The following is a 115,343-nucleotide window of genomic DNA, read 5'->3' on the forward strand; positions in this document are numbered from 1 at the left end:
CAACTGTGTAGTCAGAAATGTATTGAAAGCAGCCGCATCATCTTGCTCCGCCAGAACCAGTGCCTGATCGAACAGCTTCTCATAGCTTGCATACTCCTGGTCAAACGAGGCCAGCAGCTCCTTTTCACGGGCAGTGGTCGCCAGTGGACGGTAGTTATCCACCTTCTGGACAATTTCCTGACGGCCTGAGGCAATCTTTTGCTTATAATCGGTAATTTTATCTGTATCTGTTGTATTGCTCATATCCCGTGTATAGACCCGGTTAAGCTGATAGCTGATCTCGGCGGCAGACAAATCTCTGACCGAGATCAGGTTATTGCTGTACATTTCCTTCATATTCTGATTGCTGGTGCGCAGGGATAAGACCGAATAGACTCCAAGTCCTGCCAGGATTAAAGAGACGATCAAAAAAGCGGAGACGATCTTTGTAGCTGTTTTCAAATTCCCGAACCATTTCATAGTGCTTCCCCCTGTAGTTACAACATCGTGTCCATCTTGTCGGCGGTATCCTAACACTCCCCCATCAGCCGGCGGGACATCATTAGCTATATTTCGACATTTTATATCAAAAAAATTATATTCTAATTTGTGTTTTTCATATTTTTTTCATCAAACTCAGTGCAATCCTCCTCTTCACAAATTGAAATGTTCACTATTCCGTAGCTTGATGCAGAATCCGCTTGACAGAACATAGAAATAAGTTATAAATAGACATAATTAGCAATCGATTCATTCCCATTTTATCCCCCGCGAAAAGAGGCTTGTCATGTCAGCAAAAGTACCTGTGGCCGAAAAACTGGTGTACTCAGGCGGTCTGCTGGGCCAGAATATGCTCTACAGCTTCATGTCGATGTACATCCTGTTCTTCTATACGGATCTGCTGGGAATTCCGGCAACCACCGCCAGTGTCATTCTGGTCGCAGCAAGTATTATCGATGCTTGTCTTGATCCGCTCATGGGCATGATTACCGACAAAACACGCTCCAGATGGGGGAAATTCAGGCCTTATCTGCTGTTCGCCCCTTGTCTGATCGCGCTGGCGACCGTCCTCTGCTTCTGGGACTTCGGCGGTTCCCGGACTGTGACTCTTGTAATCGCTACCGTCTCTTACCTGCTATGGGGAATGCTGTACACGGTCTGTGACACACCGCTCTGGGCCTTGTCGTCCGTAGTCTCCACCGATCCGGGGGAACGCACCTTATTCGTCACACTGGGCAAAATCGGCGGGACGCTCGGCGCGGTCGTTATCACCATCGGCGGTATCCAGCTTCTGCTCGCCTTCGGCGGTGAACGGAATACGCAGGCTTATCTCTACTCGGCAATCATTATCGGGGTCATCGCGGCACTGTCGATTGTCCTGACCGGGATGCTCACCAAGGAACGGGTCGTCCCTTCCGCTGAGAAGATCTCATTCCGCCAGAACCTGCAAACGGTGTACAAAAACAAGCCGCTGCTCACCCTGCTCGCCTCTCTCCTGATTATCAACCTGGTGAACGGCATCCGGCAGAGTATTCAGCTCTATTATGTGGTCTATGTCTGGGGGGACGCGGGGTATGCCACGCAGGTCGGGATCAGTCTGGTGGCCGGTATGCTGCTGGGGATGATCGCTACGCCGCCGCTGCTGCGCCGCTTCGCCAAGAAGAAGGTATTCATTGTCTCCTGCATTCTGGGGAGCGTAGCCTGCATTCTGCCTTATCTGCTGGGTGACCATAACGTATTGAACACCCTGGTGTTCTTTGGGATCAGCTTCTTTTTCTCCGGCATGACGACGATTGTCAGTACCTCAATGCTGCTCGATACGATAGATTATTCGGAATGGAAGCTGGGCTTCCGGGGCGAGGGCATTGTGTTCTCAACAAACACATTCATTACCAAGTTCAGCGGAGCGGTATCGCGGATGATTATCGGAGCCAGTCTCGGCCTGCTCAGCTATGTGGAGAATCAGCCGGCAACTCCGCAGCTCCAGCATGGTCTCAGCTTCGTGATGTTTCTGCTGCCTGCTCTCTGCTTCCTGGCCGCTATTCTGCCGATTCTCTTCTATAATATAACGGAGAAGCAGCGGGTGCAGATCCTGAGCGATCTGAATCACAGCCGGTCATTGTAGTGGGGCTGTTGGGAGGATGCTTTTCCCTGATGGAATCGTTCCTGGTCAGGGGTGCGGCTGGGTGTAACGGACTCAGTTGCGCTTATTTCTGCCAAAAGCTACGATTGGAGCAAGTTACGGACTCTATGGCCTTTATTGCCGGATTTTCTGCGCCGTAACATTGATTATGGAGCGAATAAGGGCGCCTCAGTACCCTTACCACAGATTAATAAGGAGGTATTTGGATTATGGATATATCCACACTAGCGGCGTTGATGTCCCCTCCAGATCTTAGCGGGTGCCGGACGGTATTATGTATACAGCCGCACCCGGACGATAATGAGGTGGGCATGGGCGGCACGATCGCCGCATTCGCCGAGAGGGGCTGCGAGATTCACTATCTGACGATCACGAACGGGGATTTGGGCGCGGTGAACGAGCAGGTGTCTTCCGCCGAGATCGCTGCCATCCGCGCGCTCGAACTGAAAGCCGCCGGACAGAAGCTGGGAGCTGCCGTATTCCACCAGCTCGCCCACGGTGACGGCACGCTGGAGCATATTCCGGCGCTGGCGGGAGAGATTGCTGAGGTCATCCGTACCGTGCGGCCGGATGTGATCTTCTGCCCTGATCCGTGGCTGAGCTATGAGGCTCATTATGATCATATCGTCACAGGCAGAGCCGCTGCCCAAGCGCTTCTGTCTTCCGGTCTCCCCCTCTATCCGAGGGGGACAAGCACCCGCCCCTGGCAGCCGCAGGCGATTGGATTCTACTTCACCTCAGAGCCGAACACGGTAATAGACATTACCGCCCACTTCGAGCAGAAGTTCGAGGCCATGGCTCTGCACCGCAGCCAATTCAGCGAGGAGATTCTGGCCATGTACCGGATCTATTTCCGCGAGCAAGGCCGTCAGCTTGCCGAAGGCAGGGGCTTCGAGCTGGGTGAAGGCCTGAAGGTGTTGTCACCGCTGCACCTGCACTGCTTTGTGGATGCCCGGCGGATATGAGGGGAATTAAGCGGGGAATTAAGCGGAGATCTCCGGGCGAGGGAACGGGGGCGGGGATCGCTGAGGCACGCGCGCCCTTCCATTCATAAAACAAGTGGAAAAACGTATCTTAGTTTTGCGATTTTCAGCATTTGCAGGCAAACAAGTGGAAAAACAGCATCTAATTTCATTGTTTTTTCTATTTTATATAATTTGCGTTTAATTAAGTGCTGTTTTTCCAATTGTTGTCGTGACAAGCCTTTTCCGTTCATCAGCAAGTGTACAAAATCCACCTATTTTTTCTTTCCTGTATTTTGCAGCCAACGGGCTTATCGCTATGCCCCCACATACCGGCCTAAAGCATACTCGCCCAATCCGATTCAGTACTTATCCGCAACGGTTCAAACTAATACTGCCCCTTCTTTACAAAAATAGCAGCAAGCCCTCATCTACGGGGATTTGCTGCTCTTTCTTAAACGGGAAGCTCGGACAAACGGTAGTAGGGGATGTTCAATAGCGGCTTGAAGCCCAGCTTCTGCGCCAGTCTGTAAGAGCCCACATTCTCTTGGCGGCAGCCCCATACCGGCTCCAATCCCTGCTCCAGACAGTAATCGATTAACTTACAGCACACTGAGAAGGCAAAATGCTTCCCCCGGTAACCCGGTGCCGATTCGATTCCAATCTCTAGCATATCCGCTGTCCGGTAAGCCGAGAATGCGCTGGAGGCCTGCTCTCCCTCCCACAATATAGTGTATCCTTTGCCTGAAGCCAGGAAATGCTCCGCGTCACGCCAGAAATACCGGGGAATGACCGCACCCTCCTGCTCACCGAATCCTTCACCGTTCATCTGGACCATCTCAGCATCCTGCCGGAACCATTGCGCCTTCGCACGGTTATAGACCTCCGGGTCGAACGTGAAATTCACCCGGGTCTGTATGTACATTCTGCGTGAATCCGCCGCATCAAGCCGTGCATTATGCTCAGTAAGCATAGCTTCAATCAGCGGGTCCCAGCCCCCTGCCGGATCAGCCTGCAGCCATTCTGCTGAATGCCGGTGCCCCGTCTTGTTCGTAATATAGTCAGATAAGCTCCGGTTAAACTCCTCATTGCCCGAATCCCCATAGACCAGCGACATCCCGTATTCATGAGCCACATAGAAGCTACGGGGGTCATTTACAGAATCCACATACACACTGCCGGTCGTCTGCCCGCTCAGAACTCCTTCAGCGAACAGCGTGTTGATCTTGACTTCCTTTAACAGCGGCCAGGCAAGGGCGTAATCCCGACTGTCTAGCTTCAGCATGCTTATCTCCTCTTTTCTTAGGATTGCATATAGGTATTGAACAGCCAGCGGAAATTCCACTCAAAGATATGAGAGCCCTCCCATGTATCAAAAGGCTCCGGGATTCCCTTGGCTATCCAATGCTCTGCACTTTCTCCACTTCGGGCTGCTGCTGCTGCATACTCCTGAATCTCTGCGAGATAGCGCAGCATGTCAGGGATACTCTCCCGTCCGGCAACCTCCCCATGACCGGGAATCAGCCATGTGAAATCAATCTCCCCGCCAATCCGCTCCACAATAGTTGTCCAAGCTTCTGGGAACCCATGAAGCATCGCCGGGTGGAATCTGTTCAGAACCAGATCTCCTGCAATCAGCACCTGAACATCTGCAACGTACACCATAGCATCGCTGAGGGTATGACCGCCGCCATATGTGAACAGATGCAGGGAACGCTCTGAACCGTGAATATCCAGACTATCCTTGAAGGTCATTGCTGCTGTCACTCTGCGGATTGTAGGTGTGGCCTCCAGCAACGCCTGTTTGTCCGAGATCTCATAAGCGAGCGCTTGCTGTAGGCGGGAATCCGTAGCAGCATTGCTTATCTCCTGCAATCCTATGATCTGCTTCTGCAGACCTTCCTGCCATTCCTCCAGTGCAGGTGCCGCGTGGGTTGTCAGTACCTCCCGGGTGAGCTCTGACGATAGAATGATACTGCCCGGGAATTCCTGATTGCCGTAATGATGATCCCCGTGATAGTGAGTATTAATTATGTATTTGACCGGCCTCCCTGTCAGATTCTCTGCCGTTTCCCGCAGAAGCCTGGCTGCTGCCGGCAGGTTGAAGGTATCCACTACGACTGTACAATCTCCCAGATCGATGATCGACGCATTGCCTACCGCGCCCCGGCCCGGAATAACAATTGCGGCCCACACTCCCTGCGTTACTTCCTCTACCCTGAACATTCAGTTCCTCCCATTTATATTTCCCACTTATTATACCTTACTATGTCGCCCATAGAGGAATGAATGTTATAATACATTCAATGTCATGCGAATGACTTGAATCCTGGCTCAACCTGAAAGGAAACGACCTATGATGAATACCATTCCCGAAGTGAATTTCGCGGCTTCCCCTTACTATAATCCCGTCCTCAAAAATGTAGTCATCCTCGCCACCGGCGGTACAATTGCCGGCAGCGGCGAAGCCCATAAAACCTTGAATTACGAGCCTGGCGCTCTGCCCGTGCAGGATCTGCTGGATAGTGTACCGCACCTGGAACGGCTGGCGAACTGCGCCGGGGTTCAGGTCAGCAATCTGTGCAGCGCCGATATTACCAGCGAACACTGGCTTACCCTGGCAACGTACATTAACACGCTCGCGCTCCGGGAGGATGTGCACGGATTCGTCATTACACACGGCACCGACACCCTGGATGAGACGTCCTACTTCCTGAACCTGGTGATCAAGACTGACAAGCCGGTAATTATTACCGGATCTATGCGCCCAGCTACTGCAATCAGCGCCGATGGTCCCCTCAATCTGTATCAGTCCGTAGCACTGGCGGCGAATCCCGAGGCCTCCGGCCAGGGCGTGATGGTTGTCTTCGCTGAGGGCATCTATAGCGGGCGGGATGTGCAAAAGGTGAACACCTTCAAGGCCAACGCCTTCGATGAGCGCGATTTCGGCTGCCTGGGATATATGCGTGACAGCCACGCCTTCTTCTATACGCGCACCCTGAAGCGGCATACCACCGCAACCCAGTTCGATGTATCTGTGATTCAGGAGCTGCCGGAAGTGTCCGTAGCTTATTTCCATGTGGATGCCAATCCCGGGATTCTGGATTATCTGGCTACGGTCTCCAAGGGGATTGTCATTGCCGGAGCAGGCGGAGGGATCTACAGCAAGCCTTGGATTGACAAGGTGGGTGAGCTGAAGAACAATAACATCCCTGTAGTCCGCTGCTCGCGGATTTCCAGCGGAATTACACTTAAGGATTCCTACATTGATCTGTCTGCCAATTCTATTCCCTGCAACAGTCTGGTCCCGCAAAAAGCCAGAATCCTGCTCTCCCTCGCGCTGACGCAAACCACCGGCTACGATGAAATTGCCGCAATGTTCAACGAGTATTAAACGCTGCCCGCAGCTGACGGGAACTCAAAGGTGAAGACTGCACCGCCCTCCGTGCGGTTCCGGGCACTAAGCTCTCCGCCGCAGCGTTCCACAATAGCACGTGCGATGGCGAGTCCCAGCCCGGATTCGCCATTTTTCCCTTTGACGAACCTGTGAAACAGGCTGGGCAGCAGCTCCTGCGCAATGCCCGCACCATCGTCAGCGACCGTCAATGTAATCCTTCCCCTGCTTGAATGCACCTGTACATCAATTCGCTTCTCTGCATAACGGACCGCATTGGATAATACGTTCAGCAGAGCTTGCAGCAGCTTATCCCGGTCTGCTCTTACCATCCCCCCATGGTCCCCGGAGACTGCCGGATACAGCGACAGCTTCCTTGCTGCCAGCAGCGGATTGACCCGCTCCACCGCCTCGCTCAGCAGCTCCTCCAGATCCGTATCCGCCGCCTGGTAAATATCCTCTTCACTGTCCAGCTTCGCCAGGAGGGTCATTTCGCTGACCAGATCACGTAAGCGCCCGCTTTCACTCAGAATAATATCCAGTCCTTTACGGACGCCCTCTCCTTCAAATACTCCGTCCTTAATGCCCTCCGCATAACCGGCTATCGACATCAGCGGAGATTTCAGCTCGTGTGAGGCATTCTGGAAAAACTGCTTCTGCACCCGATTGAACTGGTGCAGCTCACCGGCCATCTCGTATACCGCCCTGGCGACAGAACCGATTTCACCGCCCGCCCGGATCAGATTCACCTCGGCAAACCGGCGGTTTTTCACTTTCCCCAGCTCCTGACGCAGGCTGATGAGCGGATCAATCAGCTTCCGCGTAATAAACAGGCTGAACAGGAGCATCGCTGCCGCACCCGCAGCAAAGACAAGGATCAGCCGTTTCAGCAGCGACTGCTCAATGGCCTTGATTCTGCTGACAGGAGTCAGCAGGGTGAGCTTGCCTTGGGGAAGCGTGTTGACCTGCACCAGATAACGCGGATCATTGCCATCCCATAAGCTCTGCAGGCTCCCCTGCTCCATAGCTGTGATATCTACCGTTACCCCGGACTGCATTGGCAGGGCCGGGAGAATTCCCGAGACCACATTCCCCTGCTGGTCGGTTACGATGGCCTGTACTCCGCTGGAGAGCGTAGGATATGGAGCCGTAAGCGGCTCGCTTTTTCCCAATGAGAATGCCCCCCCTTCCGCGAATGGAGGCTGCTGCAGAGTCGCGGTCAGGGAAGCGCCAAGCGTCCTTAATCCCTCTTGCTCCGTGCCGATGAAATGATCCATCAGCACATAGTGGATCATCACTCCCGTGATGGACAGGACCAGCAGCAGAGACAGCCCAAAAGCAACGTTGATCTGATGCACCAGCTTCAGCTTTTTCATCCGCAGGTTTAGCCTTTCCGCCATCCTCTTCATTCCTGCACCCCTCTCATACGGTAGCCGTGGCCCCAGACCGATTCCAGCGGCAGGCCGTCCATTTTTTTGCGGATGCGCTTGATCAGATGGTCGACAGCACGGTCGCTGCCGAAATAATCCTCTCCCCAGACATGGCCCAGCAGCTCTTCGCGTGTAAAGGCCCGGTTCGGACTTCCCGCAAACACCATCAGCATCAGGAATTCCTTGCTGGTCAGCTCCACTTCAGCTCCTTGCCAGAAGGATCTTCTCTCCTCGGGATGCAGCAGCAGACTGCCCAGCTCTATCCCTGAATGCACAGCAGGCAGAACAGCCGCAGACCGGGAAGAGTGAAGGCGTTCCCACCGTTTCAGCTGGCGGTTAATCCGGGCTACCAGCTCACGGGGACTGAAGGGCTTGACCAGATAATCGTCGCTGCCAAGCTCCAGACCCAGGATTTTATCCACTTCATTATCTTTGGCAGAGATCATAATAATCGGCACCTCCGCCTCATCACGGATACGCCTGCACAGTTCATAACCGTCCATTCCCGGAAGCATAATATCAAGCACCCACATGGCGGGAGGATCATTCCTCCATAAATCCCACGCCTCCTCGGCACTTCCAAGACCAACTGTCCTGTAATTCTCCTTATGTAAATAAGCTTCCACCAGATTGCGTATATTCTCGTCATCGTCCACAACAGCAATGACCGTTTGATTGTTCATCCAGGTAACCTCCGTGATTTGTCTCTTCACCATTATAGCAAGCGGCGGAGCGGGATAGGGCACTGCCATTGTTTTTCCACATTGCTGACCCTCTCCTGCCACAGAAGCCCGCTATAGTGAGAGCTGTAAGACAAACCACCTGAAGGAGTGTTCGTACATGAATCGTCTAATCGTAAAAAGAATGGCTCTATCCACCCTGCTGCTGTCCAGTATCGCCACCCCGGTCTTCGCGGATACGGGAATCACTTCGCCCCCAGTACAGGGACCCACTGCCACTATAAGCACGGCCGCTGCATCCACAAATGGCAGTGAGCTGCGCCCCTTGCTTGAACCGCAGGTTCTGGCACTGGTGAACAGCTATGCACCGGAAACATCCCAGGACTGGCGGGATACGCTCAGCCGCTACCATGATTTGACAAGCACGAAGGCGCTTAACGTGGTTCTCACCACGCCGATGTCCGCTGCTCCATGGACAGAACAAGCTGGCATTGTGGATGTGCAATTAGCCATGCCTGGAACATTGACGGACGCAGAAACGACTCCCCTTACAGCTGTGACGGCAACCGGAATAACAGGGGTCCAAGCTAAGGCAGTCCCTTTTGAATTAGGAGCCGTAAACCTCACATTAGCGGGGCTTAACCATCTGGAATCCGGCAAGCTTGCCAATGTGGTAACCTTACATGCATCGTATATCGACGGCTTATTCAAAGAGCAGGCTGCACTGGCAGAGGCTGCTCAATCCGCAGATGCAGCAGCCATTAAGCAGGCACTGTCCGGACTGCTGAGACAGTATAAAGACCTTAACCACAAGCTGGAAGAAGCGAAATAAACCGCGCATACCCTGTATCCATTAGAAAAGCAGGCCAAGGAATTCCTCCCTGGCCTGCTTTTTCTTTTTAGATCATTAATATAATGTAGCCGCCGCCTACCGGCGGGGATACATCGGATAAGGATAGAATGCTGCGGCGGGCTGCTGGGCTGCGTAGGCGGGCATGCTTTTGGCGGGCGGGCCTATGTTCATTCCCCCGGCAGACCCTGCCACGGTGCAGCCCGGAGGCGGTCCAAGAATAATCGACTCCTTCAGCGGAGCCACGGCCTTGGCATACTCCTCTTCATTGATGCAATAGGCGCGCTGGATGACCTCTGCGGGAACAGCCTGCAGGAAGTCTGAACCATACACAATATCCGGTGTCGGTGCATCGAAGATCGCCAGGAAATGGGCCTGTTCACTCTCGGCCAGAATCCAGTGGAACCAGCCCTGCGGGAAGACAGCAATTTGTCCGGCCTTCAGATGATAGGTCATCAGCTTCTGGGTGAACGGATCGAACACGGAGGCAATCAGCTCTCCGCTAATCACGAAGATCATCTCTGTCACGTTCGTGTGCCAGTGCGGCTGGACAATGAAGCCCTTGCTCATATGTGCATTGAAGAACCCGTTACGTATCGCCGGCAGCTGCTCGGCAAAAAGCTGGGTAATATAATTGTTCGCATCCCGCTTATAATTAAGCACCTGGTTAGAATCGGCGGCAAGCTTCAGGTCCGGTGCCTGCAATACTGGATCTAGCATGATTTGTTCCTCCTCAGACTGGATTGTAGCCTTAAGTAACACTGGGCATTCGTCCAGATACTATATGCGGAGGAGGAACCTTTTGACACTAGAGTCAGGTGCGGATTAGATCAGGCGAGCGATACTCTCAATCTCCACGGCGGAGGCTGCAAGCTGCTGCATCGAGGCGGTGATCTCCTCTGTGGCTGCGGCCTGGCGTTCGCTTTGCGCCAGACAATCCGTAAGCACGGCATCCATCTGGTTAATCTTCTGCTTGATCATCTGCAGAATGCCGGCAATATCCTTCGCCGATGAAGCACTGGATACCGACATTTTGCGGATCTCCTGGGCCACGATACCGAAGCCCCGTCCATGCTCAGCGGCATGAGCCGCTTCAATCGCTGCATTCAGCCCGAGCAGATTGGAGTTGTCTGCCACCTTGCGGATGAAATCGAGAATCTCGTCCGTCTGCTGCAGATCCTCAACCACCTTCTGGCCCAGCTCTTTCAGATCCCCTACAGTATTCGCCAGATCCGAGGCCGTTCCCGCAATCTCTACCGAGGTCGAGCTGATCTCGTCGGAGGTTACCGCCAGAGCATTCGCTGCATCGCTGAGCGTTACCTGATTACTGAGGCTGATTCCGATCGTGAACACACCTGTCACCACCCCGTTCCGGTCCCGGATCGGCATGGATGACGATTTAAAAGGAATCCCGTAGATCTCTCTTGGAATCGTAGCGCTGACTTCCTCCCCGCTCTCCAGAGCAGCCCGGATTCCTCCGCTGGGCGGTACTGGAGAACCCAATTCAATCTTGGCTTTCAATTCCTTCCCTTGCAGATAATAAATGAACTTGTCCCGATCTGCCAAAGCAAACATTACATCCAGCGGGAAAAGCCGCTGCACCAAGGGCAAAGATACTTCAAGCGCCTTCCGCAGCTGGTCCATTTCTGATGCTTGTCCTGATTCCTGTTCGGATTCGTGTTCGGTATTCATTGCTTCAACAGCTCCCTAATTCTATTTATTTATGTACATCTCTTATCACTTGAATCTTATCGCTCGAACAATGTAACACAGTTGCGCCCTTCCGCCTTGGACTGATACAGTGCATCGTCACCCAGCTTGTAGATATCCTCCTCACGCAGACCGTCCACCAGCACGGCGGCTACGCCGATAGAGACGGTAATTCTTCCGTATTCCGGACTTAGGTCATGTTGTATCCCCAGCTCCGCAACGCTTCGTCTGATCAATTCGGCGAACACACGGGACTCTGGAGGGGTAAGTCCGGCGGCCACAATGCCGAATTCTTCACCACCCAACCGGAACGCGGTTCCATCCGCCTGTTCAGCCAGCTCCTTCAGTACCCCGCCGATTCTGCGCAGTACCGTATCGCCTTCATAATGTCCGTAGGTATCATTGAATTTTTTGAAATAATCAATATCCAGCATCAGGTAGGTTAAATACCGTTTGCCTGCAGCAGCCTTGTCCACCTCATCCAGGAACAGCTTATTGAAGTATCTGCGGTTGTACAGCCCGGTTAATTCATCGGTGATCGAGATCTTTTCAATCAGTCCGATATATTTGCTCAGCTCCCCGTTGTTGAACTCCAGCTCCTTCGTCCGCTCGGCTACCAGTTCCTCCAGATGCTCCTTGTGGCGCCGCAGCTCCTCCTCCGCCTTCTTCCGCTCGGTAATATCCTTGATCGTTCCCTGAATCGCCGGCTTATCCTGATACATAATCCGGACAACCTTGTGAATGACGATAACTTCATGCGACTTATCCTTATGCAAAAGCCTAGTCTCATACTCTTCCGGTGCCTGCTTGCCCTCGACTCGTCTGGCATAATAATGCATCACCTTCTCCCGCTCCGGCGGCGTAACGAAATTCCCGAAGGGCTGCTCCAGCATCCCGCCCGGTTCATAGCCCAGCATCTGCTCCAGCGCCTCATTAACATAGACACACCGCATATCCTGGACCACGAACACCCCGTCCTGCAGGTTGTTGACCAATTGGCGGTATTTCTCCTCAGAGCGCTCAAGCTCGTTATACAGACTGGCATTCTCAAGCGAGAAGACCATCTCTCTGGACAGCAGATTGATAATCTTCATCCGTTCCTCGGTGAATACGCCGGTCACCAGATTATTCTCCAGATAGATGATCGCAATCGTCTTATTCTGGTTAATCAGCGGCATGCAGACCATCGATTTCGGCTGCTGCCTCACAATATAAGGATCATTCACGAATGGAGTCTCGGAATAGGCATCATTGTAGATCAGACTCTCCCGGCTCTCCTCGACCGCTCTGATGATCGCAGCAGGCAGATTGTCCAGCTGATGCGACTCATGAATCGCCACAGAGATCCGGTCTGTGTCCGCTTTATATTCTCCTTCGACCAACAGATTGGCCTTGGAGCTCATCAGGATACAGCCCCGCTGCGCCCCGGCATTCTTGATCACAATCTCCATCAGCGCTTCCAGCAGGTGGTTCAGCTCAATTTCTTTGGAGATGGCCTGTGAAGCCAGAATGATGGAATTCAGATCAATGCTCTCAGTATAATCGGTCACCGTCCTGCCGTGCATGAACTCCTTGGTGCTGATTTTCTGGTCCAGAGCAGGGTATCGATCCTTGATGAACACGATCTTCTCCTTGGCGCCCCAGACCGAATAATAGTATTCGGATTGTCTGAGCAGATAGGCGGCGAACTCGTTGAAGCCCTTGTCCATATAGTACCGGGCCGCCAGCTCGTTGCAGAGTGCCTTATAGCGGACGAAGCTTCCCTGCTCGCTGGCCTCAATCGCCAGATCATAATAATAGCCTGCTCGCGTGCTGTTCCCGGAGATCCGGGCCCATTCGGCCCTCATCAGATATTCATGCTGGCGGAAGGTTCCCGGTGCATTGCTGGCCCATTTGCGTACCCGGCCGAGCTCCTTGCGCATTTTGGACCTGGCCTTCCGCTTGCCGTTCACACCCAAATCCTTGTAAGCATAAGCGAGATTCAGGAAGGTGTAGAGCGCGAATTCTTCCATAAAAGCCGAACCGGCCAGCGTCCCGATAATCGGATAGGCCCGCTCGATATACTCCAGCGCTTCATCATGCTTCTCGTAGAGAAACAGCAGCTTCATTTTGTAAATATAATAGATCGCAATTCCCGAGTAATACCTCGCTTCCTGCAATTCGTGCAGATAGACCTCTTCACTGAAGGCTTCATTGTTGAAAGAGGTGCGGTCCGGCAGCTCTCCGGCAAGACTGAGGTAATACTGGCGGGCCAGCTGCGCTGTGGCAAGCGACTCCCTGTACTTCGTGTTCTCGATCATAGAGATCGTTCGTTCACTTTCCTGAAGCAAAGCCGGGATGTCCATCGACGGATTCCAGAGATTCACATAGAAGGCGGAATGGGCCAGATAGAGCAGATCGCCTGTCCGCAGACTGGCTTCAATGGAGGTGCCGAACCAGTCCTGTAACGTATCCCAAGGCTCGGTCCAGGCATGGCTGAACAGCGTATACAGGACATGCGCCGCGCCTTTCCATTGCAGATCATTGAATTTGTCATTAATTCTGATCCCGAGACGTCCATAAGCGAAGGCCCCCCGGGTATCGCCGAAGCCGGACAAGAGCATGGCATAGCCGATAAAAGCGAGCGCCGACTCCGGGGAGTTGCCGTATTTCAGCGTCAAGCCCACCTTCTTCAGCACCACCAGACCAAACAGTGAGGTCTCCCCGGAGATAAATGCAGGCGGTATAAAGTTAATCAGCAGCCGCATAACCAGCTTCATCTCCGGGTCCTGCATCTCCGGCAGTGCAAAAATCGTCTCCGGCGTTCTCCCCCGCAGCGCAGCCTTAATGACCAGCAGCTCCTTAAGGACGGCGGGCATTCCAACCTTAGCCGGAATCTTAATTCCGAGCGCCTTCAGCCCCCGTCTCCCTGAAGCAATCGACTCGGGCATCATACCGAGGTACATATAATGATTGGTCTGCATCTCATAGATTTCCGCAATAGCCATCCGCTCCGTAGTTTGCTCCAGCAGCAGACGGCAAGCCTGGTCCCCCTGACCGATATGATGAGTGAGATAGCTGCATTCCGCATACAGCCTGTAGATCTCCGCCGCCTGCCCCGGGTCTGTACTCCAGATCTGCTCCGGGAGCAATTCCATTGCCGCTTCAAGCAGTAAGAAGGCCGAATCATACCCGTATCCTGCTTTGGCCTTATAGGCTGCCCTCAGATTCAGAGCGACGATCTCACGCGCCTCCGAGCTATCGGTGATTAACTCCAGCCCTTTATTAATATGGGTGGCGATATCGACCAGCTTGTCCTCGATCTCCTCCTCTCCAAGATTCCGCAGCAGCAGCCGGCCGATACTAAGATGAAGTCTCTTCCCCCGTTCAGGATCAAGCAGCTGGTAGAAGGCCTGCTGAATCCGGTCATGGGCGAATTTCAGCCGGATGCCTACCTGCGCAGCCTCGCGGCCGGATTCAGCAAGTGTAGCCGAGAATATAGCGTACTTGTGGTCGGCAGGGACGATATATTCTTCCTGGACCGCCCGGGTAACCGCAGCCGCAATCACCTCCGGCGCTTCTTCTCCAATCAGCGTCAGCATCCCGTAATCGAACACACTGCCGGCCGCCGAGCTGAGCATCAGAATATGGCGGACCTCCTCCGGCAGATGCTGCAGCTGTCCAACCAGGAAATCCACCACACTGTCGTGGACCGGCAGCGCCTCCAGCTCCTCCAGGCTCCAGCTCCATTCCCCGTTCCGCTTATCGAAGTAGATAATCCCGCGCCGGTGAAGATCCTTCAGCATTTCCGTCAGGAAAAAGGAATTCCCCTTGGACCGCTTATATAACCGACCGGTAATTCCTTCAACGCGTTCCATGCTGCTATATAGCGTGTCCGCTACAAGGCTTTGTACATCTGTCTCTTGCAGCGGCTGAAGATGAATACGTCCAACCTCACGGTTTTTGCCGATCTTAACCATCGCGGCGAACAAGGGATGACCTTCATGGATCTCATTCTGCCGGAAGGAGCAGATTACAAACATCCGCTGCAAATGGTTATCCAGCATCAGCTTCTCCACCAGCTGCAGGCTGGAATAATCCGCCCACTGGACATCATCCAGGAAGAGAACCAGCGGCCGGTCCGGATACGTTATGGCCTGCACGAACTTGGCAAAGGTCAGGAAGAACCGGTTCGTCTCCTCAGCCGGACTCAGCGGTTCCGGCTCTGGCTGAATCCCGATCCAGGTAGCAAGCTCAGGGATCAATCCCGTAATTACACCGCCGTTGCCGCCAAGCAATCGGGTAAGCGAACGGCTAATCTCACGCTTATACTCCTCATCCGGGCCCTCCAGCAGCTGGCTGACCAGCCTGCGGAAAGCCTGAATGAGCGCACTGTACGGAATATTCTTATTGTACTGGTCGAACTTCCCTTCAGCGAACAGCCCCTTCTCCCGGCTGATCGTCCGGTGCAGCTCATGGACCAGCGCGGTTTTGCCAGCACCTGCATCACCGGAGACCAGCATAACCTGTGAACTCCCGTTAACGCTGCTGCGGAAGGCCGCCTCCAGGGTGGACAGCTCCTGCTGTCTGCCGACTATTTTTTGCGGAATGCGGAAGGTGTTCAGGAGGTCCTCCGTTCCAATCACGAAATCCGCCTGCCCGGCCAGGCATCTCTTCAGATCGGCCTTAATGCCGTGAGCGCTGCGGTACCGGTCCTCCGACGACTTCTCCATCAGCTTCATAATGACCGCCGACAAGCCCCTGCTGACCCTGCCTCCGGTTGCATTGTAAGGAGAGACGGCTTCCTTCGCAATAATGGAATAGATCTGCTCCAGCATCTCGAACGATGGATACGGCATAAGGCCGGTCATCATCTCGTACAGGACGACACCCAGTGAATAGTAGTCACTCCGGTAATCAATATTCCGGTTCATCCGGCCGGTCTGTTCCGGTGAGATGTACAGCAGACTGCCCTCCAGCACGCCGCTGTTCTGGAAATCCCGTCTCTCCTTGGACAGCTTCACTGCAAGGTCGAAATCAATCACCTGAACAATATCCCGCTCCCGGTTCCAGATGATATTCGACGGCTTGATATCCTTATGGATCACGTTCTGCTCATGTATGGAGCCGAGAATATCCACAACCTTGACCGCCAGTCTCAGTAAATCCTCTTCCCCCGGCTGCTCCTCCGCCAGAATCCGCTTCAGCGAACGTCCGGCAATATCCTCAAGAACCATGACATAGAGGCCGTTCTGCTCCTCGAGCCTCAGGGGACGGATAACCCCTTCTGTGGTGGTGCTAAGCTCAGTAAGCAGCTTATATTCCTGCTTGAAGCGCATCACCGCTTCGGTTCCGGCAAACTCGGATTTCAACACCTTGAGAATGACCGTTTCCGCAGAGGAAGCCTCCGCGCACCGGTATACGGCTTTTATAGGATTATCTGAAATGGTCTCCAGGACCTGATAATGGTCATTAGCAATCATTGTACTCCACCTTTAGCCTTGTTCTCCCGTAACTTCAATATCGGCATCGAATTTAAATACATAGGCAGCGATCAGCCAGATAATCCAGCAATTCAGCCCAAAGAACAGATAACCGAAATAGCCCAGAACCGGCATCTCGGAGAAAATATGAAATTTGTCCAGATAAGGCACCGAGTATTTCCAGTAATTCGGATTGGTAGGGGCATCGTCATGGAACCACTCACTGCCAAAGTTCCAGAACTCCCAGAAGAAGCCGTTGAACAGCGTAGCCAGCCCTACCAGAATCACCTTGGACCAGTCTCCGTTCTTCACCGGGGTGAAGGGGGTCCAGTAACCGGCAAGCGCCATCGCTGCGGACAGCATTGGAACCAGCGCAACCCACAGCACCCAGAACAGCAGGTACGGATAATAGCCCATGCCGAAGGCCAGGATCAGCCCCAGAATATAATAGATGATCAGCCACAAGCGTGATATCCTCAGCTTAGGCCCATGGCTGTAACGGTTGCGGAACAGACGGAAGGTCTTGAGGAGTAAGTACCATTCGAAGATGGCCGGAAGGACAGTGGTATAAGATAAGGAGAACCAGAACACATTGCCGAAGTTAGAGAACACTTCATTATTAGGGTAATACCAATTCTCCAGGACGAAGAAATTCAGGTATTCAAAAGCAAACCAGCTGAAGCAGGACACCACCGCCAGCAGCTGCATCACCCGGGGCTTGCGCGAGATGATCGAGGCTCCATGATTTCTCCGGTAGACCAGCCCGTCCAGAATCAGAATAAAGGACCACCAGAGGGGAACAAACGTGTAATGCTCCAGTGAGATAAACAGCTTCACCCGGGCCCACATCAGGAACCAGCTAAGCGCAAACACCGGCAGGCTCCACCAGAACCAGACAGGGAAAGGGGTGGCCGCCCCCGCCTTCCGGGGTGCCTCCTCCGTCTTCTTGAAGCCGAACCATCCGGGGAATACCAGGACCAGTGTGATGATCAGGGCCACGACGCAGGCGAGCGAGAAATAGAGCAGGCTGAACCCGGGGTCAGCTTCGACCTTCTGAGCAGGGAAATCCCCATAACCGGGCGGCATCCCCTTCCATTTCGCCAGACTGCCGAGTAACGGAAGCAGAAAGATAAGTCCGAAGGTAACGATCAAGAATGCTGTCTTTTTCCATGTTTTCATTGTGCAAAACCCCGCTTATGTATGTAGTTGAAAAGTCGAAATTTGTTGATAATCGCTAATATTCGATAACACTCCAGTTTATTCCTGCCGGACGCACACAAAAAAATGCCCCACCGTCCACTTCCATGACGTATGGAGCATCTGTGCGGGGCAGCAGAACCCATTATCCCTTCAAATCCAGCTTCATGCTTAGTGAACGTATCCCGTGCTCTTCTTCCTCTTCACCAAGCGATACGAATCCCTGGGAGGCATAGAAGCCAGTAGAATTCGGGGAAGAGTTCACCGTGATCTGCGTGCTCCCTCCCGTCCTCATCCGGTTAACCGCATGCCACAGCAGGGTCTTGCCGATCCCGGTGCCCTTATACGCATTCTTCACGAACAACAGCGAAATATGCTGATGAATTTGCAGCTCTATAATTCCTGTAACCTCTTGTCCGTTAAGCGCAATGTAGATCTCGTGATCCTCCTGCATGCGCTTCGCAATGGCGGCAAGCTCAATGTACCTGTAGAATTCTATAACACCCTGCGCCGAATAATTGGCGGCAATATGTATATCAAACGCCTCCCGGATCAAGGGGGTGATCCGCTTCTCCTCGCCCGGCAATAACTGTCTGATTGCTGTCATACGGCCATTCTCCTTTAGTGTGACTGGTTGCTATAACTCTCTAAGGATAGCATAATTCAGGTAAATTTGCCCATTAATAGTTGCAGGTGTCCACTGGATTCCGGCGAATTCTATCTTATTAAATCCATAAAATCTACTTAAATGAATGATATGCCTAACACTGCAACCAGTACTCCTGAATATAGTGATGTATCTTATATAAAAGGAGGGGTTATATTGTCACAGCCTAATCTGCCCAATATCACGCCAACGATCACTTTATCGCGAGACGATGTGCTTAACCTGCTATTTTCTTCCATTGCAATGGAAGAGTTGGGCTTAGCTCATATTATTAATGCCCAAGGGGAAAACATCCAATTTGCCTTGGGTACACTTCCGGGGAGCACACCTGCTACGTTGGGTGAGGTTCTTCAGATTAACAGTAGTGCTCAGTCGATGCTCGATTCCGTATTCCGCACCGAAATGATGCTGGATTCAAAACTCACCTCCGCTTCTGATATTCCTTCATTAGTCGGACCCACAGGAGCCACGGGGGTAACCGGCGCTGCCGGTGCAGTAAATAGCGTCAATGGATTGACGGGCGATGTTGTGTTGAGTACAGAGGCTGGTGTCTTTCCGATCAGTAACGATGAACTATCAACCCAAGATTTGAACCAATTAATCACTGCTGGGGTGTATAGCTCGGGAAATCCAAATGGAGTAGGCCCGGAAAATGGCCCGCTAGGAGTTGATCATCCTCCTTCATGGACGATTTACGTTTCCCAGGTAGGACCTTATATCCAGCAGTTGTACATTTCCAACCTGGCAATATATTACCGCAGCAGTCCAGACAGTGGCCAGGGCTGGTCAGATTGGCAAGAAATCGGTGCTCGCGGGCCAACTGGAACCACTGGCGTCACTGGAGCCACCGGAGCCACTAGTGTCACCGGAGCTACCGGAGCTACCGGCCTCACTGGGGAGACCGGGGTTACGGGGGCTACTGGCGTCACCGGGGCTACTGGTTTGACAGGGGCTACCGGCCTCACCGGGGAGACAGGGGTTACCGGGGCTACCGGCCTCACCGGAGCCACTGGCGTCACCGGGGAGACTGGCCTCACTGGAGCTACCGGTGACACCGGGGCTACTGGTTTAACTGGGGCTACCGGCGTCACTGGGGAGACCGGGGTTACGGGGGCTACCGGCATTACTGGCGCTACCGGTGTCACTGGGGAGACCGGCGCCACTGGAGCCACCGGCCTCACTGGCGCTACTGGTTTGACAGGGGCTACCGGCCTCACCGGGGAGACAGGGGCTACCGGGGCTACCGGCCTCACCGGAGCCACTGGCGTCACCGGGGCTACTGGCGTCACCGGAGAGACCGGCGTCACTGGAGCTACTGGTTTGACAGGGGCCACTGGCGTCACTGGAGCTACCGGCGTTACGGGGGCTACCGGTGTCACCGGGCCTATTATTGTAACTAACAATGCGATGTTTGAGCCCGCAACGGCTACAGTATCTTCGACCTTAACACCTATTGTATTTCAAGAAATATTTATTAATGGCAGCGGAATTCAACTTGGCGTGCCGCCAAGCAATATCACGGTGTTCCCAAACAGCTTATATTATGTTTCGTTTACCATAACTATTGCGCTCTCTGCAGAAACAAACAATGTAACCAGTTCTGAAATTATAGTTAGATTGAACGGTAATGTCCAGCCTATAACGATTACCGGACAAAAAAATGGCGGGACCGGAGCTACTGTGTATTTCTCTCTGGAAGGAAGTGGTTTTCTTCAGACCGGCGCAACTGACAATACCATGACTCTCGATGCTAGTTATACTCTAAGCGCCGGTACGGGAACTTATGTTACGGATCGGTCCAACCTGAGTATTATCAGGTTCGGTTAAACGAACAGATTCCGCTTTTTGCAGAAGATTAAGGGATGAACAAGGGGGCAAGAGCCCCCTGCCCATTTTGTAGTAAAGGAGGGGATCACTTGTCAAGTCCGAACCTGCCCAATATCACCCCAACGATATCCATATCGCGGGACGATGTGATCAGTCTATTATTTTCCTCTATTGCCATGGAGGAATTAGGACTGGCGCATATTCTCAATGCTGAAGGAGAGAAGATTCAGTTTGCGGTCGGCACCCTTCCGGGAACCACTCCCGCTACACTTGCCGAGTTAAATCAGGTCAGTGACAGTACTCAAGCCATGTTAAAAAAAATTATCCGCCATGAAATGATGCTGGAATCCAAGCTGCAGACAGCTGCAGACATTCAACCGGTTGTTGGTCCTGCTGGATCTGCCGGAGCTCCTGGAGCAGAGGGTGGAGCACTTAGTGTCAATGGGTTAACCGGAGATGTGGTGCTCGGCGTAACAGCCGGTGTTTTTCCAATCAGCAATGATGAACCATCGACCAACGATCTAAATGAATTTAGGACTGCTGGCGTATACAGCAGCTCGGGAACCCCCGCCGATCCGGCTGGCCCAGTGAATGGTCCTCCAGGAGTCGCACACCCTTCGGTATGGACGATTTATGTCTCACGTGTTGGTGATTATGTACAACAGCTGTATTTTTCCGATTCGGCTTTATACTATCGCAGCAGTCAGAATGGCGGGGTGACTTATCCCGACGGGTGGATCCCAGTTGGAGTGCAAGGTGTAACCGGGGTGACTGGGCCTGGTGTAACCGGAGCAACCGGCGTCACTGGCAACATAGGAGTGACGGGTGCCACGGGCATGACGGGCGCAACCTTAGACACAGGTGCCACGGGGATCACCGGCGCCACTGGCCTGACCGGTGCTACCGGCGTGACCGGTGCCACTGGAATCACTGGCGCAACCGGCGTCACTGGCGCGACGGGCGTAACCGGTGCTACCGGACTTACCGGTGACGTGACTGGCATGACGGGCTTGACGGGCTTGACGGGTGCCACAGGTCTAACGGGGGCTACCGGGGCTACCGGTGAAGTCACGGGCATGACGGGCGCGACCGGGCTTACCGGTGAGGTGACTGGCATGACGGGCTTGACGGGTGTGACGGGTGCTACGGGTGTAACTGGCGCTACCGGGCTTACCGGTGAGGTCACAGGCATGACGGGCGCGACCGGGGTAACTGGCGCAACAGGCGTGACAGGCGCGACAGGTTCAACCGGTGAGGTCACGGGTATGACGGGCTTAACCGGGCTTACCGGCGTGACAGGCGTAACCGGCGCGACAGGCGTAACCGGTGAGACGGGCCCGACGGGCCCCGTGGCCAACAATGCCAGTTTTCATCCTTCGGGTCCAGTAACAGCAACGCCTACAAATATTACATTTATACAAAATTTTAATAATGGCTCAGGTATCTCCCTTGTGAACAGCGGCCAAGGTATTCAATTGCAACCCAATAGCTTCTACTTCGTTTCTTTTAGTTTGAGAATTCGGATATCCAATGGGAGTATCCCCGTTGTTGCATCTCAAATATTGGTTTATCTCGACGGCGTTCAACAAAATATAAGTACTGGTACGCAGAGAAATGCAGGTGGCGCTGGTTTAGCCGCGTTCACCCAGGAATCCAGCGGTTTAATCCAGACTGGCGCCGGCCCTAATCCAACGTTAACCTTGACGGCTTCTATCACTCTTGCTTCAGGCACAGCCGAGTTTAATCCCCCAACTTGGTCAAATTTGAGCATTTATCAGGTCCTGTAATTCAAAGGTAATAAGGCAAGAGCTATAAAAGCTGATGTCCTTATGGTAACTCTCCTTTTCAAAAGCGGCTTAGGATATGTCGTTTCTTCCCCTGGAAGGACGGCGTATCCTTTTTTGCATGGCCTCGTAACCGCAGCATAAACGCAACATTTCAAATTTGTAACCTGATTCCTGATACGCTTACATCCTGTTCTATGTTTTAATTGTAATAATGTTATGTACTTCATGTAATTATATGCGGGGTGTATGGATGCAGCGATTTATGATAGGCCAATATGGAGGATTTGATTACGGCAAGTTCCACAAGGATTTCAAAGCCGAATTCTATGGAATCGAGGCTTGTTCTTTCCCCTCCGATGAAGATTGTCAGACGCTGATTGAAGCAGCACAAAAGCACAGATTCCACACAGGAGTCCATTATCCGCTCCGCGCCAATCCTGCCAGACTAAGAGATGCCCTGTTTCTCTCACCGGATGATTATGAGCGTTCTGAAGCGTTCCGGCAGATTCAGGAAGAGCTGGATTATATGGTGAAGTTACGCCCGGACTACGTATTATTTCATTATCCGAAGCCAGTCATCTTAGATTCACGGGTGGACTGGAGTACTTGGCGATTTGCTGACCGGAGGGAATATATCCATGAGGTTGACCTTTCTCTGAATGAACTGATACAGCACAGTAAATATCTCTTTGAATGGCTTAGCCGGAAGGGCCGGGAGTACCGGTTCCAACCTATTTTGGAGTTCGACGGACTGAACAGTTACGTTTACCAGCATGATTTTCTGGAACAGCTCTTGCTTGCCTATCCGGATATTAAGCTATGTCTGGATACCGGCCGATTGTATCAGCAGGATAAGCTTGACCCTAATTTCGATGCCCGTGCCCTTCTGAGAAAATACACCAAGTATGCGGCATTGATCCATCTGTCGAATGTTCAGATTAACGAAGCCATCCAGCACGGCCATTACCCGGTCCTACCGGAACTAAACACCGGGGAGGGCTGGGCCCCGATCGAGGACTATCTGAGCATCATCCGTGAGGAGAACAGCGAAGTGAAAATCATGTTCGAGCATCGCTCAGGCCTCATCTCCGCGCAGGATCTGAACCGGTGTTATGCTTGGGTAGATCATATCCTCAACGGAGTCCCCGAGAATCCACCGGCTTCGCCAGCACGATGAAGGCACAGCCCGCCCCGAATATTTGTGAATGTGCAGGCACATGATACAATGTGACCGTAATGTGGTGTTTGTCCCATGATTAACTTTAGAGGAGTGAAGACTGTGGCAATCAATGTGTACCTGAATTTCAATGGCAATACCCGAGAGGCTGTAGAATATTACGCTGAAGTGTTCGGGACCGAACCTCCGCATATCATGACCTTCGGCGAGGCTCCGCCAGATCCGTCCCATCCTGTACCGGAAGAAGCCAAACACCTCGTCATGCACGCCAATCTGATGATTGCCGGCAGCCCGGTCATGTTCTCTGACGTATTCCCCGGCATGCCGTTCACGGAAGGGAATAATATCAGCCTAACGGTGACGGATACAGATGAAGAGAAGATTCGTCTCTGGTTCAATAAACTCAAAGAAGGCGGCACTGTACACATGGAACTGCAGCAGACCTTCTGGAGTAAGGCCTACGGGAACCTGAAGGACAAATTCGGTATCCACTGGCAGCTCAGCCATGACAATGGCCAGAACGGCTGAAGCCCTTAGGGAATTTCCTTTTCACAAAAGTGACTCAGGATATGACGGTTCTTCCCCTGGAAGGACCGCATATCCTTTTTTGTATGGCTTCATAACCGCAGCCTAACCGTAACATTTCAAAGTTGTAACCTGATTTTTAATGCGCTTACATCCTGTTCTATGTTTTAATTGTAATAACGTTATGTACTTCATCCTACTGTAAAGGAGACTAACCTATGGAAATTTCCTCATTTTTGCTGCCCAAGGATCAGGTTGCGTACATTACCTCCTCGATCTCCATGCGGGAAGCGCTGGAACAGCTGGAGAATCATTATTATTCGGCCATTCCGATTATTGACGATGCCGGTAAATATGTTGGGACCTTGTCGGAGGGCGATCTGCTATGGAAGCTGAAGAACACCGACGGTCTAAGCTTCGCGAATATGAACGAGGTGACCGTCGGCACCATTCAGCGTCATGTGCATAACGAGAGCGTCGAGATCCACGCGCAGATGGAGGATATGCTGACCCTGGCAGCAGACCAGAACTTCGTTCCGGTAGTGGACGACAGCGGAATCTTCCTCGGTATCATCCGCCGCAAGGACATCATCGAGTATTACACACGCAATATTACGGATTAGCCTCATACCGCCGCTTACGTGGGCGAGGGATTCATCCGCAGCAACAGCAAAGGCAGGGCTGTCCTCTGGAGGGCGCCCTGCCTTTGTTCGAGCCGGAAGTCTATATAATTTCGAACACATTAGTTAACCGGGTCAGCTCAAAAATCTTCCGTACATTGTCATTGAGCCCCGTCAGCCTGATGGTGCCGCCAGACTCTGCACATTTCTTGTAAGAGCTGACAATCACTCCAAGTCCGGTACTGTCTATGAACTGGCAGGCTCCAAAATCAAGCAGGAAGCGGGAATGGCCCTCAAGAATATACCCCCGTACTGTTTCTCTGAAATGACCGGCTTCCTCAACTGAGAACAGCTCCGGCATCTCTATGATCATCTCACTCAAGCTACTCACCCCTGATTTTAAATTTCTCTACCAGAATCTCCAATTCATTAGCCATGGCGCTGATCTCCTGGGCGGAGGCGGCAAAATTATTGACCGTTGCCGCCTGCTCTTCCGTAGCACTGGATACATTCTCCGTATTCGCTGCCGCGAGCTCCGAGATCGTGCCCATGGAATCAATAAGCTTGATGATCTGGTCTGAGGTAGCTACTTCATCTCTGGTAATATCCAGAATCTCATGCACATTATCCGTAATCATCTCAACGGACTCTATGATATGGACGAATGCGCGGTCCGTTTCATTCACAATGCTCACGCCACTCTCTACTGCCTCGGCAGCGCCTCTCATCGAATCTACGGCCCGGGTGATCCGCGAGATCATATCGTTGACCAGATCCGTAATCTCACCGGCATTGGTGTGGGTCTCATCCGACAGCTTCCGGACTTCACCGGCCACAACACTGAAGCCCCGGCCATTCTCCCCTGCTCTCGCGGCTTCTATTGCCGCATTCAGCGCCAGCAGATTCGTCTGCTCGGCAACCTTATTGATGGTACCGGTAATTGCGGATATCTTCTCCGACAACCCGCTGACCGTATACAATAATGCTTCCGTCTCTTTGGTGCTGCTGTGAATCGTATTCATTGCTTCCACGGTATGAATGACTCTGGCTCTGCCTTCCTGCGCTGCCTGATGGGTATTGTCCGCATTACCGGAGGTAGCCGAAGCCTTGCTCTGCGCCAGCTGCACCAGACTGGAGAGCTGCACGAGCACCTGGGAAGCATTGAGGACCGACTGGTTATTGTTCTCTGCACCGGATGCAATCTCCTGGGTACTGGAGCTGATCTCCTGGATAGAGGCGCTGATCTCCTCCGAAGATGCCGCCATCTCCTCAGACATGGAGGTTAGGGACAGGGAGCCCGCCCTCACCTTCTCAATAATCGCTTCCTGCTTGTCAATCATTGCGTTGAACGATTCACTCAGCATTTGCAGCTCATCCCCGGATTGAATGGATGTATGAACCGTCAGATCACCGTCACCGGCCAAGCCCATCGCTCTCTCCAGCTTCAGGATCGGATTTACAATATTCCGGGTGGTGAAGAAGTACGCTGCCAGCATAGCAACGGCGATACAGACCAGGATAAGGATCAGCGTAGAGTTACGGATTTCAACCGCCGGAGCCATGTAATCCTGCACATTTGCCGTTGTGGCTACAACCCAATGGCCTGCGGGCTGAAAAGAAACATATTTATGTACGCCTTCATAGGTGTAAAAGCCATGTGCGCTTTCTCCCGCCTTCATCCGCTGGACCAGCGCACTTAATTCAGCATTGCTGCCGCTGTCCAGATTCTCCTTCAGGACCTTGTCCTGCTCCGGATGCGAGACGATGAGGCCGGTACGGTCAATCATATATCCGTATCCATGCTCTCCAATCTTCACCTCTGTCACCGGTGAGGCGATATTCTCAAACAAGGCGGTTCCGATCAGCACGCCTGTAATCTGATCCTTCACCCGCAGCGGTCTGGCGATCGCTACGATGTATTGATTGGTCTCCCGTGACAGGATAACCTCACTGACTGCGTCCTTGCCCTGCAGCGCTTCCTGATAGTATGCACGGTCCTTCACATCAGCCCCGGGCGCCTCAGAGCTGCTGGTCATCAGCACCCTGCCGTTTGTATCTGCGATAATCAGCGATTCCAATAGCTTGGCGTTATCTTTCTGTACACCGGAAATATAATTAAACGCTGAGCTTTTGAGGGAGCCCACAGACGGATTCCCGGCAAAATCGGCCAATACGCTATTCTTGCTGGCGATCCCCAGATTCATGCCAACCGCTTCAAGCTCGGCATCCACCGCTTTCGCAGCAGAAGTAGTGGTTCCGCTTAATTCCTCTTCAATTGTATTCTGTAAGGCACCGGATGCCAGCTGGTAGGATACGTAGCCGGATATGCCCAGCGGGATACTGATAATCAGAAATAACAGGATGCTCATTTTAACTTTTAGACTTAATTTCACTGGACTCTCCCCTTATTGTGTCTATGAGGAACAGATACTCTTGCTGATGTACATCGTATGTTGTATCATCTCTGCACTGTCCGAGAAGCAGCGGATCAGATACAAGCCCCGGCCCCCTTCATCCATCAATTCATGGTTCCCGATAGCCTCGGGGAACACCACCTTGCCGTCCCCGGCCCCCGAATCCTCAATCTGAAGCTTAAGCAGCTGATCCATAAGCAGATAACGGATGGTAATCGGTTTGCTGCAATCGCTGAGGTTCCCGTGATAATAGGCATTGGTTACCGCTTCGATCAGAATCAGGCGGATATCAAAAGCATAGGCTTCGAGGTCAAGCTCCTGAATGATGCCGTCAATGATCATCTGATGATGCTCCAGACCGTGAAGCATCACTTCCTTATGAATAGCTTCCATGACTCACTCCTTAAAGGTTCTGTAATCGCTCCTTTGCTGATGCTCCTGCTTGACACTCTACCTCCTCATTACAGCAGAGCAATCCCCGTCCGTCATTTGATATTCAGACTGAGCCAGGTGCAGTCATCCTGCAGAGCAGCCCCGGCAAACCTCTCCAGAAGATAACCGTGCTCCCGCCCGAGTTCTTCCGTGCCGAACAGCAGCTCCATTCCGTCACTATAGAAGCAAAAACGGTCCCCGGACTCAAACGGGATGGTTTTCTCCTCAAATTCACTGCTCTCAAACATGCCGAGCGGAGCCCCCTTAACGGTGATCCTCTCTATGCCCCTGTCCCGGGGGACATAGAGAAATTCATTAATCCCGGCTCCGGCAGCCTTGAGCCGTCCTGTCTTGAAGTCGAACAGGAAGCAGCAGCCCGCGACATAATCCTCACCCAGATGCAGCAGCGCTTTGGAATTCAGATCGTTCAGCACCTGCAGGGGGTCCTGTGTACAGGACAGGCTGTCCATGAACAGTACCCGCAGGGCCGAGATATTCAGCGCGGCCGTAATCCCCTTACCGGTTACATCCCCGATGAAGCCGATGACCTGCTCTTCATTCACTTTATGGAAGATGAAGAAATCACCGCTTAAGGTTCTGGCCGGAATATAGAGCTTCTCCAGAACCGCCTTGCTGAAGAGCGGAAAGGATACCTCATGCCGGTGCTCCTGAAGCCGGACCGCCCGCTCCATTTCCCTCTTGCTCTCAGTGATATCCCTGAACACCAGCTGCAGCGCCTTGGTCTCGTCATAAATAACCGGTACGCCGGAAATTTCAAGATCAAAGATGCGGTTGTCCTGCCGCCGGATCAGCCGCTGCTCAATGCGGAAGCGTTCTTTCAGCTGGCCTGTGGTCTTCAGCTTGTTATGCTCCGCACTCTGAAAGTACACCTCATTGAAGAAATCCTCGATTCTCCTGCCGATCAGCTCCTGCTTCGGATTGCCGAACATCCGTTCAGTCTGCTTATTGGCGAACAGGATTGTCCCCCCGCTGTAGACCAGAATGGGCTCCGGGCAGAGCTCGACCAGATCCCTGTACCGCTCCTCGCTTTCTCTGAGACGCTGCTCCGAGCGGACCCGTTCGCTGATATCGTGAATTACGGTGTATACGCAATTCTTGCCGAGCATCGTCATCATGCCGGTATGAACCTCCACATCGATGGGCTCCCCGCCGGCCAGGATATGCCGGTCGATGAATACACGGTTCTTCCCGTCCGCACCTTCAGGCAGCGCCTTCTCAACAAACTCCTGAACTCCCGAAGTCCGGTCAGCTGCCAGATCACAGATCCGGAGCTGCCTGAATTGCCGGATGCTGTAGCCGTAGAACTCGCAGGCGGCCCGGTTGGCATCAGTAATTCCGCCACTCTCCGGGTCCACCAGCAACGTAATGAGATGATTGTTCTCATAGATGCAGCCATAATGCTCCATACACTGCGCCGGACTGGGGGAGCGATGCAAATTCTTACACGGTTTAACAGTTGCCATTGCACAAGCCTCTATTCTGTTCAGCTTTTAAAGTCCTCCCATTATAGTCAATAAAATAGACTCAAGCCGTGAATTCCGACACAGTTAGACAGAAAAACCCGGTCTGCGGCATGAAAACATGACCACAGTCCGGGTTAAACCTTACAATCTTCATTAATTTATCTGGCTGAAGCTTAGAGCTTTACAGCTCTGTCAAAATAATCGTGCCCTGCGGGGTGACCGCCAGTGTATGCTCATACTGGGCCGACAGACCTCCGTCAATGGTCCGCGCAGTCCACCCGTCGGCATCTACCTTGGTCCGGTAGCTGCCGGTATTGAGCATGGGCTCGATGGTGAACACCATGCCTTCCTTAATCCGCGGGCCTTTGCCGGCCGGGCCGTAATGAGGCACTTCAGGCGCTTCATGCATCTCGGAGCCAATCCCATGGCCGATGAAGTCCCGGACGACGGAGTAGCCGTTAGATTCGGCATAGACCTGGATAGCATGCGCTACGTCGCCTATACGGTTGCCGGCTACAGCCTGCTCGATGCCTTTGAACAGAGATTCCTTGGTTGTCGCCAGCAGCTTCTCCGCCTGCTCGCTAATTGTACCCACCCCGTAGGACCAGGCCGAATCCGCCAGCCAGCCGTTCAGGTTGACTACCATATCAATCGTTACAATATCTCCATCCTTCAGCTCCTCATGCTTAGGGAAGCCATGACAGATGACATCATTCACAGATGCGCAGGTGGCATACGGGTAACCGTGATAGCCTTTTTGCTCCGGGGTTGCTCCTTGGGAGAGGATGAACTTCTCGGCAAACTGGTCGATCTCCCAGGTCGTAATTCCCGGCTTGATCAACCCGGCAATCTGCCGGTGGCATTCCGCCAGTATTTTACCGGCTGCCCGCATCTTCTCAATCTCTTCCATCGATTTCATAATGATCATTCAATTCGCCTCTTCTGTACAGAATCCATTACTCACTATATATAATGGCTCTTGGTTATAATGGGGTATTACTACTCTATATTATGAAAGAAAACCGCCGAAAATCCAAATAAACAAACAAAATAAACCTGTCTCCCGCAAAAACACCAGAAAACAGGCTCATGATTTGCATTCCCGTGAAGGCTAATCTGTACAAGTTATTGTTAACTACGGCATATGCAGACCGCCAGGCATCAGCCGTTAGTCGTGGAAATTGAGCCCCGAAGTAACCGCCTTGACATACCCGCTGCGGATCACATAATCGCCGAAGTGCTCACCGGCAATGCGCTCTCTGGCATAACCATGAATAATCGGCCCGAGGGTGTCCAGTATCTCCCGCTCGTCAATGTTCTCCTTGTACAGCTTGTTCAGCCGGTCTCCCGTAAAGCCAGCGCCCAGGTACATATTATATCTGCCCGGACCTTTTCCGATAAAAGCAATCTCGCCGAGCGCCGGTCTGGCACAGCCGTTAGGGCAGCCGGTCATACGGATGATAATCTCTTCATTGCGCAGCCCGGCTTCATCTATGATAACCTCCAGCTTATCGAGCAGGTGCGGCAAATATCGCTCCGCCTCCGCCATAGCCAGCCCGCAGGTCGGCAGGGCTACACAGGACAACGCACTTCTGCGCAGTGCAGAATGATGGGCACCGTCCGTCAGACCGTATTGCTTGGCAAGCTCCGTAATCTTGCGCTTCTTCGCCTGGGTCACACCGCCGATAATCAGATTTTGGTTTGGGGTCAGCCGAAAGTCTCCGCTGTGAATCTTGGCGATCTCGCGCAAGCCGGTCATCAGCGGGTAGCCCTCCTGATCCTGAATCCGTCCGCTCTGGATATAGAGCGTCAGGTTCCATTTGCCGTCCATCCCCTTCACCCAGCCGTACCGGTCGCCATTATGATCGAAATGATAGTCGCGCGCCGGCTCCAGCGTCCAGCCCAGCCGTTCGTGCAGCTCTCCCTTGAACCACTCCAGCCCGTGCCGGTCGATCGTGTACTTGAAGCGGGCATTCTTACGGACCGAACGATTGCCGTAATCCCGCTGGATCGTAACCGTCTTCTCCGCCAGATCAATCATCTGCTCCGGACGGCAGAAGCCGATGATCCGGCCCAATTGGGGATACGTATTCGTATCGCCGTGCGTCATTCCCATGCCACCGCCAACCGAGACATTGAAGCCGGCCAGCTTGCCGTCCTCCAGAATGGCGATGAAGCCCAGATCCTGGGAGAATACATCTACATCATTGGAAGGAGGCACCGCCAGGCCAATTTTGAATTTGCGGGGGAGATAGACCGGACCATAGATCGGCTCAACCACCTTACTGTCCACGACTTTTTCCCCGTCCAGCCAGATCTCATGATACGCGCGGGTACGCGGGGCAAGATGATCGCTAATTTTGTTGGCCCACTCTTGAACCTCGGCATGAACCTCCGACTGATACGGGTTCGGACCACTCATCACATTACGATTCACGTCACCGCAGGCCGCAAGTGTAGTCATCAGAGTGTCGTTGACCGTTCTGATCGTCTTCTTGAGGTTCCACTTCAGCACCCCATGCATCTGAAAAGCCTGCCGCGTCGTCAGGCGCAGTGTCCCATTGCCGTACTTATGGGCCAGCTCATCCATGACAAGCCACTGTGCCGCAGACGCCACACCGCCGGGCGCTACTATCCGCAGCATGAACTGGAAAGCCGGTTCCAGCTTGGAGCGTTCCCGCTCACTGCGCAGATCGCGGTCATCCTGCATGTAGCTGCCGTGGAATTTCAGCAGCCGGTTGTCATCCTCCGGCAGACCTCCTGTAATCGGATTGCTGAGGGTCTCTACTAGCGCCCCCCGCAGATAATTGCTCTCCAGCTTAATATGTTCAACATCACTCGGCGGTCCGCCAATCGGCTTCACCACTGGTTCATTGTTTGCCATTGCTGATTCTCTCCTCTTCCGCTTAAGTCCCGCTTAATAGACATCCCGCTGGTAACGTTGCTCCTGCTGAAGCGTCTCCAGATAGTCGGCAGCCGCTTCCGGGCTTAGTCCGCCTTCCTCCTGGATCACTGTAAGCAGTGCGGAATGCACATCATGAGCCATATGCTTCTCATCGCCACACACATAGACATGTGCCCCTTCCTGCAGCCAGCGGTACACTTCCTTACTCTGCTCCAGAATACGGTGCTGTACGTATACCTTCTCTTCTGTGTCGCGGGAGAAGGCCACATCCAGCCTGCTGAGGACACCGTCCTTCAGCATCCGCTGCCAGTCCGTCTGATAGAGGAAGTCTGTAACGAAATGACGGTCGCCATAGAACAGCCAGGTTGGCCCCTCTGCACCCTGCTCTTCACGCTCCTCCAGGAAGGAACGGAACGGGGCAACGCCTGTACCCGGACCGATCATAATGACCGGTACACTGGAATCAGCAGGCAGCTTGAAGTTTGGATTGTTCTGGATATATACCGGCAAGGTGGCACCCGGCTGTACACGCTCAGCACAGTGTACCGAACAGACGCCGTAACGCTCACGGCCATGTGACTCATAACGCACAGCCCGCACCGTGAAGTGTACTTCATCCGGGTTGGCATTGTAGCTGCTGGCAATGGAATAGAGCCGGGCCGGAAGCTTGCGCAGGATGGTCACGAAGAGACTGGCCGGAGCCTCCCAGGGTCCGTAGTCTTGAATAAGATCCAGCAGATCCCGGCCCTGGATATACTCCTTCAGCTCCTGCTGCCGCTCAGGGGCCAGCAGTTCCTTAAGGGCAGGTGCGGAGGTAAGCCCGGCAGCCTGTTCCAGGAGGGGCTTGGTCAGCACCGTAATTTCGTAATGCCGCAGCAGCGCCTCCTGCAGCGTGCCTTCTTCCCCCTTCTTGTTCAGCGGAACACGTTCATTCGCATCCAAGCCCATAGCGGCAATGATATCTTCCACAAGCTGCGGGTGATTCTCGGGATAGACACCAAGAGAATCCCCCGGCTCAAAGGTAATATTCGATCCGGCAAGCGACAGCTCCAGATGGCGGGTCTCGCGGTCTGAGCCGCGGCCATTCAGATTCAGATTCTCCAGTACTTCGGCATGGAAAGGATGATTTCGTGAATAGGCGGATTCCAGCGACTCTGCGCTCTCCGCAGCCTGAACCGCTGCATCCGCAATTCCTGCAGCATTCTGCGCACCGTTAAGCGCGCTGATGACCTGGCCGAACCACTCAGCCACCGGCTCATCATAATCGAGGTCGCAATCTACACGCGGGCTGAGACGCTGTGCGCCCAGCTCTTCCAGCTTCTGATCGAAGTCTTTGCCGGTCTGGCAGAAGAATTCATAGGAGGTATCGCCCAGCGCGAGTACCGAGAAGCGCAAGCCTGGAAGCTGCGGCGCTCTTTTGCTGTAGAGGAATTCATGGAAGGCACGGGCATTATCCGGCGGTTCCCCTTCGCCATGGGTGCTGACCAGCAGCAGCAGGTTCTCTGTCTTCTTCAGTCCATTCGGCTTGAAGCTGTTCATCGCGGACACCGTGACCTTGAAGCCCTGCTCCTCCAGCTTGCGGGAGAGGCTCACCGCCAGCCTCTGGCAGTTGCCGGTCTGGGAGCCGAACAATACGGTCACTTCACGCGATGCTTGCTGCGAAGCGGCTGTTGCCGGCTCTGCTACTACTGCTGGAGCAGCGGGGGATACGGCCTGAACGCCTGATCCCTGGTTACCCTGCAGCGACAGGGCAGATAAGTACCCGCTTAACCATACCTGCTGTGAAGGTGTCAGCGTGGGCAGAAGCTGATTCAGCAGCTCTGCCTGGTTCTCATTAAAAGGACTGTTTGTAACTTGTAGTTGCAACAATATCGACCTCTCCTTAGCGTGCAATCTTCTTTCCTCTTAATATCATGAACTCAGGCTAACACAATACCGGCAATCGATCAACGAATCTTATAACAGGAATCATGTTCTTTAAAAGGTAAATACTTGCATAAAATGCACAAAACCCGGCTAAATCATAGTAAAATGCTCTGATTTAGCCGGGTTCATTACTAATTATGATAAGTTGCATTAGATAAAATGATAGACCGGAGACGTCTTTGCCTGCCATTTATAATAGTCTGCGGGTGGCTCTGTGCCGGAAATGGTCCACAAACAGGTAGATTAGAATGAGAAGGCCCCCGGCATTGATCGCCAGATCGGCCAGATTCATAATCCCGCCACGATTCCCGAAGGCCAGGAAATCTGTCACCTGGTGGTAAACTGCCCGGTCGATGGCATTGCCGATTGCCCCGCCGACCAGGAAGCCGCTGGCTGCTTCGAGCAGGGGGCCGCGGATTTTGCCCTGACGCCGGTAATAGAAGATTGCTGCTACAAAAATCACAGCCACAATCGCAAAATACTTCCCGAACCCCTGGAATGAACTGAAGGCCGCGCCGCTGTTCTCATAGTATATAAACCGCAAATGCGGCGTCCAGGAAGGAAGCATCTCCCCAAGCTCCATATGGGTACGCACTATCCACTTGGTCGCCTGATCTAGCATCAGGACGAGGACAGCTATCAGATAAAAAAGCATCGGCAGTTCCCCTATCTTCTCTAGTTGTTCAACTCATGATCAGGGTCATAGTCATAGTCAAGGCCGTGGTCAAGGTCACTGTTTGTCACAGAATCAGTCTACCACATTCATCTCGATACTTACAAAAATATAGCCGGACCATCCCATCAGGGACAGTCCGGCCGTTATTGGTTAGATGATTCCGTATCATTCAGCTGCTGCGGGATGTGCTGGGTTCCAAACCCTGCCTACCACAGGCATGGTTAACATTCGTTGGCTTCGCTTACCAGGCGTACGCTTCCGGTGCCGGCTTGCCCGGTCCCGGGAAGATCTCGTCCAGCTTCTTCAGCGTGGCCTCATCCAGCGTAATCTCGGTCACCCGCAGGGAGTCCTCGAACTGCTCCATCGTACGCGGCCCGATAATCGGTGCGGTCACAGCCGGATTCGCCAGTACCCAGGCCAGAGCGACCTGATCTTCATGCTCGCCCAGCTCCTTGCAGAGCGCGGAGAACTGCTCCAGCTGGCTGCGGTGCTGCTCCAGCTTGGCCGAACGGGCGCTGCGCACCCCGGTCTTGGCGAGCGCATTGCGTCCCAGCAGGCCTCCGGCCAGCGGACTCCACGGAATGACACCCAGGCCCAGCTCCTGTGAGGCTGGCAGCACTTCAAGCTCCGGCGTCCGTTCCAGCAGGTTGTAGAGATGCTGCTCGGAGACAAGACCTAGGAAATGGCGCTCTTTCGCCTTCGCCTGGGCAGCAGCAATATGCCAGCCTGCGAAGTTGCTGGAGCCGATATAGTCGGCTTTGCCCTGGGACACCAGGATCTCGAAGGCGCCCCACAGCTCGTCCCACGATACGTTCCGGTCGATATGATGCATCTGATATAGTTCAATATGATCGGTCTGCAGGCGCCGCAGCGAGCCTTCGAAATGCCGTCTGATCTTGTAGGCAGACAAGCCTGAGCCGGAATTGGGACCGTCCTGCTCGTCAAACATGTCATTGTAGACCTTGGTGGCCAGCACTACCTTCTCACGCCGTCCGCCGCCCTGCTGAAACCAGCGGCCGATAATTTCCTCTGTCCAGCCCCGCCGGTCCTGGCCGCCGTACACATTCGCCGTATCGAAGAAATTAATTCCCGCATCCAGGGCCGCATCCATAATTCTGAAGGCTTCCTTCTCCTCCGTCTCCGGTCCGAAATTCATCGTCCCCAGACACAACTGGCTGACCTTTAACCCCGATTTACCCAAATAACTGTACTTCATCGCAATTCCTCCCTTTCACTCCTGCTAGATTGGCTGCTTCATATTCACTATAACCCTTAGAGTCCACTCTAAAGCAAGTTTTCCTGGCAACAGAACTAAATCACCTTAGCGGATACATAAGCTACTGCTTCACGCCAGCACATTGTGTTCGGTTTTCCGACCATATCCGGCCCACACGCCTCCGTCACTCCCAATGTAGTCGGTTTTTCGATTACATTCGGCCCACACGCTTCCGTCACGCCCAATGTAATCGGTTTTCCGATTACATTTAGACCACGTGCCTCCACCCGGTCCATTGTAATCGGTTTTCCGATTACATTCGGCACATACGCTGGCACAGCAGCAAATGTATGCTGTTTCCCACATACATTCGGCCACGCGCCTTCCTCCAAGCACATTGTGGGTTTTTTCGCATACATTTAGCCCCGTCCCCTTGTTCGCCCTTTCACTTCCCATCGTCCCCTTCCCCCACCTGGGAGAACACCTCAACCTACAAAAAAACAAGCCCCCCGAAAGAGACTTGTTCCGCTATAACTTTAATCAATCCTATTATTGCACTACCCATGTACTCACTGAGCACTCACTATACGCTCACTCTAGCTCTCACTCAGCACTTACTCAGCTCTCACTCTAACTCTCACCAAGCGCCGCTCCATGACCGGCCTCACCGTTATCAGGGAACAGCACCTCGCCCGTCTTCAGCTGAATGTCCACAATCTCCTGAAGCGTACCCGACAATTCGCCTGGCGGATAGGGCTTGGTCAGATATTTCTGTACATTATCCATCATGCTCTTATCGTCCTTATCCAGCGCCGAGGAGATGACAATCGGCACCTTCTCGGTCCGGGGATCGTTCTTGAGCATGCGGATCAGATCCCAGCCGTCCAGCTCATCGCCCAGCATCAGATCGACAATGATCGCTACGAAGGGCGTTTTAACAGCCTGGTCAAAAGCTTTTTGCGGATGATAGTGATGGGTGACCCGGAAGCCCTTGCCCTTCAGCTCCTCCGAGAGCAGCAGGGACAGGCTGTAATCATCCTCCACAATCATCACATCCGGCTTCTGCTCCTTGCCGGCGCTCCATCTTAACGAATGTTCCTCCTCCGGGTGGCCGGTCTCCGCCTGCATCAGCGGAAGACGGAACCAGACCGTCGAGCCTTCGCCCTCCACGGATTCAATCCCGATCGTTCCCTTCTGCTTCTCTATAATCTCCTTGCAGATGGCCAAGCCCAATCCCGTACCGCCAATCCGCTTGGATGCACTATTGTCCACTCGGCGGAATTTCTGGAACAGTTGCCCGATCTGATTCTTCGGAATCCCGAGTCCGTGGTCCTGAATCCGTACCATAATCGATCCCGGTTCGTTATGAAGCATGACCTTCACTTCACCTGCGCCCGGCGAGAACTTGATCGCATTGCTTAGCAGGTTGGTCAGCACCTGGATAATTTTATCCTTGTCTACCTCAACCTCGGGATTCAGCGCCTCGTCCTCCAGCAGAATATGGTGGGTACCGCTCAGCTTGTACTGATCGATGACACTCAGGACCGTCTCGCTAAGGTTGACCTTCTCCACATTATACAGCTGTGTGCCGGACTCCATCCGCTGCAGGTCCAGGAAGTCGTTAATCAGCTCCGTCAGACGCTTGGCTTCCTTATGAATCGTCTCCAGATATTTCAGCTGCTTCTCCGGCTTCATGGTTTTGGACAGCAGCAGCTCCGTGAAGCCCAGTACACTCGACAGTGGCGTCCGCAGCTCATGGCTGACAGTGCTGACCAGCTCCGACTTCATCAGATCCAGCTCATACTCGCGGGTAATGTCCCGGTGGACGAACAGCGTCCCCACCCGGACCTCCCGGCGGAAGACCGGTATGGCATAGGCATCCACATGCTTCATATTTTCCTTGCCGATAGAATACTTCATCGCACTGGAGTCAACAGTATGCTCAGACATCGCCTTCTGGTAGAAGCGCCCCAGCTCTTCCGATTCATTCACCCGTAGGGTAAAGTGCTCCATCCAGCGCTCCTTGGGAATCAGCATGCCTTCCGTCCAGTCCTCGTAGCTGAACAATTGGCTCAGGGCCTTGTTGATATGCTGAATGACACCGTCCGTGCTGACAAACTGGATACCCTCATTGACATTGTTCACAATATCCTGATTCAGCTTGCGGCCATTCTCAATCTCCTCGTACATGAACAGGCGTTCAATGGCCAGGGCGACCCGGTTCATCATCCCCTGGATTTCGCTGGTCTCTTCCTCCGTGAACGGGTGCCCGATACGGGTTCCGCAGAAGACCGCCAGAATCTCATCCTCAGCATTCACCACAGTCGTATAGTAGTCGTAACAATACACCTCATTGGCGGAGATCCCCTGCTCTCTGACCGAGCCCACCCGCTTCACCATATACGACTTTTCCACGCTCAGGCGGTACAGAATCTCCTTGCTGCCCTCACCGATGTACCGCTCCACATTCTCCGGCGGAACCCCTTTGACCACCGCTATCTTATCCTTGACCAGCAGGAAAAGACTGGAGTCGAACGAGTACAGACGGTTCATGAATTTGTTGAACTTGTCGGCGAACTCCTGCTTGTCCAGCGTATAGGTGATCTCATGGTTCAGCTGATTGTTAAGCTCCAGCATCATGGACGTCTGCTCCGTACTTTTCAGCGTCTCCGCCAGCTCCTGCTGCACATTCTTCATCGAGGTGACGTTATTAGCAATCAGGATATACTGGTAGATCTGGCCTTCATCGTTCAGATAAGGCATGATTGTCAGCTGCAGCCAGAGCGGCGAACCTTCCTTGGCCTTCAGTTCCGTCTCCCCGCTCCACACTCCGCCTGTCGACAGCTTGCGGATCATCTGCTCCACCTGTGATTCCGAAATATTATGCAGCTCAAACAACCGGTAGGTGTATCCGATTACCTCGGAGCTCTTGTACCCTGTGTAGACGCTCAGATTATCGTTCGCGTAAGTGAACACGCCTTTGTTCGACAGAATGCCGACGGCAGAGGTCTGATTCAGCGCCTTCATCATGCTCTCGATTTCACTGAGTGACCGCTCCAGTCTGTACTGCTGATCCTGCAGCTCGTCCTGCTGGGCGTGCAGCTCTTCATTCTGCATCATGAGCTCTTCCTCTTTGTCCTGGATGCTATGGGCCATATTCAGAAAGGCGTCATAGAGCCGCCCGATCTCATCCTGCTTATGCAGCTTACCGAGCAGAACCGCATCACCGGCCGCCAGTGAATTCGTTGCTTCCTCCAGCTTCACAATCGGATCGATGATAATTTTGAGCATCTGCCAGATCAGCAGCGTGAAGAACAGCAGCAGCAAGGTGCTAAGCAGAAAAGCAACAAAAGTGAACGTATCCGCCTGCCTGATGGAGCGGGAATTCAGCTCATTCAGCAGCGCATCCGAATTGGCTTTGAATTGCTTCGTGTAGCCCAGGAATTCATTCACAGCCCGGGTACTGCCGCTCTGGGACAAGTTCCGGATTCCCTCGTAATCATTATTCTTCACTAAGAGCATCACTTCGGGCAGGGTCTGGCTCTTGTACTGTTCATAGAACACCTTGAGGTCATCTCTGTACCGGACTTCTTCTGGCGACAGCTTCAGGGAGGCGTACTGCTCCAGAATGCCGTCAAGCCCCTTAAGCGCAGCGTTCAGCAGCGCAAGCTCATTCTCACTCTGAGTAGCCACATAACCTCTCGCCCGGAAAAAGACCTCGCTGAGCGTCACCGCCAGCTCGTTGATCGTCGCCGTCTTATGTTGCAGCACTTCACGTTTCTGATCCAGCTGTTCCTGCTGGACATTGATATAGAAGACAAGCCCGATTCCTCCGGCCATAATGGCAACGAACAGCAGCAGAAGAATCCGGTAATATTTCGTTTTGATGCTCCGGTCGGCAACCTTAAGGTTTCTCACTCAGAATGTCCTCCACGAGCTGCAGCAGCTCCATCGGGCTGAACGGCTTAGGCATGAAATAACGGGCTCCCGCCTCCCTGGCCCGGTTACGGTCCATCTCCTGTGCCTTGGCGGTCAGCATCATTATCGGCGTCCGGCTCTTCAGCTCCCCCTCCAGCTCGCACAGCACTTCAATCCCGGTCATGACGGGCATCATGTAATCCAGAATCACCAAGTCGTAAGGCTCTGCCGCCAGCCTGGCGAGCGCCTCGCCCCCATTCTCGGCGGTATGGGTCTCCACATTCTCGAGATCCTCCAGCGTATCCTCAATCAGCATGCGCAGAACCTCTTCATCATCTACAATCAGTACCTTTTGCACCATAGCTCACTCTCACCTTTCAGTCATCCCTGCTTGGGATGCATTGCATTTAGAACAGAAACCGGTGGGCCAGACGCTCAATCCGGGTCAGCAGCTCCGGCAGATGGAACGGCTTAATGACATAATCGTCCGCCCCCATCTGCAGCGCATGGATAATATCCCGCTGGTTATTGCGGCCGGTCAGCATGATCACGAGAATGTTCACCTCAGGATAGCCGCTGCGGATCTTCTCCAGTACCTCAAGCCCGTCAAGCCCCGGCATGACGCCGTCCAGCAGAATCACATACTTCTCTTCAGGAGCATACCAGTCCGATTTCAATAAAAGCGCGCCATCCGCGTAACTCGCAACCTTCACTCTGGCGTTAGTCCCGGGCTGCCAGGCAGCGAAGTGGGTCGTCACCATTCTGCGGATCAACGGATCATCATCCACAATAATGACATTCAGCAGCGTCTCGCGCTGGCCCAGCAGCAGATCCTGGCTGTACAGGGTGCTCTGGTTCCTGCCGTTATGCTTGCTGGCATAGAGCGCCAGATCCGCTTCCTCTACCAATATATCGGCATCCTGCATCTCTCCGTTAACCTCGGTCACTCCGCAGGAGAAGGTCACATGGAAGCTCTCACGTTTGGCCTGGAACTCCCGGGCGGCGAAGACCTCCTGAATCCGTTCCATCACAAGCAGCGCCTGCTCCGCGGGGGTATTGGGCATGAACAAGGCAAACTCCTCGCCGCCGTAGCGGCAGAAGGTATCCTCCGTACGGATGGACTGCTTCACCACCTCCGAGAAGCTCTGCAGCACCTCGTCCCCCATCAGATGCCCGTAAGTGTCGTTAACCTGCTTGAACAGATCCAGGTCCAGCAGAGCAAGGGAGAAGGTCCGGCCTGTCCGTCTGAAATCGGAGATCAGCTGCTTCATCGTCTGGTTGAAGTACTTGCGGTTGAACGCCCCGGTCAGCTCGTCGACAATGATCGATTCCTGCCACTCCTTTTTCAGCTCGAAGCGGTTCTTGATCAGGACGAGGAACAAATCGATATCCACCGGCTTTTGTATGTAATCCATAACACCCAGCGAATAGGCATACTTCTGAACCTCTATCGAATGCTCGCCGCTGATCATAATGATCGGAATCCGTTCTTTCTTAGCCTTGCCGATAATCTGCTTCAGCACATCAATCCCGCTGCGGTCCGGCAGCAGAATATCAAGGAGAATCAAATCCGGCTTGTTCTCATAAAAAAGCTTCAGTCCGCGTCCTGCCGACAACGCAATGCTGACATAATAGGACTCCCGCTCCAGCGATTCCCGCAAAAAAGCAACCAGCTCCACATCATCGTCCACGATCAGAATCTCATACTGCTGGTGGACATTGCCGTGGGATAATGCAATCCCGGGAGTCAACGGCGGCACCGCGCCCAATGATTCCCGCTCCTCGAACAGCTCCAGCACCGGATAGATATAATCGCCCCATTCTGCTTCCGTCCAGCTTCTATGTTGATCATCCGAGAAATAGAGCAGCGCATTGCCCGAGAAAGCCTCTACGGTATCGAGACCCACAGTGCCCGAGGTGCCCTTCAAATTATGCAGGAAACGATAAATATCCTTCTCCTCGACTGCTGACTGTTCCGACCATTTCTGCAGAGTTTCTCTCGTGCGCTCTTCAACCAGCTCTTTATATTTTCTCGTTGTCATAATAGCTCCTTATATCCAGCTTATCGTTCAAAACTCAAATAAATCATATTTCACATCAAGTGTCAACATTATTATACGCTCAGGAAAATGCAGGCTCAAATCTCTGATCAGCCCCGACACAAAAGCTTTGGTTGATAACCTATCCTTGATTTGACATAATAATTAAAATCGTTCATTCCGTTAATGCGGCAATGAGCGAAGATTTCAGACCATGGATAACGGGAGGCTTTTCAATTGAAGGGGATTATTACGGTACTCGGAAAAGACAAGGTAGGCATTATCGCCAAAGTGTGTACATACCTCGCAGAGCACAATCTGAACATTCTGGACATCTCCCAGACGATTGTGCAGGATTATTTCAACATGATGATGATCGTGGACATCTCTGCCCCCAGCAAGTCCTTCGAGGAGATTGTGGAGGAGCTTCAGCAGGTAGGGGAAGACATCGGTGTGGAAATCAAGCTGCAGCATGAGGATATCTTCAATATTATGCACCGGATTTAACCGGCGAGGGAGGAGTGAGCGCTAGTGATCTCGATAGTAGAAGTTCAGGAGACGAATAAAATGATCCGGGAAATGAACCTGGATGTCCGCACCATTACGATGGGCATCAGCCTGATGGACTGCGCCCATACCGATATGAAGGTGTTCAACCAGAAGGTATATGACAAAATCACCCGCTCTGCCGAGAAGCTCGTGAAGACGGGTGAGGATCTGGAGCGCCAATTCGGGGTGCCGATTGTCAACAAACGGATCTCCGTAACGCCGATTTCGATTGCTGCGGGAGCTGTACATACCGATACCTACGTGCCTGTCGCCCAGATTCTGGACAAGGCTGCCAAGGAGGTAGGCGTCAACTTCATCGGCGGGTATTCCGCGCTGGTGCAGAAGGGCTGTACGAAGGGCGACCGGATTCTGATTGACAGTATTCCGGAAGCGCTGGCGGTGACCGAGCGAGTCTGCTCCTCCGTCAACGTCGGCTCCTCGCGCAGCGGCATCAACATGGACGCCGTGAAGCTGATGGGCGACATCATTCTCCAGACGGCGGAGCGCACCAAGGACCGCGACTCCATCGGCTGTGCCAAGCTGGTTGTATTCTGCAATGCGGTCGAGGATAACCCGTTCATGGCCGGTGCCTTCCACGGGGTCGGCGAGCGGGAGTGTGTGATTAACGTTGGCGTGAGCGGTCCGGGTGTGATCAAGCGGGCGCTGGAAGAGGTCAAGGGACAGGACTTCGAAACCCTGTGCGAGACGATCAAGCGTACTGCCTTCAAGGTTACCCGTGTCGGCCAGCTGGTCGCACAGGAAGCCTCCAAGCGGCTGAATGTGCCCTTCGGCATCATCGACCTGTCGCTGGCCCCTACGCCCGAGATCGGCGATTCTATCGCAGAGATCTTCCAGGTCATGGGCCTTGAAGAAGCCGGGGCTCCCGGCACCACAGCAGCACTCGCCATTCTTAACGACAATGTCAAAAAAGGCGGAGTCATGGCCTCCTCCTATGTCGGCGGCTTAAGCGGCGCCTTCATCCCGGTCAGCGAAGACCACGGCATGATCCAGGCCGTCCAGCGGGGTGCGCTGACGCTGGAGAAGCTCGAAGCCATGACTTGTGTCTGCTCTGTAGGCCTGGACATGATTGCCATTCCCGGCAGCACCAGCAAAGAGACCCTCGCAGGCATCATTGCCGATGAAGCCGCCATCGGCATGGTCAACAACAAGACCACAGCGGTCCGCGTCATTCCGGTTATCGGTAAGGACGTCGGTGAAATAGTCGAATTCGGCGGTCTGCTCGGATATGCTCCAGTCATGGCTGTCAACCCGTTCAATTGTGCGGGCTTCGTCAACCGCGGCGGACGGATTCCCGCGCCGATTCACAGCTTCAAGAACTAAGTGAGTGTGCTTAATGTGGCATATCTACCCCTGAATTTCACTGGGAGTTCTTCATTTCAACTAATAAAGACACGTTGCCTTCCCGCTCAGGGAGAGCAACGTGTCTTATTGGTTGTTGCCGGGAATCAGCGCTGCGGCGGCTCCGGCGTTACGGTAATATGGGACAGCTTCGCAGGGTCCATCAGAAGATACAGGCTCTGAATCCGTTCCCCGCTGGAATCCGTACTCAGGCAGAGTACGCACTTCACGACTCCCTGATCGGTGAAGATCAGACCCGGCTCGCCGTTCAGCAGCCCGCAGGAAGGCTTCCACTCCCGCAAATAGTGCATAACCCGCTTCGAGGTCAGCAGTACAGTCACTCCCCGGCGGCCGGTCATCGGCCGGAGTATGGTATGCACCTCACGGCCCCCGCCATCAGCAACCAGTACCGGATGCTCGGCCAGCAGCTCCAGCATGCCGCCCACATCGTAGGAGGTGAACGCGGCAGTGAAGCGCACCAGCAGATTCTCAGTGACTGCTCCATAGCTGAGCGAGGGCAACCGGGAAGCCGGCTCTGTCTGCAGGATACGCTTGGCCCGGCTGAAGATCTGCCGGCAGTTGCTGCCCGACTTGCCTACCATTCCGGCAATGGCTTCATAGTCGTATTCGAAGGCTTCCCGCAGTACGAATACCGCACGCTCCGTGGGAGACAGACGCTCCAGCAGCACCAGAAAAGCATACGACAGATTATCCTTGCGTTCTGCCGCCGCTTCCGGGCCGTCATATCCCTCGCTTACCGGCTCAGGCAGCCACTCTCCGATATAAGTCTCTCTGCGGCTGCGTGCCGAGTTCAGCAGATTGAGGCAGCGGTTGGTCACGCCCTTGGCCACATAGGCTTTGATATTCTGAATGCCGCTCCGGTCCCGGTGCTGCAGCTCGGCGAACATATCCTGCACCGCATCCTCTGCATCGGCAATCACGCCAAGCATCCGGTAGGCAATGGAGAAGGCATAGCCTTTATAGCTCTGATACAGCTCCTCCATACCGGGATTCTCCGCTGCCGGTGTCTCGGCCTGAGTCCTTATTTTCCCCCTGTCCACTTCATGCCGCCCTCCTTCCTTACACTCTATCCTCTTCCTTAGCCGAAGCAGCCCGGGAACATCCCGGTCGTGATGGCAATCCGGTTCCAGCTGTTGATCGTATTGATCGCCATAATCCAGTCTACCAGCTCCTCTTCGCCAAAGTGCGTAAGCATCTTATTGTACAGCTCCAGCGGAACGCCAGCTTCGCTGATCAGCGTGACCTGCTCGGCGAATTCCAGCAGCACACGTTCCTTGGCACTGAACAACGGCACTTCGCGCCACACACTCAGTAGCAGAATATGATCGGCGTAGTTACCCAGCTTCATCAGATCCTTGGCATGCATATCCAGACAGAACGCACAGCCGTTGATCTGTGAGACCCGTATTTTAACCAGTTCATACAGTACCTTATCCTTACTGCGGCTTCCTGCATGCTGCTCCAGCGCCATCATTGCCCGGAATGCCGGGCCGTTAACCTCACGATAATTCATTCTTAGACTCAAATTAGGTCGCCTCCATTAGGGTTGTATTGCTCTTCATAACTGTAGACAAGATAGGGACGGAGATTGTGACACACTAAGAGCAGGACAGCGAAATTCCGCAGCCCTGCCCGTCTATTCATGTTATGCGCTCAGGCTCCTGGCCCTGCGCGAGGAGAACAGCCGCCAACCGGTCAGAAACGCCGATAACAGGCAGATCCCGGAGGAAGCCAGGAAGACTGCATGCATCCCCGAGAGGAACAGCTCCGGACGTCCTTCTACCAGCCCGGTTACCCGGTAGCCGGCCTTGCTGCTCATTACATTGAACAGAATCGAGGTGGCTAAGGTAATTCCGACGACCATCCCCACATTACGGACCAGCGAATTCACGCTGCCTGCCGAGCCTAGCTGTGTTCGCGGCACCGTGGACATAATCAGCGAGTTGTTCGGTGAGCCGAACATCCCGCTGCCGATGCCGAGCATGGCGATCCAGACGCCGACCAGCATAACCGGACTGCCTTCATGCAGCCGGGCCAGCCCGAACTGGGCAACCACCATCACGATCAGCCCTGCGAAGGTGAGCAGCTCCGAACCGATTTTGTCCGACAATGCCCCGCTTAACGGAGCGACTATCACCATGCAGATCGGGTAGAGCATCAGCAGGAAGCCTGCATCAAAAGGGGACATGTTCAGCATATTCTGCGCATAAAACGGCGCGATAATATTGAAGCAGAAGTTCGAGACGAACACCAGAAAAGCACAGAATATACTCAGTGAGAACAAGGGATTCTTGAACAGGCCCAGTTGAAGCAGCGGCTGGGCGCTGCGCAGCTCCACGATCAGGAAGACGATGAAGGTAATAACCGCAGCGGAAAGAGCGGCAATGATCCGGGTATCCCCGTATCCAAGCTGCTGGCCGAGCAGAAGTCCGGCGAACAGAGAGACAATGAAGACAGCAAACAGCAGGCTGCCGGGAGCATCAATCCCTGACTTCACGCGTACCAGATCCTTCGGCAGTACCTTCCAGCCCAGTGCAATCGCCAGAATTCCAATCGGCACATTCACCCAGAAAATATACTCCCAGCCCATCGACGATACGATAATTCCGCCCAGGCTTGGCCCCGCTATACTGCCGAGGGACACGAAGGTTCCAATCAAGCCGAGAGCCTTGCCGCGTTCCGTAGACGGGAAAATATCCGTAACAATGCCCTGGCTGTTCGCCATGGTCATCGAAGCGCCGACCGCCTGCACTACGCGCGAAGCAATGAGCAGCGGCAGGCTGTGGCTTAATCCGCAGAGCAGAGAGCCGATGGTGAAGACGACCATGCCCAGCTTGAACATCTTTATTTTGCCGGCGATGTCCCCCAGCTTCCCGAAGAACAGAATCACTGAACAGATCGCCATCAGATATCCGGTTGTCACCCACTCCACCTGGGCTACCGGCAGCCCCAGCTCCTTCACCAGCACCGGCAGCGCAATATTCACAATACTTCCATCCAGTGTAGACATAAAAGTAAACAAGTTAAGAACGATCAGAATCAGCCAGCGCTTCTTCTGTATCCCGGCATCCTCCTGATAGGTCGCCTCTATGCTGCTCATCCGCTAACACCCTCTTGGTTCAAATGTAATCTAGTTGCACACGCAACAAACTAATCCTTCACAGTGTACTGCAAATTAGTTGCGCGCGCAACAAAATTACGGTAAGATCTGAGACAGGGCGCTATGCCTTAGGGCAGGCAGCCGTTATAATCCTCAGCGAGGTGTCCATGGTGACTTCAAATAGAGAACCGGTTAGAGAACCAATCAGTGATCCGATCAGAGAACCAATCGGGAAGCTGATCTCCCATCTTCACCGTCAGAACCAAAAAATACTGGCCAAGGAGTTGCTTCCCTACGGCATCGGCAGCGGCGGCCAGCATAGCTTCTTAAAGCTGGTGCTGAGTCATCCGGGGATCACCCAGGATCAGATGACCAGCCGGATTAAATGCGATAAAGCGACAACCACCCGCTCCGTGAAGCTTCTGGAGGCCTCGGGATATATTGAACGCCGGACTGACCCGAAAGACCGCCGCTCCTTCCTGCTGTATCCGACCCCCCAGGCGCTTGAATTCGCTCCGGTCTTCCAGGCGCTGCTCGATGATTTCAACCGTAAGCTGTCCATGGACCTTACCGAGAGTGAGCTGGATACGCTGACAGAACTGCTCCACAAGGTCACCCGCAACTCAGACCGGCTGAACGGGCAGAGCTGAGTGTATTGATTAAGTGGAGAAAATCAGGCTGTCCTTGCTGTCCCTGTGTTCAGCCGCAAAGTGGACAGCTTGAAGCTGGCCTTCTGCGCGGTATTCACTCGGCAGCTTGCCGACATGCTCCCGGAACAGCTTGCTGAAATAACGCTCATCCCCGAAGCCGGACCGGCAGGCAATTTCACACACCGGGGCACGGGTCTCCAGCAGCAGCGCTTTCGCCAGCTCCAGCCGCATGCGCCGCAGGCACTCCCCGAAAGTCTCACCGGCAAAGCGGGCGAAGCACCGGCTGAAATAGCCGCGGCTCATATGGATAGCAGCGGCAACATCGCCCTGATTGATTTTATCGCCGGCATGGCTCTTCATATAACGCACAGCGCTGATCAGGCAGAGCATCATCTCTTGGCTCAAGCCCAGCTCAATCATCCGGCGCTGGACATGCCCCGTGAACTGATGCAGCCAGACTTGCCAGTGCCGCCAGTGCCGGTTGCACTCTGCCGCCAGCGCGAGCTGCTGCACTTCCTCCGCTGTAAGCAGCAGGCCGCTCCAGCCCTGCAGCAGCTCTTGGCCAAAGTCCGCCACTGCCGCAGGGTCCGGCTGCTGCATCGCAACCCCGCTGAGGAACAGGTCCCATTCTCTCCGCTCCAGTGTCCAGCGTAGATTCTGCGCCTGTACCAGCGCGGAAGGGACGCCCGTCTCCGGCCGTTGCCGAGCGGCCAGCGCCTGCAGTTCACCGTAGTGCAGCCTCGGGAGCGCCTGGCCGCCCGCCGCATAGAACAGCGCCTGCCGGGCCGACTGTTCCAGCACCGCAGCAATTCTCTTCAGCGGCTGACCGCGCACCCCCTCCAGCAGCGCCGCTGTCCAGCTTGTCCCAAGCGCCGCTCCCAGCTCTCCTCCGATCCGCGCTGCATCCACAGGATACGGCAGCGGAGACAGCCACATCCCCGGCACAGCATGCAGCGTGGAATTTCTCACCAGAGACAGTGCATACAGCTGCTCTTCCTTCAGTTCCGGCGTAAGCGGCACATAGAGCAGCGCGTTATCCTCAGCGATCACCTTCTGCTCTGCCTTCGCAGGGTTGCTTTTGTTCCTGTCCTCCCACCTGATCCGTTCCACCAGTCTACGGATGATTTCATCGGCATTCTCCGGCTCCAACAGCGTTTTGACAATGTAATCCACCGCTCCCAGCCGCAGCGCCTCCTGCACCTCATCGAATTCATGATGGCAGGTCAGCACCACGCACCTTACTGCCGGATACCGCAGCCTCACCTCCCGGATCAGCTCGAACCCGGTCATCCCCGGCAGCGACAGATCCACGAACAACAGATCCGCCTCCTGCTCACCCAGCAGCTCCAGTGCCGCATGCCCGTCTCTGGCCTCTCCGGTAATCACCACCCCGAAGGACGGCCAATCCAGCAGTGAGATGAAACCCTTGCGCACCAGACGCTCATCGTCTACGACAACAGCCTTAATCATCGAAGTCCTCCTTGCTTTTGATAGGAATAATGATGGATACCGGGTTCCGTCTTTCTCACCGCTCTTTGTGAAAGCGTTTCAATATATAGATACAATACCATATTTTGTTTATTCTGAAAATAAAAAGGCATACACTTAAAGCTTGAACTCGATGCTTGGTCGCCGCTGCGGTGAACATTTGAACTTCCGGCCGCTGTTGTCCCCGGATTACATGATTTTTTGCAACATAAAAAGAGCTGCTCACAGGCAGAATATCCGCCGTATAAGCAACTCCGTTTCTGCTATTAGGTAATAGTAGAGCATCAGATATAAAATGGTGGAGTCAGGGCTCCCCTCGTTAAAAAGCCGCCCGGTTAGCCTCCCGGCCCCTCACTCCAGGCTTGAACCGGAACAATCCGCCCGCCTGCGGCCAGCGTTCCAGCTCTTCTGCACTCATGTATCCGCATGCCGTAGTGATGTACAGCTCGTCCAGATTCTCACCGCCGAAGGTACAGGAGGTTACATAATGTGCCGGAACGTCGATTTTCTCCAGTTGTTCCCCCGTGTGAGGATTCCACCGTGAGATACAGCCGCCGCGCCAATGGGCGACCCAGAGCATGCCTTCGCTGTCGATCGTCATTCCATCCGGCCAGCCTTCACCTTCCGCCAACCGGATGACCGTCCGGCGCCCGCTCACCGAGCCATCTTCCAGCGAATAATCCATTACATCGATCCCCTTGGTCAACGTGTCAATGTAATACATGACCCCCAAGCTGTCGTTCCAGGCCAAGCCGTTGGAGATGCCGATCCCAGTCAACACCTGCCGGACCTCACCGGCAGATTCCATTACATACAGGCTGCCCTCTCTTCCCCTAAACCTTCTGTTCATCGAGCCGAACCACAACCGTCCGCGGCTGTCACATTTGGCATCATTCAGCCGATTACCGGAAATTCCGGTCTCCACCGATGCCAACAGCTCCAAGAGCTGATGCTCCATATATCTGTAGATCCCATCCTCCATCGTCAGAATCCATCCGCCGCGCTCAGCCGGTACAGCTGCACTTACCTTTCGCTCAAAGGAATGAATATCATCCGTCCCCTGGCCGGGGTCATAGAGATGTAATTCATTGCTGTCAACATCCATCCAATACAACCTGCCCTTCCTGTGATCCCAATGGGGACCTTCTCCAAGGGCCGCCTTCGCAGCAACCACGCATTCCATCGTTCCGCTCAACCTAAATCCTCCTCTACTAAATACTCTTTCTATGTACTACTGCTCTTCAGCCGCCGCCAACCTGACATACACCTGTCCGGTTCGCATGCTATGCTGAATACAGCACAATCCTATGAACTGAGGTGACCCGCATGAAGGCCGAATGGAGAAAACAAGACAAAGCCCTATACCTGCCCCCTGCCGAACCGGGACTGATTCAAGTACCCGCCTTCCCTTATTTCACCCTGCGGGGTGAAGGCAATCCCAACAGGAGCGCCTTCGCAGAAGCAGTCGCTGTGCTCTATTCCTTGTCCTATGCAGTTAAGATGCTGCCGAGACGAGGACCCGCGCCGGAAGGCTATTACGATTACACCGTCTTCCCGCTGGAAGGGGTATGGGATCTCAGCGAAGCCGGTCGCCGCTTAGCCGCTCTTGATAAAAACGAGCTGGTATATACCTTAATGATCCGGCAGCCGGATTTCCTGACCCCTCTGCTTGCCGCAGAAGTGCTGGAGCAGGTCAAGCACAGCAAACCGCACCCGCTGCTGGATAAGGCCGTCTTCGAGCACTGCGAAGACGGCCTGAGTGTACAAATGCTGCATATCGGCCCCTATGATGATGAACCGCACAGTTTCGCCAGAATGGAGCAATTCTGCACCGCTCAGGGCCTGGTGCGGGAGTCTCTCCTGCACCGCGAAATCTATATCTCGGATGCCAGGCGTGTCCGCCCGGAGAAGCTGCGGACCGTACTGCGGTTCAAGGCCGCCCGGCAGGATTAACGCTACATTTTCACCGCATTCCTTACCGTTGAGCTCTTATGCACCTCCAGCAGCTCCCCGTACTCCACCGTCTCAATCTCGCAGCCGGGCCCGATCACAACACTTCCGCCCCGGACAGTCTGCGCCTGCGTATGCTGAAGCTCGATCCGGTCTCCTTCGATCAGCCGGGCCGCGAAGCTCATCTTCTTCCCCGGTCTGAGCAACGCGCCGGAACGGCTGCGCTTGATGGAGATGCTGCCGCCGCCGACCGTATCCGCCCTACTGGGGCCGAATAATGTCAGGTCAAGCTTCTCCGCATTTAATAGTCCGCTGACCTCCAGGACTCCGGTAAGCTGCACCTGCTCTGCTTCACAATCGCCCGTAACTATGATCCCGCCGGTCAGCTTGATATCCTCAATCCGCAGCCCGCCGCCAGCCGTAACCTCTCCTTGTCCGCGCAGGCTGGCTGCGTCTACCCGGCCCTTCACCTTGCACTCCCCGGTGATTTTGATATCCTGTGCCCGAAGATTTCCTTCAACCGCTACCTCTCCGGTCTGCGTAAGCTTATGGCAGTCCACATCCCCGCCGAAGGTACATTCTCCCGTCACCTTCACATCCTTAAACACTCCGCCGACAGAGCTCGACGTCCCGAGTATCTTCAGATCATGGCGTTCTACCGTTTCATTCACCGGTCTTCTCCTCCTTTCCCACCTGGGCACCGGGATGTACAGTCAGTCCTGCTCTATACTCTACCCGGCCAATCGAGCAGCCCTGCCCGATAATGACCGTACCGCCCCTCACTACATCTGCACTTGTGTATTCCAGATCTAGCGTATCGCCTTCGATGAGATTGGCACGCAGTCCGATTTTGAGCTTGGGAATCATCCCGCCTAGCAGTCTGCCCCAGGCCGCGTTACCTTTTTTGCGGATCACCAGGCTCTCCACGCCAATCTCCCCTGCCTCAGACTGACCCTGTAGCCCGAACTCCATCCGGCCAGCACTCAGCAGACCCCCCACCGTGAATACCCCTTCACCGGTCAGCTCCTCCAGCTCACAATTGCCCTTCAGCTTCAGCATGCCGTCCATTACACAGCGCTCTCCCCGCAGACTGCCTTCTCCGCTCACTACTCCATTCAGCTTCATTTCACCAACCTGCAGATTGCCCTTTAGATTGAGGGTTCCGTCCATCTCCATCTCTTCCGCCGCAAGGTCGCCGTTCAGCTTCATTACGCCGTCACAGCTATAGGTATGTGCGCTGAGCGCTCCGTTAATCTTGCTGACGCCGTTGATATTCACTTTGTTATATCTGCCTCCGGCAGCCGTGTTGACCCCATCCATCACCAGATCCGGCAGTTCATTCTTCTCCATGGTCCAGCCTCCTATGGTTTACTGTTCATTACTCTATAAGCCGCCTTCAGTCAAACGTCCATTCAGCAGTTCCGCCAGATCGGCAGAGCGAAGCCTGCTCACCAGCCGTACCCCCTCTTCGAAGGCCAGCCCCGCTCCCGGCAGCGCCATAATGAAGAAGCTAACCCCCATCTTCCGCACAAAAAACAGCTCCCAGCCCTTCTCCCCGTACCCCGGCGCATGACTCTCCAGTATCTGATAGAGCCGGTCTGCTTCTTCCCAGCTGAGCTCCCCCTTGCTGAGCAGCCAATCTGCCGCAAATACATGAAGAATCTGCTCGAAGCTCAGCGGTAAGCCCTCAGCCTCCGTCCTCCCGAACCGCTCCAGACTACCCACCGAAACAATGTTACGTTCCTTTAGTTCGGATAAAGTTAACCTTATGCTGTACGAGGATGCCGGCTCTGACAGCTTATCCGCCAATTCATCCAGGGAGAGATCATCCTTCTTCTGTAAAATATGCTGTACCCGCCCCAAAATCCGCGCCCGCGGAAAAAAGGTCTCCTGTCCCGTAAAGGTAGATTTGCGGATGAACCATTCCTCAGGAATCAGCTGCTTCCGCTTCCAGCGGTACAACTGCCCGTAAGAGATTCCTGTCTCATCGAGCAGCTCCTTTTTGGAGATTAAATCCTCTTCCATATCACCACTCCTTGCGCTCATCGTAACATAACACTGTTACGTTGTAAACTGACAAGCTACCTACATCGCTCCCCTCCAGTGCAACAGCGCCTCCTCCTATTCACTCCTTCATAAAAAACAGAGCAGACCCTAGCCCTTACCGGCTTCGGATCTGCCCGCTATACTTCATTCTATGAACGCACAACGCCCTTCTGCCGGGCTTCACGCAGCCATTTCGGATACTCGTTGAAAAGCCGGTCATACAGGTCCTCATCGCTGACCTCGTCCAGATCATCCAGCGCGAAGAAATCCGCATTATCCACATAACGGCCCTGCAGATCGTCAAGCTCACGGAGTACGCCATAATCCGCATTGCCCAGCCCCACAAACTGCCAGAAAATATTATGCTTCGAGCTCTGGATCAGCAGCTTGGATATTTTGGGCGTCTCATAGATGCCCCCGTCGCTGAAGAAGACCACATATACCGGCAGGTCACCCGGCTCCTCCTTCGTATATTTCTTGATCAGATCCGCCATAACCACCGGCTCATTGTTCCCGATGCCCAGTCCCCCGAACATCTTCGGTCCCGGATAGGTCCGCTTCACATAATCCTCATACCCGTGTTCATTCACGCTCGGCATTCTTTTGCTCTTGGTGGCGAAGAACCAGACATCCAGCATTCCGTCATCATCCAGCTTGGCAGCCACAGCCAGCACCCGTTCAAAAGCCCGCTGCACGACTCCCTTCGCATATAATTGCGCCATGGAGCCGGATGCATCGAACACCACGGCTACTCTTGCCTTCTCCTGGTCAAGATTCTTCTTGCGCAGTGAAATTCCGACCTGCTGCTTCAGAAGATCAATCTTCGTCAAATTCAGGGCAGGCCGGGGAGCCTCCTCCTGGACTGTATCCTTAGGCGGTCCGCTGTATGTAGCCGCTGCTTCCATATGGCCTGGCACCCCTTGTGCGTGTGGCTGTGCTCTGCTGTTCTCCGGCGCTTCGTCTTCCACTTCAACGCCGTGCGCTTCCGCCAGCGGCTTCAGTCCGCCATGAAAGCCCCGTCCGACCGCACGCAGCTTGAAGCCCCCGCCATGGCGGTACAGCTCTGCCAGCACGAGCGAGGTCTCGGCATTGCCGTCCATAATTTCATATACCAGCTCTGTACCCTTCCCCGCCGCGCTGATTCTGCAGCCTCTGACATCGGCGAAGGTTCCGGGACCGTCCAGCGTAGCCGCGAAGACGCATTTCTCAATGGCCGAATCACGGAGCGCGCGCAGATCAATGGCGAACTCTCCGCTGCATTTATCAATCGGATTGAATACGACCGTGTGCTTGGGATCAGCCGGCTGATTATAAAAGATAAAGAAATCATCGGACGGCACCTTCCCGTTCCCGCCCACCATGAAGCAGCTGATATCCAGAATCGCCGGAGAACTGCTGCAGGATATCTTCACGGTTGCCTGGGTGGAAGCCTCGTCCAGCTTCGCATTGGAGCCGCTTACCAGCTTGATTATATTAGGATTCATGAATGCACTCTCCTACTCTCTCATATGTAGTACCAGGATGTACCAGATTCCCGCTTCTGCAAAAAGGAGCAGACCATTCCCTGCTAAGGATATGTCTGCTCCTGGTTGATCAAAGATTATGACTCTCCATATACAGCCGTTATCTCAGGCTGTCTGCGGAGTTCTCTGCATATAGAGATGCGATGGCTACAGCCAGAAAAGTCTTATTCTGCAGACTTCTCTGCTTCGGCTGCTTCCTCAGCTGGCGCGGCAGCAGCTTCATCAGCCGGCTCCTCCATCACGAGCGGAGGCGAAATCCGCACGATCAGCGTATCTTCAGGGGTAAGAATCTCCCAGCCCTCATGCTTCGGCAGATCGGATACCAGCAATTGATCACCGATATCGAGGCCGCTGATATCTACTTCGAGGTTTGCTTCCAGCTTGTCCGGCAAGGTCCGGATATCCAGCTCATACAGCTCAATCTGCTGCACGCCGCCGCTCTTGACGCCGATAGGATCACCTATGAAGTGGAAGGCTACCTTGGTATCCAGATCAGCCTTCATGTCAATCTGCTGCAAATCTACATGAAGCAGTGTACGGGATACCGGCTGGCGCTGCACTTCCTGAATAACCGCATTCTTCGGGCCGGAGCCCGGGATTTCCACCTTCAGGATGGCACGCGGGTTTTTGCCGAGAATATCATTAAGTGTTTTGGCATCTGCTGAGAAGGACTGGGTATCTGAACCTGCACCGTAAACTACAACCGGTACAAAACCTTTGCTGCGCTGGGAAGAATTTGATCCGGATCTTTCAGTCAAGCGTACTGTGGTATTCATGATATTTCCTCCTAATAGTTTTTTGAGCGCTACGCCCTTCTTATAGAAGCCGGGCAAGTTGCCGGGGGCGGCGTACGCCAAGTAGTGTCAGCATAGCTGCATTAAAAAACAAGACCAATTAGCTCTTATGTCTAATCAGTCTCTTATTAACCATATTTGCCTGCTATGGAATCAGTATAGCACCGGGAAATGAACAAGTCAAAACAGGGTAAAATTCAAATCCAATCCATATTTATAAATGATTACGCTAAAATCACCTGCTGTAAATGACCTACGGTGCCTCTCTTCCCCTTTCTCGCTTTTTGCCGCACAGGGTAGTAAAATAAAGGCACTATACCGGAATGGAGTGAGGTTATAAGATGGATAAAATCGTAAAGGGAGAAGGACGTTTCTATATCGCTGGTGACGGAAAAGACCTGGCCGAGATTACATACAGAACCGAAGAGATCACAGGGAATCTGGTGATTGACCATACCTTTGTCTCCGAAGATCTGCGCGGCCAGGGTGCGGGAGAAAAGCTTGTTCGGGCGGTCGTTGACCTGGCCCGTGAGCAGAGTGTCAAGATTGTACCGGAGTGCCCGTATGCGGCGCATCAATTCGAGAAGCACGCTGAATACAAGGATGTGCTCAAATAGGAGGAAGACCGTTTGACGAACACAGACACACTGAAACAGATTGAAGAGCTCCAGCAGCGCTGCGAGCACTATGAAGGAATCTCGCTGAAGCTGAACTGGGACATGCTCCGGCAGCCTGGAGAAGCAGGCGGTGCGCAATACCTGGTAACCTATGAAAAGGATGTACTGACCGGATTCATCGGCCTGTACGGCATCGGCGGTGATATGGAGGTATGCGGCATGGTCCGGCCGGGCTACCGCCGCCGGGGGATTTTCAGCTCCCTCTGGGAGCAGGCCCAGGCCATCATCCGCAGAGGGAAGACGAAGACGCTGCTGCTGAACACCCCTGCGGCTTCGGCTTCAGGCAATGCCTATCTGAAGACCTTGCCGCTTGCCTTCAGCCATTCGGAGTTTCAGATGAAATGGGATGGTGCGGGCAGCAGGGTTAGAGCCTCAGAGGCCAGCTCGGCCTCAGGCAATGTCATGCTCCGGCCTGCACGTCCGGAGGAGACCCCTCTACTCATCGCCTTCGACTGCGACGGGTTCCAGATGACCGAAGAGGACGCCGCTGAAATGTATGAGCTGCACGAACAGGAAGGCTCACAGGAGCATATCATCATTGAGCTCAGCGGCCAGCCCGCCGGGAAAATGCGTCTGTGGTCCGAGGACAACGAAACCTGGATCTACGGATTTACGGTGGACAAGAAGCTGCGCGGTCTCGGCATCGGCCGGAGTGCCCTGCAGCAGACCATCGAGCGGGAGCAGCGGAATTATAACGGAGTGAATCTGGAGGTGGCGCTGGATAACCCGAATGCGCTGCGGCTCTATGAGAGCTGCGGCTTCGTCATTCAAAGCCAGCAGGATTATTACACCTATCCTTTGAACGGCTAGCCTGGCAACGAGTATTTCAAGAAGCATACATTTAGCCCATATGCCTGCGCACCAGCACAATGTATGCTGTTTTTCGCATACTTTCGGACCAAACGCCTGCATGTGAGCACAATGAATGCTGTTTTTCGTATAGCATTCGGCCCATGCGTCTTCGTGTGAGCACAATGAATGCTGTTTTTCACATACATTTGCGCCAAACGCCTGCTGGCTAGCACAATGTATGCTGTTTTTCGCATACAATTCCTAAACAATCAAAAAGCATCCCCTCACGGTCAAATGACCCTGAAGGAGATGCTTTTTGTGTCGTCTCCAATTTCAATTCATCGTCTGCTTCTACATTAGCCCGTAGCCCCGCGCCTGAGCTTCATCCCGGTCGCTGCGGCGGTTGCTGCATTTCACGCAGCCTGCTCCCTGTTCTTCCCGTTCCAGGAAGACAGACAGCAGGCGCACATAATCCAGCGATTCCTGCAGGGGCATGTCTGCTCCGTCATACAGCTGCCTGCGGCCATCCAGCAGCGAGTAGATGGCGATCGTCTCCGCCGGCTTCCCGTAAGCCTTATGGCAGAATACATTCGCCATATGCAGAAATCCGGTAATCACCTGCTGGTCAGCATGTACCATGAATTTCTGGATATTCAGACTGCGTCCCGTAAGCTTCGAATTCCAGGCCAGCTGAAAAATCACCGCCAGCTCAATCTCAAGCTCCCGGACAGGAACATGCCACTGTTCGAACCGCATCACCGGAATCTCGCCGGTGTAACTGCCTGCGACAATCCGCATCAGCTCATCGGCCACCGCCTGCTTGACATCCCAGTAATGCATCAGGGAAGGAAAAGCATTGCCCTTCGGCGGCCAGCGGCGCTCCAGCAGAAACTGGACAGGCGTCTCCCGGCGCACCTCGGGCCGCAGACTGTAATAGTCATTAAGCGTATGTCCGACTGCAAATTGAACCTGCTGTCTCCAGCGGGGAAGTCCGGTAGCGGGAGCTCCGCTGCCGGCCGCTTCGGCCCCGCCCAGCATGATGTGTTCCATACGGTAATCATTCAGACGTCTGTACCGGCCAGCTTCAGCATCCGGCTTCGTTCCTGTGATTTCTCCTGCCGCCGCGCCCATCCTTAAGAGACCGCCGTGCAGATCTCGATGAACTGGCGCCCGTAAGTACGGCAAGCCTCTTTCTCCGCTGCATTCGGACCATATTCAATCTTCAGGCTGGGCTGCACAATCTCGGCCCCGCGCTCCTTCAGCTTCTCTTCAATCTGATCCACTGCTCCACAGTAGATCGCATACCCGGTGTCTCCGCTTCCGAAGGCCGCCGCCTTACAGGCGCTGAGATCCAGCTCATCCAGCTCTTCATAGAAATCCAGGAATTCATCCGGCAGCTCGCCGTCTCCCCATGTGTACGCACCCAGCATTACAGCCTCATACGCTTTTATCTCATCCGCATTGCAGTCCATGACCGATTTCAATACGGCCTCTCCGCCTGCCGCGCGTATTCCTTCCACGATCAATTCAGCGATTTCCTCCGTATTGCCAGTCAAGCTGGCATATGCCACTAGCACTTTAGCCATGACTTTTATCCTCCCAGGGTCCAAATGAAATGTATTCTCTATAATCCGGTCCCCTAAGCAGACCGTATCTTGCTTACCTTAATACTGTGCTAATCTCATTCTATTTGATAATGATTATCATTGTCAATATATAAAAAGCAGCGCCAGTCCAGGACATAACTGCTGCCCGGAGCTGACGCTGCTCAGTATTACTATTATCATATGATGTGTGGAATAATTAATATCCGCCTTCCAGCAAGGTAATGCCATTGCCGTCGGGATCACGGAAATTCATTTCTTTACCGCCGTACTCCATGGTTGCCGGGGGATGGCAATCCAGTCCTCTCGCCTTCAGCTGCTCATACGTCTCGTCCAGACTGCCGCAGGAGAATACCAGATTAACAGTTCCTGTCGTCAGATTCTCCCACTTGGCTGCGTTCCATATAATGATGCCGGGCTGGCTGCGTTCAAAAGCTATTTTGGCGCCGTCAAATTCTCCATAGCCCTCGAATGGGACCGGAATGCCCAGCACCTCTGAGTAGAATGCCGCCAGGGCCGCCGGGTCTTTACTGTACAGATTGATGCCGTCAAACGTTGTAATCATAATGATATCCTTCCCTTCATTGCTTGTATTGTGACCGGGCTGGTGTCAGCCGTTCTATCCTCATTGTACTTCTGCCTGTATGGCTTGTATTGCAAAAAAACGACATCAGCGCCGGGCATGACTCAGCGCATCCAGCGGAGTTCTGCCTGCGAATTTCTTGAAATTGTTGATCAAATGCGACTGGTGGCTGTACCCGTAAGTGAAGACTATATCTTGCATTACGCCCTTGGTCTGGGAGGAACGGTACAGGTCCAGCCAGACATTCTGGAAGCGGATAAGATCGGCCACCTTTTTGGGCGGAAGGCCGATATGCTGCCGGAACAGCCGTTCAAGCTGGCGGCTGCTTAAGCCTGAGCTGCTCTCCAGTGCCCCTGCCGTCATGATTCCGCGTGATGTAAGCAGCCTGTGGACCGCGTTCATCATCCCGTCGCTGCTGCGGTTTCCCCGTTCCAATCTCCGTAAAAGGAAAGCTTCAGCAGCAGCGATGCGCTCAGTCATTGTACGGATATGCTGGAGCCTGTCTCCCAGCTCCTTACGGAAGGTTCTGAAATAATACTCTACCGGAACATGCACATTCAATACCTCCGTCAGCGGCTCGTCTGCGAACAAGTGAACGGCCCAGAAATGAAACCGGATGGCGAAACGCTCTGTCGTAACAGGCTGTGCTGCTTGTCCTGTCTCGAACGGAGTGTCGTTAATCCCGCAAAAAATCCCGCCGGACTCCCCTGTCCGCCCATCCCATTCCCATATGATGTCCATGCAGCTATCAGGTATGATAGTCTCCGTCTGCTGCGGCAGCCGAGGCTGTGCTCCTGATCCCCAGTAGCAGCGGATATACGGCTGAAGCATCCTGCCCGGCAGATACTCGCCGCCCCCGGCCGGATTGGCCGTTATCGGATGATACAGCGCCGAAAGATTATACATCCCAGTGCAGCCTCCTTCCTTTGCTGTAACCTTGTATTCAGATCATACACAATCCCTGTACGAAGCGCCAGAACACCTGCTTTTCGATTGTCTAAGCCCCCTGCTTACCGAATGATTATGTTGCAAAATGATCTGCCCTGCTTTTTCTGGTAATATTATACGCCTATTGCTTGTTGGCTACACTGGGAATAGTCGCAGCTTTGCAACCATTTTGTTTGTTGCTGCGGGCTTAAATGTTGTACAATAAAGGCTAAATGACTTTTTGAAGGATGGATTAATAATGTATATAGCCAGTGATTGGAAAGACTATGAAGTGATTGATACCGGGGGCGGGGAGAAGCTGGAACGGTGGGGCGATATTATCCTGCGCCGGCCGGACCCGCAGATCATCTGGCCGCTGGCCAGCGAGAGCGCCAAGTGGCGGGATGTTCACGGACATTATCACCGCAGCTCCGCCGGAGGCGGGCAGTGGGAGATGAAGAAGACGATACCGGAGGACTGGAAAATCAGCTACGGCAAGCTGAAGTTCCACCTCCGCCCGACGAACTTCAAGCACACCGGGCTGTTCCCGGAGCAGGCGGCCAACTGGCGCTGGATGATGGACAAGATCGCAGCGGCTAACCGGCCGATCTCCGTCCTCAACCTGTTCGCATATACCGGCGGAGCAACTGTTGCGGCAGCAAGTGCCGGAGCCTCCGTCGTGCATGTCGATGCAGCCAAGGGGATGGTTCAATGGGCCAAGGAGAATGTAGCCCTGTCCGGTCTTGCCGACAAGCCGCTCCGCTTTATTACCGATGATGTATTCAAGTTCGTCCAGCGCGAACAGCGCCGCGGCAGCAAATATGATGCAATTATTATGGACCCTCCGTCCTACGGAAGAGGGCCGGGCGGTGAAATGTGGAAGCTCGAATCCAGTCTCTATCCGTTCCTGGAGAGCTGCATGGAGATTATGAGCGACCGTCCGTTATTCATGCTGATTAACTCCTACACGACCGGCATCTCGCCAAGCGTACTGCGCAACATGCTGTCAATGACGATGGGCAAGCGCTATGGCGGCAAGCTGAATTCCGGTGAGATCGGATTGCCGATTACAGCCTCCGGCATGAATCTGCCATGCGGGATTCTGGGCCGCTGGGAGGCGTAAGCCATGACCGGAACGAACAACGGCGCAGCAGGAGATTCCGGCAGCAGCCCCTCCCGGTTCGAGATTCTATATGAGGACAACCATCTGCTCGGCATTGTGAAGCCTGTGAATATTCCCGTTCAAGAGGATGCTACAGGCGACCCGGATCTGCTGACCCTGCTGAAGGAAGATGTGAAGCAGCGCTACGCGAAGCCGGGCAACGTCTTCATGGGCCTGGTTCACCGGCTGGACCGGCCTGTAGGCGGTGCGATGATCTTCGCCAAGACCTCGAAGGCGGCCTCCCGGCTATCCGAGAGTGTGCGCACCCACGCCTTCCAGAAGGTCTATCTGACAGTGGTGCATGGTCAGCTTCCGGGCGCAGAGGCCCGGCTGGAGCATACGCTGCTTAAGGACCCTAAGAGCAATACCGTCCAGGCCGTCCGGGAGGGAACGCCAGGCGGCAAGCAAGCCATCCTTGATTATACCGTGATTGGTACGGCAGAAGGCTATTCGCTGGTGAGGATTGACCTGCTGACCGGCCGCTCCCACCAGATCCGCGTCCAGCTCAGCGACGTTGGATGTCCGCTATATGGAGATCAGAAGTACGGTGCGGCCGTGAACAGACCGGGACAGCAGATTGCCTTATGGTCTGCACTCACCCGGTTCCCGCATCCGGTGACCAAAGAAGAAGTCGAGCTGCTCTCCCTGCCTCCCCGTTCCTATCCCTGGAATCTTTGGACTCCACAAATGCAAAAGCAGGCTATCCTTTAACGGACAGCCTGCTTTTTGGCATTATTATATAGGTTCTCAGTTGGTGCTTATACGGACTGTACCGAAGCAGTGTCATCCACGGCGGGGGCAACCGCCATCTTGCCCATGAGGTAGAGCAGCAGCTGCTGATTATGGGAGGAAATGGGGTCCAGCGCTTCTGCAAAAAAATCACTGCGGACCTTCAGTCCGCGCAGCGTCTCCCGCTGGCCTGTCTCGGTGATGCTCACCCAGACAATTCTGCGGTCTGAGGCATCGCGTTCACGGACAATCAGATTATGCTTCTCCATCCGGTCAAGCAGCATGGTCACGGCCGCCGGACTGGTTGCCAGATGAGGGGCCAAATCAGAAGGCTTCATCGCATCACGCTCCTGCAGCAATTCCAGTACGGTAAGCTGGGCATCAGTCAGTGTAGGGGCAAGCTTGCTGTCCATATGTAGCTTATAGTCCTTTAATATCTTATGCCAGATTTTACTGAATTCAGTGGAGTGCACACTTATTCCTTCCTTTCCTGCGGATCTCTATCCGGTATACTTAACTTTTTCGCCAGAAAAATTCCAAATCCTTCAAGGACGAAAAATAAAATCTTATCTGGACCGGTTCCAGACCTCCCCAGGCCAGAGAAAACCACTGGGTTCCTCCGTTCACCGCAGCATTCCGTCCTGTCCAGCGGAGAGCTCACCGGCCGCTAATATAGAGTATTGTTGCACTTCTTGCAGGATTTCTATATAAACAGCAGCCCCCATTGAAGAAAATCATAATTCCTCAGAAAATAAAAGCGCGGGCAGCCCGTTACTCTGAGCTGCCCGCACCGTTACATGCGGTATTATATTTTACTTGACTGCCTGAAAAAGAATAGCGATCTCGTCCTTCTTCTCGACAGCAACCAGCTGCTTGCCTGTAGAACGGCGTTCAGCAATCGGTGCCGATTCGGAAGAGAAGGAATGTACCGCACCGCTCTGGGTGATGGCGGTCACCTCCAGCGGCTCCTTGCAATAGAATGCTCCTGCCAGCCTGCTGCCGTTCGGGCGGACACGCTTGCCTTCCTTGAACTCGAAGGTTGGCATCCCTTTGCCTCCGCGGCTCTGGGATGGATAATCCACCATCAGGGAGCGCTTGGCATAGCCGATGTCGGATATAGCCAGGATCTCGCCTTCATCCTCGCTGACCCAGAAGCAGGAGACCACCTCATCTCCTTCACGGAGCTGAATTCCCCTAACTCCTGTGGCCACCCGGCCCATAGGATTCACTTCATTCTCACGGAAACGGATGCTCATGCCCTCACGGGTAATTAGCACGATGTCCTTGTCATTACTGCTCTGCGCCACTGTAATGATCTCATCGCCTTCCGCCACCTTACAGGAGGCAACGGCTCCGGAACGGCTTGTAGAGTACTCCTTGAGCTCGGTACGCTTCACCTGCCCCTTGCGGGTAATGAAGACCAGACTTGCCAGCGGGTCCTCCAGGTTGCCGACTGGCAGCACACTGACGACACTGTCTCCCTTATTCAGTCCGATCACGTTGACGATGGCCGTCCCCGGCTCTTTCCATTTGAACTCTGGAATCTGGTGCACGGGAAGCAGGAAGTATTGCCCCTTGCGGGTGAATACGAGCAGGCTCTCCCGGGTATTCAGATCCAGCAGCTTGACGATATGATCGCCATCCTTGACGCCTGAAGAGTGGCGCTCCCCGCCTGAACGGGTGAAGGACAGCATGCCGGTCCGCTTGATATAGCCGTCCGCCGAGAGTGCAACCAGCACATCCTCCGCATTGACCAGAACCTCCATGTTGACCTTAAGCTCCTCTACCTCGCCCTGAATCAGGGAACGACGGTCGATTCCGTATTTGTCACGGATCTCCAGCAGCTCCTTGCGGATAACGGTAATCAGCTTCTTATCGCTGTCCAGAATCCCCTGGAGCACTGCAATCCGGGCCAGCATCTCATCCAGCTCCTTCTGCAGCGAATGAATCTCCAGATTGGTGAGACGGTAGAGCTGCAAAGTAAGGATAGAATCAGCCTGACGTTCGCTGAAACCGAACATCCATACCAGATTATTCTGGGCATCCTGACGGTTCTTGGATGCCTTGATGGCAGCGATCACTTCGTCCAGAATATTCAGCGCCTTGACCAGTCCCTCCAAGACATGGGCACGGTCCTCCGCCCGTTCCAGATCGAACCGGGTACGGTGGGTGACCACTTCGCGCTGATGGGCAATGTAGGCTTCAAGGATCGCTTTGAGCCCCAGCTGCTGCGGAGCCTTGTTAACGATGGCTACCATGTTGAAGTTGTAAGTGACTTGGAGGTCGGTTTTTTTGAGCAGATAGGCTAAGACGCCTTGTGCATCTGCCTCCTTCTTCAGCTCCACCACGATGCGCAGACCCTCACGGCCGCTCTCATCGCGGACCTCGGCGATCCCTTCAATCTTTTTCTCCAGGCGGATGTTCTCCATGGAGGTCACCAGCCGTGACTTCACGATCTGGAAAGGCACCTCGGTGATCACGATCTGCTGCTTCCCGCCGCGCAGGTTCTCAATCTCCGTCTTGGAACGCAGATAGATACGGCCTTTGCCGGTGCGGTAAGCATCCATAATGCCGTCTCCGCCCATAATGGTTCCGCCTGTCGGGAAATCCGGCCCTTTGATGAAGGTCATGATATCCTCCAGCGCAATGTCCGGCTTCTGCATGACAGCGATGCAGGCGTCGATGACTTCCCGCAGGTTATGCGGTGGAATCTCCGTGGCAAATCCGGCCGAGATCCCGCTCGTCCCGTTCACCAGCAGATTCGGATAACGGGAGGGAACAACCACCGGTTCCTTGGCCGTATTATCGAAGTTGTCCTTGAACAGAACGGTGCGCTTCTCAATATCGCGCATCATCTCCATGGCAATCGGAGACAGACGCGCTTCTGTGTAACGCATCGCCGCTGCCGGGTCATCATCCATGGAACCCCAGTTGCCGTGTCCGTCTACCAGCACATGCCCCAACTTCCACGGCTGTGCCATCCGCACCATCCCGTCGTAGATCGAGGAGTCCCCGTGGGGATGGTAGTTACCCATGACATCACCAACGGTTTTGGCTGACTTGCGGTATGGCTTATCCGGCGTATTGCCGGAATCGTACATGGCATACAGAATCCGGCGCTGCACGGGCTTCAGCCCGTCGCGCACATCGGGGATCGCCCGGTCCTGAATGATATATTTGGAATACCGGCCAAACCGGTCACCCACGACCTCTTCCAGAAAAGCCGGCAAAAATTGCTCTGATAAACTGCTCATTTCCTCTTCACCTTCTGTTCCTCATTCTGTCCGCGTTTTTAAAGCTTGATGATCTGACCGCTGCGCTCTTGCGTTATTGAATGCAAAAACCAAACAATATTTTGATAACAGGTAAGATCGTAACTGCGGTGATTTTGGACTTCCGGCCGCTGTTGTATTTAGATTTCTGATTCATAGGCCTAGCGGATGAAATCTAAATACAAAGGCGGACGCTGACGCTCCTACAGTTCCAAAATCCCCTCCGTTACTTTCCCTTGTATCAGTTTATCAAAACATAGTTCACAATCCATTGAATTCAAGAACCAGCCGCTTCGCTTAAACCGATCATCAAAAAATTAAAAACAGCGGAAGGTATCGTCACTTCCCACTACTACTTACGATCTTTGTTACTCCACGATCTCCGTGAAGTCGACGTTCTCGACAATCCAGCGCTTGCGCGGATCGACCTTATCGCCCATCAGGGTGGAGACGCGGCGCTCCGCCTTGGCAGCATCCTCGATCTGCACCTGAAGCAGCGTACGCGAATCGGGATTCATCGTAGTCTCCCACAGCTGGTCCGGGTTCATCTCACCCAGTCCCTTGTACCGCTGCAGCTCGAAATTCTTCCCGAATTCCTTCAGATAATTCTGCAATTCCTCATCGCTCCAGGCATAGCGGACCGTCTCCAGCTTGCCCGATTTACGTGTCAGCTTATACAGCGGCGGCTGGGCGATATAGACCTTACCGGCATCAATCAGCGGCTTCATGTAGCGGTAGAAGAAGGTCAGCAGCAGCACCTGAATATGCGCTCCGTCCGTATCGGCATCGGTCATAATGATGATTTTGGAATAATTGCTGTCCTCTACGGCAAAATCAGGCCCGATTCCCGCACCGATTGCCGAAATGATCGCCTTGTATTCGTCGTTCTTCAGGATATCCAGCAGCTTGGCCTTCTCGGGGTTCATCGGCTTGCCCTTCAGCGGCAGGATCGCCTGAATCTTGGAATCCCGGCCTTGCTTCGCGGAGCCGCCGGCTGAATCGCCCTCGACGATGAAAATCTCGGTACGTGTAACGTCCTTGGACTGTGCAGGTGACAGCTTACCGCCCAGGTTCGAGCTCTCACTGCGCTTCTTGCCGCTGCGGATCTCATCACGGGCCTTGCGGGCCGCTTCACGGGCCTTGGAGGCCTGGATCGATTTTTTCAGCAGACTCTGTGCAACTTGGGGATTCTCTTCCAGGAACCGCGCCATCCGCTCGGAGACGATGAAGTCCACAGCGCTGCGGGCAGATGCGCTTCCGAGCTGATCCTTCGTCTGTCCGACAAACTCCACATCCGACATCTTGATGCTGATGACCGCCATCATGCCTTCGCGCAGATCATTGCCCTCCAGATTCTTATCCTTCTCCTTGAGCAGCTGCGTGCGGCGGGCGTAATCATTCAGTACACGGGTATAGGCTGTCTTGAAGCCTGTCTCGTGTGTTCCCCCGCTGCGGGTAGGAATGGAGTTGACAAAAGAAGCGATCGTCTCCGTATACCCCGCATTATACTGCAGCGCGATTTCCACCTCGATCTCGTCCTTCTCGGAGCTGAAATGGATTACATCGTGCAGTACATCCTTGCCTTCGTTCAGGAATTGCACGAACTGGCTGGCGCCGCCTTCGTAGAAGAATTCATCCTGACGGCCGCTGCGCTCATCGCTCAGAATGATCCGCAGGCCGGAGTTCAGGAAGGCAATCTCCTGTACCCGTTCTGCCAGCGTATCATAACTCAGCGCAATGCCTGCGGAGAAGACGCGAATATCCGGCTTGAAGGTAATCTTCGAACCGGTTTTATTCGTATTTCCCAGTATCTCAAGACCGGTTACAGGCTCACCGACATGCTCTTTGCCGTTCTTGTCGACCCAGTATTCAAAGCGCTGGCGGTGAATCTTGCCCTCCCGGTAAATCTCCACTTCCAGCCACTCGGACAACGCATTGGTTACCGAAGCCCCGACCCCGTGCAAGCCGCCCGATTTCTTGTAGCCGGAGCCGCCAAATTTGCCGCCTGCATGCAGAATGGTGAATACCACCTGCGGCGTTGGGACTCCTGTCTTGTGCATTCCGGTCGGGATTCCGCGTCCGTTGTCAATCACGGTTACCGATCCGTCTTTTTTCAAAGTGATATCAATCTTCGAGCAAAACTTCGCCAAATGCTCATCTACGGCATTATCCACTATTTCCCATACTAAATGGTGCAGACCCGAGGAACTCGTACTGCCAATATACATGCCGGGCCGTTTGCGGACCGCAACCAGACCTTCGAGCACCTGAATGTCGTCAGCATCGTATCCAGTCCGGCCTGCTTCGCCGTTCTTAGAGACTTTTGCAAACATATCGATCTGTTCGAGCATTCATGCTCCTCCTTCACTTGTCTTCCTGTCTCTCTAAAAATGCAAACAAACGTTTTCGTTCACTTTGTACATTCTAATTCAAAATATCCCGTTTCGTAAAGACGGCGAATGAAATGATTACGGCCGCAAGTCCCCAAATGCCCAGAACCGCCATCGAAAAGCCCAATGTCATGCCCTCTATCGGCGCGGGAGTGCCCGCTAAATAAGTCGTCAGCTCCATGTTGACCATAAATAAATATTTGGCCGCCGTCCAGGCGGAAGCCATATTCGTCAGGATCGTTCCGGCAATCAGCGCTGCCATCATCACTACAATGCTAGCAGCCGTACTGCGGACCAGCACCGACACCATGAAGGCCAGCAGAGCCACCACGATGCTGACATACCAGATCAGCCCGCCCTGCATCAGCAGATACTTCCACTGCTCCACAGCATGAACCTTAGTCATATCCACAGTATCACCGTTCAGCTGGAAGCCTGTAAAGACTGGAACATTGAACCCCTTATAGCCAAAAGCCAGCCCCGATATCAGATAGCTGATTACGAATACGGACAGGACAATCAGCGAGACGAACATCAGCAGCGCTACCATTTTGCTGAACAGTACCTTCCAGCGTCTGACCGGGCGGGTCAGCAGCATTTTGATCGTGCCTGTCGTCCGCTCCCCGGAGACGAGGTCGGAGGCAACCGCCATGATTAGCAGCGGAATGAACAGGGAGACGGAATTATTGACAAACTCCCGGGTGAACGTTACTCCGCTCGGCTCGTTCGGATTCACATCATGGTCCAGATAATACTGCAATTGCTGGAGAAAAATCCGCCGGTACGACTTCCATTCCTCCGGAATCCGGTCGCTGCCGAGCGAGTTCTGGTTGTCGGTAATCTGCTGCTGGATCTCCAGCCTCCAGTCAGAGTTAAATTTGTCACGGCTGCGCTCGGCTATGCGCATTTGCGCATAGGTAAACATTGGCACCAGCACAAGCAGGATGAGCAGGATGACATAGAAACGTTTCTTTTTAATAATCTTCAGGCACTCATTTCGAATGAGCGGCAGCAGGTTAGTCAATGGCTTCACCTTCCGTTAGCTTCAAGAATAGCTGTTCCAGTGTAGGGTTGATTTTATGCACAGCCCGGACTTCCACCTCTTGTGCAACCAGCACGGCAACAATCTCCGGGATCAGCTCCTCGTCCATCGCCGTAACCAGGGAATTCACGCCCATGCCTGCGATGACCGAGTCATCCAGGGTAACCTCGTCCAGATGAAGCAGCGCGATATCCGGCCGCCCGGCCATGATGTCTCTTGCCCGCTGAAGCGGCTCCAGCTCCCACAGGACATAAGGCGAGTTACGGGCAACCAGCTCGTCTACAGCGCCAACAGCGAGTACACGGCCTTTGCTGATAATGGCTACCCGGTCACACAGCAGCTGAATTTCGCTCAGCAGATGACTGGACACAAAGACCGCCAGCCCTTCGTCCGCCAGCTTACGGATGAATTCGCGCAGCTCCTTGATCCCCTTCGGGTCCAGGCCGTTGGTCGGCTCATCGAGAATCAGCAGCCGGGGACGGCCGAGCAGAGCTTGGGCGATACCGAGCCGCTGGCGCATCCCCAGCGAATACGTGCTGACTTTATCCTGAATGCGCTGATCAAGCCGCACAATTTCCACGACCTCGGCAATCCGCTGCTCATCCACGCCGGGCTGCATGCGGGCAAAATGCTGCAGGTTCTCCCAGCCCGTCAGATACGTATAAACCTCGGGATTCTCGACGATGGAGCCGACGTATTGCAGCGCTTTTTCCGGATTCCGGTTCACATTATAGCCGCAGACGGTAATCGTCCCTTCGCTCGGGCGGATCAGGTCCACCAGCATACGGATGGTTGTGGTTTTGCCGGCTCCGTTCGGACCGAGAAAGCCGAAGATTTCGCCTTTTTTCACATCAAACGTGACATCATCTATAATCCATTTGCGGCCGATTTTTTTGCGGACTCCCCGGGCGGACAGGACGACCTCTTCCCCCGGTGCCTCATGAATGGTTCTCGCCATCTTATACAGCTCCTTGCCACAGTCATTTCTGTTCAAAAAATTATTCTGTCAGCGAACCGCTTGAACAATCCGCTCACTCATCCGCTGATAGCCGTCCCCGTTCGGGTGAAAATGATCATTCGACAGGTATTTCGCCAAATGGCGGTCAAACAGATCAAAGGTCGGGACCAGCGTCATGTTCTGATGCTTGTTGATCATATCCATCGCCGCATTATTCCACGCCGTTACCGCCTGATTACCGGGAATTAGCAGCCCCTCGATATCTCCGAAGGGATTATACAGTCCGATGTAATAGACTTGGGCCTGCGGATTCACTTCTGCAACTGTATCCAGTATGCTGCCCAGCCGTTTGGCGGCCCCAGGCAGCGCGGAGAGAAGCGATTCCGGGGTCAGATCACCTGCAGACGCGGTTGGAACCGGGGTGGTGCCTTCTACCTTGTTATTGGCAGGGGCTTCCGCGCTCTGAGGTACCGCTTGCTCCGAAGGCTTCGCAGAGGCGGCTGCTTGTCCGCTGCTCCCGCCGGTCCCCAGAATATCCGAGCCCCGGAACAGGTCGTTCCCGCCGATGGAGATCAGGATGACATTCGCCTGACGCAGCGCGTACTGCACCCCTTCCTCCTGAAGCTTGCTCTGCAAGGCAGCGGTGGTCAAGCCGTTAATGCCCATATTGCCCAGCAGCTCTGCCTTTCCTCCATTGGCCGACAAGGCATCTACGGTCCGTCTAACAAACCCTTGCCCGGAGTTGTCGCCGGTCCCTTTGGCCAGAGAATCACCAAGCGCCAGGATCTTGTATTCGTCACTTGCCGCGGCTGTCGGTGCAGCCGTCTCCTGCGGAAGGGAGGAGAGGAACTGCTCCCCCTTCGGGTTCAGGATATCGCCCACTGCATACACAAATCCTGTAATCAAAAGTAAAGTTGCCAGGATGGACACCAGGCTTACTGTCCTCCAGGTCCATTTGGAATCCTTCAATGCTATCCCTCCATCTGCCGTACTCTTCTGCCTCTTCCATCATTCACAACATTATTAACTATGTAGATAAACATAATTCTTCTTTGCACAATTTGCAAACGAAAAGGGTTTGTTTAGGTGGGGGGCGCGGCTGCGGTGATTTTGGACTTACGGCCGCTGTTGTCTCCAAATTTATTGAATGAACCGTTATACGGTTTAAATTCGGAGACAAAGGCGGACACTATCGCTCCTACAGTTCCAAAATCCCCTCCGCCGCTTCACACCTAAACGGTGGAAGCAGTAAGGGCGGCACGATGGCGCTGCGCTGATCGTGCAAGACCGCGGACTGCGGCACGATGGCGCTGCGCTAATCGTATCAAGACCATCTACAAAAACATAAAAACGCCCCCCGGCAATGCCGGAGGGCGAGTTAACGTTACGTTACTTTAAGTTACTTTGATTAGCTTATATTATTTACCGATGAATTCCTGAACCCAGTAGTTATTATCGAAGCCAACGCCGATGTAGTTGAAGTTCGTGCTCAGGATGTTAGCCTTATGACCCGGGCTGTTCATCCACGCGGTCATAACTTCCTGAGGGGTCTTCTGGCCCATAGCGATATTCTCACCAGCCGCCTTATACGTAATGCCGAATGCCGACATCATATCGAAAGGTGATCCGTAGGTCGGAGAGGTGTGTGAGAAATAGTTATTCGAGCGCATGTCCGCAGCCTTCGCCGCAGCCACTTTGTTCAGGCTGTCCAGTGCGGAGACAGGAGCTAGTCCAGCTGCAGCGCGCTCTTTGTTCACCAGTGCGACTACTTGCTGTGTGTAACTGGAGGCGTTATTGCCAACTGCAGGAACCGCAGATGGGGCCGGGGTTACCACAGGTTTTGCAGTGGCCACGGGGGCTGGCTTAGCAGTGGCTACCGGTGCCGCTGTAGCCACGGGTGTTGCGGTGGCAACCGGCTTAGCCGGAGCTGCCGGCTGTGCTGCCGGGGCAGCTGCAACTGGCGTTGTGTATACAAAGGTTTTAGTGACAGTGTACGTGTTGCCACCCAGTACAAAAGTCTTCGAATTGTTCTGTGTGAAATAGTCCATGAGCTGTGCGAAATTCATATCTGATCCGGCTGCCGCAGGGGCACCGGCTGCTGCTGCGTTTGCTTGTAATGGAAGAGAAATGCCAAGCGCCATAACAGCGGCTACGCTTCCACCTATCACTCTTCTCAAAGTCTTGCTTTTCATTCTGCCATCTCCTTATTCTTCGTTGTGATGTATCGTGCTGCCAGGGCGTCGGTCTACAAATGTTACAAAGTTGTAATCTGTTCCTAGGTCATTGTAACACAAAACTATCAGCTGTGCGCTTCTAAATTCTGTCATTTTATAGATAGAAAGGATTTCATAGAATAGGAAGGCTTGTCCCTCCAGCAGCGGCAAAAGAAAACAGCATTGCCGTCCTTTTCAGGACGGCTGTATCTATCCTATATATCGGCGCTTCTATCGCTTATTTTAATGAAAAGACTGCCAGAACTCCCCTTCGGTCGAGATCAGGCCCATAATCTCAGCATACGGAATGCGGAAGGTTGGAAATCCTGCGGCGTACGGAGCAATCTCATAAGGTGCAAAATACAGGTACAGCGCCTCCGCATCCACATAAAAGGGCTGATCGGCTGTAATGCCTTTGTACGTATCAGGGAAAACATAGGAATACTGCGGATCATTCGCAATCTGCTTGCCGACAATGTCACTGAGCTTCTGCACGTATTTGCTGCCGGGCTTGAACAGATCGCTGAGCGTGTAGAACTTGCCGGTGCGCAGGTTGATATGCTCATAGATCCGGGTAGGCATGCCGTGCGCAGCGCCGAACGGAAAATGATAACCGCTAAGCTCCAGCACCAGCAGATTCTTACGGAAGAAGGATACGGCGAAATCTCCCGTATAGCTGAAATCCTGCGTACCTCCACCCGTCCCCGCGCCATAAGCGAGCGACAGATTGCGCAGCTTGTCATTCACCGCCTTCGAGACCTCGGCAACCGCGATCCCTTCCACGACCGGATAATAGACCAGATAATCCCGGTTAGGCTTGTATTTCTTCTCCAGCACAGAGTATGGCGGTCTGAGCGGAATGACCCCGTTTTGCCGCCAGACCTGCTTGCCTTTACGGTCATAATAGGAGGTGCGCAGATCAATATCCGCGCGGATCAGGCTGCCGCTGAAGGACAGTGATCCTGAGCCTGCGATGACCGGGGGCTGGGCGGCTTTTTTCCCGCTGGTGTCAATAAAATACGTATCCTTGGCATCATACACCGACGCGAGTCCCTGCTGATAATTGTTCACGCCCAGCAGCGGGTGGGTGCTGAGAATTCTTCCGGTCAGCGCATCGGCGATGACATAGCTGGAGCCTCTGTAGGGCTGATCTGCATACAGCGGGGTCCCCAGCGCCACTCGGTTCTCCCCCAGCTGCTGCACCTCATAATAGACGGCGGGAATGATCATTTTCCCCTGCTTGTCGATCAGACCGTAGGCGTTGCCATAATCAGCGGCTGTGTTAATCACCGCCCGGCCCTCCGAGAACGGCAGAGCTGCCGTATACTGCGGCTGGATAGCAACCGTGCCGTCCGTGTGGAGATAGCCGTATTTTCCATCCTCCGTCGCCTGAAAGGCCAGCAGCCCATCTCCCGGATACCCGACAAAAGGGTGTTTGTACGTATGCAGCACCACGCCATGAACATCAATCAGCGCATATTCCCCTTCGGCTATTTTGACCAGTGCAGTCCCGTTCGAGAAATCCCCGGCATCCAGATAGACGGCTGGCAGCACCTCTTTGCCCTGAGCATCCAGGTAGCCATACAGCGAGTTCCCCCCGGTAGTATTCTGCTTGGAGAACAGCGCACGGCCTTCGTGCAGCGAATTCAGATAGTCATAGCGCGCGGACGTCACCTCTTTACCTTTTTCATCAATAAAAGTATAGCCCTTCGCATCCGACACCACGGCCCGCCCCTCGGAAAAAGGACCAATAAAATTGTAGACCGGTTTGACCCGCTCCCGCCCGGAGCTGTCAATCAGACCGCTGACATTCCCCCGCTGCACCACCGCCAGGCCATTCTCCTGAAACTCCTCCGCATAATCATATCTCGGCTCAATCACAATCCGGCCTTCGTTGTTGATATATCCCCACAGCGTCCCATCCTTAAGCTTAAAAGGAGCCGGATGCAGCAGCGCTGCCCGCAGGCCTCCGCCGTCATCCGGAAGCACAATGAGCGCCTCCAGTGGCTTTTTGGAGTAGTCTACACGGTATAAGCCCGCCTCTGCCGGGATTGTCACGAACAAATCCTCTTCCGCACGGATGAAATCCTCCTCCTGCTGCGGAATACACTCATTCCAGCCGATGCCGTCCCACCGCCATACCTCCGTCTGAATCAAACCGTTGTCGTTCCCTTTTCCCAGCTCGTTCAGCTTAATCCTCAGCATGTTGTCGTTCTCCTTTACAAAGGCTTTTGCCTATAGACTATGAGAGTGAGGGGGAAAGGGTGTGCTTGGGCGTTAAAAAACAGAAAGGCGATGTCGTAACTGCGGTGAGTTTTGGACTTCCGGCCGCTGTTGTCTCCAGATTTCTTGATTTAAACCGCTGATCGCGGTAGAAATCCGGAGACAAAGGCGGACGCTCCCGCTCCTCCAGTTCCAAAATCCCCTCCGTTACTGCTGCCTTTTTGTTGGTAAACCTTAAGGGCAACACAAACACACCCTTTTGGAGGGTGTGTACCGGGGATACAAGGGCTGCTGTGCCTGCCCTTGAAATATGAGAATAACCCTTTGCTGGGCAGGCAAAGGGTTAAAAAAACTTTGTAAAGGATAGAGGCATAAAACACTATTCATAAAATTGGAGAAATAAGTAAATACGCATACGTATCACACCTAACCGCTGGCCTGACTGCTAACCTCTTGCCACTCGCTGTCCGCAGGCTGATTGTTAACTCCTTCCCCCTACTGTCTGCTATCTGACTGCTAACTACTTGCCTCCCGCTGCCTGCTGTTTGATTGCTAACTGCTTGTCTCCCACTGCCTGCTACCTGATTGCTAACTACTTGCCACTTGCCACCTCTCGCTCCTGCCGCCCACTCCCTGCTATCTGCGCCTCTGGAACAGAATAAAACTATTAATTAGTCACTATTAGCTGCGAAATCCTGCACAAAATGCAGGCGTGTTGATTACCCATATTATGGGATGACAAAAACACCTAAATGTTCTTTACGCCTGAGCAGATTAAACTGAACCTGCCACTCCAGCGGAAGATTAAATATACGCCAGTGCTGCATAAATTCCCAAAGAGTCAGCTCAGCAAAGACCGGTACCTTCGGGTGAATTTCATCAAAAATGTATTTCAAAAGCACATACGTGGCAAGGGCTACAAACAATTGGCTATATACTGCATTTTCGGTGGTTCCAAATAGACAAGGGACATTCAAATGCTGTTTCACCCAGCGGAAAAAGACTTCAATTTCCCAGCGTGCTTTGTACATTTCAGCAATCACATGAGCGGACTCTTTTCTCAAATCGGTCACAATTCGTACCACTTCACCCCGGTCATTTTCAAATTCAACGACGCGGTGGCGCTGGGCGGATTGGTGTTTGCCTTGACCAATATAACAGGTGATATCGCGTACAATTTTGGTGTCTCCCTCCGCCGGTCGCTGAAGCTTTCGCGGCATCACCAAATGGAGATTGTCTTTCAGACGAATCACAAAGGACTGACCTTGCTGCACATATTGATCCAATCGACCGATTTTTCCATACGCCCGATCCTGAACTAAAAGGTAGTCCTTATCGGCCAAAACTTCTCCAAATGGAGCGTCATTGCGCCTGGCAATCGATTCGACCACATTCACGGGTGAATGCTGTCCATGCGAAAGAGCGACATGCAGCTTGATGCCTCCTCTGAATTTTTTATACGGAGCCCAAGACATCCGGGAGTTTGCCGCCGTAACCGTCGTAGAGTCAATCAGTAGAAGATCTTTAGGCAGATTTAGGTGCCGACGGGTGTGCCGGTTACATTTCTGGACGAGCATTTGAAAGATACGTTTGAAGATGTCGTAAGGGACTTCACCGGCCTTGCCGGAAAACGTGGAGTAATGAATCTCGGGCAAGTCAACGCTTGGGCCTAAGCGGGCACTTTGCCGGAAGCCGTCCCATTTGTGGTAACAGGCTTGGACAAAGTAATCGAGCAGCAACTCGACGGTCATTTTGGTTGCTGTATCCTCGTAGTCCTCGGTCTGTCCGGTCACCATTTGGACTTCTTCCGGTGTTAGTACTTGTTTGAAAACGGCTAAGAATGGGGTATATTTATTCATGAGGTCGCCTCATTTCGGTTTGGTTTGGTCGTACTTACCATTACCCGAAATGGCGGCCTTTTTTGTCCCTTTTTTTGGGAAATCAACACGCTTGTAATTCGTGCAACATTCACCCTGAGTTACCCTGTTCCAGCCCGCCGGAGTTGCATTTATTACAACAATTCACATTGGGTTGAGATGTAGTAGCGGGAGGGAGTTTGGAACTGAAGGAGCGGTAGCATCTTGAGGTCCAATACTCACCACTGCAGGCAAATGTATTCTCATGATTAGGAGCAACGCTGTGACAAATCCGGGTAAGCCAAAAAACGTTTGCGTGGATACCGCAAACGCTCTTTGTCCTGCCTTCCCCACCCTTGGTGAGGTGATAGGAGTACCGGAGGGGATTTTGGAACTGGAGGAGCGGAGCGTCCGCCTTTGTCTCCGGATTTCTACCGCGATTAGCGGTTTAAATCAAGAAATCTGGAGACAACAGCGGCCGGAAGTCCAAAAGCCCCGCAGGTACGACTAATCACCGAACCCAAGCCTACTTCTTCGATGAATATTTCCGCATATCAAACGATACAGCCGCGATAATGATCAGGCCTTTGATGATCAGCTGGTAGTACGGGCTGATGCCGATGAAAGTCAGGCCGTAGTTGATCAGGGTGAAGATGATAACGCCGACCAGGACGCCTGGGACGGTACCGATCCCGCCGGTGGTGGATACGCCGCCGACTACGCAGGCTGCGATGGCATCAAGCTCATACATGTTCCCGTAGTTGTTGGTCGCGCCGCCGGTTCTGGCTGCTTCAAGCACACCGGCTAGACCGTACAGGGCACCAGCGATAGCGTAGATGTAGATCAGGTTCTTGGAGACATTGATCCCGGATACCTTGGCTGCCTGCATGTTGCCGCCGATGGCGTACATGTTTTTACCCAGCTTGGTTTTGTTGAACAGCACCCAGACTATCGCCGCGACTCCGAGGGCTATGAGCACGATGTACGGGATGGAATACTGGCCGCTGCCAATGAAGCCGGAGCCGATGTCGGTGAAGTCGGAACGCAATCCGCCGATCGGCTGGGATTGGTTCGGGTCCATATCGAAGTAGAGCGAGTTCAAGCCGTACACGATGAGCATCGTGCCCAGAGTGGCGATAAACGGCGGAACGTTGAGCTTAGATACGATAATCCCGTTGACGAGACCGCAGAGCAGGCCGGCCACAATGGCAATCAGAATCGGCAGCCAGACCTGCACCTGCGGCAGATCGGGGAAGAAGCGGCGGGAGTAATCGGGTATCTGCAGCATGGACGCTGAGATAACAGCAGTGAAGCCGACCACCCGGCCTGCCGACAAGTCGGTCCCGGCGGTGATCAGGATAAAGGCCACCCCGAGCGCAATAATCACGCGTGTGGAGGACTGGATCAGGACATCCCGCAAGGTATTGATGGACATGAAGCTTGGCTCGTATATGATGATCCCCATAATCAGCAGTACCAGCACGATGTAGATTGCGTTTTGAGTCACGAAGGACTGCGCTCTTTTAATAGTCATAATTGTGTTCCTCCTTAATTGTTACGCGAAGTTTAAGCATTCATTGCTAAGCTTCTTCAGCCTTGCAGCAGCCCTATGGTCTTCGCCGTCCTGTGAGTATAGCTCCTGATTAATGCTGTGCAGCGAGACGCATCACTTCGGTTTCCGTAGCCTGCGCACCTTCTAATATTCCTGTAAGCCGTCCTTCCGACATCACCATAACACGGTCAGACATCCCCAGCAGCTCAGGCATTTCCGAGGAGATCATAATGATGCTCTTCCCCTGCTTCGCCAGGTCGGCAATAATCGTATAGATTTCGAACTTCGCACCGACGTCAATTCCGCGGGTCGGCTCATCGAGCAGCAGCACCTCAGGCTCAGTGAGCAGCCATCTGGCCAGCAGCACCTTCTGCTGGTTCCCGCCGGAGAGATTCATAATCTGTGTCTTGGTCGTTGGCGTTTTGGTCCGCAGCTTTTCAATCATTTTATCGACTTCAACCTTCTTCTTGCGGCCGTTCAGCAGCAGGTAAGGCGTCTTGTAACGGTCCAGGTTGGCGATGGCGCCGTTCTCATGCACAGACAGCACCGGAAAAATCCCCGTCACGCGCCGCTCCTCAGTCAACAGGGCCAGCCCGTGCTTCTTCGCATCCTGCGGAGAGTTAATCTTCACCTTCTTGCCGTCAATCGAGATAGAGCCGGATTTCACCGCGCGCAGTCCAAACAACGCTTCAATAACTTCGGTTCGCTGTGCGCCGACCAGACCGCCGACACCCAGAATCTCCCCGCGTCTTAATTCGAAGGACACATCCTTGAAGGATCTGGGCTCGGGTGAGGTCAGACCTTCCACCTTCATGAACACCTTGCCTGGAACATTGGTGCGCTCCGGGAAACGGTTCGTCAGATCACGCCCGACCATCTTGGAGATAATCAGGTCCGTGGTCAGCTCGGCGGAGGGCCAGGTGCCGATCTTTTTACCATCACGCATAATCGTCACTTCATCGGAAATCTCCAGGATTTCTTCCATTTTGTGAGATATATAGATAATAGCTACGCCTCTTTTTTGCAGGTCCCGGATGATCCGGAACAGATGCTCCACTTCCACGCTGGTTAAGGACGAGGTTGGCTCATCCATGACAATCACGCGGGAGTGAAAAGAGACCGCCTTCGCAATTTCGATGGATTGGATCTTGGATACAGACAGCTTGCCCACCAGTGTTTCGGGATTCAGGTCGATATCCAGATCTTTGAATAAGTTTTCGGTGTCTGTGAACATTTTTTTGTGGTCAATGAACTGAAGCGGCCCGATGCCCTTGGTTGGAAAACGTCCCAGCCAGATGTTCTCCATCACGCTGCGGAAAGGTACAGGGTGCAGCTCCTGATGGATCATCGAGATGCCGTGCTTCAGTGCTTCGCTCGAATTGGAGATGGAGGCCTTCTGGCCATCCAGGAAGATCTCACCGGCATCCGGTGAATAGATTCCAAAGAGACATTTCATCAGTGTGGACTTGCCTGCCCCGTTCTCGCCCATAAGTGCATGAACCGAGCCCGGACGAACCTTAATGCTGACTCCATCCAGCGCCTTCACGCCGGGAAATTCTTTGGTAATGCCGTTCATTTCCAGCAAAAATTCCGTATTTGCCATGTTGTTACGCCCCCTACGCTTTTTTTCTTTTTCCATGAGAGGCACAGCGGTTCCATCCTGCTCCCTACCCGTAAGGAATTCCGGAGAGCGCATTGCAGCGCCCTCCGGGACTGGTATCTATGATACGTATCTGTATCTGTAGCCTTGCACCTGTTAACGGATTACTTGGCGTCTGCTACGTTGTCTTTGGTAATCTTTTTGTAGGAGATCCATACAAATTGGTTGTCTGTGATATCGAAGCCTACGTTCTCTTTGGTTGGCGTTTCGCCTTTGGCCAGCAGAGCGGCCAGGGTGATCGCTGCTTTACCTTGGTTGTTGGCATCGTTCAGTACGGTACCGAGCATCGTTCCATCCTGCAAGGCCTGAACCGCAGGAGCCGTTGCATCCACGCCTACAACCGGCATGTATTTGTCGCCGCTGAAGTAGCCTTGAGCCTTCAGAGCTTCGATCGCGCCGAGTGCCATGTCATCGTTGTTGGCCAGTACGGCTTCAATCTTGTCGCCGTGGGAGCCGAGGAACGCTGCCATTTTCTCCTGGCCTTTTACACGATCCCACATCGCGGTATCTTCAGCCAGCTTCTCTACCTTGATGCCTGCATCTTCGATTGCCTGAATGGAATAGGTGGTGCGAAGTTCTGCATCCTGGTGTCCCGGTTCACCCTTCAGCATGACATACTGCAGCACGCCGTCGCCGTTCTTGTCCGCTTCAGGGTGTGCTTTCCAGTAGTCCACGATCAGCTGGCCGGACATGGTGCCGGACTCTTCAGCCTTAGCGCCTACGTAGTAGACCTTATCCCATTTCTTCATATCTTCCGGCAGCGGCTCGCGGTTCAGGAAGACCACCGGAATGTTCGCGGTCTTGGCTTTGTCAATGATGACGCCCGCAGCGGTGCGGTCTACCGGGTTGATCAGCATGCCGTTATATTTCTTGGTGATGAACAGATCCACCTTATCGTTCTGTGTAGGCTGAGAATTCTGGCTGTCTACGATATCAACAGTGGCAATGCCCTTGGCAGCAGCATCGATGGCGTTGCGGACACCCGTCATGAACGTGTCGTCGAATTTGTAGATCGCTACACCGACCTTCGGAGTCTCAGCAGAACCGGAATTCGCCGTGTTAGCCGCAGTTCCTGTGTTAGCTGGGTCAGCCGCCTTGTTATTGTTGCCGCCGCAGCCTGCTAGAGCAGCACCCAGCAATGCACTTGCAAGTAGAACGGAAGTGATTTTTTTCATGTCTAATTGACCTCCTGAGGATATTTCTTTATTTGGGATGATCCCGGTGTGTCCCGGGTACATCCTTATTATGCCCTACGTGAAAACGGTTGCGAATATAAAATCCTACTCATTTCCATGAAAATTCTACTATCAATATACATTGAACTAATGGTTTTTTATGTTTTGGGATTAACCGTGACTCCAGAGAAGTTTTGGACTTCCGGCCGCTGTTGTCTCCAGATTTCTTGATTTATCCCGTTTTTAACGGTTGAAATCCGCAGACAAAGGCGGTCGCTACCGCTCCTCCAGTTCCAAAATTCCCCTCCGCCACTTTTCCTTTAACTTAAGTTTTTGTTCAATCTATATAGATCTTAAATTTCTGCTACCTTACAAACGGGAACAGCAGCTTCTGATTCTCCGGCCACAGCATATTCTCCAGATCGATGAGCTTGGTGCCGGTGTCCACACGTTCGGGAATATCCATGCCTTCGAGTGCCTCCACGGCATATTTCACCGCCAGATACCCGTTGCTGAACGGATTTTGAATGACGGTCGCCTGCACAGTGCCATCCTGGAGCGATTCCATCATTGAGGGCGAGCTGTCGAAAGCAATCATTTTCACACTATCCCTCTCCAGACCCTGAATCACCCTGGCCGCGCCCTGTGAAGCAATTTCATTCAAAGTGGCAATACCGCGCAGCCCGGGATACTTGTTCAGCATCTCCCGGGTCAGATTCTCGGCGTCGGAGGTGCTGGAGGAAGTGTAGGCGATCTGTACGACCTTAACGTTAGGAAAGCGGGCGGCATAATTCAGAAAACCCTTTTCCCGCTCATCTGCATCCCGCGCACCATAGTCGATACTGCCCGTCTTGCCGGAGTCCGGGGTAAGCGACGAATTGGTGAAGTTAATGATCCCGATCTCGCCATAGCCCCCCAGCAGCTGAATCAGCCGTTCGGCGGACTTCTGTCCGGCCTCGTAGCCGTTCGACCCCACGTAAGTCCGAACCTTGGCAGAGCCGACCTCCGCATCGACTGAAATCACCGGAATTCGGGAATACGCCGCCTGATCCACGACCTGCGCCAGTCCCATATAGCTGCTGGCCGCGAGAATAATCACATCCGCCTTCTCCTTAATGGACTCCTCCACCATGACGACCTGCTCCTCAATATCACTCTCTGAATCCGGCGCCTTGAAGGTCAGATTGACATTGAATTCCTTCGCCGCAGCCTCTGCTCCGAGCTTCAGGGTGTTCCAGTAATCCCCTTTGTTCATCTTGACAATCAGGTGGATATTCCGCGTCTTGCTGGTGCTGATATAAGCTGGCGAGGCGTTAAAGCAAGAAGATACAGAGATCCACAGCACGCCGCACAGCAGCACGGTGAGCCATACACGCAGGCTTTTCACAGGTTCGTCTCCTCCTTCTGCTTATCCATAGCCTCTCCCGCGGGGAGAGCCGGGAACACAATCGTCACAACCGTCCCCTCTTCCAGCTCACTCTGAAAAGCAAGCCCGTACTCCCGCCCGTAATACAGGCCGATCCGTTCGTGCACATTCCGGACACCGACCCCTGATCCGCTGGTGCTTTTGACGCTTCCGCTTAGAATGCCGTTCACCGTCTCCCTGGACATCCCGAGGCCGTTGTCGCTGACCCTGATGAGGATTAGCCCGTCCTGAAGCCCGGCGGTGATCGAGATCAGCCCCTCGTCCGGCAGCATTTCAATCCCGTGATAGAGCGCGTTCTCCACGATAGGCTGCAGAATGAGCTTGATCGTCTGGCACTCCAGGACCTCCTCCTGCGCCGTAATCTCATAACGGAATTTATTCTTGAAGCGGAAGCTCTGAATCACCAGGTAATGGCGGATATGGTCCAGCTCTTCCTGGATGGTGATAATGTTCTTGCCTTTGCTGAGGCTGATGCGGAAGAATCTGGAGAGCGACTGGATCATGGTGACGACTTCATCCGTTTTGCCGCGTTCTGCCAGCCGGATGACAGAATTCAGCGTATTGTACAGAAAATGCGGGTTGATCTGCGATTGCAGCACCTCAAGCTCGCCCTTCCGCTTCGTCTCCTGCTCATATATGATCTGCTCCATCAGCTGGCGGATACGCTGGAGCATCATGTTGAAGCGCCTCGACAGCTGTTCTACCTCATAGGCTCCGCTGACGTTAATCGGCGTATTCAGATCGCCCTCCGCCACCTGCTTCACGGTACGCTCCAGCTTGCGGATCGGGCTGGCAATCAGCCAGGACAGGAAGACAGACACCGCAATAACACAGACGAGAACAACCGCAAGAAACCACGCCAGAAACTGATTGAGATCCCGCTTGGTGGTGACAATCTCATCGTAATAGGCCACCCCGACAATCTTCCAGCCGGTCTGCGCCAGCGTGCGTACGGTGATAAACCGCTTCTCCCCGGTCGATTCGTCCAAGTAGCTGCGGTAGGCGTATTCCAGCACCGGCTCCACATTCTCATACTTCAGCCCGGCGTAGATGAGCTGCTGCTGCGGATGGTAGACGATATTGCCGAGCGGGTCGAGGATGTAGGCGTAGCCTCTTTTGCCCAGCTTGACCTGCTTGCTGAGTTCGTCAATCGTTCTGAAGTTGAAGTCCAGCAGCAGCACACCGGTTCTCAGCTCCCCGTTCTCCCTGTATTGAATCAGCTTGGAGATGGAGACTACCCAGGTATACCTGCCCTTGAACAGATTCTGGATATGCGGGGCGGAATAGGAGATCTCGGAGGTACGCTTGGCTGTGGTGAACCAGCTCTGGCTCTCAAGCCCCGTGTTCATGCGCATCGTCTGCCCCGGCGTCCCCACCACATACTTCCCCTGCGGTGTAAAAACAGCCACGGACACCAGATCCTCGCGGCTGCTCATCAGGGTATCCATCCGTTCATAGAGCAGCGGGGAATCGATGGAGGGCGTAGAGGTAATCTGCTTCTCGGCGGTCGCAAAAATACTGCCCATCCCCTTCACATACAGCTCCAGGTTATAGTTCACCTGCTCGATGATCTGCTGCATGTTGAGATTGGCATTCTCCTCGGCCGTGTTGGCGAACTTGCCGTACAGCATAATACTAACGATTACGGCCACCGCCGCAGTCACCGCCATGAACGTCAGCGTGATGATCAGCTGAATGCTCCGCAGCTTCGAGGACAGGCGCAGCCTGCCGCTCTTGCGGGACCCCGGCCGCAGCGGGAAGAAATAACCCCTCGGCTTGTTCATGGCTATTCTCCCCGCGCGCTGTTCTTATACTCTTTGGGAGATTGTCCGTATTTCTTGCGGAAGCAGAAGCTGAAATAGTTCGGGTCGGCAAAGCCGATCCGCTCGGCGATCTCGAACGCCTTCAGCTCGGTGGAACGCAGCAGTTCCTTTGCGGCCTCCAGCCGGATCTGCAGCAGATAGCTGACGAAGGTCATCTTCATTTCTTTTTTGAAAATGCTGCTGAAATAGCCTGTGCTGATATGCAGCTGCTGGCACACCCTGCCGATGGACATATCGGATTCTTCATAGTGGCTGCGGATATATTCCTTAGCCTGGTCTATGAGCTGCTTGTAGCTCGACTGGCGCTCCGAAGCAATGGAATCCATCAGCCGGCTGCATACGGTAATAATCCACTGCCGGGCTTCTTCCAGGTTGTTGAATTTGTTCATATCGCTTAGCGAAGTCAGGCCGGGTCCGATAAAATCATTCGTTCCGCTCCCGGATTCCTTCGCCACCCGCAGAATGGAGGTGATGATCTCCAGCAGGAAAATCTGATAATCCTGCGCCGAGACCTGCTCCGTATCCAGTCCCCGGAACAGCTCGTCCACGACTTCGCGCAGCTCCTGGACGGTGCCCAGCTTGATCGTACGGATCAGCGACTGCTGGGTCAGCTCATCATAGTCCAGCATCCGGCTGGACCGCGATTCCACATCCTCAATCCAGATGACCCGGTTGTTGCCGAGGATCAGCCGGTAATCAAGCGCTTGCAGCGCATCCCCGAAGGAATGGAACAGCATGGACGGTGCCTTGCAGACGGTTCCGGCCCCGGCGGTTACGGTAAGCTTGAGGAAGCGCTGCACATTCTGGCAGATCTCTTCGAGAATGGCGAAGGTTCTGGCGGTGATGTCGCTCTCCTCCGGGCTCTGGCTGACCGAGAGCAGCACAACATCATCCCGGTGGATGAATACCTTGCCGAAGCCATGCTTCTGGCAGATCTCCTCCGCGATGTTCAGCACAGCATAGAGCTGGAGATTACGGTCGCCGGTATCACGCAGGGACACGGGCCGCTGAGCTTGAACGGCGGAAGAATGGTCCGGGCGGATATAATCGATACTGATCACAGAGGACTGGAAGCATTCACCGGTGAGGGGGATGCCGTACTCTGTGCTTTTCTCAGCAATCTCTGCGGAACGCAGGCGGCGGGACACCAAGGTAGAGAGGAACTGCTCGCGCAGAAGCGGCAGGCTCTTGCGGTAATGCTCGCTCAGCACGAACACATTCTCCTTCTCGGCAATCTCGGTCTCGATCGTGGCGCGAACCTTCAGCAGAACATCAATCAGCTCCTGGGACGAAAATGGCTTCAGGATATATTCATCAATCTGCAGCTTAATCGCCTTCTGGGCATATTCGAATTCATCATAGCCGGTCAGAATGATAATCTTCGTATTCGGATGGCGGCTGCGTATCCATTCCGCCAGCTGCAGGCCATTCATGAAGGGCATCTGGATATCGGTAACGACCACATCCGGCAGCAGCCGGTCGATCGCATCCGCCGCCTCCCGCCCGTTCTCAGCCTGCTCCACGACCTCGAAGCCGTACTGCTCCCAGTCAATCTGGGCGATAATGCCTTCTCTTACATCTTCCTCGTCTTCGGCGAGTATTAGTTTGTACATGCTTCATCCCTCTTCGGCATAGGATATGGAGGTTCACAGAACTATAATAGCTGATTCAAATGGCCCGATCTATGGTTATATTAAAAAGGCCGCAGCCCGTTCCCGGTTAAGCTCATACGCAGGGTAATTTACTATATAGGCTGCCTACATATTATGCAAGGAAATATTGTTTGCATTCGAAGAGTATTGGGAAATACGAATAGAAGATTATTGGGAAATAAGAATAGTGAGAGGGAAGAGTAGGGGCCAGCGGAGCTAGTACAGCATCAGATTTAAATTAGTGAAAACCGTTTGTTGCAGCGCCCGAGTACCGTACCCACTCATAGGCGATGAGCTTAATTGTATTTTGTACAACTAAAACGTCTGGTTTGCTCCCCAGTAGACGTTTAGCTGTATTTCGTACACTTAAAATCCCCGCTTTCCCTGGTTTCCACCCGTTGGGGCAGATTTAGTTGTACAGATTACAGCTAGAAGAGGCAAGCCTTGTTTTTCGCTGTTTTTAAGTGTACATTCTGCAACTAGCCCTGAATGTCTACTTGGAACTACACGCCATAAAGCACTGCATAGTTGAACTGAATTAACTTCTTTAGGTCTGATGCTCTACCAGAGGGACCACGGCGGGCACTTGTTCGGCGGATTCAGGGGTATTAGTGCACCTTATTTCCTTCAACCAAAAAAAACCATCCCGATTACGCCGGGATGGGGATGTTCGGTACACGTATAGGATTATAGCAGGGCTTTGTTGAAGCGGTAGCCTGTTGTCTTTTCAAAGCCGATATGGCGGTAAAACGCATGTGCAGGTGCACGTTCAACGCGGTTGCCGCTCCGCAGGAACAGCTGGCAGCAGCCTTGATGGCGTGCCCATTCTTCCGCTGCAGCTACGAGTCTTTTGCCAAGGCCTTGTCCTCTAAGCTCCTCTGCTACGATCAGCGCGGTAATCTCCGTAATACAATCGGCATGCTTGTAGTAGGACTTCACCTGCCGTAAACCGATCATTCCCACAACTTCGTTATTGAGCTCTGCGACCAGTGTGCAGTGGAACGGATCATGCTCCATGCCTTCCATTCTCTCTTTCATCACGCTAAGCGTTGTCGGATAGCCGAATTCACGCAAAAGGGCTGTCACTCTCTCCAGATCATTCATGCCGCATTTGCGAATTTGCAGTACCTGCTCCTGAGTACTACTGTTCATCCTTGTATACCTCCACTTGTAGCTTAGACGCAGCCTGCTTGGCCGTCATCCGCGCGATTTCAATATCTTCCGCTGAACTGAGTGTTACTGCCATCCGCCGTCCTGGGCGGATCTCCGGCTTGCCGAATATCCGGACCTGCGTGCGGGGAAGGGCCAGCGCCTCTTCAATCCCGGTCACCGCAAAAGCTTGTCCGGCTCCATCAGTCTTCAGGGTGGCCGAAGCTCCCGGTGTCAACAAACGTACCGCTTCCAGCGGAAATCCAAGAATGGCTCTGACATGCAGAGCAAATTCCGACAAATCCTGCGTAATCATTGTAACCATACCTGTGTCATGCGGCCGGGGGGACACTTCACTGAACAGAACCCCATCCGCGGTGAGAAACAGCTCCACACCAAAAATTCCATAACCGCCAAGCTGATCGGTAACCTTCCGGGCGATGGCCTCAGCCTCTTCCAGCTGCGCCCCGCTCATCTGATGCGGTTGCCAGGACTCTACATAATCCCCATCCTGCTGAATGTGGCCGATCGGCGGACAGAATACGGTTCCGCTAACCGAACGGACGGTAAGCAGTGTGATCTCGCTCTCAAACGTAACAAAAGCCTCCACGATGACGCGTGTTCCCTTCGCACGAGCGCCCTCAAGCGCCGTATTCCAGCAGCCTTCCGCATCCTCAGGTGTTCTGCACACACTCTGGCCTTTGCCGGACGAGCTCATAATCGGCTTAATCACACAAGGTGTTCCCAGCTCCTGCACGGCTTGACGCAGTTCATCCAGACTGTCAGCGAACCGGTAAGCCGCTGTAGGCAAGCCCAGCTCTTCTGCCGCCAGACGGCGGATGCCTTCGCGGTCCATGGTCAGCCGTGCCGCACGGGCAGTAGGAACAACCAGGAATCCTTCTTCCTCCAGCTCCACCAGCGCACCGGTAGCAATGGCTTCAATCTCCGGTACAATCAAATCGGGCTTCTCTGCACGGATAAGCTGCTTCAGTGCCTCTGCATCCAGCATGTCCAGTACATAAGAGCGGTGGGCGACGCCCATCGCAGGTGCCGCTTCATAACGATCCACAGCTACGGTCTCTACGCCAAGGCGCTGAGCTTCGATAATGACTTCCTTACCCAGTTCACCGCTGCCGAGCAGCAGCAGCTTTTTACTCCGGGCTGATAAAGGAGCTCCCCACATTGTCGACTCCAACCTCTTTTCGCAAATTTGTCTGCTGACTTCTCTGTTTCTGTAAAATGTCGCAGTTTGATTGTAAATTTTCAGTCTTCTTTATTTTCATCCATCATCCACCAGATTGCAAGCGTTCTTCGACATTTTCCTACAAACTTCACAGATGGCTGTTCAACAGACAAGTGAAAACGGTTTTACTATCCCTTTTAGGGGGCGGCACCATTTCATTGAGAAATACAAGGATATGTTATCAAGTGCATTGAACAAATTCATCCTAACGGATGAATAGGATTACCTACGCTCCGGCACAATGTATGCTGTTTTTCACATACATTCGGGCCACGCGCCTGTTTGAGAGCACAATGTATGCTGTTTTTCACATACATTTGGGCCACGCGCCTGCTTGAGAGCACAATGTATGCTGTTTTTCACATACATTCGGGCCACACGCCTGCTTGAGAACACAATATATGCTGTTTTTCACATACATTCCGCCTTTAGGTGAGATCAGATACACTCCTGCTCCTCACGGCGAGTCTTCAGCCACAAAGTCAATCTATGCATCATTCAAAAAACTCCTAATCACAAATTTAGCACACCTTGGCCACAACAGGAGGAAACTATAGGTTCCTATACAACGGCGAAGGCCTGCTCCTGAAGCCGTAATTCTTCGGCGATCCGGCCCCAATGCTCCGCACCATCACCTCCCTTCAGCAGTGCCGACATGGCTGCCTCCTGTTCGGACAGGCCTTCACGCAGCTGATCTGCGGCCTGGGATAAGGCGGCTGCCGCTGCCTCGGTATAGAATGTCAACAGAGAGTCCTCCTGTCCTTGCGCCGCCGCAGCCACCGCTTCTTTGAACCACGGCTCGGCAGCCGCGCGGATCTCTGCCCGGCCCGGTCCCTCAAAGAAGTGGCGCGGAGATTTGAAGCGGCTCCACAGTCCGGCCCAGTCCAGCGGAGCCAGAACGCAGTCCAGCTTCGCCGGTGCCGGCCAGCGCTCATCCGGATTCTCCAGCAGCTGAAGCTCCTGATCCGGGATGGACAGCTCGGCTGCAGCCGCTGTAGCCGCCTGGGTCACGAATCTGCGCCCTGCCGACTCCAGACGCAGGGTCGTTGCCCACAGCTCCTGTTCCAGTTCACGCAGAATACTGCGCTCCAGCTCCCGCCCGCAGGCGATGAAAATGTCCTTCAGGTTCCCTCCGTCTTCCCGGAGAATAGAGGGATGGAAGGACTCCTGGAAGGAACGCCCGAAGGAAAAGGCAATCCGCTGCCGGACATGATAGAGCAGCTCCGCACCTTCACGGCGCAGGTCCCTGAGCGGGCGGTCTTCCTTAGCAAGTGCGGACAGCCGCAGATTCGCCGCTTCCCGGCGCTGCCGGAACTGCTTCATTCCCTCCTCCTGCTGGTCTGCCTCCATCAGCGCCAGCCGTTGCCATTCTTCGGCGCGCCCACGCACCGAGCTTAGGCTGTCCTTGGCCGCTGCCAGGGACAATCCCGGCAGCTCCTCACCGGCAAATGCGGAGAGGGCGGCTTCAAAGCTGCCAAACCGGGAGGCCTCATAGGCCTCCACCGCTCGGCTTGATTTGCCCTCCAGCGCAAGCAGGCTGGACACGCTGTAGATCCGCGGCGAGGTCAGGCCTCCGGCCCGCAGATTTTGCGCCACATGCTGCTTCACCTCTTCAAGCTCAGCCTCGTCCGCTGCGAGGTCTGCGGCGTTGATGATGAAGAACATTTTGTCAAGCGCGAAGCTGTCCTTGATTCTACCCAGCTGGGCAAGCAGGCTGCGGTCAGCCTTGGAGAAGGCGTGGTTATAGTAGGTCACGAAGCAGATAGCATCGGCATTCTTCATGTAACCGAAGGTTACACCGGTGTGCCGGGCATGCAAGGAATCCGCTCCTGGCGTGTCTACTAATACAATGCCGCTCCGTGTCAGCGGGCTGTCATAATACAGATCCGTGCTCTGCACAAAGCAAGCGCGCTTCTCGTCTGCGACCAGACTGCGGTATTCCGCCAGACTGACCGTCCGCTCTGTTCCGAGCAGCGGACGGGATTCCTCCCATCCGGCGGCAGCTGCCCGCAGGAAGCCGGCATGCGGCAGCGCGGACGGATGGAGCCCGCCGGTCTGCAGCCGGGCCACGGCTGCGGTCCACGACTCGTGCTGCGGCGGTGCCAGCTGCAGCACGCTGAAGGAATGGAGGATGTCCTCCCAGACCTCCTCCGCCCGCTTCATGGTAATGGCCGCCGTCCCGTGGGCGAAGCTGCCCTCCGGCGCCAGAATCCGCCCGACGGCAGCCGTTGCCGGATGCGGCGACACGGGCAGCACCTCTTCGCCCAGCAGGGCGTTGGCGAAGGAGGATTTGCCGGCGCTGAACGCTCCGAACAGCGCCATCGTAAAGCGGCCGCCGGCGAGATCCTCCGCCCGCGCCGCCAGGCTGCGCGCAGCCGAGGCCATGGCCGGCTCGCTCCGCAGCACCCCGGCCGCCGCGTGCAGCGCCGCTGCGGCCTGCGTCAGCCGGCGGCGCCCGCCCGCCGGCGTTGCCGTACCCGCCGCCCAGGCCGGGGCGGCGTTAGGGCTTGCCGCCGCTGCCACGCGCGGCGGCGGTTCCGGGCTGGCGGCGCTGAGCGCGCCAGCCGCCAGGGCGGCACCCCCGGCAGCGCGCCGGGGGTGAGGGGGCGGCGCGGCGGCAGCAGCGCCGCAAGGGCGTCCGCGCGGGCGGCAGCCGCGCGGTCCAGGGCGGCCAGCGCGGCGTGGGCGTGCGCCTGCCGCTGCAGGGCCGCCCGGCGGCGCGTGAGCTCCGCGCGCCGCTCCTCCACCAGCGGCGGCAGCGCAGCCAGCAGCGGCTCGCCGAAGGCCAGGACCGCGCGGCGGAACTGCGCCTTAAGCTCTGCCGCAAGCGTGCGGCAGAAATTAAGCAACGCCTCGCCCGAAGCCCCGGTACCCGGCTTCACCTGATCCGCCAGCCACTGCTGGCTCACCGCCGGGAAGGCCTGCTTCAGCAGAGGCTCTGCCTCCTCCTGCCACAGCTCCAGGCCTTCCGCCCATTCGCGCACCAGCTGGAGAGTGTGCCACTCCAGCTGGGCAGTGATCTCTCTCTGCTGAAGGCTGTGCCAGTGCAGCAGCCGCGCTCCCTGCTCCTTCTCCCGCTTCGCAGCGGTGAAGAACAGGCCGCGCCGGAAGCCTGGCTGGAGGCTCTCGATGTATGCGCCCGCCGCGTCCCGCAGATCAGCCGGCATCAGATTCGTGTTGCCGAGCAAGGCATCCAGTCTGCTGCGCAGCTCAAGCCGCGCCTCTTCAGGCAGCTCCTCCAGCGATGCTTCCTCCTGCATCGTTGCCCGGATCTCTGCTTCCACAGCTTCCGCCGCTGAACCGCCTGTCTCTTCCAGCAGCGCCGCCCGCTCCTCCTCCTGCTGCTCACGATAATCCGCCAGAACAGCATCCGCAGTATGATGCATGGAGCGGGACAAGCTGTACTCCAGCAGCTCCTGCCGCTGCTCCAGCAGACCGGAGATCACCGCCAGCAGATCCTTCCACTGATTCAGCGGATGCTCCTCCACCTTAAGCGAAGTGAACAACAGTCCCGCAGAATGAATCCCCCATTCCCGGAAAGCGCTTTCCACTTGCTGCTGGTATTCCACCAGCGGAATTTCCTGCTCCCTGTGCTTGTCGATCTGATTAATGATCAGGTACAGCGGCTTGCCCCAGTCGCTAAGGCTTTTGGCAAACGCCAGATTATTCTCCGACTGCACATGATTGTAATCCATCACGTAGAACACGGCATCCGCCAGATGCAGCGCCGAGCGGGTCGCCGCCTGATGCCCCTCATCTGTCGAATCTACGCCGGGAGTATCCATCAGCACCCCGTGATTCCCAAGCACCGGGACATCCTCCCACACCTCTATCGCTGAATATTCAGTCCCCTGGCGGCAGTAATCCTGAAGCCGGTCAGGCGTAGTCTGGATTACCCCGGGATTCCCTCCGGTGCTTCCGTCCACCGGATGAAGCAGCACCTGCGGCGCTCCGCTGCGGATCGATACAATATTGGCGCTGGTTGGAACCGGACCCGAAGGCAGCACGGCCTTACCGCAGAGCTTGTTAATCATGCTCGACTTCCCCGCCGAGAAATGTCCGCAGAATGCGAGTGTCAGCTCATCCGCCTGCTCCTTGACCTTTAGATCCGCTACGATCTGCGCACTCTTCTGTTCTCCCCATTGCCTCAGCCGCTCCTCAAGCAGCCTAAGCGCTGATGACCCCGCTGTAACCTGCTTCACTCTTTCCCGTTCTGCTCCCACAACATCCCCGCCTCCGCTGCAATCTATAGCTACTTTCATTATTATTACATTTGTATGATTTATCTCACTGCAAGAATAGAACAATTATATTTTATCATCAGATCGTCACAAATCAAATGTCCACATTTACAAAATCAGCTATAATCCTTCACGAAAAACTACACTTTGCAGATTGCATTGCATTCCCTCGCTTATCTATAAGCACAAAATAACCCCACAAAGTGGGGCTTTAGCGTAGGTGATGACTCAGATACTTTGCGGGGACCCCAAAACATATAAATTCATATCTTTCAAAAAAGAGGCTGCCCCGGCAGCCATATCATGGCTATGGGACAACCTCTCTAATCAACTCCAACCGAATTAAGCTGTTTCCAGCACCGGAAGCAGGATTTCAAAGACTTTGCCGTGCTGCAGAATGGTCAGGCCACGGGATTTGTCTTTCATTACGACAACCTCTGGCTTCGCGGACATACGCTCCAGGTAGAACTCAGGCACATCGCCGGAATGGCTGATTGTGATGCCTTCCACTTCCTGCTCTTCGTTCTCTTCCATCGGGCTGTCCACAACGCGGTCAAAAATATCAGAGAACGCTTCAAAATTATCAGTATATACAGAAATGCACTTCATCTCTATCCCATCCTCTTCTTCTCTAATTCTTGGTTAGCTTTCGTATGATCCTTAGCTTTCCTGATTACAGCAGTTTTCATACGTTTTTTGCCCTCCCGGCATACATCCAGCAGCGGGCAGATCTGGCACCCGGGATTCTGAGCCTTACAGTGATATCGCCCGAAAAAGATCAGCCGGTGGTGCGTCAGCGTCCATTCGTCACGCGGCACCGCCTTCATCAGCTTCTTCTCCACTTCCAGCACGGAATCTTTCCAGCCCGCAAGTGCGAGCCGTTTGGCTACCCGTTCCACATGAGTATCCACGGCAATCGCCGGAACGCCAAACGCATTGGAGACGACCACATTGGCAGTCTTGCGTCCGACACCAGGCAGGGTTACCAGCAAATCATGGGCCTGCGGCACTTCACCCCCGTACTGCTCAATCAGGATTGCGCAGAGGTTCTGAATATGCTTGGCCTTGTTGCGGAATAGACCAATCCGCCGGATATCCAGCTCCAGCTCTTCCAGCGGCACTGAGATATAGTCGATCGGAGCCTTGTACTTCTGAAACAGGTCCTCGGTCACCTTGTTCACTGTTGCATCCGTACATTGGGCTGAGAGCAGCACGGCTATAGTAAGCTCAAAAGCGTTGCTGTGATTCAGCTCACAATGTGCATCAGGGAACATGCCTCCGATAGTGTCCAGGATGTGGCGGACCTCTGCAGCTTTCATAGCGTCCCCTCCACGGAGCAGGTATGACTGTAAGTTCTCTTACAGCATATCTTCTCAAATCTGAAGAAATATAAGCAAAGATACATTATATCGTATACTTTCATAGCGTTCAAGCGAACACCCTGCTGCCCTTATATTTCAAAAAAAACGCCTTGATCCAAGGCTAAACCAAGGATCAAGACGGTGTTTCACACGGAAAATCACCAAAACGATTATTGTTTCACAATTTCTACAACCTTGCCGTTGTTGAAATACATTATAATATTATCATTTTCTTTGAGAGATTGCACGGATAAAGTCGTGTCACCTTGATGAATATATACATTTGGGGCAAGCCCAAACGTATAATTATCAGTCAGCGTGGCGCGTTTGGTCAATATTTCATTCGTTGCGCTCTCATAACGGGCGAACGTCCGGTTCAACTGACTGAACACGGAGATGATCACTACACCGCCGGCATCCTTACGCACCAATACCCGGTCTGCTGTGGTAAGTCCGCTCAGGGCGTTCGTTGCAACACCGTCCCGGAGGATTCTCACTCCGCTGCCCGCAGTGAACGGCTGGGAGGCTCCCGTATAATCCTTCACGGTGAACGTACCTGCTGCGGCATCCACTGCCGTTACCTGTCCGGCAACCTGTTTCACCGACTGCAGGGACAGCGGTGTGGAACCGTCGAAGCTGAGATTCACGAAATCTCCGGCCTTCAGCTCAGTCAGCGCGATCTTCTGGCCTGCTTCGTTGGTAAGCGGCACATTCACCAGGTTCAGCTCGCTGCTGTTGCTGCCACCCTCAAGCTTCACGGTCATTTTGTTAGTGCCCGCATTGATGGTAGCAATCTCGAACTGGGACGAGCCGTTCACCCGCAGCACGGAGATGAGCTCCTGATTGCTGGCAAGCACTGCCGTTACCGGCACATTGAGCGGAACATCGGTGATGACTGCCCCGCTTTTGCCAAACATTTCAATGGCCTGCGGATAAGACATCGTCAGCAATTGTCCATTGCCCAGCTTGAACACAATCGTTCTGGCCGAAGTATTGATAGCCGTCAGAGTGCCGGAATATTTGGTCGTCAATTCAACAGACATTGCACGCTCATTAATGGAGGTCACATCAATCTTGCGGTTCTCAACCAGTCTGGACCCCATGGTGGTCAGCGAGGTGGTAAGCAGGCCGCCGTACGACATCTTTGTTTTCTCGTCCATTTTGACCACATGAGCCTTGCCGTTATTGTCCGTGAAGGTCAGGTACTGGGTCTTGGCGTTATAATCTACAACGGTAGCAGCCGCGTACTGTTCAATCTGGCGGCTGAGCACCTCAATCTTGGTCACCTGATCATTGCTGTTCAGCGTAAGCTGCACATTGTCTCCGCCTGTTTTGTCAGCAATCAGGTCAGCCATCACCGGACTTACAGCATTCGGAATCACAATGGCCGGATTAGTAGCAAGCAGATTAACCTCACGGGTGCCATCGCTCTTCTGATAGACAATCGTTGAATCTGTCAGCTCATAGATGAAGCCCTTCACTATGCGCTCCACTCCCGAGGTTACTTCCACAGAACGGATCGCATTATCCTTGATGGTATACGAGACAGCAGCACCGGCTTTCAGCTCTGCGGGCTGAATAATAGAGCTCTGGGAGCTGAACAGCGTAGTCCCTTCTTCCCATTTGAAGGTTTCTACTGTGCCGTCGGCATTCTTGAATGTAATGCTCTTGGCAGCAGTGTCAACGCTTTGAACCGTGCCTTTAGCCGTCTTGTTCACAATACCGGAAGTGACCTGCACCTTCACAACCTTGCGGGAGCCGGTGAAGGTTTCACGCAGCAGCGTAAGCTTGCTGCCGGCGGTGATCGAAGCAGGCTGAATAACGGCTCCATTCACATCCAGGAAGGCCGTGCCTGAATCGTAGGGATATTGATCATATCCGTTCGCGGAATCGACCCAGATGATACCCGGCGTATGCTTGGTGAACACACCTTCCGCCTGCTCAATCTGAACTGCCGGGTCTGTCAGCTCCACATATGCTGCGCTATAGGTGGCTCCAATTACAGTTACTTTGGTATAGGGCTGGATCTCGTTCAATGTGATGCGATTCTCGGAGGCACTGGTGTAGTAGGCAGTATTGGCATTCAGAGTGAATTCCAGCGTATTGCCGTTAGTGTACAATCCCAGCTTGCCGTCCTTGAGAGCACTTATTGTTCCTTTGAACGTATTGTCGTATTCCAGGCTGTTATGCGCTTCAGCACGGCTGAAGAAGGTAGCCAGCTGTGCACGGGTCACAGCGCCTTGCGGATCGAAGCGGTTGCCGGTCAGCCCGTTAGCCAGTCCCAGCTCCACCGCTGTGTTAATATAGCCGCGTTTGTTCGCGGACACCTTGGCATCATCGGCAAAGCCTGTCGGCCGGCCCGCAGCCGCAGAAGCGGATGCACTCTGGCCAAGCGCACGGATCAGCAGCTCAGCAACCCATTCACGGCTGGCCTTTCGCTCGCCCCACGAGCTTTTTAGATTATCTGCAGCCATCTCCGTGGTCTTGTCCAGCAGTCCTTGCTGGAAGGCCAGGATTACATATGGCTTATAATAGTTCGTAACCACAAAATCATTAGGCAGCGCAACTTCGGTACTGGTATTCACATTTCCCTGCAGCTTCATGAAGCGCAGCGCCATCAGCACCGCTTCCTGCTGGGTCACAGAATCGCCAGGACGGAACAGGCCGTTATTGCCGACCACAATTCCCTGGGTTGCCAGCTTATAAATATGCTTTTCGGCCCAGAACCCCGTCTTGACATCACTGAAGATCCCTGAACCAGTTGCAGCCGTCTGCGAAGCCGCTGCAGCAACGGTTGCCCCGGTTGAAGCGTTGTCGGCAAAGGCAGCCCCTGCCCCGCCAAGCACCATCGCACCGGCCAGAACGGCAGATACCGCTTTTACAGAATAAGATTGAACCGTACGCTTTAATCGTTTTGGACCGGACAATTCGATATTCCCCTCTCTATGGCTTATCTGGATTTCTATGTTGTTAATTTCGTTAGCCATCCGGCTTATTCCTGCCTAATGCTACAATCCGTTGTTCTCGCGGGTGATGGGATGTACAAGATCCACATGCCCCATCAGACTCTCCACCTGTTCTCCGTCTACCAGCACATCGATATTCTTCACTTCATCGAACTGGAAGAACATCTGGGACAATGCCCCGATTGCCAGAGCCTCGCCGCCTGCGCCAAGCTGTGCCTCGTCCGGCTTATGAATATCCATCACAATCTGTCCATTGGAGAACTCAAGTGATTTCAGTTCAATCTTGTTCCACAGCGGAATCTGGTCAGCATTATCGCTCTTCTGGAGTGTTTTGAAGGCTTCCGTATATTTCTCCACCGCATCCTTGAAGGTGATGGAGACATCAGCAGGAACCAAGTCGTTCTGTTGCAGGTCTGTATAATACGTCTTGATCTTAAGGCTCTGCTTCTCAGGCACTGCCGGTGCCTCCGTAGCTGCCGGAGTGACCGTTGCTGCAGGCTCAGGCGTGCTTGTAGCTGCCGGTGTGGCAGTGGAACTAGCAGGACTAGCGGGACTGTCATTCCCGGCATTGTTTCCTTCAGCGCCGCTGGATACCGAGGTTGAATCCTGACCGGACGCATCGGCCGGTGCAGCAGTAGGTTTATCGCCGCAGCCCGAAATTACGAGAAGCAGCAGCGCAGCGATCCCTGCATATGTCAATTTCTTGTTCATTTGATTAACCCCCTCAGATGAATATGGGCAGGAGGGACCGCAAAGTCCTTTTGACCGCAATATAGGGTCTTTATCCGACTCTGCGGCCCCTGCTGCCGCCCGTTGTTATTGAATCCCGAGATACTCTTTAATTCCGCTGACCATCGATGCGGCTACATTGTTCTGCAGTGCTTCAGTGAACAGCAGAGCCTCGTCTTTCTTATTGCTGAGATAGCCCACTTCAAGCAGTACCGCAGGCATCTTCGTCTCGCGTATCACATGGAAGTTGCCGTAACGCACTCCCCTGTTGCTAAGCCCGGTCGCCTGCACAAGATACTTGTGCATCACATTCGCCAAGGCTTTGCTGTCCCCGCGCTGATAGTAGGTCTCCGTTCCGCTCGCAGCCGCTGATCCGCTGCTGTTGGCATGAACGGATATGAACAAATCTGCACCGAGGTTATTGGCCATTGCCGCCCTTTCCTTCAGTTCCAGGAAGGTATCATCGCTGCGCGTCAGCACCACGTCAATCTTGTTCTCCTGCCTCAGCAGTGCAGCCGCCTTCAGAATCACAGCCAGGTTGAAATTCTTTTCATATTTGCCGGTAACGCCTACAGCCCCTGAATCCTTCGCGCCATGTCCGGCATCGAGCACAACCAGCTTACGCCCGCTGTTGCCGGGCTGCGTTGAAGTGTCGCCTGGAGCCTGTGCGTTCAAATCAATGACAATGAGCTTGGAGGAATCCCCCGATACCTCTACGCTATAATTTTTGGGGGTATTAAGATCAATTACAAATCGGACAGTATAAGGATTAGTGCTATACAGCGAATAGCGGATACCGGAGACATCCGGATAATCCGTAACTGTCAGGTTCCCGTTCAGGTCAGGATCAAGTATTTGTCCTGTTCCGAATATATCCGAGAACGTGGCATTCGGCAGATCAACGATGATTCGGTCCGGACCGCTGATCTTAGAGACCTTAGGCTCGGCATTGCCGTCTATGGCAATCGTGAACCGGTTCTCATTGAAGCTGATGCCGTTGATCATGCTCAAGCTGCTTGAGGGTTCTCCCGGCGGCACTACAACCGTCCCTCCGTCTCCATTACTTTGTCCCGGGTCAATGTTAGGGTCGGAAACGGGCGGGGTAATAAGATCTACAACCTTCTTCGTGTTATCCCATTTGACCGTAAGTCCGAACTGCTCACCAATGAACCGGATCGGTACGAGCGTCGTGCCGTTCCGCAGGAGAGGGGCCGTTGACATCATTACCGTCTTGCCATCGACGGATGCCGCAGTCTGATCTACGATCAGCTGAATGGTCTTTCCCTGCTGTTCAATCTTGATGGTCTTGCTTGTCTGATTCCAATCCACCTTGTATCCAAGGTTCTCAGCGATCATTCTTAGCGGCACCATGATGGAGTTATTTACATTTTCCACCGGAACGTCTTGTCCTGCATTCAGTTCCTGGCCATCCAGGAAGATCTTGTTCTGGCCAGCAGCGGCTTGTCCATGCCCTGGCAGCACCACAACAAAGAGCAGCAGCAACAGCATAAAAGCAAATTTCTTCATTCTTCACCTCTAAGACTCTAGTATTCCGCCCCCAATCGAGCGTTCTTGATGGCATGCCAACTGACAACCTTCGACATAGTGTAGACGCCTTTAGAACTTAAAAGTTGCGAATAAATCCCAACCAAAGTGGAAATGTCTGTGTATTCCCTATAGCTAAAAGGTATGTAGTGCGGTTACAGACAACTCCGCTGATGCAGTGTTACAAACCAAGATATTCCTTAATTCCAGCTACGATTTCGCGGGCCAGATTATTCTGCAGCTGTTCACTATACAGGCCTGCTTCATCCCCCGCATTGGTCAGATACCCCGCCTCCAGCAGAACCGCAGGCATCCGGGTCTCCCGGGTAACATGCAGACTCTTCGAGCGGACGCCGTTGTCTTTGAAGCCGGTTCCCGCTACCAGATGCTTTTGCATAATTTCGGCAAGCGGCAGGCTCTCACTGCGGCTATAGTACGTCTCACTTCCGTTAACTTTGCTCCGGTTCGGATAGGATACATCCAGTGAATTCGCATGAAGGGATACGAACAGCGTAGCATTCGCCGCTTGGGCAATCTTCACACGATCCTGAAGACCCAATGTAATATCCGATGTACGGGTGTATACGACATCAGCCCAGCCTTCCTGCGTCAGAATAGCTCCGGCTTTCAGGATGACCGCGAGATTGAAGGTCTTTTCCAGCTTGCCTGTAAGACTAACCGCACCCGATTGCTTCCCCCCGTGTCCGGCATCAAGCGCAATAATCGGTCTTCCGGTGAATCCCGGATTCACGGGTGCCCCCGTTTCGCTGCCCGTTGCATTGAGATCGATTGTGACTAGTCCTGTACTCTCATCTGTACTTACCTGATAATTCTGGTAGCCCGTAGTCTGGATTACGAACCTGACCGTCGGGGGATTCGTACTGAACAATGCATAACGTATTTCAGTTACAAGCGGGTAGCCGCTCACATCCAGCTTGCCCTGCGGACTTCCTCCAGTAGATACGCCCGGGAAGCTCCCGCTGAAATCAGGGGCAAATGCCGCTCCGGCAAAATCCACTACAATCCGGTCGGGTCCGGTAACTCTCGTAACCGTAGCCTTGGCTCCTCCGGCAGCGGCTACAATCAGCCGGTTCTCGCTGAATACCGCCCCTTTCACTACTGGGGATGTAGCTGGCGGAGTCGGAGTAGCTATAACGCTTCCGTCCAATTCCTCCAGAGTCTCTGTGCCGCTCTGAGGCGGATTGGTCGGTGAAGGACTCGGAACCGCCGCTGGAGGTGCTTCTGTTGATGCTGATGGAACCGGAGTAGCTGACGGCAGCGGATCTGAAGCGATTGGCGCTGTCTCTGTTAACCCTCCGCTCAAGTACACCGTCTTATCCGTATTGTCCCACCCGACGCTAAGACCGAATTGCTCGCCGACAAAGCGGATTGGCACTAATACCGTCCCGCCGTTCTGCTTGGGCGCGGCATTGAGCGTCAGGTTAACCCCATCGGCTTGTGCGGTAGTGCTGCCGACTGCAAGCTGTACGGATTTGCCGTCCTGCTGGACAGTTACCTTGCGGCTGCTCTGTTCCCACAGCACTTCGAAGCCCAGATTCTCCACTACTACACGGATCGGAATCATAACGCTTCCATTCACATTCTCGAGGATTACCCCCTTGGGCAGTGCAAGCTCCTTGCTGTCCATCACGATCTTACCGGGGGTTGTTCCGGCTGCCGCAGCTTTGTGGCCGGCGAATGACAGGAGGAGCAGTGGCAGCAGCAGTAGAAGCAACACCCGTTGTCCGGCTTTCTTCATCCTTTCCTCTCCTTTGGTCCATTGATAGATTTGCAGATAAGATTAAGACGACAACAATCCCCAAAAGTTGCCTTCGCAGGCAATAATATCTCGATTATAGCAAAAAAACTTCTATTTCCGACACCCGGAAATAGAAGTTTTGTGTAAATATAAGAACAAATACGCTTCAGCCGTTAACTTATCTTATCACTTAGGCAAAAAGCTTGGCCGCATGACGCTCTTCATAAGCGGCAATCTCATCAGCATGCTGAAGCGTCAGGCCGATATCGTCCAGCCCCTGCAGCAGGAACTGGCGGCGGTGCTCATCCAGCTCAAAGGTGATGGCCAGACCATACTCATCACTCAGCTTGTTGTTCTCCAGATCCACTGTAAGCGTGTAACCCTCATGCTCTGCTGTGCGGCTGAACAGATCGTCTACCTGGGCCTCTGAGAGCTTGATCGGCAGAATGCCGTTCTTGAAGCAGTTGTTATAGAAAATGTCGGCATAGGATGGCGCTATGACCACTCTGAACCCGTAATCCATGATGGCCCAAGGCGCATGCTCCCGGGAGGAGCCGCAGCCGAAATTCGCGCGGGAGATCAGCACAGAGGCTCCCTCATAACGCGGTTTGTTCATCTCGAATGCCGGATTGTCATTCCCTGCTTCATCAAAACGCCATTCGTAAAATAAAAATTGTCCAAAGCCTGTGCGCTCGATCCGTTTCAGGAACTGCTTGGGGATGATCGCGTCCGTATCTACATTCACCCGGTCTACCGGGGCTACAATTCCTGTTAACTTCTTGAATTCTTCCATTGCTGAATCCTCCTGCTCTCTTGATTATTCTATGAGTTGACGGCTTCCGTCTTGTAGTTCCAGTCACGCACATCCGTGAAGCGTCCTTTGATGGCTGCCGCAGCCGCCATGGCAGGAGAGACCAGATGCGTGCGTCCGCCGCGTCCCTGACGTCCTTCGAAGTTACGGTTAGAAGTAGAAGCGCAGCGCTGGCCCGGCTGCAGAACATCCGGATTCATCGCCAGGCACATACTGCAGCCGGCTTCACGCCATTCGAATCCAGCTTCGGTGAAGACTTTGTCCAGACCTTCCTTCTCGGCCTGCATCTTCACGCGCCCGGAGCCTGGCACAACAATAGCTGTAACTTTGTCAGATACCTTATAGCCTTTGGCTACTTCAGCTGCAGCGCGCAGATCCTCAATCCGGCCGTTGGTGCAGGAGCCGATGAAAACATAATCAATTCCGATCTCGGAGATCGGTGTACCGGGAGCCAGATCCATATATTCAAGCGCCTTCTCGGCTGCTTTGCGTTCATTCTCGGTAGTGAAATCAGCAGGGTTAGGTACGGTGGAGTTGATATCCGTTCCCATACCAGGGCTAGTTCCCCAGGTAACCTGCGGGATCAGTGTTTCTACATCGAATTCGACCACAGTATCATACTGGGCGCCTTCATCACTAACAAGGCCCTTCCAGGTCTCAACGGCGGCATCGTACGCTTCACCCTGCGGCACATATTGACGTCCGCGCAGATAGTTGAAGGTTGTCTCGTCCGGTGCGATCAGGCCCGCTCTTGCTCCGCCTTCAATCGACATGTTGCAGACGGTCATGCGCTCTTCCATCGACAGCTCACGGATAGCTTCGCCGGTATATTCGATAACATAGCCAGTTGCAAAGTCCGTTCCGTATTTGGCAATTACGCCGAGAATCATGTCTTTGGCAGTCACACCCGGATTACGTTTGCCGGTGAAGCGCACTTCCATGGTCTTGGCCTTGGATTGCTGCAGACACTGGGTGGCAAGCACATGCTCCACTTCGCTGGTGCCGATCCCGAAGGCCAGTGCACCGAAGGCTCCGTGTGTGGAGGTATGGCTGTCCCCGCAGACAATCGTCTTGCCGGGATGGGTCAGTCCAATCTCAGGTCCCATGACGTGAACGACACCTTGGTCAATATCATTCAGGTCAAACAATCTTACGCCGAAATCACGGCAGTTCTGCGAGAGCGTATCAATCTGCTGCTTGGAGATCGGATCGGTAATATTGTAACGGTCCTTGGTAGGCACGTTATGATCCATTGTCGCAAAGGTAAGTCCCGGACGGCGGACTTTACGGCCGCTCAGACGCAGCCCTTCAAACGCCTGCGGAGAAGTAACCTCATGAACGAGATGCAAATCGATATAAATAATGCTCGGCTTGCCTTCTTCCTGATGAATAACGTGATTATCCCAAATCTTCTCAAACATTGTCTTGTTGCCCATGAATTTCACCTCATAATAGTAGAATCGTTCCTATTGACGAGAGCGTGGAGTCTCTCTTGAATGTTCTAAATATAACATCGCCACGTTTATAATTCCAAGATATGATTTCTATAGGGTTTATAGGTTATACTTATAAACAGATGATCTACTCATTAAAGGAGCTTATGTATGGAACTCAGACAATTGCAATACACGCTGCAGATTGCTGCAGAACGGAATTTCTCCCGTGCGGCGGAGAAGCTGCATATCGCCCAGCCCTCGCTCAGCCAGCAGCTGTCGAAGCTGGAGAAGGAGCTTGGCGTACTGCTCTTCCAGCGCAATACCAGCTCTGTGGAGCTGACCTATGCCGGTGAGAAGTTCGTTGAACAGGCCCAGGGGATTATCGATGCCGTTGAACTGCTGAGACAGGAGATGTCCGATATCTCCCAGCTTCGCACTGGACGCGTAATGGTTGGCAGCATGCCGATCACCGGAGCACATCTGCTTCCGCATGTGCTGCCTGTATTCAAGAGCAAATACGCCGAGGTTGAAATCACCCTGCTGGAGGACTCATCCATGAATCTGGAGAAGCTGACAGCCAGCGGCCAGACGGATCTCAGCCTGCTCTCCCTGCCACTCGAAATTCCAACCCTGGCCTACGAGGTGCTGGGTGAGGAGCGGATCGATCTTGCCGTTCCGCCGGGGCATCTGCTGGCCGCCCGCGAACCGCAGGGCATCCGCACCAGCCTGGCCGAGCTTAAGGATGAAGCATTTATCGTGCTTAAGGAAGGCCAGGGCTTCCGTAAAATGACCGTGGAATTATGCCGCGAAGCCGGATTCGAGCCGCGGATCGTCTTCGAGAGCAACAATATGGAGACGGTCCAGTCGCTGGTTGCTGCCGGGATGGGCGTTACTCTGGTGCCTCACTTTATCGCACGCGCTGCCAGGAGTGAATTCGTACCGGTCTACCTTCCGCTGGCTGAGCCGGTGCCAGGCCGGACGCTGGTCATTGCCTACCGGCGCGGACGTTACTTGTCCCGTGCAGCCGAAGCTTTTATCGAGACCTTCAAGGCAACCGTGGCCGGACTGACCGATAACTAGCCCTCATACAATCAGCCTTATTCATGACAAATGCCCGTCCTGCTTAGCAGACCGGCAGGACGGGCATTTCTTCTATACTTAAGTTAAGGTATCCATAATTATTTACGCAAGTTATGCTGTGAGATCAGACGGTTCTGATCATCTGGCAAGCGGGCTGTACTCTCATCCACAGGCCCCTTCGTACGGGTGTCCCCGGCCTTATCTTCTACAAATTCGCGGATCGCCTGGTTTTGAAATTCGGCGGCTTCTTTGGCATTTTGATTCTGCTCCTGCCTTGCATCGCTGTTCTTACTCAAATCAATCCACCTCCTGTGTAATAGATTATAAGTATTTTACCCCCTGCCCCGCAGGATAAACATAAATCGCACCGGCAACACTGCATGAAAAAATTTATCCGCGGCTCTTTGCAAACCCTGCTGCCCCATGGTATCCTAAGTGACAAATAGTGAAACGTGCTGACGGGACCAGTAAGAATGGACGTATATTCGTGTGCAGAGAGTAAATTCCTGAAGGCTGGGAGAATTTACCGCGAAGGTCCTTTCCGAATCCTACCCCTGAGCGGCCTGCTATGCAGGACGGATACTCCCGTTATGAGAATGAAGTCGGATGAACCCTCATCAATGAAGGTGGTACCGCGGAAGTTAATCAAGCTTTCGTCCTTTGCTAAGTCTAAGGATGGGGGCTTTTTGTCATTTTCGGGCGTTACAGGCATTTCAATTCGAGAGGAAAGTGAAAGACAATGACGTCAAGAATTGTGGTCAAAATCGGCAGCAGCTCACTCACAGGTCCCGAAGGCGGCCTTAATCGTGAGGCGGTCGCCTTCTTCGCCGCCGAGATTGCAGCGCTCCGCAAGGACGGCTGTGAAGTGCTGCTGGTCACCTCCGGGGCGGTCGCAGCCGGCTTCCGGGGCATCGGCTATGCTTCCCGCCCAAGGCTGCTGCATGAGAAGCAGGCGGCGGCGGCGGTAGGACAGGTTATGCTGATGCAGGCTTATCAGGAGGCCTTCGCAGGCCACGGTATACCCACTGCTCAGATTCTCCTGACCCGTACGGACTTCTGCAGCCGCCGGGCCATGAACAACGCCATGATGACAGTTGAAGAATTGCTCCGCCAAGGCGCCGTGCCCGTGTTCAACGAGAACGATACGGTATCGGTGGATGAGCTGAAGTTCGGTGACAACGATACCTTATCGGCGCTGGTTGCCAATCTGCTGAAGGCCTCGCACCTGCTGGTGCTGACCGATATGGACGGCGTCTACAGCGGCGATCCCCGCAAGCACCCGGATGCTGTGCGGTATGAGCACATAGAAGAGATTACGCCTGAGATCTACGCTATTGCAGGCGGTGCGGGCTCAAGCGTGGGCACCGGCGGCATGCGCTCCAAGATCGATGCGGCCAAGATCGCCACGCGGGGCGGCGTGCCGGTCTTCGTGGGCCAGGTTAAGGAGCCGGGGGATTTATCGCAGGCCGCAGCCGGGACGGGCAAGGGCACTTATTTTGCCACCACACTCTCCTCTCTGCCGGTCAAAAAACAATGGCTGGGCTTCATGTCTACCCCGCTAGGATCACTGTATGTCGATGACGGTGCTGTTGAAGCGCTGCTCCACGGGGGCCATAGCCTGCTGCCAGTCGGGGTTAGACGTATTGAGGGAAGCTTCCATTCAGGGGATGTCGTCGAAGTGCTCGGCCCGGATGCGAAGCTGCTTGGGCGGGGCATCGTCAATTATGATGACAGCCAGCTCCGCAGCATTCAAGGGCTTCCGAGCCGCGAGATTGTGCCCAAGCTCGGTGAAGTGCACCGGCTGGAGGTTATCCACCGGGACGAATGGATCACACTGCGTTAATCTTGCACAACCTATTGTATATCCATATGCCAACATCATTTTTTGAGGAGGAATTGCCATGAGTGAAGTGGTTAACAAGACAACGCTGGCCAAAGCAACGACAGGGGTACTCGCAAGCCTGACTACCGCCCAGAAGAATGAAGCCCTGCTGGTGATGGCTGCCGCCCTGCGTGCCGAAGCTGATTACATTATTGCCGCCAACGCCGAAGACCTGGAACGCGGCCGGTTGAACGGCACACCGGAGTCGATGCTCGACCGGCTGGCCTTGGATGCGGGACGGATTGACAGTATAGCCGAAGGCTTGCAGCAGATTGCTGTTCTGCCTGATCCGGTTGGAGACAATCTGGAGACGATCGAACGGCCAAACGGCCTGCACATTGAGAAGGTACGGGTTCCGCTTGGGGTCATCGGCATTATCTATGAAGCACGCCCCAACGTCACCGTTGACGCTGCCGGACTATGCCTTAAGACCGGCAATGCCGTGGTGCTGCGCGGCGGCTCCTCCGCCCTCTCCTCCAACCGTGCCATCGCCGAGGTGCTGCACCGCGCACTTGCAGGTACCGCCCTTCCGCCGGATGCCTTGCAGCTGATCGAAGATCCTAACCGTTCCTCCGTGGATGAAATGCTGAAGCTGAACGGACTGCTGGATGTCATCATCCCGCGTGGAGGAAGCTCTCTGATTCAGAATGTGGTTTTGAATGCCACCGTACCGGTTATTGAAACAGGAGCAGGCATATGCCATACTTATCTGGATGCAAGTGCCAATCCGGAAATGGCCCGGCGTATTAGCTTGAATGCGAAGGCCCAGCGGCCTTCGGTCTGCAATTCAATGGAGACACTGCTGGTTCACCGTGCCTACGCCGAAGAACATCTCGCCGCACTTGCCGAAGCCTTCCGCGAGGCCCGTGTGGAGCTGCGCGGCTGCCAGGATACCGTTGCTCTTATCCCTTGGGCTGTGCCTGCCACACCAGAGGACTTCGCTACAGAATACAACGATTATATTCTAAATATTCGTATCGTGGACACGCTGGAAGAGGCTCTCGGACATATCGCGGAATTCGGCACCAAGCATTCCGAATGTATTGTAACTGAAGACGCGGCGAATGCTGCACGCTTCCTGCAGGAGATTGACGCTGCAGCGGTATATCACAATGCATCTACCCGGTTCACGGACGGCTTTGAGTTCGGCTTCGGCGCCGAGATCGGCATCAGCACCCAGAAGCTCCATGCCCGCGGGCCAATGGGACTGCCTGCACTCACTTCAAGCAAATATATGATTCACGGCTCCGGCCAAATCAGGGGTTAACTCACTCAACTTATAGGGGGACTGCCAGCCATGTGCCAGCAACCAGCAATTCCGCTCATCAATCATAATATCGTTTTTTACGGCGCAGGCTCGATGGCTGAGGCCATTGTACGGGGATTGATTGCCCGGAATGTAGTGGAATCGGACCGGATTATTATGCTGAACCGCAGCAGCAGCGAGCGCCTGGCTGAGCTCCGCAGCCGTTACGGCGTGCTCGGCTATAATGCTCCCGAGTCCAAGCTCGAGGCTCTGCGCACTGCGCCGGTCATCGTTCTAGCCATGAAGCCCAAAGACGCTGCCGAAGCGCTCCGTTCACTGGGACCGCTGCTGTCGCCGGATCAGCTCGTCATCTCCGTCATTGCCGGGCTGACCATCCGTACGATGCAAGGCTTACTGGGTAATCCGCAGCCTGTGGTCCGCACCATGCCGAACACCTCCAGCTCCATCGGCCTTGGTGCTACCGGGATTGCCTTCTCCAAGGAGGTTGGCGAAGACAGCCGCCGCACAGCGCTTAATATCTTCGAAGCGGTCGGCCTGACGGCGGTCATTGACGAAGAACGGATGGAGACCTTAACCGGGATCTCCGGCAGCGGACCGGCTTACATCTATTACATGATGGAAGCGATGATCGCTGCCGGTATCCGCGGAGGGCTGCCGCTTGCGCAGAGCCGTGAGCTGACCGTCCAGACCGTGCTTGGCGCAGCCCGGATGGTGCAGCAGACCGGTGAAGAGCCTGCCTCCCTCCGCAAAAAGGTCACCTCGCCGAATGGATCTACCCAGGCGGCCATTGAAGTACTGGAGCGCGGCGATTTCTTCGAGACCGTCATTTCCGCCGTCAACCGGTGTGCGGAACGTTCCCGGGAGATGGGCTCGGCTCTGGAGCAGGAGCTGCACTAATTATTCGGCCTAGTTATTGATATTCTTACCACAACTTCTTACTACAACATAACAGCCCGCAGTTCCTTCCATGTGAAGGGACTGCGGGCTGTGTGCTGGTTGTGAGGCATAATTCCGCCATCGCTTCGACTGGCTTCGACCGAAATCTAGTGCATTTATACCCCTCATTTTGCTCGTTAAGCTACTTTTGCTCAAATCAAGTGCATTTATACCCCTCATTTTGCTCGTTAAGCTACTTTTGCTCAAATCAAGTGCATTTATACCCCTCATTTTGCTCGTTATGCCACTTTTGCTCAAATCAAGTGCATTTATACCCCTCATCTACTCATTTAGCACACTTTTGCTGATTTCAGGGGCACTTCTGCCCCTCAGCCCCATTGCCGGCCCACGTTCAGCCCACTCACAACCAGGAAATGAAAAAAAAATGCCCCTTAAGCCACATACATGACTTAAGGGACACCTTAACCGGCCGGGCATTGCCCTGGACCGGCATATATCTATTTCGCTCCGCTCATCTGCCGCCGCCCCGGAATTTCTGGGAATAGGCTTTGACATCCTGGGCATTCTTCACCCGGTTGCGGGCCCATTCCAGCAGGATGCGGTCAATATAGCGGAAATGAACTTTTCCGGCGAAGACAGATTCCTTCAGCGCGAGCAGAATCAGCTCTTCGGGATAGCGGTCTTCATCCACCCAGCCGGAAATGGATTCACATTCCATGGGGGATAGCGGACGCCCGAATTCCTTCTCGAAAATGCTGAACAGACTGCGTCCGTCTTCTGACTCCTTGTCACCCGGCACAGCCGGGCGGCCATAGCCGCCATCCGGTGCTGTAGCCCCGGAGTAATGAGCCACTGCCCGGGCCCCTGGCTCCCGCCCGCTCTGGCTGGGCTTCTCCTGAGCATTCTCCCGGGAGAGTTCCGCCAGATAAGCACCCAGCTTCGCGTATAAGCCGGAGAAGTTATAGCGCTCATAATGGATGTCTCTCAGCTCGTCGTTATCTCCGTCGATGCTGATGAACCCCTCCTTCATGAGCTTCTGCAGCTCTCCGGCAATCACCGGAATACTGCGCCCGGTTACTGCCTGCAGCTCCTCCAGAGAAGGAAAGTCAATCCCCTCTACCTGTCTGAAGGAGAGCAGGTGAATCAGCAGCATGGATTCACTGCCGGTCAGATTCAGCTTCCGGTAATATTTCAGGAGTGCATAAGGAATGACGGCCATTCCGTTCTCCAGGCCGAAGGCTACGCCCTCGCCCCAGGTATTCCAACCTTTTCCGTCCATACTTAAGCCCCCTTTCCCTATTCTTTAAGGGTAAAGACGGTACAGTGTACGAGGGAAGGCAATGGTCTCACGGACATGGTCCAGACCGCAGATCCAGGCTACTGTACGCTCCAGCCCCAGACCGAAGCCGGAGTGTGGAACCGTGCCGTAGGTGCGCAGATCCATGTACCATTTGTAGGTGTCCATAGACAGGTTATGTTCCTTGAAGCGGGCTTCCAGCAGCGCCGGATCATCAATACGCTGTGATCCGCCGATGATCTCCCCGTAGCCTTCAGGAGCAATCATATCCGCACACAGCACCACTTCCGGACGATCAGGATGCGGCTTCATATAGAAAGCCTTGAAGGAAGCCGGATAGTGGGTAATGAAGACCGGTCTGTCGCTCATCTCGGCAATCGCCGTCTCATGAGGAGCCCCGAAATCATCGCCCCAGGCAATTTCATAGCCCTTTTCATTCAGGAACTTAATCGCATCGTCATAGCTGATACGCGGGAATGGTGCTTTGATGTTCTCAAGCTTCGAGACATCGCGGCCCACCGCTTCCAGCTCAGCGCGGCAATTCGTAAGCACGGACTGCACGACAAAGCTGATGAAATCCTCCTGCACACACAGGCTCTCTTCATGATCGGTGAAAGCCATTTCCGGCTCAATCATCCAGAACTCAATCAAGTGGCGGCGGGTCTTGGATTTCTCTGCACGGAAGGTAGGCCCGAACGAATAGACGCGACCCAGCGCCATGGCTGCGGCTTCCATATACAGCTGTCCGCTTTGGGTAAGATACGCATCCTCTTCGAAGTACTTGGTGTGGAACAGGTTGGTCGTGCCTTCTGCTGACGTTGGTGTCAGAATCGGCGGGTCCACCTTCGTGAAGCCGCGCTCATTGAAGAACTGCTGAACTGCGCGGATAATCTCCGCACGAATCACCATTACCGCCCGCTGCTTGGAGGAACGCAGCCAGAGATGACGGTGATCCATCAGGAAATCGACGCCATGCTCCTTAGGTGTGATTGGATAATTCTCGGTAAGATGCAGAACTTCAATGCCCGTAACCGTCAGCTCGTAACCTGACTGGCTGCGGGGCTCCTCACGGATGATTCCGGTCACATACAGCGAGCTTTCCTGGGTGAGGCTCTTGGCATCATCCCAGACCTGCTCAGGGACTTCTGATTTCACCACAACCCCCTGGATATAACCGGTACCGTCGCGAAGCTGCAGGAACTGAATTTTACCGCTGGAGCGCTTGTTGTTCACCCAGCATCCGATGACAACAGTCTCTCCGACATGCTCATTCACGTTCTTGATTACACTCTTGTTAGCCATGCCTGTAATCTCTCCTCTAATTTAGCCGTTAATTCCCTGCACAATACGATAGGTATCGCGTGCAATCACCAGCTCTTCGTTCGTCGGAACCACAAGTACCTGTACCTTGGAGCTTGCAGTAGAGATACGGCGCGGATCGCCCGAACGAACCTTGTTGGCTTCGGCGTCCAGCTCAATACCCAGGTAGGACAGGTTGCGCAGGACCTTCTCACGAAGCAAGGACGCATTCTCCCCTACACCGGCAGTGAAGACGATAACGTCTGCACCGTTAAGTGCTGCGGTGTAAGCCCCGATGTATTTGCGAAGACGGTATTCGTACATTTCGAAGGCCAGCGAAGCATTCGGCTCGCCCTTCTCGTATCCTTCGATAATTTCCCGCATGTCGCTGCTGATCCCGGAGATCGCCAGCATACCGCTGTGCTTATTAAGCATAGAGTTGACTTCACCATGAGTCAATTCTTCCTTGTTCATTACGTAAGGAACAATAGCAGGGTCGATGTCACCGCTGCGTGTACCCATCATCAGACCTTCAAGCGGAGTCATCCCCATCGAAGTATCTACAGAGATACCGCCGTCTATAGCCGTGAGGCTGGCACCGTTACCGATGTGGCAGGTAATGATCTTCAGCTCTTCCAGCGGACGTCCGACAAACTCAGCCGCAGCCTTGCTTACATAATCATGGGAAGTCCCATGGAAGCCGTAACGGCGGATCTTGTATTTGCTGTACAGTACTCTTGGAATAGCGTACAAATATGCTTTCTCAGGCATGGTGGAGTGGAAGGCTGTGTCGAAAATAACGGTCTGCGGCACACCCGGCATATTGCTCTCGGCAGCCAGAATACCAAGCAGCGCGGCAGGGTTATGCAGCGGAGCCAGGTCGAACAGACGGCGGATTTCGGACTTGGCTTCCGTAGTAACAAGTGCGGATTCCTTAAAGCTCTCTCCTCCGTGTACTACGCGGTGGCCTACAGCATTAATCTCGTTAATGGATGCAATGACGCCGTGTTCCTTGTCAGTCAGATTCGCCAGAACCTTGCGGATCGCTGTAGTGTGCTCCAGAATTTCGCTAACCTCGGTAACTTCCTGTTTGCCGGTTGGTTTGTGGGTCAGAATGGAGGAATCCATACCGATACGCTCAACCAGACCTTTGGCAAGTACGGATTCATCCGTCATGTCATAGAGCTGATATTTCAGAGAAGAACTGCCTGCGTTAATTACTAATACTTTCATACCCGGTCACCATCCTTGTCATACTTGAAGAAGCCTTCGCCCGATTTCGCACCCAGTTGTCCAGCACGCACCATCTTCTTGAGAATGGTCGAAGGACGGTACTTGAGCTCGCCGTATTCACGGAACATGTTCTCCAGTGCGGCAAGAACGGAATCCAGACCGAAGCGGTCTGCCATTTCAAGCGGCCCGTTCTGGAACTGGTAGCCGATGCGCATAGCGTCATCAATATCTTCAGGAGAGGCAACCCCTTCCTGGAGCACATGCATAGCCTCGTTAATGAACAGGCAAATGAGGCGTGAAGATACAAATCCGGGGGATTCGTAGATCATAACGCCTTTTTTCTCAACAATCTCATCGACAAAGGCTTTGGTATCTTCAAATGTGCTGTCCGAGGTTTTCAGACCGCGCACGATTTCAACCAGATCCACCTTACCTACAGGGTGTATGAAGTGCATGCCGATAACGCGTTCCGGATACATTGTAGAGCTTGCAAGCTCAGTCAAGCTAAGCGTTGACGTATTGCTGGCAAGAATAATGTGGCTCGGACACACCTGATCGAGCTGATTGAATACCTTTTGCTTGGCTTCCAGATCTTCAACGATGGTCTCAATGACCATATCGCAGGAGCTCAGTTCAGCGAAATGTGTAACCTTCTGGATACGGCCCAGGATCAGCTTCTTCTCCGCCTGGGTAATCGCCCATTTCTCCAGCTGCTTGTCGAGACTGGTCTCGATCATTTCGTAGGAGTAGTTCAGCCGTTCTGCAGTTTTCTCCACCAGCATGACATCCAGGCCCTTGGCTGCCAGCATTTCGGCAATCCCTTGTCCCATTGTGCCTCCGCCGATGACACCGATCTTCTTAAAATTCATGTAAAAGTCTCCATCCTTTCAGGTATCTATACTTCTGTATTGTACCTTGTCTGTCGAAAAAAATAAGTAGCCCGACATATAATGATATCTTAGCATGTCTGAAAAGTAAAAAAAAATAACCGGCATAAAGAATTATGCCGGTAAAAGGACACTGTCACGAAATTGACAACGAAATTGCTCTCCGGAGAGAACTTCTTCCTTCATTAAAATGTCAAGGGAGTAATCAAATATATTTCTCTGCTGCTCCAGCAGGTCCTTAGTACGGATCATAAGCTCATCCAGTATCTTACTGTTTTCCTTCATTAATTCTTCGGTGGTAACCATTTGCAGATTCGCAATGCCCAGCGAGGTGAGCCCTGACTTCATCATCGTCTCAACGATATTCAGCGCCTGATCGAAGTCTCCACGGGAACCGGTACTGCGTCCGCCGTAATACATCTCTTCGGCAGCCGCTCCGCCAAGGGCAATCATAATCTGGTTCTCCAGGTAATCCTTCGTGTACAGATACTGCTCGGTCTGCGGATTATGCCGGACATACCCTAGAGCCTGACCGCGCGGAGTCAGTGTTACCTGGCTAACGCTTCCGGGGCGCAGCAGCTCAGCCATAATAGCATGTCCAAGCTCATGAATCGCTACCCGCTTCTTCTCTTCATGGTTGGTCTCACGGTCGGTCTTCTCACCCATCATCACCTTGTCGATCGCCATCGACAGATGACGCTGCTCTACCAGGGTCAGATTCTCGCGCATCATGTAGATCGCGGCTTCGTTCATCACGCTCTCCAGCTGCGCACCCGAGAAGCCGTAAGCTTCTTCGGCGATTTTATCCAGATCCACGGTATCATGCAGCGGCTTGTTCTTGGCATGCAGGTCGAGAATCGACTTGCGGCCCTTCTTGTCAGGCATATCCACCTGAATATGGCGGTCAAAACGCCCCGGGCGCAGCAGCGCAGAATCCAGCATCTCCTTGCGGTTCGTTGCAGCTACCAGCAGAATGCGCGGGGTATCATTGTTATAAATCCCGTCCATCTCCGTCAGCAGCTGATTGAGGGTCTGATCATATTCACGCTGTTGTCCGCCTTCGCGCTTCCCGCCGATGACGTCGATTTCGTCAATGAAAATAATGGCGCTTTGCTTATTCTCCTTGAGTGCGCGTGTGCGGGCATCCTTGAACAAATCGCGTACGCGTCCCGCACCCACACCGACATACATCTCAACGAATTCACTGCCCGAGGCAGCTACAAACACGGAGCCCGTATAATGCGCCGCAGCCTTAGCCATCAGCGTCTTTCCTGTTCCCGGAGGACCTGTAAGCAGAATTCCCTTGAGCGGGCGAATCCCGAACTTGCTGATTTCTTCGTGCCGGATCAGGAAGTCCAGCGCTTCACGCAGCTCCTGCTTGGCATTGTCCTGTCCGCCGATCTCTTCAAAGGTCAGCTTGGAGGGGCCGTTCTTCTTGCGCTTCTTATCTGCACCTGCATTAACCGTCAGACCGCCACGGGCATGGGCAATGAACAGGAGCGCGGCAACCATACCCAGCGCTATGATTACAGGGAAGATATTAATCCCCACAAAAGCCATAAAAATCAGCATGACCGGAACGAATCCGGCTACAACCTCTTTCCAGTACTTAGGCATTGTTCCACACTCCCATCTTGGCTGCTGCACGCGGCAGAATAATGAATTTGCTCTCTGTGCCGTTGCTCAGGCTTACATACACATTGTTGTCGTCAATCTCTGTGGCGGCTGTAACCCCGCTGTACTTGCTGTCCTGCTCCTTCAGTCCATCCAGCTTCGCTGGTATCAATGTATACTTCCGGCTCTCCATCGCTTCTGCTACAGAGAACATCGCTTTATCCCAGTACTCATCCAGCAGCTCGCTCGGCTTCTGCTCCACATCCAGCTTCAAGGTCCGTCCGTCAATAGCAGTGCTGCCTTCTCTTGATACATACTGCACCAGCTCACGTAATTTCGTGCCCGGCTGCAAATCCAGTTTCAAAGTGACCTCATTGCGTTTAATAGTAATATGGGAATCCTTCACTCCCTCGTAGGATGATACCAGCTTCTGCAGCGGCTCCTGCACCGCGAATGTACGGTAAGAATACCAGCCGCCAAACAATAATGCAGCAGACAGCAGAGACGTTAGCAGTACAGGCATGAGACGCAGTTTCAAGAAACGTCCTCCTCTCAAAAATGACCGAGCATAACTCTATAATAAAGACCATCCAGCGTGTCTAGCGCCCATCCGAGACTGACATGCTCTTAAGCATGTCCTGATACAAGTAGTAGTATATCACAGGTGTATATACGATTTTACATAAAGTTGTGAATATATTTAAAATTTTTGATACTAATTTCTGGATGTTTCATGCACTTATCATTTTTGCCCGGCCAATCTTCAGTTCGGAGTCCGCTTGATTTCAGCCATCATATATTCCGCAAAATCAGTTAATTCGCCCGGTTCATAGCCTTCTGCGTCCCCCGCACCGCTATATTCCTTCAGACACTGTCTAAGCAAGCCGTGATAGACTTCAGGCAACTGCTGCAGCCCCCACTCCCCGCCTTCCTTCTTGGAAGAAACATGACCTTTCTGCATATAATAGATTACCCTGCATAGATTCAGTGTGTAATACACCGGTGATTTCTTAATATTCTGCGGCGCATCATCGATATCCCTGATAATGGAATCCAGATAGTACCTGTTGTCTAGCGGCGCAAAGGCCTCGCGGATCGGCTCCCCGTACAAGATAAACCCGCGATGGTAGACTACTGTAAAATGCGCCGCCAGATCAGCATCCTCAAAGCCGCCGCACAGATAATTCTCATCAGTTCTGTACCGCTCTAAATGTGCTTCCGAAAAGTGAAATTCAAAAGGCGTAGGATACACAAAATTGCGCAGGTATGTCTTAAGGACGATAGATAGTTCAATTCCGCGCTTATTCGGCAGACTGTCATGATAAGCTACAATACGCCTGGCAAGTCTATGACTGACCTCTGCGGGCAGCTTGTCATGTACGACGATCAGCAGATCGATATCGCTGGTATCGGGGTGAAAACAGCCCATCGCCAGTGAGCCATGCACGTAAATTCCCGACAGATTCTCCCCCAGCTCCTCCTTGAACAGATCCACCGCCTGATACAAATATGCCAATATTTCCAATTTCATCAACCTCCTTGTTACATTCAACATGCAAGTTATTGATAGCAGATTAGGGATTACTTTTAATATATCAATTGATATATCTCAGAAGTGAAGGGGTACTGATTTCCTTCATCCCTCACCGTCAAAATAATAAAATAACCCCACAAAGTGGGGCTTTAGCGTAGGTGTTGACTCAGGTACTTTGCGGGGACCTCAAAACATATAAATTTATCTGTTAAAAAAACGGAAGAACAGATAAACTGTTCCCCCGCATGTATTCTTCCGCTGAGCGCTTAGCTTAGCGATTCGGCAGACTGTACCCCTCACCGATGGCGCTGCCATCCTTGAAGCGGTAGAAGCTGTAATAGAATCGCCCGTCTTTTTTGTAAAATAGCTGCCAGGCATATTCCCCGTTGTATACACCGGGCAGCAGCCGTTCGATCGTAATGTCCGGCAGCTGAGCGGCTATGATTCCGCGCATTTTCTCTTCTGAGGTGCCATTGCTCAGTTCCTCTGCATACAGG

Annotated in this window: 95 protein-coding genes (2 of these 95 only partly in view); 21 read left to right on the forward strand and 74 right to left on the reverse strand. The window is 53.7% G+C overall.

Translation table 11 applies throughout. The features are described from left to right. Positions 1 to 459 carry the beginning of a methyl-accepting chemotaxis protein gene (locus MKX51_RS18530; RefSeq protein WP_340939836.1) on the reverse strand. The gene continues 1,131 nt to the left of window position 1, outside the view, so the window shows 459 of its 1,590 coding nt (coding positions 1-459); its start codon is at positions 457 to 459; the stop codon falls past the left edge of the window. Positions 460 to 766: 307 nt separating this feature from the next. Between MKX51_RS18530 and MKX51_RS18535 the strand changes: the two genes are divergently transcribed. Together MKX51_RS18535 and MKX51_RS18540 are read left to right on the forward strand one after the other, a co-directional pair. Further along, positions 767 to 2,104, forward strand: a complete 1,338-nt coding sequence (locus tag MKX51_RS18535) for an MFS transporter (protein ID WP_340993409.1) — start codon at positions 767 to 769, stop codon at positions 2,102 to 2,104. A gap of 227 nt (positions 2,105 to 2,331) precedes the next feature. Continuing rightward, positions 2,332 to 3,087 (forward strand): PIG-L deacetylase family protein, encoded by a 756-nt coding sequence (locus tag MKX51_RS18540; protein WP_340993410.1) that lies wholly within the window; start codon positions 2,332 to 2,334, stop codon positions 3,085 to 3,087. Positions 3,088 to 3,170: 83 nt separating this feature from the next. On the opposite strand, the gene MKX51_RS18545 is transcribed toward MKX51_RS18540, so the two are convergent. The 3 genes from MKX51_RS18545 to MKX51_RS18555 all read right to left on the reverse strand — a co-directional run bounded on the left by MKX51_RS18545 (position 3,171) and on the right by MKX51_RS18555 (position 5,310). After that, entirely contained in the window at positions 3,171 to 3,344 is a 174-nt protein-coding gene (locus tag MKX51_RS18545) for a hypothetical protein (RefSeq protein WP_340993411.1), read from the reverse strand. 194 nt (positions 3,345 to 3,538) lie between these two features. Next, a complete protein-coding gene (locus tag MKX51_RS18550; protein WP_340993412.1) occupies positions 3,539 to 4,369 on the reverse strand; it encodes a GNAT family N-acetyltransferase in 831 nt (276 codons plus the stop codon). A 17-nt stretch (positions 4,370 to 4,386) separates the two neighbouring features. Continuing rightward, on the reverse strand, positions 4,387 to 5,310 hold the full coding sequence (locus MKX51_RS18555) for an MBL fold metallo-hydrolase (protein WP_340993413.1): 924 nt from the start codon (positions 5,308 to 5,310) through the stop codon (positions 4,387 to 4,389). A gap of 130 nt (positions 5,311 to 5,440) precedes the next feature. On the opposite strand from MKX51_RS18555, the gene MKX51_RS18560 reads away from it, so the two are divergent. Next, the gene (locus MKX51_RS18560) at positions 5,441 to 6,478 is read left to right on the forward strand and encodes an asparaginase (RefSeq protein WP_340993414.1); all 1,038 of its coding nucleotides are present in this window, start codon (positions 5,441 to 5,443) and stop codon (positions 6,476 to 6,478) included. On the opposite strand, the gene MKX51_RS18565 is transcribed toward MKX51_RS18560, so the two are convergent. Then, the gene (locus tag MKX51_RS18565) at positions 6,475 to 7,878 is read right to left on the reverse strand and encodes a sensor histidine kinase (RefSeq protein ID WP_340993415.1); all 1,404 of its coding nucleotides are present in this window, start codon (positions 7,876 to 7,878) and stop codon (positions 6,475 to 6,477) included. The two genes, MKX51_RS18560 and MKX51_RS18565, sit on opposite strands and share 4 nt — an antisense overlap. Before the next feature lie 5 nt (positions 7,879 to 7,883). Further along, complete coding sequence (locus MKX51_RS18570; protein WP_340993416.1) at positions 7,884 to 8,591, reverse strand: response regulator transcription factor; 708 nt, start codon at positions 8,589 to 8,591, stop codon at positions 7,884 to 7,886. 157 nt (positions 8,592 to 8,748) lie between these two features. Here MKX51_RS18570 and MKX51_RS18575 point away from each other — a divergent pair, with 157 nt between their 5' ends. Then, a complete protein-coding gene (locus MKX51_RS18575; RefSeq protein WP_340993417.1) occupies positions 8,749 to 9,420 on the forward strand; it encodes a hypothetical protein in 672 nt (223 codons plus the stop codon). A 96-nt stretch (positions 9,421 to 9,516) separates the two neighbouring features. Here the strand turns inward: MKX51_RS18575 and MKX51_RS18580 are convergent, their stop codons facing one another. From MKX51_RS18580 to MKX51_RS18600, 5 genes are all read right to left on the reverse strand, one after another. Next, positions 9,517 to 10,158 (reverse strand): cupin domain-containing protein, encoded by a 642-nt coding sequence (locus MKX51_RS18580; protein WP_340993418.1) that lies wholly within the window; start codon positions 10,156 to 10,158, stop codon positions 9,517 to 9,519. A 105-nt stretch (positions 10,159 to 10,263) separates the two neighbouring features. Next, on the reverse strand, positions 10,264 to 11,130 hold the full coding sequence (locus MKX51_RS18585) for a methyl-accepting chemotaxis protein (protein ID WP_340993419.1): 867 nt from the start codon (positions 11,128 to 11,130) through the stop codon (positions 10,264 to 10,266). Positions 11,131 to 11,186: 56 nt separating this feature from the next. Continuing rightward, on the reverse strand, positions 11,187 to 16,610 hold the full coding sequence (locus tag MKX51_RS18590) for a diguanylate cyclase (RefSeq protein WP_340993420.1): 5,424 nt from the start codon (positions 16,608 to 16,610) through the stop codon (positions 11,187 to 11,189). A 12-nt stretch (positions 16,611 to 16,622) separates the two neighbouring features. Then, positions 16,623 to 17,789 (reverse strand): small-conductance mechanosensitive channel, encoded by a 1,167-nt coding sequence (locus MKX51_RS18595; RefSeq protein WP_340993421.1) that lies wholly within the window; start codon positions 17,787 to 17,789, stop codon positions 16,623 to 16,625. 163 nt (positions 17,790 to 17,952) lie between these two features. After that, positions 17,953 to 18,414, reverse strand: a complete 462-nt coding sequence (locus tag MKX51_RS18600) for a GNAT family N-acetyltransferase (RefSeq protein ID WP_340993422.1) — start codon at positions 18,412 to 18,414, stop codon at positions 17,953 to 17,955. A gap of 216 nt (positions 18,415 to 18,630) precedes the next feature. Here MKX51_RS18600 and MKX51_RS18605 point away from each other — a divergent pair, with 216 nt between their 5' ends. From MKX51_RS18605 to MKX51_RS18625, 5 genes are all read left to right on the forward strand, one after another. Continuing rightward, a complete protein-coding gene (locus tag MKX51_RS18605) occupies positions 18,631 to 20,301 on the forward strand; it encodes a beta strand repeat-containing protein (protein ID WP_340993423.1) in 1,671 nt (556 codons plus the stop codon). Between the two features lie 89 nt (positions 20,302 to 20,390). After that, positions 20,391 to 22,088: a hypothetical protein gene (locus MKX51_RS18610; RefSeq protein ID WP_340993424.1), complete on the forward strand. Its 1,698-nt coding sequence runs from the start codon at positions 20,391 to 20,393 to the stop codon at positions 22,086 to 22,088. 250 nt (positions 22,089 to 22,338) lie between these two features. Next, positions 22,339 to 23,265 carry a TIM barrel protein gene (locus tag MKX51_RS18615; protein ID WP_340993425.1) on the forward strand — a complete coding sequence of 309 codons (927 nt, stop codon included), beginning with the start codon at positions 22,339 to 22,341 and terminating at the stop codon, positions 23,263 to 23,265. Between the two features lie 102 nt (positions 23,266 to 23,367). Then, positions 23,368 to 23,793 (forward strand): VOC family protein, encoded by a 426-nt coding sequence (locus tag MKX51_RS18620; RefSeq protein WP_340993426.1) that lies wholly within the window; start codon positions 23,368 to 23,370, stop codon positions 23,791 to 23,793. A 215-nt stretch (positions 23,794 to 24,008) separates the two neighbouring features. Further along, positions 24,009 to 24,413, forward strand: a complete 405-nt coding sequence (locus MKX51_RS18625) for a CBS domain-containing protein (protein ID WP_036733033.1) — start codon at positions 24,009 to 24,011, stop codon at positions 24,411 to 24,413. Between the two features lie 100 nt (positions 24,414 to 24,513). Here MKX51_RS18625 and MKX51_RS18630 read toward each other — a convergent pair whose 3' ends face one another. From MKX51_RS18630 to MKX51_RS18690, 13 genes are all read right to left on the reverse strand, one after another. Continuing rightward, positions 24,514 to 24,783 (reverse strand): STAS domain-containing protein, encoded by a 270-nt coding sequence (locus tag MKX51_RS18630; RefSeq protein WP_340995640.1) that lies wholly within the window; start codon positions 24,781 to 24,783, stop codon positions 24,514 to 24,516. A gap of 10 nt (positions 24,784 to 24,793) precedes the next feature. Next, positions 24,794 to 26,803, reverse strand: coding sequence for a methyl-accepting chemotaxis protein (locus MKX51_RS18635; RefSeq protein WP_340993427.1), 2,010 nt, complete (start codon positions 26,801 to 26,803; stop codon positions 24,794 to 24,796). 21 nt (positions 26,804 to 26,824) lie between these two features. After that, the gene (locus MKX51_RS18640) at positions 26,825 to 27,217 is read right to left on the reverse strand and encodes an ATP-binding protein (RefSeq protein ID WP_340993428.1); all 393 of its coding nucleotides are present in this window, start codon (positions 27,215 to 27,217) and stop codon (positions 26,825 to 26,827) included. A gap of 92 nt (positions 27,218 to 27,309) precedes the next feature. Beyond that, complete coding sequence (locus MKX51_RS18645; protein WP_340993429.1) at positions 27,310 to 28,740, reverse strand: SpoIIE family protein phosphatase; 1,431 nt, start codon at positions 28,738 to 28,740, stop codon at positions 27,310 to 27,312. Positions 28,741 to 28,921: 181 nt separating this feature from the next. Then, positions 28,922 to 29,668, reverse strand: a complete 747-nt coding sequence (map, locus tag MKX51_RS18650) for a type I methionyl aminopeptidase (protein ID WP_036733023.1) — start codon at positions 29,666 to 29,668, stop codon at positions 28,922 to 28,924. 240 nt (positions 29,669 to 29,908) lie between these two features. After that, complete coding sequence (cysI, locus tag MKX51_RS18655) at positions 29,909 to 31,624, reverse strand: assimilatory sulfite reductase (NADPH) hemoprotein subunit (RefSeq protein WP_340993430.1); 1,716 nt, start codon at positions 31,622 to 31,624, stop codon at positions 29,909 to 29,911. A 33-nt stretch (positions 31,625 to 31,657) separates the two neighbouring features. Next, positions 31,658 to 33,511 carry an assimilatory sulfite reductase (NADPH) flavoprotein subunit gene (locus tag MKX51_RS18660; protein ID WP_340995642.1) on the reverse strand — a complete coding sequence of 618 codons (1,854 nt, stop codon included), beginning with the start codon at positions 33,509 to 33,511 and terminating at the stop codon, positions 31,658 to 31,660. Between the two features lie 250 nt (positions 33,512 to 33,761). Next, positions 33,762 to 34,226: a signal peptidase II gene (lspA, locus tag MKX51_RS18665; protein ID WP_340993431.1), complete on the reverse strand. Its 465-nt coding sequence runs from the start codon at positions 34,224 to 34,226 to the stop codon at positions 33,762 to 33,764. A 262-nt stretch (positions 34,227 to 34,488) separates the two neighbouring features. Further along, positions 34,489 to 35,463 (reverse strand): aldo/keto reductase, encoded by a 975-nt coding sequence (locus MKX51_RS18670; protein WP_340752967.1) that lies wholly within the window; start codon positions 35,461 to 35,463, stop codon positions 34,489 to 34,491. A 95-nt stretch (positions 35,464 to 35,558) separates the two neighbouring features. Further along, positions 35,559 to 35,882 carry a hypothetical protein gene (locus tag MKX51_RS18675; RefSeq protein ID WP_340993432.1) on the reverse strand — a complete coding sequence of 108 codons (324 nt, stop codon included), beginning with the start codon at positions 35,880 to 35,882 and terminating at the stop codon, positions 35,559 to 35,561. 211 nt (positions 35,883 to 36,093) lie between these two features. Further along, entirely contained in the window at positions 36,094 to 39,381 is a 3,288-nt protein-coding gene (locus MKX51_RS18680; RefSeq protein WP_340993433.1) for an ATP-binding protein, read from the reverse strand. Beyond that, positions 39,368 to 39,739 carry a response regulator transcription factor gene (locus MKX51_RS18685; protein WP_340995644.1) on the reverse strand — a complete coding sequence of 124 codons (372 nt, stop codon included), beginning with the start codon at positions 39,737 to 39,739 and terminating at the stop codon, positions 39,368 to 39,370. The genes MKX51_RS18680 and MKX51_RS18685 overlap by 14 nt, the downstream gene beginning before the upstream one ends. Before the next feature lie 49 nt (positions 39,740 to 39,788). Then, positions 39,789 to 41,423 carry a GGDEF domain-containing response regulator gene (locus MKX51_RS18690; protein WP_340993434.1) on the reverse strand — a complete coding sequence of 545 codons (1,635 nt, stop codon included), beginning with the start codon at positions 41,421 to 41,423 and terminating at the stop codon, positions 39,789 to 39,791. Positions 41,424 to 41,657: 234 nt separating this feature from the next. Here MKX51_RS18690 and MKX51_RS18695 point away from each other — a divergent pair, with 234 nt between their 5' ends. Both MKX51_RS18695 and MKX51_RS18700 read left to right on the forward strand, forming a co-directional pair. Then, positions 41,658 to 41,927 carry an ACT domain-containing protein gene (locus MKX51_RS18695; protein WP_036700808.1) on the forward strand — a complete coding sequence of 90 codons (270 nt, stop codon included), beginning with the start codon at positions 41,658 to 41,660 and terminating at the stop codon, positions 41,925 to 41,927. A gap of 24 nt (positions 41,928 to 41,951) precedes the next feature. Beyond that, positions 41,952 to 43,310 (forward strand): PFL family protein, encoded by a 1,359-nt coding sequence (locus MKX51_RS18700; RefSeq protein WP_445322016.1) that lies wholly within the window; start codon positions 41,952 to 41,954, stop codon positions 43,308 to 43,310. Between the two features lie 125 nt (positions 43,311 to 43,435). Here the strand turns inward: MKX51_RS18700 and MKX51_RS18705 are convergent, their stop codons facing one another. From MKX51_RS18705 to MKX51_RS18715, 3 genes are all read right to left on the reverse strand, one after another. Further along, entirely contained in the window at positions 43,436 to 44,332 is an 897-nt protein-coding gene (locus MKX51_RS18705; protein ID WP_340995648.1) for a sigma-70 family RNA polymerase sigma factor, read from the reverse strand. 95 nt (positions 44,333 to 44,427) lie between these two features. Further along, positions 44,428 to 44,874 carry a carboxymuconolactone decarboxylase family protein gene (locus tag MKX51_RS18710; RefSeq protein WP_340993435.1) on the reverse strand — a complete coding sequence of 149 codons (447 nt, stop codon included), beginning with the start codon at positions 44,872 to 44,874 and terminating at the stop codon, positions 44,428 to 44,430. A 120-nt stretch (positions 44,875 to 44,994) separates the two neighbouring features. After that, the gene (locus MKX51_RS18715; protein ID WP_340993436.1) at positions 44,995 to 46,449 is read right to left on the reverse strand and encodes an MFS transporter; all 1,455 of its coding nucleotides are present in this window, start codon (positions 46,447 to 46,449) and stop codon (positions 44,995 to 44,997) included. A gap of 167 nt (positions 46,450 to 46,616) precedes the next feature. Here MKX51_RS18715 and MKX51_RS18720 point away from each other — a divergent pair, with 167 nt between their 5' ends. Continuing rightward, positions 46,617 to 47,099 (forward strand): MarR family winged helix-turn-helix transcriptional regulator, encoded by a 483-nt coding sequence (locus MKX51_RS18720; RefSeq protein ID WP_340939804.1) that lies wholly within the window; start codon positions 46,617 to 46,619, stop codon positions 47,097 to 47,099. Between the two features lie 9 nt (positions 47,100 to 47,108). On the opposite strand, the gene MKX51_RS18725 is transcribed toward MKX51_RS18720, so the two are convergent. Together MKX51_RS18725 and MKX51_RS18730 are read right to left on the reverse strand one after the other, a co-directional pair. After that, positions 47,109 to 48,569: a response regulator transcription factor gene (locus tag MKX51_RS18725; protein ID WP_340993437.1), complete on the reverse strand. Its 1,461-nt coding sequence runs from the start codon at positions 48,567 to 48,569 to the stop codon at positions 47,109 to 47,111. A 337-nt stretch (positions 48,570 to 48,906) separates the two neighbouring features. Next, positions 48,907 to 49,782: an SMP-30/gluconolactonase/LRE family protein gene (locus tag MKX51_RS18730; RefSeq protein ID WP_340993438.1), complete on the reverse strand. Its 876-nt coding sequence runs from the start codon at positions 49,780 to 49,782 to the stop codon at positions 48,907 to 48,909. A 131-nt stretch (positions 49,783 to 49,913) separates the two neighbouring features. On the opposite strand from MKX51_RS18730, the gene MKX51_RS18735 reads away from it, so the two are divergent. After that, complete coding sequence (locus MKX51_RS18735; protein WP_340993439.1) at positions 49,914 to 50,540, forward strand: GyrI-like domain-containing protein; 627 nt, start codon at positions 49,914 to 49,916, stop codon at positions 50,538 to 50,540. Between the two features lie 2 nt (positions 50,541 to 50,542). Here MKX51_RS18735 and MKX51_RS18740 read toward each other — a convergent pair whose 3' ends face one another. The 5 genes from MKX51_RS18740 to MKX51_RS18760 form a co-directional block, all read right to left on the reverse strand. Next, positions 50,543 to 51,208, reverse strand: a complete 666-nt coding sequence (locus MKX51_RS18740; RefSeq protein WP_340993440.1) for a hypothetical protein — start codon at positions 51,206 to 51,208, stop codon at positions 50,543 to 50,545. After that, positions 51,201 to 51,887: a hypothetical protein gene (locus tag MKX51_RS18745; RefSeq protein ID WP_340993441.1), complete on the reverse strand. Its 687-nt coding sequence runs from the start codon at positions 51,885 to 51,887 to the stop codon at positions 51,201 to 51,203. The genes MKX51_RS18740 and MKX51_RS18745 overlap by 8 nt, the downstream gene beginning before the upstream one ends. A gap of 33 nt (positions 51,888 to 51,920) precedes the next feature. Then, positions 51,921 to 52,562 (reverse strand): DUF4004 family protein, encoded by a 642-nt coding sequence (locus MKX51_RS18750; protein WP_340993442.1) that lies wholly within the window; start codon positions 52,560 to 52,562, stop codon positions 51,921 to 51,923. Between the two features lie 170 nt (positions 52,563 to 52,732). Continuing rightward, positions 52,733 to 54,067 carry a vWA domain-containing protein gene (locus MKX51_RS18755; protein ID WP_340993443.1) on the reverse strand — a complete coding sequence of 445 codons (1,335 nt, stop codon included), beginning with the start codon at positions 54,065 to 54,067 and terminating at the stop codon, positions 52,733 to 52,735. Positions 54,068 to 54,270: 203 nt separating this feature from the next. Next, positions 54,271 to 54,882, reverse strand: a complete 612-nt coding sequence (locus MKX51_RS18760; protein ID WP_340993444.1) for a 50S ribosomal protein L25 — start codon at positions 54,880 to 54,882, stop codon at positions 54,271 to 54,273. Between the two features lie 359 nt (positions 54,883 to 55,241). Between MKX51_RS18760 and MKX51_RS18765 the strand changes: the two genes are divergently transcribed. Both MKX51_RS18765 and MKX51_RS18770 read left to right on the forward strand, forming a co-directional pair. Beyond that, complete coding sequence (locus tag MKX51_RS18765) at positions 55,242 to 55,517, forward strand: GNAT family N-acetyltransferase (RefSeq protein WP_340993445.1); 276 nt, start codon at positions 55,242 to 55,244, stop codon at positions 55,515 to 55,517. Positions 55,518 to 55,529: 12 nt separating this feature from the next. Next, positions 55,530 to 56,387, forward strand: coding sequence for a GNAT family N-acetyltransferase (locus MKX51_RS18770; protein ID WP_340993446.1), 858 nt, complete (start codon positions 55,530 to 55,532; stop codon positions 56,385 to 56,387). A 333-nt stretch (positions 56,388 to 56,720) separates the two neighbouring features. On the opposite strand, the gene MKX51_RS18775 is transcribed toward MKX51_RS18770, so the two are convergent. The 4 genes from MKX51_RS18775 to MKX51_RS18790 all read right to left on the reverse strand — a co-directional run bounded on the left by MKX51_RS18775 (position 56,721) and on the right by MKX51_RS18790 (position 59,462). Continuing rightward, the gene (locus MKX51_RS18775) at positions 56,721 to 57,500 is read right to left on the reverse strand and encodes a hypothetical protein (protein WP_340993448.1); all 780 of its coding nucleotides are present in this window, start codon (positions 57,498 to 57,500) and stop codon (positions 56,721 to 56,723) included. A 2-nt stretch (positions 57,501 to 57,502) separates the two neighbouring features. Further along, positions 57,503 to 57,955 carry a flavodoxin gene (locus MKX51_RS18780; protein ID WP_340939781.1) on the reverse strand — a complete coding sequence of 151 codons (453 nt, stop codon included), beginning with the start codon at positions 57,953 to 57,955 and terminating at the stop codon, positions 57,503 to 57,505. A 217-nt stretch (positions 57,956 to 58,172) separates the two neighbouring features. Then, complete coding sequence (locus MKX51_RS18785) at positions 58,173 to 58,538, reverse strand: VOC family protein (RefSeq protein WP_340993449.1); 366 nt, start codon at positions 58,536 to 58,538, stop codon at positions 58,173 to 58,175. A 105-nt stretch (positions 58,539 to 58,643) separates the two neighbouring features. Next, the gene (locus tag MKX51_RS18790) at positions 58,644 to 59,462 is read right to left on the reverse strand and encodes a helix-turn-helix domain-containing protein (RefSeq protein WP_340993450.1); all 819 of its coding nucleotides are present in this window, start codon (positions 59,460 to 59,462) and stop codon (positions 58,644 to 58,646) included. Positions 59,463 to 59,742: 280 nt separating this feature from the next. Between MKX51_RS18790 and MKX51_RS18795 the strand changes: the two genes are divergently transcribed. Both MKX51_RS18795 and MKX51_RS18800 read left to right on the forward strand, forming a co-directional pair. After that, complete coding sequence (locus MKX51_RS18795) at positions 59,743 to 60,606, forward strand: class I SAM-dependent methyltransferase (RefSeq protein WP_340993451.1); 864 nt, start codon at positions 59,743 to 59,745, stop codon at positions 60,604 to 60,606. 3 nt (positions 60,607 to 60,609) lie between these two features. Further along, positions 60,610 to 61,356 carry an RluA family pseudouridine synthase gene (locus tag MKX51_RS18800; protein ID WP_340993452.1) on the forward strand — a complete coding sequence of 249 codons (747 nt, stop codon included), beginning with the start codon at positions 60,610 to 60,612 and terminating at the stop codon, positions 61,354 to 61,356. Positions 61,357 to 61,403: 47 nt separating this feature from the next. On the opposite strand, the gene MKX51_RS18805 is transcribed toward MKX51_RS18800, so the two are convergent. From MKX51_RS18805 to leuC, 27 genes are all read right to left on the reverse strand, one after another. Beyond that, positions 61,404 to 61,847: a MarR family winged helix-turn-helix transcriptional regulator gene (locus MKX51_RS18805; protein ID WP_340993453.1), complete on the reverse strand. Its 444-nt coding sequence runs from the start codon at positions 61,845 to 61,847 to the stop codon at positions 61,404 to 61,406. 339 nt (positions 61,848 to 62,186) lie between these two features. Beyond that, positions 62,187 to 64,628, reverse strand: a complete 2,442-nt coding sequence (gene gyrA, locus MKX51_RS18810) for a DNA gyrase subunit A (RefSeq protein WP_340993454.1) — start codon at positions 64,626 to 64,628, stop codon at positions 62,187 to 62,189. Positions 64,629 to 65,014: 386 nt separating this feature from the next. After that, positions 65,015 to 66,997, reverse strand: coding sequence for a DNA topoisomerase IV subunit B (parE, locus tag MKX51_RS18815; protein WP_340939771.1), 1,983 nt, complete (start codon positions 66,995 to 66,997; stop codon positions 65,015 to 65,017). A 73-nt stretch (positions 66,998 to 67,070) separates the two neighbouring features. Further along, entirely contained in the window at positions 67,071 to 68,060 is a 990-nt protein-coding gene (locus MKX51_RS18820; protein WP_036732948.1) for an ABC transporter permease, read from the reverse strand. Then, entirely contained in the window at positions 68,053 to 69,036 is a 984-nt protein-coding gene (locus MKX51_RS18825) for an ABC transporter ATP-binding protein (RefSeq protein WP_036732945.1), read from the reverse strand. The genes MKX51_RS18820 and MKX51_RS18825 overlap by 8 nt, the downstream gene beginning before the upstream one ends. Before the next feature lie 48 nt (positions 69,037 to 69,084). Then, complete coding sequence (locus MKX51_RS18830) at positions 69,085 to 70,005, reverse strand: GDSL-type esterase/lipase family protein (RefSeq protein WP_340939768.1); 921 nt, start codon at positions 70,003 to 70,005, stop codon at positions 69,085 to 69,087. Between the two features lie 449 nt (positions 70,006 to 70,454). Next, a complete protein-coding gene (locus MKX51_RS18835) occupies positions 70,455 to 71,228 on the reverse strand; it encodes a CAP domain-containing protein (RefSeq protein ID WP_340993455.1) in 774 nt (257 codons plus the stop codon). 264 nt (positions 71,229 to 71,492) lie between these two features. Beyond that, on the reverse strand, positions 71,493 to 73,454 hold the full coding sequence (locus MKX51_RS18840) for a WG repeat-containing protein (protein ID WP_340993456.1): 1,962 nt from the start codon (positions 73,452 to 73,454) through the stop codon (positions 71,493 to 71,495). 746 nt (positions 73,455 to 74,200) lie between these two features. Next, positions 74,201 to 75,331, reverse strand: coding sequence for an IS4 family transposase (locus MKX51_RS18845; RefSeq protein ID WP_340993457.1), 1,131 nt, complete (start codon positions 75,329 to 75,331; stop codon positions 74,201 to 74,203). Between the two features lie 523 nt (positions 75,332 to 75,854). Further along, positions 75,855 to 76,862: a galactose/methyl galactoside ABC transporter permease MglC gene (gene mglC, locus MKX51_RS18850; protein WP_076079225.1), complete on the reverse strand. Its 1,008-nt coding sequence runs from the start codon at positions 76,860 to 76,862 to the stop codon at positions 75,855 to 75,857. Positions 76,863 to 76,971: 109 nt separating this feature from the next. After that, positions 76,972 to 78,483: a sugar ABC transporter ATP-binding protein gene (locus MKX51_RS18855; RefSeq protein ID WP_076079224.1), complete on the reverse strand. Its 1,512-nt coding sequence runs from the start codon at positions 78,481 to 78,483 to the stop codon at positions 76,972 to 76,974. A 161-nt stretch (positions 78,484 to 78,644) separates the two neighbouring features. Continuing rightward, positions 78,645 to 79,715, reverse strand: a complete 1,071-nt coding sequence (locus MKX51_RS18860) for a galactose ABC transporter substrate-binding protein (protein WP_340993458.1) — start codon at positions 79,713 to 79,715, stop codon at positions 78,645 to 78,647. Between the two features lie 364 nt (positions 79,716 to 80,079). Next, positions 80,080 to 81,102 carry a substrate-binding domain-containing protein gene (locus tag MKX51_RS18865; RefSeq protein ID WP_340993459.1) on the reverse strand — a complete coding sequence of 341 codons (1,023 nt, stop codon included), beginning with the start codon at positions 81,100 to 81,102 and terminating at the stop codon, positions 80,080 to 80,082. After that, positions 81,099 to 82,925, reverse strand: a complete 1,827-nt coding sequence (locus tag MKX51_RS18870; RefSeq protein WP_340993460.1) for a sensor histidine kinase — start codon at positions 82,923 to 82,925, stop codon at positions 81,099 to 81,101. Before MKX51_RS18870 ends, MKX51_RS18865 begins: the two co-directional genes overlap by 4 nt. Positions 82,926 to 82,927: 2 nt before the next feature. Continuing rightward, the gene (locus MKX51_RS18875) at positions 82,928 to 84,577 is read right to left on the reverse strand and encodes a response regulator (RefSeq protein ID WP_340993461.1); all 1,650 of its coding nucleotides are present in this window, start codon (positions 84,575 to 84,577) and stop codon (positions 82,928 to 82,930) included. Between the two features lie 726 nt (positions 84,578 to 85,303). Beyond that, the gene (locus tag MKX51_RS18880) at positions 85,304 to 85,768 is read right to left on the reverse strand and encodes a GNAT family N-acetyltransferase (protein ID WP_076079220.1); all 465 of its coding nucleotides are present in this window, start codon (positions 85,766 to 85,768) and stop codon (positions 85,304 to 85,306) included. After that, positions 85,758 to 86,948 (reverse strand): formate-dependent phosphoribosylglycinamide formyltransferase, encoded by a 1,191-nt coding sequence (gene purT / locus MKX51_RS18885; protein ID WP_340944495.1) that lies wholly within the window; start codon positions 86,946 to 86,948, stop codon positions 85,758 to 85,760. The genes MKX51_RS18880 and purT overlap by 11 nt, the downstream gene beginning before the upstream one ends. Positions 86,949 to 87,569: 621 nt before the next feature. Next, a complete protein-coding gene (locus MKX51_RS18890) occupies positions 87,570 to 89,531 on the reverse strand; it encodes a dynamin family protein (RefSeq protein WP_340993462.1) in 1,962 nt (653 codons plus the stop codon). Continuing rightward, positions 89,450 to 91,231: a dynamin family protein gene (locus tag MKX51_RS18895; RefSeq protein WP_340993463.1), complete on the reverse strand. Its 1,782-nt coding sequence runs from the start codon at positions 91,229 to 91,231 to the stop codon at positions 89,450 to 89,452. The genes MKX51_RS18890 and MKX51_RS18895 overlap by 82 nt, the downstream gene beginning before the upstream one ends. Before the next feature lie 360 nt (positions 91,232 to 91,591). Further along, the gene (locus MKX51_RS18900; protein ID WP_036697991.1) at positions 91,592 to 91,858 is read right to left on the reverse strand and encodes a hypothetical protein; all 267 of its coding nucleotides are present in this window, start codon (positions 91,856 to 91,858) and stop codon (positions 91,592 to 91,594) included. A gap of 2 nt (positions 91,859 to 91,860) precedes the next feature. Next, on the reverse strand, positions 91,861 to 92,568 hold the full coding sequence (gene nth / locus MKX51_RS18905; RefSeq protein ID WP_036697993.1) for an endonuclease III: 708 nt from the start codon (positions 92,566 to 92,568) through the stop codon (positions 91,861 to 91,863). A 212-nt stretch (positions 92,569 to 92,780) separates the two neighbouring features. After that, on the reverse strand, positions 92,781 to 95,597 hold the full coding sequence (locus MKX51_RS18910; protein WP_340993464.1) for an S-layer homology domain-containing protein: 2,817 nt from the start codon (positions 95,595 to 95,597) through the stop codon (positions 92,781 to 92,783). Positions 95,598 to 95,618: 21 nt separating this feature from the next. After that, positions 95,619 to 96,287 (reverse strand): GerMN domain-containing protein, encoded by a 669-nt coding sequence (locus MKX51_RS18915; RefSeq protein WP_340939751.1) that lies wholly within the window; start codon positions 96,285 to 96,287, stop codon positions 95,619 to 95,621. A 105-nt stretch (positions 96,288 to 96,392) separates the two neighbouring features. Next, the gene (locus MKX51_RS18920; RefSeq protein WP_340993465.1) at positions 96,393 to 97,832 is read right to left on the reverse strand and encodes an N-acetylmuramoyl-L-alanine amidase family protein; all 1,440 of its coding nucleotides are present in this window, start codon (positions 97,830 to 97,832) and stop codon (positions 96,393 to 96,395) included. Positions 97,833 to 98,031: 199 nt separating this feature from the next. Then, positions 98,032 to 99,609, reverse strand: a complete 1,578-nt coding sequence (locus MKX51_RS18925; RefSeq protein WP_340993466.1) for an N-acetylmuramoyl-L-alanine amidase — start codon at positions 99,607 to 99,609, stop codon at positions 98,032 to 98,034. Between the two features lie 190 nt (positions 99,610 to 99,799). Then, positions 99,800 to 100,402, reverse strand: a complete 603-nt coding sequence (leuD, locus tag MKX51_RS18930) for a 3-isopropylmalate dehydratase small subunit (RefSeq protein WP_076079215.1) — start codon at positions 100,400 to 100,402, stop codon at positions 99,800 to 99,802. Positions 100,403 to 100,431: 29 nt separating this feature from the next. Next, entirely contained in the window at positions 100,432 to 101,856 is a 1,425-nt protein-coding gene (gene leuC / locus MKX51_RS18935; RefSeq protein WP_036727197.1) for a 3-isopropylmalate dehydratase large subunit, read from the reverse strand. Positions 101,857 to 102,024: 168 nt separating this feature from the next. On the opposite strand from leuC, the gene MKX51_RS18940 reads away from it, so the two are divergent. After that, positions 102,025 to 102,936: a LysR family transcriptional regulator gene (locus MKX51_RS18940; protein WP_340939746.1), complete on the forward strand. Its 912-nt coding sequence runs from the start codon at positions 102,025 to 102,027 to the stop codon at positions 102,934 to 102,936. 98 nt (positions 102,937 to 103,034) lie between these two features. On the opposite strand, the gene MKX51_RS18945 is transcribed toward MKX51_RS18940, so the two are convergent. Next, positions 103,035 to 103,232, reverse strand: a complete 198-nt coding sequence (locus MKX51_RS18945; protein WP_340939745.1) for a hypothetical protein — start codon at positions 103,230 to 103,232, stop codon at positions 103,035 to 103,037. A 443-nt stretch (positions 103,233 to 103,675) separates the two neighbouring features. On the opposite strand from MKX51_RS18945, the gene proB reads away from it, so the two are divergent. The 3 genes from proB to proC are packed head-to-tail and all read left to right on the forward strand — an operon-like array spanning position 103,676 to position 106,982. After that, a complete protein-coding gene (gene proB, locus MKX51_RS18950) occupies positions 103,676 to 104,779 on the forward strand; it encodes a glutamate 5-kinase (protein ID WP_036727210.1) in 1,104 nt (367 codons plus the stop codon). Between the two features lie 58 nt (positions 104,780 to 104,837). Continuing rightward, the gene (locus MKX51_RS18955) at positions 104,838 to 106,085 is read left to right on the forward strand and encodes a glutamate-5-semialdehyde dehydrogenase (RefSeq protein ID WP_340993467.1); all 1,248 of its coding nucleotides are present in this window, start codon (positions 104,838 to 104,840) and stop codon (positions 106,083 to 106,085) included. A 30-nt stretch (positions 106,086 to 106,115) separates the two neighbouring features. Then, positions 106,116 to 106,982 carry a pyrroline-5-carboxylate reductase gene (gene proC, locus MKX51_RS18960; protein WP_340993468.1) on the forward strand — a complete coding sequence of 289 codons (867 nt, stop codon included), beginning with the start codon at positions 106,116 to 106,118 and terminating at the stop codon, positions 106,980 to 106,982. Between the two features lie 511 nt (positions 106,983 to 107,493). Here the strand turns inward: proC and MKX51_RS18965 are convergent. From MKX51_RS18965 to MKX51_RS19000, 8 genes are all read right to left on the reverse strand, one after another. Then, on the reverse strand, positions 107,494 to 108,261 hold the full coding sequence (locus tag MKX51_RS18965; protein ID WP_340939741.1) for a DnaD domain protein: 768 nt from the start codon (positions 108,259 to 108,261) through the stop codon (positions 107,494 to 107,496). Positions 108,262 to 108,285: 24 nt separating this feature from the next. Beyond that, positions 108,286 to 109,581, reverse strand: a complete 1,296-nt coding sequence (asnS, locus tag MKX51_RS18970; protein ID WP_076156680.1) for an asparagine--tRNA ligase — start codon at positions 109,579 to 109,581, stop codon at positions 108,286 to 108,288. Between the two features lie 21 nt (positions 109,582 to 109,602). Next, a complete protein-coding gene (locus MKX51_RS18975) occupies positions 109,603 to 110,811 on the reverse strand; it encodes an acetate/propionate family kinase (RefSeq protein ID WP_340939739.1) in 1,209 nt (402 codons plus the stop codon). Then, positions 110,808 to 111,680: a 3-hydroxyacyl-CoA dehydrogenase family protein gene (locus tag MKX51_RS18980; RefSeq protein WP_340939738.1), complete on the reverse strand. Its 873-nt coding sequence runs from the start codon at positions 111,678 to 111,680 to the stop codon at positions 110,808 to 110,810. The genes MKX51_RS18975 and MKX51_RS18980 overlap by 4 nt, the downstream gene beginning before the upstream one ends. Positions 111,681 to 111,812: 132 nt before the next feature. Continuing rightward, positions 111,813 to 113,315 carry an AAA family ATPase gene (locus MKX51_RS18985; RefSeq protein ID WP_340993469.1) on the reverse strand — a complete coding sequence of 501 codons (1,503 nt, stop codon included), beginning with the start codon at positions 113,313 to 113,315 and terminating at the stop codon, positions 111,813 to 111,815. Next, positions 113,308 to 113,850, reverse strand: a complete 543-nt coding sequence (locus MKX51_RS18990; protein WP_340939735.1) for a hypothetical protein — start codon at positions 113,848 to 113,850, stop codon at positions 113,308 to 113,310. The genes MKX51_RS18985 and MKX51_RS18990 overlap by 8 nt, the downstream gene beginning before the upstream one ends. Positions 113,851 to 114,075: 225 nt before the next feature. Then, entirely contained in the window at positions 114,076 to 114,837 is a 762-nt protein-coding gene (locus MKX51_RS18995) for an aminoglycoside adenylyltransferase domain-containing protein (protein WP_340993470.1), read from the reverse strand. Positions 114,838 to 115,117: 280 nt separating this feature from the next. After that, positions 115,118 to 115,343, reverse strand: the end of a protein-coding gene (locus MKX51_RS19000; protein WP_340939731.1) for a cell wall elongation regulator TseB-like domain-containing protein. Its footprint extends 296 nt past the window's final position; the window shows 226 of its 522 coding nt (coding positions 297-522); its start codon lies off the right edge, out of view — the gene reads right to left on this strand; its stop codon occupies positions 115,118 to 115,120.

The sequence above is a fragment of the Paenibacillus sp. FSL M7-0420 genome (assembly GCF_038002345.1).
Lineage (GTDB): Bacteria > Bacillota > Bacilli > Paenibacillales > Paenibacillaceae > Paenibacillus_AQ.

Excerpts from the sequence above, each read along its gene's own strand:
- MKX51_RS18840 (WP_340993456.1), bottom strand. The coding sequence starts at position 73,454 with ATGCTGAGGATTAAGCTGAACGAGCTGGGAAAAGGGAACGACAACGGT.
- MKX51_RS18580 (WP_340993418.1), bottom strand. The coding sequence starts at position 10,158 with ATGCTAGATCCAGTATTGCAGGCACCGGACCTGAAGCTTGCCGCCGAT.
- MKX51_RS18560 (WP_340993414.1), top strand. The coding sequence starts at position 5,441 with ATGATGAATACCATTCCCGAAGTGAATTTCGCGGCTTCCCCTTACTAT.
- MKX51_RS18900 (WP_036697991.1), bottom strand. The coding sequence starts at position 91,858 with ATGAAGTGCATTTCTGTATATACTGATAATTTTGAAGCGTTCTCTGAT.
- MKX51_RS18880 (WP_076079220.1), bottom strand. The coding sequence starts at position 85,768 with ATGAACAGTAGTACTCAGGAGCAGGTACTGCAAATTCGCAAATGCGGC.
- MKX51_RS18720 (WP_340939804.1), top strand. The coding sequence starts at position 46,617 with ATGGTGACTTCAAATAGAGAACCGGTTAGAGAACCAATCAGTGATCCG.
- MKX51_RS18940 (WP_340939746.1), top strand. The coding sequence starts at position 102,025 with ATGGAACTCAGACAATTGCAATACACGCTGCAGATTGCTGCAGAACGG.
- MKX51_RS18835 (WP_340993455.1), bottom strand. The coding sequence starts at position 71,228 with ATGAAAAGCAAGACTTTGAGAAGAGTGATAGGTGGAAGCGTAGCCGCT.
- nth (WP_036697993.1), bottom strand. The coding sequence starts at position 92,568 with ATGAAAGCTGCAGAGGTCCGCCACATCCTGGACACTATCGGAGGCATG.
- MKX51_RS18765 (WP_340993445.1), top strand. The coding sequence starts at position 55,242 with ATGGATAAAATCGTAAAGGGAGAAGGACGTTTCTATATCGCTGGTGAC.
- gyrA (WP_340993454.1), bottom strand. The coding sequence starts at position 64,628 with ATGAGCAGTTTATCAGAGCAATTTTTGCCGGCTTTTCTGGAAGAGGTC.
- MKX51_RS18775 (WP_340993448.1), bottom strand. The coding sequence starts at position 57,500 with ATGGGCGCGGCGGCAGGAGAAATCACAGGAACGAAGCCGGATGCTGAA.
- purT (WP_340944495.1), bottom strand. The coding sequence starts at position 86,948 with ATGTGGGGAGCTCCTTTATCAGCCCGGAGTAAAAAGCTGCTGCTGCTC.
- mglC (WP_076079225.1), bottom strand. The coding sequence starts at position 76,862 with ATGACTATTAAAAGAGCGCAGTCCTTCGTGACTCAAAACGCAATCTAC.
- MKX51_RS18915 (WP_340939751.1), bottom strand. The coding sequence starts at position 96,287 with ATGAACAAGAAATTGACATATGCAGGGATCGCTGCGCTGCTGCTTCTC.
- MKX51_RS18875 (WP_340993461.1), bottom strand. The coding sequence starts at position 84,577 with ATGTACAAACTAATACTCGCCGAAGACGAGGAAGATGTAAGAGAAGGC.
- MKX51_RS18625 (WP_036733033.1), top strand. The coding sequence starts at position 24,009 with ATGGAAATTTCCTCATTTTTGCTGCCCAAGGATCAGGTTGCGTACATT.
- MKX51_RS18670 (WP_340752967.1), bottom strand. The coding sequence starts at position 35,463 with ATGAAGTACAGTTATTTGGGTAAATCGGGGTTAAAGGTCAGCCAGTTG.
- MKX51_RS18750 (WP_340993442.1), bottom strand. The coding sequence starts at position 52,562 with ATGGAAGAGGATTTAATCTCCAAAAAGGAGCTGCTCGATGAGACAGGA.
- cysI (WP_340993430.1), bottom strand. The coding sequence starts at position 31,624 with ATGGCAAACAATGAACCAGTGGTGAAGCCGATTGGCGGACCGCCGAGT.
- MKX51_RS18825 (WP_036732945.1), bottom strand. The coding sequence starts at position 69,036 with ATGGCGAGAACCATTCATGAGGCACCGGGGGAAGAGGTCGTCCTGTCC.
- MKX51_RS18565 (WP_340993415.1), bottom strand. The coding sequence starts at position 7,878 with ATGGCGGAAAGGCTAAACCTGCGGATGAAAAAGCTGAAGCTGGTGCAT.
- MKX51_RS18550 (WP_340993412.1), bottom strand. The coding sequence starts at position 4,369 with ATGCTGAAGCTAGACAGTCGGGATTACGCCCTTGCCTGGCCGCTGTTA.
- leuC (WP_036727197.1), bottom strand. The coding sequence starts at position 101,856 with ATGGGCAACAAGACAATGTTTGAGAAGATTTGGGATAATCACGTTATT.
- MKX51_RS18745 (WP_340993441.1), bottom strand. The coding sequence starts at position 51,887 with ATGGAGAAGAATGAACTGCCGGATCTGGTGATGGATGGGGTCAACACG.
- MKX51_RS18675 (WP_340993432.1), bottom strand. The coding sequence starts at position 35,882 with ATGTATGCGAAAAAACCCACAATGTGCTTGGAGGAAGGCGCGTGGCCG.
- MKX51_RS18980 (WP_340939738.1), bottom strand. The coding sequence starts at position 111,680 with ATGAATTTTAAGAAGATCGGTGTCATCGGCGGAGGCACAATGGGACAA.
- MKX51_RS18965 (WP_340939741.1), bottom strand. The coding sequence starts at position 108,261 with ATGGACGGAAAAGGTTGGAATACCTGGGGCGAGGGCGTAGCCTTCGGC.
- MKX51_RS18645 (WP_340993429.1), bottom strand. The coding sequence starts at position 28,740 with ATGGCAACTGTTAAACCGTGTAAGAATTTGCATCGCTCCCCCAGTCCG.
- leuD (WP_076079215.1), bottom strand. The coding sequence starts at position 100,402 with ATGGAAGAATTCAAGAAGTTAACAGGAATTGTAGCCCCGGTAGACCGG.
- MKX51_RS18925 (WP_340993466.1), bottom strand. The coding sequence starts at position 99,609 with ATGAAGAAAGCCGGACAACGGGTGTTGCTTCTACTGCTGCTGCCACTG.
- MKX51_RS18725 (WP_340993437.1), bottom strand. The coding sequence starts at position 48,569 with ATGATTAAGGCTGTTGTCGTAGACGATGAGCGTCTGGTGCGCAAGGGT.
- MKX51_RS18715 (WP_340993436.1), bottom strand. The coding sequence starts at position 46,449 with ATGAGCAGCATAGAGGCGACCTATCAGGAGGATGCCGGGATACAGAAG.
- MKX51_RS18790 (WP_340993450.1), bottom strand. The coding sequence starts at position 59,462 with ATGTATAATCTTTCGGCGCTGTATCATCCGATAACGGCCAATCCGGCC.
- MKX51_RS18570 (WP_340993416.1), bottom strand. The coding sequence starts at position 8,591 with ATGAACAATCAAACGGTCATTGCTGTTGTGGACGATGACGAGAATATA.
- MKX51_RS18860 (WP_340993458.1), bottom strand. The coding sequence starts at position 79,715 with ATGAAAAAAATCACTTCCGTTCTACTTGCAAGTGCATTGCTGGGTGCT.
- MKX51_RS18955 (WP_340993467.1), top strand. The coding sequence starts at position 104,838 with ATGAGTGAAGTGGTTAACAAGACAACGCTGGCCAAAGCAACGACAGGG.
- MKX51_RS18595 (WP_340993421.1), bottom strand. The coding sequence starts at position 17,789 with ATGAAAACATGGAAAAAGACAGCATTCTTGATCGTTACCTTCGGACTT.
- MKX51_RS18705 (WP_340995648.1), bottom strand. The coding sequence starts at position 44,332 with ATGGAGGAGCTGTATCAGAGCTATAAAGGCTATGCCTTCTCCATTGCC.
- MKX51_RS18540 (WP_340993410.1), top strand. The coding sequence starts at position 2,332 with ATGGATATATCCACACTAGCGGCGTTGATGTCCCCTCCAGATCTTAGC.
- proB (WP_036727210.1), top strand. The coding sequence starts at position 103,676 with ATGACGTCAAGAATTGTGGTCAAAATCGGCAGCAGCTCACTCACAGGT.
- MKX51_RS18615 (WP_340993425.1), top strand. The coding sequence starts at position 22,339 with ATGCAGCGATTTATGATAGGCCAATATGGAGGATTTGATTACGGCAAG.
- MKX51_RS18780 (WP_340939781.1), bottom strand. The coding sequence starts at position 57,955 with ATGGCTAAAGTGCTAGTGGCATATGCCAGCTTGACTGGCAATACGGAG.
- MKX51_RS18630 (WP_340995640.1), bottom strand. The coding sequence starts at position 24,783 with ATGATCATAGAGATGCCGGAGCTGTTCTCAGTTGAGGAAGCCGGTCAT.
- parE (WP_340939771.1), bottom strand. The coding sequence starts at position 66,997 with ATGCTCGAACAGATCGATATGTTTGCAAAAGTCTCTAAGAACGGCGAA.
- MKX51_RS18755 (WP_340993443.1), bottom strand. The coding sequence starts at position 54,067 with ATGAATCCTAATATAATCAAGCTGGTAAGCGGCTCCAATGCGAAGCTG.
- MKX51_RS18920 (WP_340993465.1), bottom strand. The coding sequence starts at position 97,832 with ATGAAGAAATTTGCTTTTATGCTGTTGCTGCTGCTCTTTGTTGTGGTG.
- MKX51_RS18585 (WP_340993419.1), bottom strand. The coding sequence starts at position 11,130 with ATGAATACCGAACACGAATCCGAACAGGAATCAGGACAAGCATCAGAA.
- MKX51_RS18735 (WP_340993439.1), top strand. The coding sequence starts at position 49,914 with ATGAAGGCCGAATGGAGAAAACAAGACAAAGCCCTATACCTGCCCCCT.
- MKX51_RS18800 (WP_340993452.1), top strand. The coding sequence starts at position 60,610 with ATGACCGGAACGAACAACGGCGCAGCAGGAGATTCCGGCAGCAGCCCC.
- MKX51_RS18870 (WP_340993460.1), bottom strand. The coding sequence starts at position 82,925 with ATGAACAAGCCGAGGGGTTATTTCTTCCCGCTGCGGCCGGGGTCCCGC.
- MKX51_RS18590 (WP_340993420.1), bottom strand. The coding sequence starts at position 16,610 with ATGATTGCTAATGACCATTATCAGGTCCTGGAGACCATTTCAGATAAT.
- proC (WP_340993468.1), top strand. The coding sequence starts at position 106,116 with ATGTGCCAGCAACCAGCAATTCCGCTCATCAATCATAATATCGTTTTT.
- asnS (WP_076156680.1), bottom strand. The coding sequence starts at position 109,581 with ATGGCTAACAAGAGTGTAATCAAGAACGTGAATGAGCATGTCGGAGAG.
- lspA (WP_340993431.1), bottom strand. The coding sequence starts at position 34,226 with ATGCTTTTTTATCTGATAGCTGTCCTCGTCCTGATGCTAGATCAGGCG.
- MKX51_RS18535 (WP_340993409.1), top strand. The coding sequence starts at position 767 with ATGTCAGCAAAAGTACCTGTGGCCGAAAAACTGGTGTACTCAGGCGGT.
- MKX51_RS18910 (WP_340993464.1), bottom strand. The coding sequence starts at position 95,597 with ATGGCTAACGAAATTAACAACATAGAAATCCAGATAAGCCATAGAGAG.
- MKX51_RS18575 (WP_340993417.1), top strand. The coding sequence starts at position 8,749 with ATGAATCGTCTAATCGTAAAAAGAATGGCTCTATCCACCCTGCTGCTG.
- MKX51_RS18985 (WP_340993469.1), bottom strand. The coding sequence starts at position 113,315 with ATGCCTAAGTACTGGAAAGAGGTTGTAGCCGGATTCGTTCCGGTCATG.
- MKX51_RS18690 (WP_340993434.1), bottom strand. The coding sequence starts at position 41,423 with ATGACAACGAGAAAATATAAAGAGCTGGTTGAAGAGCGCACGAGAGAA.
- MKX51_RS18795 (WP_340993451.1), top strand. The coding sequence starts at position 59,743 with ATGTATATAGCCAGTGATTGGAAAGACTATGAAGTGATTGATACCGGG.
- MKX51_RS18600 (WP_340993422.1), bottom strand. The coding sequence starts at position 18,414 with ATGACAGCAATCAGACAGTTATTGCCGGGCGAGGAGAAGCGGATCACC.
- MKX51_RS18760 (WP_340993444.1), bottom strand. The coding sequence starts at position 54,882 with ATGAATACCACAGTACGCTTGACTGAAAGATCCGGATCAAATTCTTCC.
- MKX51_RS18785 (WP_340993449.1), bottom strand. The coding sequence starts at position 58,538 with ATGATTACAACGTTTGACGGCATCAATCTGTACAGTAAAGACCCGGCG.
- map (WP_036733023.1), bottom strand. The coding sequence starts at position 29,668 with ATGATCATTATGAAATCGATGGAAGAGATTGAGAAGATGCGGGCAGCC.
- MKX51_RS18975 (WP_340939739.1), bottom strand. The coding sequence starts at position 110,811 with ATGAAAGTATTAGTAATTAACGCAGGCAGTTCTTCTCTGAAATATCAG.
- MKX51_RS18555 (WP_340993413.1), bottom strand. The coding sequence starts at position 5,310 with ATGTTCAGGGTAGAGGAAGTAACGCAGGGAGTGTGGGCCGCAATTGTT.
- MKX51_RS18855 (WP_076079224.1), bottom strand. The coding sequence starts at position 78,483 with ATGGCAAATACGGAATTTTTGCTGGAAATGAACGGCATTACCAAAGAA.
- MKX51_RS18845 (WP_340993457.1), bottom strand. The coding sequence starts at position 75,331 with ATGAATAAATATACCCCATTCTTAGCCGTTTTCAAACAAGTACTAACA.
- MKX51_RS18640 (WP_340993428.1), bottom strand. The coding sequence starts at position 27,217 with ATGGAAGCTATTCATAAGGAAGTGATGCTTCACGGTCTGGAGCATCAT.